The 115343-nt window shown below is 65.2% G+C and carries 111 protein-coding genes and 1 tRNA gene (1 of these 112 running past the window's edge); 51 read left to right on the forward strand and 61 right to left on the reverse strand.

Going from position 1 to position 115343, the window contains the following annotated elements:
- Nucleotides 1–1240: glycoside hydrolase family 1 protein (locus ABUA28_RS07385; protein ID WP_349903393.1), on the reverse strand; the 1240-nt coding region annotated here is incomplete at its 3' end.
- A gap of 35 nt (nt 1241–1275) precedes the next feature.
- Nucleotides 1276–2451 carry an ROK family transcriptional regulator gene (locus ABUA28_RS07390; RefSeq protein ID WP_349903394.1) on the reverse strand — a complete coding sequence of 392 codons (1176 nt, stop codon included), beginning with the start codon at nt 2449–2451 and terminating at the stop codon, nt 1276–1278.
- 128 nt (nt 2452–2579) lie between these two features.
- Here ABUA28_RS07390 and xylA point away from each other — a divergent pair, with 128 nt between their 5' ends.
- Together xylA and xylB are read left to right on the forward strand one after the other, a co-directional pair.
- Complete coding sequence (gene xylA, locus ABUA28_RS07395; protein WP_349903395.1) at nt 2580–3770, forward strand: xylose isomerase; 1191 nt, start codon at nt 2580–2582, stop codon at nt 3768–3770.
- Between the two features lie 133 nt (nt 3771–3903).
- Entirely contained in the window at nt 3904–5322 is a 1419-nt protein-coding gene (gene xylB, locus ABUA28_RS07400) for a xylulokinase (RefSeq protein ID WP_349903396.1), read from the forward strand.
- A 62-nt stretch (nt 5323–5384) separates the two neighbouring features.
- Here xylB and ABUA28_RS07405 read toward each other — a convergent pair whose 3' ends face one another.
- The 4 genes from ABUA28_RS07405 to ABUA28_RS07420 form a co-directional block, all read right to left on the reverse strand.
- Entirely contained in the window at nt 5385–6482 is a 1098-nt protein-coding gene (locus ABUA28_RS07405; protein WP_349903397.1) for a Gfo/Idh/MocA family protein, read from the reverse strand.
- Nucleotides 6467–7177, reverse strand: a complete 711-nt coding sequence (locus ABUA28_RS07410) for a ThuA domain-containing protein (protein WP_349903398.1) — start codon at nt 7175–7177, stop codon at nt 6467–6469. The genes ABUA28_RS07405 and ABUA28_RS07410 overlap by 16 nt, the downstream gene beginning before the upstream one ends.
- Nucleotides 7178–7179: 2 nt before the next feature.
- On the reverse strand, nt 7180–8394 hold the full coding sequence (locus ABUA28_RS07415; protein ID WP_349903399.1) for a Gfo/Idh/MocA family protein: 1215 nt from the start codon (nt 8392–8394) through the stop codon (nt 7180–7182).
- Between the two features lie 153 nt (nt 8395–8547).
- On the reverse strand, nt 8548–9570 hold the full coding sequence (locus ABUA28_RS07420; protein ID WP_349903400.1) for a LacI family DNA-binding transcriptional regulator: 1023 nt from the start codon (nt 9568–9570) through the stop codon (nt 8548–8550).
- A 269-nt stretch (nt 9571–9839) separates the two neighbouring features.
- Here ABUA28_RS07420 and ABUA28_RS07425 point away from each other — a divergent pair, with 269 nt between their 5' ends.
- From ABUA28_RS07425 to ABUA28_RS07435, 3 genes are all read left to right on the forward strand, one after another.
- Nucleotides 9840–11099, forward strand: a complete 1260-nt coding sequence (locus ABUA28_RS07425; protein ID WP_349903401.1) for an ABC transporter substrate-binding protein — start codon at nt 9840–9842, stop codon at nt 11097–11099.
- A 79-nt stretch (nt 11100–11178) separates the two neighbouring features.
- A complete protein-coding gene (locus ABUA28_RS07430; RefSeq protein WP_349903402.1) occupies nt 11179–12141 on the forward strand; it encodes a carbohydrate ABC transporter permease in 963 nt (320 codons plus the stop codon).
- Entirely contained in the window at nt 12138–13028 is an 891-nt protein-coding gene (locus ABUA28_RS07435; RefSeq protein ID WP_349903403.1) for a carbohydrate ABC transporter permease, read from the forward strand. The genes ABUA28_RS07430 and ABUA28_RS07435 overlap by 4 nt, the downstream gene beginning before the upstream one ends.
- 72 nt (nt 13029–13100) lie before the next feature.
- Here ABUA28_RS07435 and ABUA28_RS07440 read toward each other — a convergent pair whose 3' ends face one another.
- The 17 genes from ABUA28_RS07440 to rplJ all read right to left on the reverse strand — a co-directional run bounded on the left by ABUA28_RS07440 (nt 13101) and on the right by rplJ (nt 35733).
- The gene (locus ABUA28_RS07440) at nt 13101–14153 is read right to left on the reverse strand and encodes a LacI family DNA-binding transcriptional regulator (RefSeq protein WP_349903404.1); all 1053 of its coding nucleotides are present in this window, start codon (nt 14151–14153) and stop codon (nt 13101–13103) included.
- Nucleotides 14154–14268: 115 nt separating this feature from the next.
- The gene (gene araA / locus ABUA28_RS07445) at nt 14269–15789 is read right to left on the reverse strand and encodes an L-arabinose isomerase (RefSeq protein ID WP_349903405.1); all 1521 of its coding nucleotides are present in this window, start codon (nt 15787–15789) and stop codon (nt 14269–14271) included.
- A complete protein-coding gene (locus tag ABUA28_RS07450) occupies nt 15789–16487 on the reverse strand; it encodes an L-ribulose-5-phosphate 4-epimerase (protein WP_349903406.1) in 699 nt (232 codons plus the stop codon). Before ABUA28_RS07450 ends, araA begins: the two co-directional genes overlap by 1 nt.
- Nucleotides 16484–18181: a ribulokinase gene (gene araB, locus ABUA28_RS07455; RefSeq protein ID WP_349903407.1), complete on the reverse strand. Its 1698-nt coding sequence runs from the start codon at nt 18179–18181 to the stop codon at nt 16484–16486. Before araB ends, ABUA28_RS07450 begins: the two co-directional genes overlap by 4 nt.
- 168 nt (nt 18182–18349) lie before the next feature.
- A complete protein-coding gene (locus ABUA28_RS07460) occupies nt 18350–19411 on the reverse strand; it encodes a substrate-binding domain-containing protein (protein WP_349903408.1) in 1062 nt (353 codons plus the stop codon).
- Between the two features lie 131 nt (nt 19412–19542).
- Complete coding sequence (locus ABUA28_RS07465) at nt 19543–20598, reverse strand: ABC transporter permease (protein WP_349903409.1); 1056 nt, start codon at nt 20596–20598, stop codon at nt 19543–19545.
- Nucleotides 20595–21647: an ABC transporter permease gene (locus tag ABUA28_RS07470; RefSeq protein ID WP_349903410.1), complete on the reverse strand. Its 1053-nt coding sequence runs from the start codon at nt 21645–21647 to the stop codon at nt 20595–20597. The genes ABUA28_RS07465 and ABUA28_RS07470 overlap by 4 nt, the downstream gene beginning before the upstream one ends.
- Nucleotides 21644–23191: a sugar ABC transporter ATP-binding protein gene (locus ABUA28_RS07475; protein WP_349903411.1), complete on the reverse strand. Its 1548-nt coding sequence runs from the start codon at nt 23189–23191 to the stop codon at nt 21644–21646. Before ABUA28_RS07475 ends, ABUA28_RS07470 begins: the two co-directional genes overlap by 4 nt.
- 806 nt (nt 23192–23997) lie before the next feature.
- The gene (locus ABUA28_RS07480; RefSeq protein ID WP_349903412.1) at nt 23998–25302 is read right to left on the reverse strand and encodes an APC family permease; all 1305 of its coding nucleotides are present in this window, start codon (nt 25300–25302) and stop codon (nt 23998–24000) included.
- A 278-nt stretch (nt 25303–25580) separates the two neighbouring features.
- The gene (locus tag ABUA28_RS07485) at nt 25581–26741 is read right to left on the reverse strand and encodes a cystathionine gamma-synthase (protein WP_349903413.1); all 1161 of its coding nucleotides are present in this window, start codon (nt 26739–26741) and stop codon (nt 25581–25583) included.
- Between the two features lie 108 nt (nt 26742–26849).
- A complete protein-coding gene (locus tag ABUA28_RS07490) occupies nt 26850–28214 on the reverse strand; it encodes a cystathionine beta-synthase (protein WP_349903414.1) in 1365 nt (454 codons plus the stop codon).
- A gap of 236 nt (nt 28215–28450) precedes the next feature.
- Nucleotides 28451–30301, reverse strand: coding sequence for an ABC transporter ATP-binding protein (locus ABUA28_RS07495; RefSeq protein ID WP_349903571.1), 1851 nt, complete (start codon nt 30299–30301; stop codon nt 28451–28453).
- Between the two features lie 258 nt (nt 30302–30559).
- Nucleotides 30560–31441, reverse strand: a complete 882-nt coding sequence (locus tag ABUA28_RS07500) for a carbohydrate ABC transporter permease (RefSeq protein ID WP_349903415.1) — start codon at nt 31439–31441, stop codon at nt 30560–30562.
- A complete protein-coding gene (locus ABUA28_RS07505) occupies nt 31438–32820 on the reverse strand; it encodes an ABC transporter permease subunit (RefSeq protein ID WP_349903416.1) in 1383 nt (460 codons plus the stop codon). Before ABUA28_RS07505 ends, ABUA28_RS07500 begins: the two co-directional genes overlap by 4 nt.
- Before the next feature lie 13 nt (nt 32821–32833).
- Nucleotides 32834–34147 (reverse strand): ABC transporter substrate-binding protein, encoded by a 1314-nt coding sequence (locus ABUA28_RS07510; protein WP_349903417.1) that lies wholly within the window; start codon nt 34145–34147, stop codon nt 32834–32836.
- Nucleotides 34148–34751: 604 nt separating this feature from the next.
- Nucleotides 34752–35147 carry a 50S ribosomal protein L7/L12 gene (gene rplL, locus ABUA28_RS07515; RefSeq protein WP_349903418.1) on the reverse strand — a complete coding sequence of 132 codons (396 nt, stop codon included), beginning with the start codon at nt 35145–35147 and terminating at the stop codon, nt 34752–34754.
- A gap of 73 nt (nt 35148–35220) precedes the next feature.
- Nucleotides 35221–35733 carry a 50S ribosomal protein L10 gene (rplJ, locus tag ABUA28_RS07520; protein ID WP_349903419.1) on the reverse strand — a complete coding sequence of 171 codons (513 nt, stop codon included), beginning with the start codon at nt 35731–35733 and terminating at the stop codon, nt 35221–35223.
- A 412-nt stretch (nt 35734–36145) separates the two neighbouring features.
- Between rplJ and ABUA28_RS07525 the strand changes: the two genes are divergently transcribed.
- Nucleotides 36146–37351, forward strand: coding sequence for a Fic family protein (locus ABUA28_RS07525; RefSeq protein WP_349903420.1), 1206 nt, complete (start codon nt 36146–36148; stop codon nt 37349–37351).
- A 323-nt stretch (nt 37352–37674) separates the two neighbouring features.
- Here ABUA28_RS07525 and ABUA28_RS07530 read toward each other — a convergent pair whose 3' ends face one another.
- The 4 genes from ABUA28_RS07530 to ABUA28_RS07545 form a co-directional block, all read right to left on the reverse strand.
- Nucleotides 37675–38766 carry a hypothetical protein gene (locus ABUA28_RS07530; protein WP_349903421.1) on the reverse strand — a complete coding sequence of 364 codons (1092 nt, stop codon included), beginning with the start codon at nt 38764–38766 and terminating at the stop codon, nt 37675–37677.
- 112 nt (nt 38767–38878) lie between these two features.
- Nucleotides 38879–39727, reverse strand: coding sequence for an NAD-dependent epimerase/dehydratase family protein (locus ABUA28_RS07535; RefSeq protein ID WP_349903422.1), 849 nt, complete (start codon nt 39725–39727; stop codon nt 38879–38881).
- Between the two features lie 105 nt (nt 39728–39832).
- Nucleotides 39833–41296, reverse strand: coding sequence for a sensor histidine kinase (locus tag ABUA28_RS07540; protein ID WP_349903423.1), 1464 nt, complete (start codon nt 41294–41296; stop codon nt 39833–39835).
- Nucleotides 41293–42051: a response regulator transcription factor gene (locus ABUA28_RS07545; RefSeq protein ID WP_349903424.1), complete on the reverse strand. Its 759-nt coding sequence runs from the start codon at nt 42049–42051 to the stop codon at nt 41293–41295. Before ABUA28_RS07545 ends, ABUA28_RS07540 begins: the two co-directional genes overlap by 4 nt.
- Before the next feature lie 146 nt (nt 42052–42197).
- On the opposite strand from ABUA28_RS07545, the gene ABUA28_RS07550 reads away from it, so the two are divergent.
- From ABUA28_RS07550 to ABUA28_RS07570, 5 genes are all read left to right on the forward strand, one after another.
- Nucleotides 42198–43496, forward strand: coding sequence for an efflux RND transporter periplasmic adaptor subunit (locus tag ABUA28_RS07550; RefSeq protein WP_349903425.1), 1299 nt, complete (start codon nt 42198–42200; stop codon nt 43494–43496).
- Nucleotides 43493–44248, forward strand: coding sequence for an ABC transporter ATP-binding protein (locus ABUA28_RS07555; RefSeq protein ID WP_349903426.1), 756 nt, complete (start codon nt 43493–43495; stop codon nt 44246–44248). The genes ABUA28_RS07550 and ABUA28_RS07555 overlap by 4 nt, the downstream gene beginning before the upstream one ends.
- Entirely contained in the window at nt 44245–45456 is a 1212-nt protein-coding gene (locus tag ABUA28_RS07560; RefSeq protein WP_349903427.1) for an ABC transporter permease, read from the forward strand. The genes ABUA28_RS07555 and ABUA28_RS07560 overlap by 4 nt, the downstream gene beginning before the upstream one ends.
- 49 nt (nt 45457–45505) lie before the next feature.
- On the forward strand, nt 45506–46096 hold the full coding sequence (locus ABUA28_RS07565; protein WP_349903428.1) for a DUF5666 domain-containing protein: 591 nt from the start codon (nt 45506–45508) through the stop codon (nt 46094–46096).
- A gap of 189 nt (nt 46097–46285) precedes the next feature.
- A complete protein-coding gene (locus ABUA28_RS07570; protein WP_349903429.1) occupies nt 46286–46906 on the forward strand; it encodes a YqaJ viral recombinase family protein in 621 nt (206 codons plus the stop codon).
- A gap of 42 nt (nt 46907–46948) precedes the next feature.
- Here the strand turns inward: ABUA28_RS07570 and ABUA28_RS07575 are convergent, their stop codons facing one another.
- From ABUA28_RS07575 to ABUA28_RS07625, 11 genes are all read right to left on the reverse strand, one after another.
- The gene (locus ABUA28_RS07575; RefSeq protein WP_349903430.1) at nt 46949–48184 is read right to left on the reverse strand and encodes a CaiB/BaiF CoA transferase family protein; all 1236 of its coding nucleotides are present in this window, start codon (nt 48182–48184) and stop codon (nt 46949–46951) included.
- An 80-nt stretch (nt 48185–48264) separates the two neighbouring features.
- Nucleotides 48265–49410, reverse strand: a complete 1146-nt coding sequence (locus ABUA28_RS07580; protein ID WP_349903431.1) for a thiolase family protein — start codon at nt 49408–49410, stop codon at nt 48265–48267.
- A complete protein-coding gene (locus ABUA28_RS07585) occupies nt 49407–49793 on the reverse strand; it encodes a Zn-ribbon domain-containing OB-fold protein (protein WP_349903432.1) in 387 nt (128 codons plus the stop codon). The genes ABUA28_RS07580 and ABUA28_RS07585 overlap by 4 nt, the downstream gene beginning before the upstream one ends.
- Before the next feature lie 158 nt (nt 49794–49951).
- A complete protein-coding gene (locus ABUA28_RS07590; RefSeq protein ID WP_349903433.1) occupies nt 49952–50809 on the reverse strand; it encodes an ATP-binding cassette domain-containing protein in 858 nt (285 codons plus the stop codon).
- Nucleotides 50806–51798, reverse strand: a complete 993-nt coding sequence (locus ABUA28_RS07595) for an ABC transporter ATP-binding protein (protein ID WP_349903434.1) — start codon at nt 51796–51798, stop codon at nt 50806–50808. The genes ABUA28_RS07590 and ABUA28_RS07595 overlap by 4 nt, the downstream gene beginning before the upstream one ends.
- Nucleotides 51795–53219: an amidase gene (locus ABUA28_RS07600; RefSeq protein ID WP_349903435.1), complete on the reverse strand. Its 1425-nt coding sequence runs from the start codon at nt 53217–53219 to the stop codon at nt 51795–51797. Before ABUA28_RS07600 ends, ABUA28_RS07595 begins: the two co-directional genes overlap by 4 nt.
- On the reverse strand, nt 53219–54232 hold the full coding sequence (locus tag ABUA28_RS07605) for a quinone oxidoreductase family protein (protein ID WP_349903436.1): 1014 nt from the start codon (nt 54230–54232) through the stop codon (nt 53219–53221). The genes ABUA28_RS07600 and ABUA28_RS07605 overlap by 1 nt, the downstream gene beginning before the upstream one ends.
- 15 nt (nt 54233–54247) lie before the next feature.
- Nucleotides 54248–55171: an ABC transporter permease gene (locus ABUA28_RS07610; protein WP_349903437.1), complete on the reverse strand. Its 924-nt coding sequence runs from the start codon at nt 55169–55171 to the stop codon at nt 54248–54250.
- A 5-nt stretch (nt 55172–55176) separates the two neighbouring features.
- Complete coding sequence (locus ABUA28_RS07615; RefSeq protein ID WP_349903438.1) at nt 55177–56169, reverse strand: ABC transporter permease; 993 nt, start codon at nt 56167–56169, stop codon at nt 55177–55179.
- A 69-nt stretch (nt 56170–56238) separates the two neighbouring features.
- The gene (locus ABUA28_RS07620; RefSeq protein WP_349903439.1) at nt 56239–56646 is read right to left on the reverse strand and encodes a RidA family protein; all 408 of its coding nucleotides are present in this window, start codon (nt 56644–56646) and stop codon (nt 56239–56241) included.
- A gap of 31 nt (nt 56647–56677) precedes the next feature.
- Nucleotides 56678–58306, reverse strand: coding sequence for an ABC transporter substrate-binding protein (locus ABUA28_RS07625; RefSeq protein ID WP_349903440.1), 1629 nt, complete (start codon nt 58304–58306; stop codon nt 56678–56680).
- Nucleotides 58307–58728: 422 nt separating this feature from the next.
- Between ABUA28_RS07625 and ABUA28_RS07630 the strand changes: the two genes are divergently transcribed.
- Nucleotides 58729–59199, forward strand: a complete 471-nt coding sequence (locus ABUA28_RS07630; protein WP_349903441.1) for a carboxymuconolactone decarboxylase family protein — start codon at nt 58729–58731, stop codon at nt 59197–59199.
- Between the two features lie 10 nt (nt 59200–59209).
- Here ABUA28_RS07630 and ABUA28_RS07635 read toward each other — a convergent pair whose 3' ends face one another.
- On the reverse strand, nt 59210–60016 hold the full coding sequence (locus ABUA28_RS07635; protein ID WP_349903442.1) for an IclR family transcriptional regulator: 807 nt from the start codon (nt 60014–60016) through the stop codon (nt 59210–59212).
- Nucleotides 60017–60417: 401 nt separating this feature from the next.
- On the opposite strand from ABUA28_RS07635, the gene ABUA28_RS07640 reads away from it, so the two are divergent.
- Both ABUA28_RS07640 and ABUA28_RS07645 read left to right on the forward strand, forming a co-directional pair.
- A complete protein-coding gene (locus ABUA28_RS07640; RefSeq protein ID WP_349903443.1) occupies nt 60418–61284 on the forward strand; it encodes an NADP-dependent oxidoreductase in 867 nt (288 codons plus the stop codon).
- An 84-nt stretch (nt 61285–61368) separates the two neighbouring features.
- On the forward strand, nt 61369–61977 hold the full coding sequence (locus ABUA28_RS07645; RefSeq protein WP_349903444.1) for a Pr6Pr family membrane protein: 609 nt from the start codon (nt 61369–61371) through the stop codon (nt 61975–61977).
- Here ABUA28_RS07645 and ABUA28_RS07650 read toward each other — a convergent pair.
- From ABUA28_RS07650 to ABUA28_RS07675, 6 genes are all read right to left on the reverse strand, one after another.
- Nucleotides 61974–62504: a GNAT family N-acetyltransferase gene (locus ABUA28_RS07650; RefSeq protein ID WP_349903445.1), complete on the reverse strand. Its 531-nt coding sequence runs from the start codon at nt 62502–62504 to the stop codon at nt 61974–61976. The two genes, ABUA28_RS07645 and ABUA28_RS07650, sit on opposite strands and share 4 nt — an antisense overlap.
- Nucleotides 62505–62592: 88 nt before the next feature.
- A complete protein-coding gene (gene rplA / locus ABUA28_RS07655; protein ID WP_349903446.1) occupies nt 62593–63282 on the reverse strand; it encodes a 50S ribosomal protein L1 in 690 nt (229 codons plus the stop codon).
- Nucleotides 63282–63713 carry a 50S ribosomal protein L11 gene (rplK, locus tag ABUA28_RS07660; protein ID WP_349903447.1) on the reverse strand — a complete coding sequence of 144 codons (432 nt, stop codon included), beginning with the start codon at nt 63711–63713 and terminating at the stop codon, nt 63282–63284. The genes rplA and rplK overlap by 1 nt, the downstream gene beginning before the upstream one ends.
- A gap of 120 nt (nt 63714–63833) precedes the next feature.
- Nucleotides 63834–64892, reverse strand: a complete 1059-nt coding sequence (gene nusG, locus ABUA28_RS07665; RefSeq protein WP_349903448.1) for a transcription termination/antitermination protein NusG — start codon at nt 64890–64892, stop codon at nt 63834–63836.
- An 82-nt stretch (nt 64893–64974) separates the two neighbouring features.
- Nucleotides 64975–65241, reverse strand: coding sequence for a preprotein translocase subunit SecE (gene secE, locus ABUA28_RS07670; RefSeq protein WP_349903449.1), 267 nt, complete (start codon nt 65239–65241; stop codon nt 64975–64977).
- 85 nt (nt 65242–65326) lie between these two features.
- Nucleotides 65327–65399 (reverse strand) — tRNA-Trp (locus ABUA28_RS07675).
- A gap of 278 nt (nt 65400–65677) precedes the next feature.
- Here ABUA28_RS07675 and ABUA28_RS07680 point away from each other — a divergent pair.
- Nucleotides 65678–66589, forward strand: coding sequence for a DUF559 domain-containing protein (locus ABUA28_RS07680; protein ID WP_349903450.1), 912 nt, complete (start codon nt 65678–65680; stop codon nt 66587–66589).
- A gap of 161 nt (nt 66590–66750) precedes the next feature.
- On the opposite strand, the gene ABUA28_RS07685 is transcribed toward ABUA28_RS07680, so the two are convergent.
- On the reverse strand, nt 66751–67398 hold the full coding sequence (locus tag ABUA28_RS07685) for a response regulator transcription factor (protein WP_349903451.1): 648 nt from the start codon (nt 67396–67398) through the stop codon (nt 66751–66753).
- On the reverse strand, nt 67395–68594 hold the full coding sequence (locus ABUA28_RS07690; protein WP_349903452.1) for a PspC domain-containing protein: 1200 nt from the start codon (nt 68592–68594) through the stop codon (nt 67395–67397). Before ABUA28_RS07690 ends, ABUA28_RS07685 begins: the two co-directional genes overlap by 4 nt.
- Before the next feature lie 113 nt (nt 68595–68707).
- Here ABUA28_RS07690 and ABUA28_RS07695 point away from each other — a divergent pair, with 113 nt between their 5' ends.
- Nucleotides 68708–70300, forward strand: coding sequence for a PspC domain-containing protein (locus tag ABUA28_RS07695; RefSeq protein WP_349903453.1), 1593 nt, complete (start codon nt 68708–68710; stop codon nt 70298–70300).
- Nucleotides 70297–70641 carry a hypothetical protein gene (locus ABUA28_RS07700; RefSeq protein WP_349903454.1) on the forward strand — a complete coding sequence of 115 codons (345 nt, stop codon included), beginning with the start codon at nt 70297–70299 and terminating at the stop codon, nt 70639–70641. The genes ABUA28_RS07695 and ABUA28_RS07700 overlap by 4 nt, the downstream gene beginning before the upstream one ends.
- 50 nt (nt 70642–70691) lie before the next feature.
- Here the strand turns inward: ABUA28_RS07700 and ABUA28_RS07705 are convergent, their stop codons facing one another.
- Nucleotides 70692–71705 carry a sugar phosphate isomerase/epimerase family protein gene (locus ABUA28_RS07705; RefSeq protein WP_349903455.1) on the reverse strand — a complete coding sequence of 338 codons (1014 nt, stop codon included), beginning with the start codon at nt 71703–71705 and terminating at the stop codon, nt 70692–70694.
- Between the two features lie 271 nt (nt 71706–71976).
- Here ABUA28_RS07705 and ABUA28_RS07710 point away from each other — a divergent pair, with 271 nt between their 5' ends.
- Both ABUA28_RS07710 and ABUA28_RS07715 read left to right on the forward strand, forming a co-directional pair.
- Nucleotides 71977–72867: an ABC transporter ATP-binding protein gene (locus ABUA28_RS07710; protein WP_349903456.1), complete on the forward strand. Its 891-nt coding sequence runs from the start codon at nt 71977–71979 to the stop codon at nt 72865–72867.
- Entirely contained in the window at nt 72864–73700 is an 837-nt protein-coding gene (locus ABUA28_RS07715; protein ID WP_349903457.1) for an ABC transporter permease, read from the forward strand. Before ABUA28_RS07710 ends, ABUA28_RS07715 begins: the two co-directional genes overlap by 4 nt.
- An 81-nt stretch (nt 73701–73781) precedes the next feature.
- Here ABUA28_RS07715 and ABUA28_RS07720 read toward each other — a convergent pair whose 3' ends face one another.
- A complete protein-coding gene (locus ABUA28_RS07720; RefSeq protein WP_349903458.1) occupies nt 73782–74957 on the reverse strand; it encodes an Ig domain-containing protein in 1176 nt (391 codons plus the stop codon).
- Nucleotides 74958–75108: 151 nt separating this feature from the next.
- Between ABUA28_RS07720 and ABUA28_RS07725 the strand changes: the two genes are divergently transcribed.
- A complete protein-coding gene (locus ABUA28_RS07725) occupies nt 75109–75816 on the forward strand; it encodes a TetR/AcrR family transcriptional regulator (protein ID WP_349903459.1) in 708 nt (235 codons plus the stop codon).
- A gap of 77 nt (nt 75817–75893) precedes the next feature.
- Here the strand turns inward: ABUA28_RS07725 and ABUA28_RS07730 are convergent, their stop codons facing one another.
- From ABUA28_RS07730 to ABUA28_RS07740, 3 genes are read right to left on the reverse strand one after another with little or no spacing between them, the layout of a single operon-like run.
- Complete coding sequence (locus tag ABUA28_RS07730) at nt 75894–77051, reverse strand: UDP-N-acetylmuramate dehydrogenase (protein WP_349903460.1); 1158 nt, start codon at nt 77049–77051, stop codon at nt 75894–75896.
- Between the two features lie 10 nt (nt 77052–77061).
- Nucleotides 77062–77493: a MaoC family dehydratase gene (locus ABUA28_RS07735; RefSeq protein ID WP_349903461.1), complete on the reverse strand. Its 432-nt coding sequence runs from the start codon at nt 77491–77493 to the stop codon at nt 77062–77064.
- Nucleotides 77490–77936, reverse strand: a complete 447-nt coding sequence (locus tag ABUA28_RS07740) for an FAS1-like dehydratase domain-containing protein (RefSeq protein ID WP_349903462.1) — start codon at nt 77934–77936, stop codon at nt 77490–77492. Before ABUA28_RS07740 ends, ABUA28_RS07735 begins: the two co-directional genes overlap by 4 nt.
- Nucleotides 77937–78707: 771 nt before the next feature.
- On the opposite strand from ABUA28_RS07740, the gene ABUA28_RS07745 reads away from it, so the two are divergent.
- Nucleotides 78708–79310 (forward strand): C40 family peptidase, encoded by a 603-nt coding sequence (locus tag ABUA28_RS07745; protein ID WP_349903463.1) that lies wholly within the window; start codon nt 78708–78710, stop codon nt 79308–79310.
- A gap of 122 nt (nt 79311–79432) precedes the next feature.
- Here ABUA28_RS07745 and ABUA28_RS07750 read toward each other — a convergent pair whose 3' ends face one another.
- The 4 genes from ABUA28_RS07750 to flgN are packed head-to-tail and all read right to left on the reverse strand — an operon-like array spanning nt 79433 to nt 82654.
- Complete coding sequence (locus tag ABUA28_RS07750; protein WP_349903464.1) at nt 79433–79816, reverse strand: flagellar assembly protein FliW; 384 nt, start codon at nt 79814–79816, stop codon at nt 79433–79435.
- Complete coding sequence (gene flgL, locus ABUA28_RS07755; RefSeq protein WP_349903465.1) at nt 79813–80733, reverse strand: flagellar hook-associated protein FlgL; 921 nt, start codon at nt 80731–80733, stop codon at nt 79813–79815. Before flgL ends, ABUA28_RS07750 begins: the two co-directional genes overlap by 4 nt.
- Nucleotides 80734–80736: 3 nt before the next feature.
- Nucleotides 80737–82161, reverse strand: coding sequence for a flagellar hook-associated protein FlgK (gene flgK, locus ABUA28_RS07760; RefSeq protein WP_349903466.1), 1425 nt, complete (start codon nt 82159–82161; stop codon nt 80737–80739).
- A gap of 7 nt (nt 82162–82168) precedes the next feature.
- The gene (gene flgN, locus ABUA28_RS07765) at nt 82169–82654 is read right to left on the reverse strand and encodes a flagellar export chaperone FlgN (RefSeq protein WP_349903467.1); all 486 of its coding nucleotides are present in this window, start codon (nt 82652–82654) and stop codon (nt 82169–82171) included.
- A 380-nt stretch (nt 82655–83034) separates the two neighbouring features.
- Here flgN and ABUA28_RS07770 point away from each other — a divergent pair, with 380 nt between their 5' ends.
- The 29 genes from ABUA28_RS07770 to ABUA28_RS07910 all read left to right on the forward strand — a co-directional run bounded on the left by ABUA28_RS07770 (nt 83035) and on the right by ABUA28_RS07910 (nt 108050).
- A complete protein-coding gene (locus ABUA28_RS07770; RefSeq protein ID WP_349903468.1) occupies nt 83035–83853 on the forward strand; it encodes a sigma-70 family RNA polymerase sigma factor in 819 nt (272 codons plus the stop codon).
- 195 nt (nt 83854–84048) lie between these two features.
- The gene (locus ABUA28_RS07775; RefSeq protein ID WP_349903469.1) at nt 84049–85215 is read left to right on the forward strand and encodes a flagellin N-terminal helical domain-containing protein; all 1167 of its coding nucleotides are present in this window, start codon (nt 84049–84051) and stop codon (nt 85213–85215) included.
- A 142-nt stretch (nt 85216–85357) separates the two neighbouring features.
- Nucleotides 85358–86752, forward strand: a complete 1395-nt coding sequence (fliD, locus tag ABUA28_RS07780; RefSeq protein WP_349903470.1) for a flagellar filament capping protein FliD — start codon at nt 85358–85360, stop codon at nt 86750–86752.
- Nucleotides 86749–87189 carry a flagellar export chaperone FliS gene (gene fliS / locus ABUA28_RS07785; protein ID WP_349903471.1) on the forward strand — a complete coding sequence of 147 codons (441 nt, stop codon included), beginning with the start codon at nt 86749–86751 and terminating at the stop codon, nt 87187–87189. The genes fliD and fliS overlap by 4 nt, the downstream gene beginning before the upstream one ends.
- Nucleotides 87179–87520, forward strand: coding sequence for a hypothetical protein (locus ABUA28_RS07790; protein ID WP_349903472.1), 342 nt, complete (start codon nt 87179–87181; stop codon nt 87518–87520). The genes fliS and ABUA28_RS07790 overlap by 11 nt, the downstream gene beginning before the upstream one ends.
- A 302-nt stretch (nt 87521–87822) precedes the next feature.
- On the forward strand, nt 87823–88164 hold the full coding sequence (locus ABUA28_RS07795; RefSeq protein WP_349903473.1) for a flagellar basal body rod protein FlgB: 342 nt from the start codon (nt 87823–87825) through the stop codon (nt 88162–88164).
- Entirely contained in the window at nt 88164–88553 is a 390-nt protein-coding gene (locus ABUA28_RS07800) for a flagellar basal body rod protein FlgC (RefSeq protein WP_349903474.1), read from the forward strand. Before ABUA28_RS07795 ends, ABUA28_RS07800 begins: the two co-directional genes overlap by 1 nt.
- Nucleotides 88553–88858 carry a flagellar hook-basal body complex protein FliE gene (fliE, locus tag ABUA28_RS07805; RefSeq protein ID WP_349903475.1) on the forward strand — a complete coding sequence of 102 codons (306 nt, stop codon included), beginning with the start codon at nt 88553–88555 and terminating at the stop codon, nt 88856–88858. Before ABUA28_RS07800 ends, fliE begins: the two co-directional genes overlap by 1 nt.
- A complete protein-coding gene (gene fliF, locus ABUA28_RS07810; RefSeq protein ID WP_349903476.1) occupies nt 88858–90474 on the forward strand; it encodes a flagellar basal-body MS-ring/collar protein FliF in 1617 nt (538 codons plus the stop codon). The genes fliE and fliF overlap by 1 nt, the downstream gene beginning before the upstream one ends.
- The gene (gene fliG, locus ABUA28_RS07815; RefSeq protein ID WP_349903477.1) at nt 90471–91493 is read left to right on the forward strand and encodes a flagellar motor switch protein FliG; all 1023 of its coding nucleotides are present in this window, start codon (nt 90471–90473) and stop codon (nt 91491–91493) included. Before fliF ends, fliG begins: the two co-directional genes overlap by 4 nt.
- Nucleotides 91483–92088, forward strand: a complete 606-nt coding sequence (locus ABUA28_RS07820) for a FliH/SctL family protein (protein WP_349903478.1) — start codon at nt 91483–91485, stop codon at nt 92086–92088. Before fliG ends, ABUA28_RS07820 begins: the two co-directional genes overlap by 11 nt.
- Nucleotides 92085–93413, forward strand: a complete 1329-nt coding sequence (locus ABUA28_RS07825) for a FliI/YscN family ATPase (RefSeq protein ID WP_349903479.1) — start codon at nt 92085–92087, stop codon at nt 93411–93413. The genes ABUA28_RS07820 and ABUA28_RS07825 overlap by 4 nt, the downstream gene beginning before the upstream one ends.
- Nucleotides 93410–93844 carry a flagellar export protein FliJ gene (locus ABUA28_RS07830; RefSeq protein ID WP_349903480.1) on the forward strand — a complete coding sequence of 145 codons (435 nt, stop codon included), beginning with the start codon at nt 93410–93412 and terminating at the stop codon, nt 93842–93844. Before ABUA28_RS07825 ends, ABUA28_RS07830 begins: the two co-directional genes overlap by 4 nt.
- Complete coding sequence (locus tag ABUA28_RS07835; protein ID WP_349903481.1) at nt 93841–95514, forward strand: flagellar hook-length control protein FliK; 1674 nt, start codon at nt 93841–93843, stop codon at nt 95512–95514. The genes ABUA28_RS07830 and ABUA28_RS07835 overlap by 4 nt, the downstream gene beginning before the upstream one ends.
- A gap of 18 nt (nt 95515–95532) precedes the next feature.
- Nucleotides 95533–95946, forward strand: coding sequence for a flagellar hook assembly protein FlgD (locus ABUA28_RS07840; protein WP_349903482.1), 414 nt, complete (start codon nt 95533–95535; stop codon nt 95944–95946).
- Nucleotides 95947–95990: 44 nt separating this feature from the next.
- Nucleotides 95991–97169 (forward strand): flagellar hook protein FlgE, encoded by a 1179-nt coding sequence (locus tag ABUA28_RS07845; protein WP_349903483.1) that lies wholly within the window; start codon nt 95991–95993, stop codon nt 97167–97169.
- A gap of 179 nt (nt 97170–97348) precedes the next feature.
- The gene (locus ABUA28_RS07850; RefSeq protein WP_349903484.1) at nt 97349–97663 is read left to right on the forward strand and encodes a flagellar FlbD family protein; all 315 of its coding nucleotides are present in this window, start codon (nt 97349–97351) and stop codon (nt 97661–97663) included.
- Nucleotides 97663–98493, forward strand: coding sequence for a motility protein A (locus tag ABUA28_RS07855; RefSeq protein ID WP_349903485.1), 831 nt, complete (start codon nt 97663–97665; stop codon nt 98491–98493). Before ABUA28_RS07850 ends, ABUA28_RS07855 begins: the two co-directional genes overlap by 1 nt.
- Nucleotides 98490–99302, forward strand: a complete 813-nt coding sequence (locus tag ABUA28_RS07860) for an OmpA/MotB family protein (protein ID WP_349903486.1) — start codon at nt 98490–98492, stop codon at nt 99300–99302. The genes ABUA28_RS07855 and ABUA28_RS07860 overlap by 4 nt, the downstream gene beginning before the upstream one ends.
- Nucleotides 99303–99393: 91 nt before the next feature.
- Complete coding sequence (locus tag ABUA28_RS07865) at nt 99394–100287, forward strand: flagellar motor switch protein FliM (protein ID WP_349903487.1); 894 nt, start codon at nt 99394–99396, stop codon at nt 100285–100287.
- Between the two features lie 50 nt (nt 100288–100337).
- On the forward strand, nt 100338–101048 hold the full coding sequence (gene fliN, locus ABUA28_RS07870; protein WP_349903488.1) for a flagellar motor switch protein FliN: 711 nt from the start codon (nt 100338–100340) through the stop codon (nt 101046–101048).
- Between the two features lie 4 nt (nt 101049–101052).
- The gene (locus ABUA28_RS07875) at nt 101053–101646 is read left to right on the forward strand and encodes a flagellar biosynthetic protein FliO (RefSeq protein WP_349903489.1); all 594 of its coding nucleotides are present in this window, start codon (nt 101053–101055) and stop codon (nt 101644–101646) included.
- An 80-nt stretch (nt 101647–101726) separates the two neighbouring features.
- Nucleotides 101727–102515, forward strand: a complete 789-nt coding sequence (gene fliP / locus ABUA28_RS07880) for a flagellar type III secretion system pore protein FliP (RefSeq protein WP_349903572.1) — start codon at nt 101727–101729, stop codon at nt 102513–102515.
- Nucleotides 102512–102784, forward strand: a complete 273-nt coding sequence (locus ABUA28_RS07885; RefSeq protein WP_349903490.1) for a flagellar biosynthetic protein FliQ — start codon at nt 102512–102514, stop codon at nt 102782–102784. Before fliP ends, ABUA28_RS07885 begins: the two co-directional genes overlap by 4 nt.
- Nucleotide 102785: 1 nt before the next feature.
- On the forward strand, nt 102786–103544 hold the full coding sequence (locus ABUA28_RS07890; RefSeq protein WP_349903491.1) for a flagellar biosynthetic protein FliR: 759 nt from the start codon (nt 102786–102788) through the stop codon (nt 103542–103544).
- Complete coding sequence (locus ABUA28_RS07895; RefSeq protein ID WP_349903492.1) at nt 103545–104681, forward strand: EscU/YscU/HrcU family type III secretion system export apparatus switch protein; 1137 nt, start codon at nt 103545–103547, stop codon at nt 104679–104681.
- Nucleotides 104682–104697: 16 nt separating this feature from the next.
- Entirely contained in the window at nt 104698–106746 is a 2049-nt protein-coding gene (locus tag ABUA28_RS07900) for a flagellar biosynthesis protein FlhA (RefSeq protein ID WP_349903493.1), read from the forward strand.
- Nucleotides 106721–107683: a hypothetical protein gene (locus ABUA28_RS07905; protein WP_349903494.1), complete on the forward strand. Its 963-nt coding sequence runs from the start codon at nt 106721–106723 to the stop codon at nt 107681–107683. Before ABUA28_RS07900 ends, ABUA28_RS07905 begins: the two co-directional genes overlap by 26 nt.
- 13 nt (nt 107684–107696) lie before the next feature.
- Entirely contained in the window at nt 107697–108050 is a 354-nt protein-coding gene (locus ABUA28_RS07910) for a carbon storage regulator (protein ID WP_349903495.1), read from the forward strand.
- A gap of 102 nt (nt 108051–108152) precedes the next feature.
- On the opposite strand, the gene ABUA28_RS07915 is transcribed toward ABUA28_RS07910, so the two are convergent.
- From ABUA28_RS07915 to ABUA28_RS07930, 4 genes are all read right to left on the reverse strand, one after another.
- On the reverse strand, nt 108153–110417 hold the full coding sequence (locus ABUA28_RS07915; RefSeq protein WP_349903496.1) for a family 78 glycoside hydrolase catalytic domain: 2265 nt from the start codon (nt 110415–110417) through the stop codon (nt 108153–108155).
- Between the two features lie 34 nt (nt 110418–110451).
- Entirely contained in the window at nt 110452–111288 is an 837-nt protein-coding gene (locus ABUA28_RS07920; protein ID WP_349903497.1) for a carbohydrate ABC transporter permease, read from the reverse strand.
- On the reverse strand, nt 111285–112208 hold the full coding sequence (locus ABUA28_RS07925; protein WP_349903498.1) for a carbohydrate ABC transporter permease: 924 nt from the start codon (nt 112206–112208) through the stop codon (nt 111285–111287). The genes ABUA28_RS07920 and ABUA28_RS07925 overlap by 4 nt, the downstream gene beginning before the upstream one ends.
- A gap of 82 nt (nt 112209–112290) precedes the next feature.
- Complete coding sequence (locus tag ABUA28_RS07930; protein ID WP_349903499.1) at nt 112291–113619, reverse strand: ABC transporter substrate-binding protein; 1329 nt, start codon at nt 113617–113619, stop codon at nt 112291–112293.
- Nucleotides 113620–113963: 344 nt separating this feature from the next.
- On the opposite strand from ABUA28_RS07930, the gene ABUA28_RS07935 reads away from it, so the two are divergent.
- On the forward strand, nt 113964–114995 hold the full coding sequence (locus ABUA28_RS07935; protein ID WP_349903500.1) for a LacI family DNA-binding transcriptional regulator: 1032 nt from the start codon (nt 113964–113966) through the stop codon (nt 114993–114995).
- Here ABUA28_RS07935 and ABUA28_RS07940 read toward each other — a convergent pair.
- Nucleotides 114992–115343, reverse strand: partial view of an aminoglycoside phosphotransferase family protein gene (locus ABUA28_RS07940; RefSeq protein WP_349903501.1) — the 3' end only. The gene runs 554 nt beyond the window's last position; the window shows 352 of its 906 coding nt (coding positions 555–906); the start codon falls outside the window, past its right edge — the gene reads right to left on this strand; the stop codon is at nt 114992–114994. The genes ABUA28_RS07935 and ABUA28_RS07940 overlap by 4 nt on opposite strands.

Here is a 115343-nt window from a genome sequence, read left to right on the forward strand (position 1 = left end):
GCTGCGCGGGTGGTCCCGGGGTGGTGGGGCGTGGGTGTTGGGCGGGGCGGTCGCCGGGGTGGCCGGCGCCGCCCACGACGACGTCATCGAAGGCCGCACCGTTCTCGGTGACCATGAGCGGGAGGTCGGGGAACTGATCGTGCAGCTCGGTCAGCAGCGTCTCGAATCCACTGGGGGCGATGTTCCATCCCATGGCCGTGTACGGACCGGCCTGCTGCACGAACTCGACTCTGTCTGCGCCCGGCCACGAGGAGCCGGCGGCCGGCTTGTGTCCGTCCCCGGCCGAACGGTCGCTCACGCCATCCCAGATGCGCACCGTGGTCGTGGAGTAGTAGTTGACCCCGAGGAAGTCGATGGGCTGGTGGATGATCTCGAGGTCGCCCTCGCGTATGAACGACCAGTCCGTGATGCCCGCGGTGTCGTCGAACAGGTCCTGCGGGTATGCGCCGCGCAGCAGCGGCCCGGTGAACGCGCGGTTGGCGATCGCGTCGATCCGGCGCACCGCCTCGGGACCGGTGTCGCCGTCGCCCCGCAGCACGTGCAGGTTGAGCGTGATCGAGAACTCCGGGTCGTTGGTGACGACCTTGCGCAGCTCGGTGACCGCGAGCCCGTGGGCGAGGTTGAGGTGATGCACCGCGGTCAGCGCATCCGCTGCGTTCGTGCGACCGGGCGCGTGCGAGCCGGAGCCGTAGCCGAGATAGGCGGAGCACCACGGCTCGTTGAGCGTGGTCCAGGTGTGCACGCGATCGCCGAGGGCCTTGCCGATCACCGCCGCGTACTCGGCGAAGCGATACGCGGTCTCGCGGTTCGGCCAGCCGCCGGCGTCTTCGAGCGGCTGCGGCAGGTCCCAGTGGTACAGGGTCGCGATGGGCCGGATGCCGCGGGCGATCAGTCCGTCGACGAGCCGCGAGTAGAAGTCGATACCGGCCTGGTTCACCGCGCCAGAGCCGGTGGGGATGATGCGCGACCACGAGATGGAGAAGCGGTAGGCCTCGAGGCCCAGGCTCTTCATAAGGTCGAGGTCTTCCTCGAGACGGTGGTAGTGATCGTCGGCAACGTCACCGGAGGTACCGTCGGTTATGCGCCCGGGCGTATGTGCGAAGGTGTCCCAGATCGACGGACCGCGGCCATCCTCGTCCCACGCGCCCTCGACCTGATAGGCGGCCGTCGCCGAGCCGAAGATGAAGTCGCTCGGAAACACCAGCCCCGAGTCGCGATAGTCCTCGTTGCCTGCTGTCACGTGGTTCTCCTGCACTTTCGACTTGTTCAACAATATTAAGCGGCCGGGTTGGTTAATATTCCCGCAAAGGCAAGTTCGGCGGCACCGATCATGAGGATGCTGCTGCCGAGCTCCGCCCTCCTGATCTGGATCGACTCGCTGACGGCCGCCATCGCGCTTGCCCGCATCGCCGCGTCGAGTACCTCCGGCGCCACGGAATACAGCGAGCCGAGGAATCCGCCGAGCACGATGAGCTGCGGGTTGAAGATGTTCGCCGTGTTGCCGAGAGCTCGACCGAGGAAGCCGAGCTGCCTGTGCACGAGCTCGACGAGCGTGGGCGACGGGGATGCGCCCGACGCGAAGGCGGCGACCAGCGCCTCGTCGAGACGCTCTGCCTCGCTCGCGGCAAGGCCGAGCGCGTCGAGGAGTGGAGCGCGCGAGACCTCTGTCTCGAGGCATCCGCTCGATCCACAGTGGCACCGCACGCCCGCGCTGTTGACCATGGTGTGGCCGATCTCACCGGCGAAACCCGATGCTCCGCGCAGCATCTCCCCCGAGGAGATCACGCCACCGCCGATGCCGCTCGCGCCGCCGTTGAGGTAGATCAACTCCTCGACTCCGCGGCCCGCGCCGAAGACGCGCTCCGCGATTGCGCCTGCGTTGGCGTCGTTCGCCGAGTCCACCGAGAACCCCGTCGCCTCGGCGAGGAGACCGGCGAGCGGCTCGTTGGTCCAGCCGAGATGAGGGGCGACGCTCACGACGCCGTCGCTCTTGCGCACGAGGCCGGGAACCGCGAGTCCGATGCCCACGATGCGGTGGGCCTTCCCGAGTTCGGCACTGATGTCTTTGACCGCGGCGGCGACGAGATCGACAACCTCCGACACGCTCGGGATGTGCGTGGTCTCGAGCCTGCGTCGCTGCAGCACCGTGCCGCCGAGCGCGACGACCCCGACCTCGACGGCATCCAGCTCAGGGTGCACGGCGATGGCCACGCTGCGTTCGCTCGGGCGGATGATGAGGCTCGGGCGGCCGACCCGCCTGGTCTGGTCCGGCTCGCTTTCGATCACGAGATCGCGCTCGACGAGCTCGGCGACGAGTGCAGCGACGGTGGACCGATTGAGCCCCGTGTTGCGGGTGAGCCATGCGCGCGACGGTGATCCGTTCTCGTGCACGAGTCGGAGCACGGTGGAGAGATTGCGCTGCCGTACCCGGTCGAGGTTGTCGCCGTTCACCTGTCTCCTCATCGTGCCGACATCACCTTATCCGAGCCGAAAATTACCATTGCGTTCACACCGCAAAGCGATAATATGTTTTGCAAGCCAACAAACTATCACTGGCAGCGAAAAGAATGAGGAACACCATGGCACTGCAGCCGACTCGCGACGACAAATTCTCCTTTGGTCTGTGGACCATCGGATACAACGGCACCGACCCATTCGGTGGCCCGACCCGCCCGCACCTCGACGTTGTCGAGGCTGTGGAGAGACTCGCCGAGATCGGCGCATACGGCCTCACCTTCCACGACGACGACCTCTTCCCCTTCGGCTCGACGGATGCCGAGCGCCAGAAGCAGATCGACCGCCTCAAGCAGGCCCTGGCCGACACCGGCCTCATCATCCCGATGGTCACCACCAACCTGTTCAGCGCGCCCGTCTTCAAGGACGGCGGCTTCACCTCCAACGACCGCGCGGTTCGCCGCTTCGCGATGCGCAAGGCACTCCGCCAGCTCGACCTCGGCGCAGAGCTCGGCGCCAAGACCTTCGTCATGTGGGGAGGCCGCGAGGGCGCCGAGTACGACTCGGCCAAGGACCTGCAGGGTGCCCTCGAGCGCTACCGCGAGGGCGTTAACCTGTTCGCCCAGTACGTCACCGACAAGGGCTACGACATCCGCTTCGCCATCGAGCCGAAGCCGAACGAGCCGCGCGGCGACATCATGCTGCCCACCGTCGGTCACGCTCTCGCCTTCATCGAGACCCTCGAGCGCCCAGAGCTGTTCGGCGTCAACCCCGAGGTCGGCCACGAGCAGATGGCCGGACTCAACTTCGCGGCCGGAATCGCCCAGGCGCTCTACCAGGGCAAGCTGTTCCACATCGACCTCAACGGCCAGCGCGGCATCAAGTACGACCAGGACCTCGTGTTCGCCCACGGTGACCTGGCCAACGCCTTCGCCCTCGTCGACCTGCTCGAGAACGGCGGACCGGACGGCGGCCAGGCCTACACAGGTCCCCGCCACTTCGACTACAAGCCCAGCCGCACCGAAGACATCACCGGCGTCTGGGACTCGGCTCGCGCCAACATCCAGAACTACCTGCTGCTCAAGGAGCGCGCCAAGGCGTTCCGCGCGGACCCCGAGGTGCAGGAGGCTCTCGCCGCCTCGCGCGTGCCCGAGATCCAGGTGCCGACGCTCGGCACTGGTGAGGGCTACAAGGAGCTCCTGGCCGACCGCAGCGCGTTCGAGGACTTCGACGCCGACTCGTACTTCGGTGCGAAGGGCTTCGGCTTCGTGCGTCTCAACCAGCTCGCTCTCGAGCACCTGATGGGCGCCCGCTAACCACGCACACTCTGGTGAGGTCTGGCGACCGGCTCTTCGTTCCACGAACAAGCAGCCGATCGCCAGACCTCACTGGCGCATACACACCTGAATAATGAGAGTGCACGGGTGTGCACTGACTAAGAGGAGCAGCATGACGCTGGTTGCAGGAATCGACTCGTCCACCCAGAGCTGCAAGGTCGTCATCCGCGACCTCGCGAGCGGAGAGATCGTTCGCACCGGGCGGGCATCCCACCCCGCCGGCACCGAGGTCGATCCGAACGCCTGGTGGGATGCGCTGCTCGCGGCCATCGACGACGCCGGCGGTTTCAAGGGGGTCTCGGCATTCTCGGTCGCGGCCCAGCAGCACGGCATGGTCGTGCTGGATGCCGATGGCCGCGTCATCCGCCCGGCCCTGCTCTGGAACGACACCCGCTCGGCGCGGGCCGCCACAGACCTGATCGCCGAGGTCGGTGCCGAGGACTATGCCAGGCGCACGGGCCTCGTGCCCGTCGCGAGCTTCACCGCAACCAAGGTGCGCTGGCTCCGCGACAACGAGCCGGAGAATGCAGCGAGGGTCGAGGCGGTCGCCCTCCCCCACGACTGGCTGACCTGGCGCCTGCGCGGCTTCGGACCGGAGGGCGAGAGCCCCAGCGGTCCGCGCCTGGAGGAGCTCGTGACCGACCGCTCCGACGCGAGCGGCACCGGCTACTGGAGCCCGACGACGGGGCGCTACGACCGTGAGCTGTTCGAGCTCGCTCTCGGACATCCGGCCATGCTCCCTCGCGTCATGAAGCCGGGGGCCTGGGGCGGCGAGAGCGCCAAGTTCCCTGAGCAGAGCATCCAGACCGCGCGCGTCATCGGCGTCGGCGCCGGAGACAACGCCGCGGCGGCACTCGGCCTCGGTGCGGGCCCGGGAGACGTCGTGGTGTCGATCGGCACGAGCGGCACGGTCTTCGCCGTCACAGACACACCGACCGCAGATGCCACGGGCACGGTTGCCGGGTTCGCCGACGCCACCGGCGCCTTCCTCCCGCTCGTCGCCACGATGAATGCCGCACGCGTGCTCGACTCCGTCGCGGGTCTTCTCGGGGTGGACCACACCGAACTCGGACGCCTCGCCCTCGAGGCGAAGCCCGGCGCGGGCGGCCTCGTGCTGCAGCCCTACTTCGAGGGAGAGCGAACCCCGAACCTGCCCGACGCCACCGCGAGCCTGTTCGGCATGACACTCGCCTCCACGAGCAGGCAGAACCTCGCGCGCGCCGCGATCGAGGGGATGCTGTGCGGCCTCGCCGACGGCCTGGACGCCATCCGGGCCCAGGGCGTCGACGCACGCCGCATCCTGCTCATCGGAGGCGCGGCCCAGAACGAGGCGGTCGCCACGATCGCCGGCCAGGTGTTCGACATCCCGGTGGAGGTCCCCTCCCCCGCCGAGTACGTCGCGCTCGGCGCGACCGTGCAGGCGGCATGGGCGCTCAAGAACGCTCGCCCGGACTGGACCGTCGAGATGACGGCTCGCCCGCTGCACGACACGCGACCGATCATCCGCGAGCAGTATGCCGCGCGGCGCTGAGCCGACAGACCTAAGCGGCCCCGCTCGACCTGGTCGAGCGGGGCCGCTGCCGTCAAGCGCGTCTACCAGCTGTCGGGAGTCGACCCTGCGGCCACCGGCTCCGGCCGGTCGACCGTGCTGGTCAGCTCGATGACCGTGTGGTCGTGCGCTGCACGCACCACGGCATCCATGATCTCGAGCACGTGGAAGGCGAGGTCTCCGGATGCCCGGTGCGGGCGATCCGTCTCGATCGCGTGCGCCATGTCGGCCAGTCCGAAGCCGCGGCCGGCATCCACGTATCCGGCGGAGACGGGCGCCTCGGCCCACTCCTTCGTCTCGGCCGTCCAGACCTCTGTCGGATCGGAGAACCGGTTCGGGTCAGCAACGGAGATCGTGCCCGCGGTGCCGTAGACCTCGAACAGCGGCGTGCGCGATGCCCACACCTCGAAGCTCACGGTGACCGTAGAGGTCACACCGTTGGCGTGCTCCAGGATCGCGCTCACGTGCGTGTCGATGTTCACCGGGATGGCCGCGCCGGCCTGGTCGCCCGTCGCGACAGTGCGCTGCCTCGCCGACCGCGTCGCGACGCCGGAGACCCGCAGCACGGGTCCGAACAGGGTCACGAGCGAGGTGAGGTAGTACGGCCCCATGTCGAACAACGGGCCACCGCCCGGCTGGTAGTAGAACTGCGGTGCGGGATGCCAGGCCTCGTGACCGGGGGCGCTCCAGTGCACCGCCGCGGCAACCGCGTCACCGATCGCGCCGGTGTCGAGCAGGTGCCGTGCGGTCTGCACGCCGGTGCCGAGCACCGTGTCAGGAGCACTCCCGACGCGCAGCCCGCGCTCGCGCGCGAGCTCGAGCATCGGCGCGGCCTCCACCGGGTCGAGCGCGAGCGGCTTCTCGCCGTAGACGTGCTTGCCCGCCCTGAGGGCACGGGTTGCGATGTCGACGTGGGCCGCGGGGATCGTGAGGTTGAGCACGGCGTCGATGCGGTCATCCGCGAGCAAGGCGTCGACGCTCAGCGACTCCACCCCGTGCTCCGCCGCTACCTCGGCCGCGCGCGCCTCGTTCATGTCCGCAACAGCGATGAGCTTCAGGCCGGGCAGCTTGGGGAACTCCGCGAAGTACTGCGTGCTGATGTTGCCGACGCCGATGATTCCGATGTTCAGCGGGCTGCCCACAGGAGTCCCCTCTCCACGATCGTGCGCACGTTCGGGTTGTCGAGGACCTCGAGCCGGTGGCCGGGCGCAGACACGAAGATGCGGCCCTTGCCCCACTGACGGGTCCAGATCGCCGGAGCCGTGACGGGCCGGTTCCACGCGTCCCACGGGCGAACGGACTGCGTCGTGGTCGCGAGTACGTCGTTGTATTCGTCGCTCAGCACCCAGTACTGCTCCGTGACGAGATCGAAGTCCGCGATGCCCTGGGTGATCGGATGCGTCTTGCCCAGCTCGGTCATGTGCACCGTATACGGGATGTAGTTGTCCGACTGCTCGCCGGTGCGCTCGGCAGGGTCCTTGCCCGCGTGGTGGGCGAACTGTCCGCCGATCATGTGCAGGTAGTCGGCGTTGTTGCGGTACGAGTCCGCGATGCCGCCATGCCAGCCGCCCATGCCCGTGCCGCTCAGCACCGCGCCCTGGAGGCCCGCAAACTCTTCCTTCGTGATGGTCGCCATGGTGTTGATCTGCAGCACCAGGTCGACGGTCTTCATGAAGTCGGCATCCGTGTAGATTGCCGGCCCCTCCTCGACGCGCACGGTGAATCCGTTGCGCTCGAGGAACGGGATCATCGAGTTGGTGGTCTCGACGGGCTGGTGACCGTCCCATCCCCCTCGCACGATGAGCGCCTGGCGCTCGCGTGTCGGCTGTTCGGTCATCGTTATTGTCCTTTCGCGGCGTCCGCCTGCGCGGCGCCCGTGTTGTCTGCTCCCACCGCAACCCAGCTGCTGCTGGATGCCGAACTGGTCTCGATCGCGTCGAGCACCCGCTGCACCTGCAGCCCTTCGGCGAAGGACGGGCGCGGCTGCGTGCCCGCGACGATGTCGACCACGAAGTCGCGCACCTGGTGGGAGAACGGATGCTCGTAGCCGATGCCGTGCCCCGTCGGCCACCACGACGCCATATACGGATGCTCGGGCTCGGTCACCAGGATGCGACGGAAGCCCTGCTCGCCGGCCGGGTTCGTGCGGTCGTAGAACTCGAGCTCGTTCATCCGCTCGAAGTCGAAGGCGATCGCGCCGTCGGAGCCGCTGAACTCGAGGCGGAACGCGTTCTTGCGCCCGGTGGCGAACCTCGTGGCCTCGAAGGAGGCGAGCACGCCGTTGTCGAGTCGCCCGCTGAACAGGGCCACGTCGTCGACGGTCACCTGGCCGCGTTCGCTCGATGCGGTTCCGCTGAGTCCCACGGATTCGCCGAGGAGCGGCCGCTCGTGCACGAGCGTCTCGAGGGTGCCACTCACCCTGGTGACGGTGCGGCCGGTCACGAACTGCACGGCGTCGATCGCGTGGGCGCCGATGTCGCCGAGGGCGCCGGAGCCCGCCAGGTCCTTGTCGAGGCGCCAGGTCATCGGCCCTTCCGCGTCGACGAGCCAGTCCTGCAGGTACAGCGCGCGCACCTGCCGCAGTTCGCCAATGCGACCGTCGGCAACCAGCTGGCGGGCGAGGAGGATCGCGGGAACACGGCGGTAGCTGAACCCGACCATGGCGAAGACACCGCGCGAGGCGGCCTGCTCGGCGGCCTCGGCCATCCGCTCAGCCTCGGCAACCGTGTTCGCGAGGGGCTTTTCGCACAGAACGTGCTTGCCTGCCTCGAGGGCGGCGATCGCGATGTCGACGTGACTGGATCCCGGGGTACAGATATCGACCAGCCCGATGTCGTCGCGCTCGATCACACGCCGCCAGTCCGTCGCGGCTTCGGCCCAGCCGAACTTCTGCGCCGCCTCCTCTGTGCGCGCAAGATCACGGCCGACGATCACCGACATCCGAGGTTCGAGTGGCAGGTCGAAGAAGCGCGGTGCGACCCGCCAGGCCTGTGAGTGGGCCGCTCCCATGAAGCCGTGTCCGAACAGTGCGATTCCGAGAGGTGTTTTGCTCATCGGTGCAGACTCCTTCATCCTCGATCGGGGCAGGTCACCGACCGGTTGTGCGCTCGTCACGCTATACGCAGGGGAATGTTTACGCAAGTTTTCTCTCAGATTGGAGAAACATGTCGTGAAGAAGTATCGCAATCCGGCCCGGAGGCCCCCGAATCACCCCCGCGGCGGCGCCGTGCTCGATCGCACCACGAGGCTCGTCGCGAGGTCGACCCTCACCACCGATCGGAGCGGATCTTCCTTGAGCGCGAGCACGAGCCGAGTCGCCTGCTCGGCCATCTCGATGAGCGGCTGGCGCACGGTCGTGAGCTTCGGCCCCATCCAGCTCGCGCTCGGAACGTCGTCGTACCCGACGACGGAGACATCGTCGGGAACAGAGAGCCCGAGCAGCCGAGCGGCCTCGTACACGCCGAAGGCCTGGAGGTCGTTGCCCGCAAAGATCGCGGTCGGCGGGTTGTCCATGCTCAGGAGTTTCTTGCCGGTGTTCACGCCGTCTTCGTAGTGGAACATCCCGGCCCCGACGAGAGTGGGGTCGAACGAGATGCCGGCCTCATCGAGCGCAGAGCGATACCCCGACAGCCGCGCTCTGGAGCACAGCATCGCCTCCGGCCCGTTGATCATTGCGATCCTGCGGTGTCCGAGCTCGATCAGGTGGCGCGTTGCAGCGAGCCCGCCCGACCAGTTCCCGGAGCCGACCGACGCGACGTCCGGGTCCGGATCCCCTGCAGGATCGAGCACGACGAACGGGATGTTCCTCGTGCGCAACTGCCGCTTGTGATCGACCGAGAGCTTCGAGAACAACAGGATCACGCCGATCGGGCGGCGACGCAGGATGCCGTCGATCCAGTCCGGAGCAGGTGCGTAGTGATCGCCGCTTTCGGTGAGGATCACGCTGAGGCCGTTCTCTCTCGCGACGCGCTCGACCCCGCGGATGATTTCGAGCGACCATTCGCTGTCGACGTTCTCGAAGACGAGCTCGAGCATCCTGCCCTGGGAGTGGGCGGTACCACGCCTGCTGTAACCCGCGGAGTGCAGCAGGCTCTCGATGCGTTCACGCACCGGATCTGAGACTCCAGCCCTGCCATTGAGCACTTTTGACACGGTCGACATCGACACCGAGGCGTCGCGCGCGATCTCGGCAAGAGTGGGCCTCAGCGACGAAACCTTTTGCTTGCTCATCCGCTCATGTTAGCGGGCAAGTGCGTTTGCGTGGGAGCGGTCTCTTTCAGATAACTAAACGGATTTTCGTGTTGACAACATTCCAGAAGCCATGAATACTAATGCCGTCGCAGCACGAAACCTTTTCACCAATAGAGCGACACATGCATCCAACGACGAATCATGGCCGCCGCACCCAACGAAGCGACGGCTGGAAAGGAACTGTCATGGCATCACAATCCACAGGATCTTCCTTCTCTAGGCGCGGATTCTTAGGAATCGCGGGAAGCGTGGCTGCGACTGCAGCTCTCGCAGCATGCTCGACAGGAGGCAGCGGCGGAGGCGGTTCCAGCAAGCCGATCAAGTTCTGGAACATGCCTTGGGGTGGCACAGAGTTCAACCCCACTGACAAGAAGATCACCCTCGCATACAAGCCGAAGAACGGGTTGCCGAAGGCCACCTACCAGGAGATCCAGTGGGCGAACTTCACCCAGACCTTCTCCTCGGCCGTCGCGTCCAACACGGGCCCCGCGGTCAGTTCGGGCGGTGGAACACAGGCGTTCCAGTTCGCACACCAGGGCAAGATCGCATACGCGGACAACCTGCTCGACAGCTGGAAGAGCAATGGCATCTACGATGACTTCCTTCCGGGCCTCATCGACACCATGAAGACCGACGACGGTTACGCGGCAGTTCCGTACAACCTCGACGTTCGCTGCTCGTGGTACAACAAGTCCCTCATGGCTGAGGCCGGTGTCGAGTCGCCCAAGACCTGGGACGAGTACCTCGCCGTGTGTGCCGCGCTCAAGAAGATCGGTGTCTACGGCTTCGGTCTCGGTTCCGGTGCGGGTAGCTTCACCGGTAGCCACATCCTCACCGCCTTCATGATCAACAACGGTGGCGGCCTGTTCAACGCCGACAAGAAGCCGGAGTGCGTCACCCCCGAGAACATCGAGGCGATGGACTTCATCCTCGAGCTCGTCAAGAACGGCTACAGCGACCCGGCTGCTGCGACCTACACGAGCGCAAACGTGCAGTCGCAGTGGAAGGCGAAGAAGTTCGGCTTCGGCTGGGATGGTGCCGGCCTCGCGGCGGGTGCCGTTGGAGACGTTGCAGGCGACCTGGTTGTCGGCGACCCGCTGACCAGCCCGAGCGGCAAGAAGGGTGGCCTGTACTTCCCGAACAACATCATGATGTACAAGAACACCCCGAGCCAGAAGGGTTCTGAGGCGTTCCTCACGTACTACTACCAGAACATGAAGGAGCTGTGGACGAAGAAGACGGGTATCGGCCTCCCGCCGCTCAAGTCCATCGCGGACACCGCCGAGTTCAAGTCGGACCCGAACAACGTCAAGATCCTCGACGAGTGGCAGCCCATCTACAAGACCTGGGCTGCTCCGGGCAGTGCCGGACTGTTCTACAACATCGCCAACACTGTTGACGGAACTGCTCCGATGCTCACCTTCACGCAGGCGATCCTCGGCGGCAACGTCAAGTCGAAGGATGCTCTCACCACCCTGCAGACTTCTATCGAAGGTCTCATGAAGTAACAAGCGAACTAGGATGGGCCCAGCGTGAGCTGGGCCCATCCGTTTGACCAATGAGAAGACCTTCAAAGGAGAAACGTACATGACGACCGAGTCCGTGATCGGAGCGCTCAAAAGAGCCCAGACTGGCGTGGGAGTTGGTGGCTCCGGCCGTTCACCCAGCAACCGCGAGCGAAAGCGCGCATTCTCGCACTCGCGCACCTTCACCCTGTTCGTGCTGCCATCACTCATCCTCCTGGTACTTCTCAACGTCTACCCCGTGATCTACGCGGGTGCGCAGTCCCTGCGCAATGGCGACCTGCTCAGCGCCGGCGACTTCGTCGGCTTCACCAACTACATCTCGATCGTCCAGACGCCGCAGTTCATCCACGCGACGATCTTCACCATCGTCTTCACCGTAGTCGGCGTCTTCGGCAGCTGGGCCATCGGCCTCGCGCTCGCCCTGTTCCTCAGGACGCGCATCCCCGGCAACGGCATCTTCAAGGTGCTCCTTCTTCTTCCCTGGGTCGTTCCCGTGGTCGTCTCCGCCACGTCGTGGAACTGGCTCGTTGCGACTCCACAGTCACCGCTGCCGATCCTCGCTCAGGCGCTCGGACTCGGGAACGTCCTGTTCCTCGCGAATCCGTTCCTCGCGCAGGTGACGGTGTGCGTGTTCAAGGTGTGGATCAGCTTCCCGTTCATGATGATGATGATGTCGTCGGCGCTCGCGTCGGTCGACATCAACGTCTACGAGGCCTCCAAGGTCGACGGCGCCACCGCATGGCAGACCTTCCGCCGCATCACGCTGCCGATGATCTCGCGCTCGACATTCATCAGCTGGATCCTCATGACGATCTTCTGTGTCAACGACTTCCCCAGCATCTTCCTGCTGACCGGCGGTGGCCCGGTCAACTCCACCCAGACGCTCGTCGTGCTCGCATACTCGACCGTCTTCCAGAACTTCCAGACCGGTCCCGGTGTGGCTATCGCGTTCATCATGACGATCGTGCTGGTCATCATCTCGACCCTGCTGTACCGCCAGATCCGAAAGGTGAACATCGAATGAGTACAGAAACCGCAGCGATCGTACTCGGCCGTAGCTCACAGAACACTGCCAAGCCGGGCAGGCGACGCACGCTTACCCAGATGCAGGAACGTGGCAAGTGGTGGCGCTTCGTCGGCATCCTCATCATCTCGGCCGTCGTCCTGGTTCCGATCGTCTCCGTTGTGTTCCTCTCACTGCAACCGTCGCTCGGCAGCACGGCGACGGGGATCACCTTCGAGAACTTCGGCACGGTGTTCCAGAAGACCTCGGTCGGCACCTGGCTGGCGAACAGCCTCATCGTCACGATCGTGACCGTGGTCATCGCCGTGATCGTGGCTGCGCCCGCTGGCTATGTGCTCTCCCGCGGACGCAGCAAGCTCGTCTCCAGCTACTCGCTCGTGTTGTTCATCGTGCAGTCGCTGCCGGTTGTGACCGCGGTCATCCCGCTGTTCATCCTGTTCGCGCAGCTCGGTCTCGTCGACAACCTCGCGGGCATCACGATCATCTACGTCGGCTCGACCATGTCGGTGGCGATCTGGATGATGGCGGCCTACTTCGACTCGATTCCGATCACCCTCGAAGAGGCGGCCTGGATGGACGGATGCTCCGTATTCGGAAGCTTCACTCGGGTCGTGCTGCGCAACTCGCTGCCGGGCATCCTGTCGACTGCCATCTTCGCGTTCCTGCTCGCCTGGAACGACTACCTGGTGGCCGTCGTGTTCCTCCGCTCGGACCAGAACTACACGCTCCAGATCGGACTGCAGACGTTCTTCCAGCAGAACCAGACCAACTGGGGTCTCGTCATGGCTGTCGCCGTGATCATGATGCTCCCGCCGGTGCTGCTGTTCGCACTGCTCAACAAGTACTTCAGCGTTGGAGGTATCGGCGGCTCCCTCGCGGGTCGCTGATCCCCACCGAAGTCCAGCGTGCCCGCCGCGCCGCCCGTTCACTCGGGCACGTGCCGGCGGGCACGTACTGCGTTAAGCCTGGACGCGCGGCGGCGCGGTGGATTCGCGCACGATCAGCTCGGGGATCGAGGTGTGCTCCCGCACGTCTTCGCCCTTGAGCACTCTGAGCAGCCCGGCCATGATCTCGCGGCCGAGTTCACCGAAGTCTTGCCGCATGGTCGTGAGCGCCGGGGAGAAGAACTCCGCCTCGGGGATGTCGTCGAAGCCGACGATGCTCACGTCCTCCGGAACCCGGACACCCCGGCTCGCGAGCGCGTGGACGATACCCAGCGCCATCTGGTCGTTGCTGACGAAGATGGAGGTGAAGTCGAACGGTGGCGTGAGGGTGAGGGCGTAGCGGTAGCCACTCGCGGGCGACCAGTCCCCCACCATGGGCTCGCGCGCCACGAGGCCGTGCCGGGACAGCGTGTCTCGCCAGCCGCGCACGCGCTCCACGGAGTCCATCGAATCCTGAGGGCCGGAGAAGTGAAGAATGGCGCGGTGGCCGAGCGAGATCAGGTGCTCGACGGCGTTGCAGGCACCCTGGTACTGGTCGATGGCCACACTGTGGAAGCCGACCTGGTCGCCGGCCTCGACCGCGAGCAACGGAACGCCGAGCTCGATGCCCCGAATCGCCTCGATGGCGGTATGTCGCGCGGCGATGACGACGATCGCCTCGACGTTCTGGCGAAGCAGCAGGTCGACGGCTGCTCGCACCGATTCGCGATCCGCGTCGAGCATGCTCGCCATGCTCACGGCGTAGCGCGCCTGCCGTGCCGCCTCGTTGAATCCGATGACGGTGCTGGTCGGGCCGAAATCCGGTGCTCCGGATGTCACGAGCCCAATCGTGCGCGAACGTCGCGTCACGAGGGTGCGCGCGGCGGTTGACGGCCGGTAGCGGAGCTGCTCGATCGCGTTCTCGACGCGGAGCTTCGTCGACAGGCGCACATTGGGTCGGTCATTGAGCACGCGTGAGACCGTCTGGTGGGAGACACCGGCGTATCTGGCGACGTCGAAGATCGTCACGGCCCGAGCCCGTTGCTCGCCTGTCACCTGGTTCTCCGACTTCTCATTGTCTGGTCTCACGGACGCATGACCTGTGCTCTCAATTATGCCGCCCCGGGTATATCCTTCCGCGAGCCCGGTGTGGGGGCCATTTCCGTCGGGTGTCAGGCGACCGGAATCTCGGTGGCGACGCCGTCTAGATTCCTTGCGCCAAACGGTAGTACGCCGCGTTCCAGCGCACCTCGCGCTGGAAGCCGCGGACGGTTGTGTTCTCGTCGATGACGAGGAGCTCTGTGCGAGCGATGTCGGCAAAGTCCTCGAACGCCTCGATGCCGATTGCGGTCGACATTACCGTGTGGTGGGCGGCGCCGGCCGCGAGCCAGGCGGTCGCGCTCGTGGCGAAGTCGGGCGCGGGCTTCCACAGCGCACGGGCAACCGGGAGCTTGGGCAGCGGCTGCGGCAGGTCGACCACCTCGACCACGTTGGCCGTGAGGCGAAAGCGATCGCGCATGTCGCTCAAGGCGGCGACGACGGCGGGGCCGGCATCCGTGTCGAAGACAAGACGCACGGGGTCTTCTCTGCCGCCGATGCCGAGCGGGTGCACCTCGAGGCGCGGCCTCGAGGTCGTGAGCGATGGGCACACCTCGAGCATGTGGGCGCCGAGGATCTTCTCGTCGCCCGGAACGAGATCGTAGGTGTAGTCCTCCATGAGGGACGCGCCTCCGGGGAGTCCCGCGCCCATCACCTTGGCGGCGCGCACGAGAACGGCCGTCTTCCAGTCGCCCTCTGCGCCGAAACCGTAGCCGTCGGCCATGAGCCGCTGCACCGCGAGCCCGGGGAGCTGGCGCAGGGCACCGAGGTCCTCGAAGGTCGTGGTGAACGCGCCGAAGTCGCCCGCCTCGAGGAAGGAGCGCAGGCCGAGCTCGATGCGGGCGCCGTAGCGGAGGGAGTCCGCGCGCGCAGCTCCGGGGTGAAGCTCTGGCGCGACATCGTAGAGATCGAGGTATTCGGCGACCAGGGCATCCGTGTCTGCGTCGCTCGCTGCGTCGACCGCCTCGGCCAGCTCGTTGACGGCCCAGGTGTTGACGCTCACGCCGAAGCGCAGCTCTGCCTCGGTCTTGTCGCCCTCTGTGACGGCGACGTAGCGCATGTTGTCGCCGAAGCGGGCGAGCCTCAGCGAACGGACCGCGTGCCAGCCGGATGCCGCCCGAGACCAGGTGCCGATCTGCGCGGTGACCGCGGGGTTGGAGACGTGGCCGACGACGGTCTTGCGCGCGATGTTCAGCCGGGTCTGGATGTAGCCGAACTCGCGGTCGCCGTGCGCGGCCTGGTTGAGGTTCATGAAGTCGAAGTCGATCTCGCTCCACGGTAGCTCGACGTTGGCCTGGGTGTGCAGGTGCAACAGCGGCTTCTGCAGCGCGTCCAGCCCCGCGATCCACATCTTCGCCGGGCTGAAGGTGTGCATCCAGGCGATCACGCCGACGACATTGTCTGCGCTGTTGGCCTCGAGCATCACCCGTCGGATGGCATTGCTGTCGGTGAGCACCGGCTTCCACACGACCGTGACCGGCACCTGGGATGAGGCCTGGATCCCCCGCGCGACCTCGCGCGACTGGTCCGCGACCTGGCGCAGCGTCTCCTCCCCGTAGAGGCCCTGGCTGCCGGTGAGAAACCAGACCTCGTAGGTCGAAAGATCGGGGACGATGCTTGCGCTCATTACTTCTTTCCTTCTGCCGCGGGCTGCCCGTAGACGTTCTGATAGCGATCGAACAGTGAGTCGATCTTGTCCGGTGGAATGGGGATGACCTCGCCGAGCTGGCGAGCGATGTGCACAGTGCGTGCAACGTCTTCGGCCATGACCGCGGCCTTGACGGCGTCGCGTGGACTCTTGCCGATCGTGAAGACACCGTGGTTCTGCATGAGCACGGCGCGTGAGCGATGCCCAGACAGCGTCTGCACGATTCCGCGACCGATGGAGTCGTCGCCGATGATGGCGAATGGACCGACCGGGATGTCTCCGCCGAATTCGTCCGCCATCGCCGTGATGACGCACGGGATCGCCTCGCCGCGCGCCGCCCACGCGGTGGCGTAGGTGGAGTGGGTGTGCACGACGCCGTTCACCTGCGGCATCTCGCGATACACGTAGGCGTGGGCCGCGGTGTCGCTCGACGGGGCGTGATCTCCCTCAATGACCGTGCCGTCGAGGTCGCAGAGGATCATGTTGTCCGCCGTGAGGTCGTCGTACTCGACGCCGCTCGGCTTGATCACGAAGAGGTCGGCGCCGGGCACACGGCCGGAGATGTTGCCCCCGGTCCAGACCACGAGCTCGTAGCGCACGAGCTGGGCGTGCAGCGCGGCCACGTCGTTTCTCACCTGGCGGATGGCCGCATCCACCTCTGCATTCCGCGTGCTCATGACAGACCTCCCTCGGTCAGTGCGCTCCGCTTCAGTGCCCTCAGGCGGTGCATCACATCGTTGTCGCCGCGCCCGAAGTAGTCGTGCAGGGTCGAGTACTCCGCGTACAGGAGGTCGTAGGCATCGGCCCTGGCGGCATCCGGCGTGTAGACGTTCTGGTCGAGCTTGCCCATCGCGTCTCCCGCGGCGAGCACGTTCGGGTAGGCACCCGCGGCCACGGCGGCGTGAATCGCGGAGCCGAGCGCGGGGCCCTGGTCGCTCGCGATCGTCGAGATGGGCATCCGAAGCACGTCGCTGTAGACCTGCATCAGGAAGGGGTTCTTGAGGAGTCCGCCCGCCACGATGAACTCGGTGACCGGCACGCCGCTCGCGTTGAAGGTCTCGACGATCTTCCTGGTGCCGAAGGCCGTGGCCTCGAACAGCGCCCGATAGATCTCCTCGGGGCGAGTTGTGAGGGTCGTGCCGAGCACGACGCCGCTCAACTCGTGATCCACCAGCACGGAGCGGTTGCCGCTCTGCCAGTCGAGGGCGACGAGGCCGTGGCCGCCGACCGGCTGGTCCTGCGCGAGTTCGGTGAGGTACTCGTGGATGCTCAGCCCCGCAGCCTTCGCCGCCTCACGATAATCACCGGGCACCTGGTTGTTCACGTACCAGGCGAAGATGTCGCCGACGCCGGACTGTCCGGCCTCGTAGCCGTAGAGACCAGCGACGATGCCGCCGTCGACGACGCCGCACATCCCGGGAACCTCGGCCAGGCGGTCGCCGTTCATGACGTGGCAGGTCGATGTGCCCATGATCGCAACCATCTGGCCGGGCTGCACCGCTCGGGCCGCCGGGGCCGTGACGTGCGCGTCGACGTTGCCCACGGACACCGCGATGCCCTCCGTCAGGCCGGTCCAGGCGGCGGCCTCTGCGGTGAGACCACCGGCGGATGCCCCGAGCTGCCCGATCTCGTGCGCCACCTTGTCGAGAGCGAAGCGTGCAAACCCGGGGTTGAGCGCCCCGAGGAAGTCTTCGGACGGATATTCGCCGTCCTGCAGGATGCCCTTGTATCCCGCGGTGCAGGCGTTGCGGACGTAGCGGCCGGTGAGCTGCCAGACGATCCAGTCCGCGGCCTCGACCCAATGGTCCATGCGCTCGTAGATCTCGGCGTCTTCTTCGAGCAGCTGCAGTCCCTTGGCGAATTCCCACTCGCTCGAGATCAGCCCGCCGTAGCGCGGGAGCCAGGACTCGCCACGCTCCGCGGCCAGCTCGTTGATGCGGTCGGCCTGCGGCTGCGCCGCGTGGTGCTTCCACAGCTTCACGTAGGCGTGCGGACGATCCGCGTACTCGGGAAGTTCGTTGAGCGGCGTGCCATCGGCCAGCACGGGCAGCACGGTGCACGCCGTGAAGTCCGTTCCGATGCCGATCACCTGGGCCGGGTCGATGCCGGCCAGCCTGATTGCCTCGGGTACCGCGATCTTCACCACGTCGACGTAGTCGGACGGCACCTGTAGCGCCCAGTCTGGCGGAAGGGTCTTTCCGGTGGAGGCGAGCTCGGCGTCCATGACCGCGTGGCGGTAGTCGTGGGCGGCGGAGGCCAGCTCGGCGCCGTCGGAGACTCGCACGATGAGGGCTCTGCCTGAGAGCGTCCCGAAATCGAGGCCGATCACGTACTGCTCATCGGCGTGCGCGGACAGAACGGGCTTGGGCACGAGACTCCTTCATCTTTACGGTTTGTTGCGGGTGTTAGCGCTCACAACACTTGGATCGATAGTATCCAACCCGCGCCGGAAAGGGCGAACCGCTTCCGGCGACTCGGGGAAGTAGCCGCCGAGGGGAGGGGCCGGGCAGATCACTCCGGCCCCTCCGAGCGTCGACTCCTAGAAGTCGTACTGCTTGTAGTTGTCCTTTGTGAACTGGAGCGGCTTCGAGAAGATGATCGTGCCGGGCGTCGGGTCACTCGTCACAGTGAAGGATCCGAGCGAACCAGCGGTGAACGTCGGGCTGCTTCCCGTGATCGTGCCGTCTGCGACCCCGCGCGCCAGGTAGGCGATCAGCTGGCCCTGCTTGACCTCATCCCAGAGGAAGAGGCCGGTCAGCGAGCCGTCCTCGAAGTACTGCGCGTTCGGATTCGGGTCACCGATACCGAAGACGCCGACCTTGCCGACCACTCCCTGTGACTTCACCGCGGCGAGCGCGCCAGGCACGGCGGCGCCGTCAATCGGAATGAGCGCCTTGAGGTCAGGGTTGGAGTTGATCAGGTTGACGGCCTGGGTCTGGCTGGTCGCCTGGTTGGACTGGCCGTAGCCGATGTCCACGAGCTTGAGGCCCGGGTCATTCTTGCTGGCGTATGACTTCATCGCGTCGATCCAGGCGTTCTGCACCGTGGCATCCTTGGTCGACGAGAGAATCGCGTACGACCCCGTCGCGCCACCGTGAGCAACCACTGCGTCGATCAGGGCCTTACCCATGGCCGGGTAGGCGGTGTCCTGGATGAAGTACTGGCGCGCAGACGGCGTCACGTCGGAATCGAAGCCGATGACCTTGATTCCCGCCTTCTTGGCGGCGGTGAGGGCCGGAACGATCGACGTCGGGTCGTTGGCGGAGTATGCGATGACGTTCGGCGGGTTGTTGCTGTTGACGAGGCCCATGATGACCTGGGCTTGGTCAGCACCGCTCGCCTTGACCGAAGCGGTGTACTTGATCTTCTCCTTGAGCTGCGACGCGACCTGCTTCGCACCCTTGACATTCGCCTCGAACACGGGAAGGCCGAGCAGCTTGGGGACGATCGCGACGGTGATCTCCTTGCCCTTGGTGGAACCGGAGTTGTTCGAAGAGCTGGAGCTACCAGTTCCCGAAGAGCACGCGGCAAGCACGAGTGCGGCTGCTGTGACAGCGACCGTCGCTATGCCAGCGCGACGAAATTTACGTGAGCGCAACATTGGGACTCCTCATCTTTCTGATGATTGTGGTGACAAATTTCTGGAAAAGAGTGGTTGCCAACCGAAAATGGCATCGCTGAAGGAACGCGCGAGCGCGGTTGACAAGCGTGCTAAGTTCTGAATTCGTTAGTTCAGTTGATGTGTGTGGCTTCGGTCCTCCTTATCGTTTTCGCACGAGTGTTCCGACTCGTGTCGTGACCCGGTGACGGAGTGCACCGAGAAATGTTGCCCCCGCGGGGCGCTCGACCGCGATCTTGATGACGAGGGCGACGATGAGCAGCAGGCCGGTTACCATGCTCGCGATGAGCGAGCTGAAGCCCGCGTTGAGCATGCCTTGGGTGAGATACCCGAGCAGCAGCACAGCGACGAACACCTCGCCTACCCGACCGCGACCGCCGAAGATGTCCACCCCCCCCGAGCACGACGCAGGTGATCGCCGGCAACAGGAGCGACAGTCCCGAGTCCGACCGCCCGGCATTGAAGTAGGCGGCGAGCACGACACCTGCGACCCCCGCGATTACGCCGCTCAGCGTGAACACTCCGATGACGGTGCGCGTCACCGGGATGCCGGTGTACTTCGCGGCGGATGGGTTGTAGCCGACGAGTGCGACGCGGCGACCGAACCGCGTGCGTCCGAACAGGAGTGCAACACCGAGGGAGACGACCACGAAGATCGCGAGGATGACCGGAATCGGGCCGAGCGTTCCCTCACCCAGGGTGATGAAGGCATCCGGGAACCCCGACGGCGGACTGTCTCCGGCCAGCGAGACGGCAAGACTGCTCGCGATGAATTGCGTCGCAAGCGTGACTAGCAAGGAGTCGATCCCGAGCAGCGTCACGATCAACCCGTTGATCAGGCCGATGACGGTCGTGATCGCGATGGCGAGCAGGATCGCCAGGTAGATGTTCACGTGCGCGACGAGCGCCGCCCCCACGACGACCGAGGCGAGACTGGCCATGGCGCCCACTGACAGGTCGATATTGCCGGTCAGGATCACCAGCGCGCTTCCCATCGCGAGGATGCCGGTGGGGATGAACGATTCGATCTGCGAAAGCATCCCCGCGCCGCCACCGAAGAAGTTGCGATTGATGGCGGAGAACCACACCAGCTCCGCGATCAGTGCGGCGGTGAGGATTCCACCCCAGACGGGCGTGCGCCAGGGGCGAGCCGGACTTATGCTGCTCATCGGGTTCCGTCCTTCTTCTTGCGCAGGCGAGATCTCACCCGGGTGCCCTGCCGCGCACGCGGGTCCGCGACGACGGCTAGCAGGATAAGAACGCCGATGCCAGCGGGCTGCCATTCGTCGGGAATGTGTGCCGCGATACCCATCGCGGACAGCGTCAGCGAGAGGAAGATGCTGCCGAGCAGCGCTCCGAGCGCGTTGCCCCGTCCACCGGTGAGCGCCGCGCCGCCGATCAGCGCGGCGGCAATGGAGTTCAGGTTCTCGTTCGTCTGGGTGCCCGTCAACGCATCCGCCGACCCCGTGCGCATGAGGTAGATCACGCCGGCGAGCCCAGCGAAGAAACCGCACACGACGTAGGCGATGAACGTCACGCGAGCGGTCGGGATGCCACCGCGGAACGCGGCCTCCACGTCGTCACCGACCGCGTAGAGGCTCCGACCGAACACGGTGTAACGCAGCACGTAGCCGGCGACGATCGTCGCGATCACACCGGCGATGAGCAACCAGGGCACGCCGGGGACCACCGTGAATGACGCGACACCGAACCTCGTGTACTCGCTCGGGACTGTGTTGACCTGGCTTCCGTTCGTGACGAGGAACTGCAGGCCGCCGTAGACAGTGAAGGTTCCAAGGGTCGCGATGATCGGCGGAACGCGCAGGATGCTGACCAGCAGCGCATTACCCGCGCCGAGCACGACGCCGATCCCGGCCCCCAGCAGCAATCCCAGGCCGAGCGGCAGGCCGTGGTCCTGCGCCTGGAAGCCCACGATGACGGCCGAGAGCCCAAGGATCGGTGCGACCGACAGATCGATGCCCTTGGTGAGCATCACGAAGGTCTGGCCGAGCGCCATAAGGGTCGTGACCATCGCGGTGATCAGGAGGCTTGAGATCACGCGCGACGACAGGAAGGCCGGGTTCGCGATCCCGCTCACCACCGCAATGACGACCATGATCGGAATCAGCTGCACATCACGCCGTGCCAATAGCGCTCGGACCGTGCCGTCTCCGGAGCGGCTGAGCCGCGGAGACAGTGTTGGCGCGACGGACATCATGCGGCTCCCAGCGCGAAGGCACCGAGTGCGTCGACGGTGATCTCATCGCCAGCGAGTTCTCCCGCAACCTCGCCCTCGTAGATCACGTACACCCGATCGCACAGGCGCACGAGTTCCTCGAGTTCGGAGGAGATGACAACGGATGCCAGGCCATCGGCCGCGAGCTTCTCGATGATTTCGTAGATGCCCTCCTTGGCCCCCACGTCGACGCCACGCGTGGGTTCATCGAAAATCGCGGCGCGGGGGGCGGCGAGCACCCAGCGCGCGAGGAGGACCTTCTGCTGGTTTCCGCCGGACAGCGACTTGATGCTCAGGTCCATGTTCGCCGCGCGCACGCCGAGCTCCTCTGCTGCCGCCAGCGCGTCAGACTGCTCAGAGCGACGCTTCAAGAGACCTAACCTGCGTGACAGGCGCGAAACGATGGCCGAGGTCGCGTTGCGCGTCAGGTCGACCTCGGAGAAGATGCCGTTTCGGCCGCGATCCTCCGCGAGATAAACGAGCCCCGCGTCGATGCATTCGCTCGGCGTTGCTCCGGAGATGTCCCTGCCGTCGATCGTGACGCGCCCGGCGGTCGCGCCACGAAGTCCGAAGACGCTTTCGGCCAGTTCGGTGCGGCCGCTCCCCACGAGACCGGCCAGACCGACGATCTCGCCGGAGCTCACACGCAGGGAGATGCGCTTGACCTCCGGCAGGCTCTCCACACCGTCGACCACCAGGACGGTTGCGGCCTCGGTGACCCGGTTGCGAGTGGGACGCTGCGTGAGGCTGATTTCGCGGCCCACCATCGCGCGGATGAGTTCGCCGCGACTCATCCCGCCACGGTCTGCGCGAGCCACGACCTCACCGTCGCGCAGCACGGTGATCCGATCGGAGATCGCCTCCACCTCGTCGAGGCGATGGCTGATGAATCCGAGGGTCAGGCCGCGCTCGCGCAGCTCGTTCATGAGCGAGAAGAGCTTCTCGGCTTCGTGCCCGGACAGCGGCGACGTCGGTTCGTCGAAGTAGATCACGCCACAACCGTGGGCGAGGGCGCGCGCACACTCGAGCAGCTGCTGATGCGCGAGCGAGAGTCGCCCGGCCAGCGTACGCGGATTGCTGTTGAGCCCGACCGCGGCGAGCAACTCGCCCGCAGAATCGTTGATGGTCTTCCAGTCGACGGTGAACCCGAGCCTGCCCACGGGCAGCGCGCCCAGGAAGAGGTTCTCGGCGACGGAGAGGTCAGGCATGAGTCGCGGTTCCTGAGGCACGAGGTAGATGCCCTTGCGTTGCGCCTCTGCCGGGCTGGGGGAACCGAGGTCGACACCGTCGAGGATGAACTCCCCACGGTCGGCCGTGTACACGCCGGACATGAGCTTCAACAGCGTTGACTTGCCTGCGCCGTTCTCGCCGACCAGGGTGTGGACCTCGCCCGGGTGGAAGTCGATGCTCACGTCTTTCAGAACCGGAACCCCCGAGAAGGCCTTGAAGGCTCCGCGGATCTCATAGTCCAGCCCCGCAGCCGCCACCCGGCCCAGGGTGGTTCCCCCCGACGCCGGTGCGCTCATGCCCGCGCCTCGCATCCGGTTGCGAGCACTCGTCCGCGACGAGCGGGAATGCGGCGAATAACCAACATCATTGACGGTTCCGTTTCACTTCTGGCTGTGGGTGCGGAGAAATGTGATCGCTCACATTCAGGGTGTCAGTAGAACAGACGACTCCTCGCTTGTCAATCGCAACTCGGCTGATTCAGTCACCCCGCGCGAGCAGGCCGCCCACCGACGAGCACCTCGAGACGAGACACAAGAGCGACCCTGGGGCGAGCGGCTCCCGCCGCCTGTATACCCAGAGTGAACGGCTCACGCGCGGCCGGCGACGATACTTCAACTCGGGAGAAACCCTTGATTTTCAGGGCTGATACCCGTGGACAGCTCCGGTTTAACGAAACGTTTCGCAACGCGGCCATGCGACTCGCGACATCCGTGCTCGGCTTTATTTTCGCCGCGCACAGGGCCGCGGACGCGCTGTGTCGCACGCACGGCTCGCCATGACCGAGGCCGTGTGTTCCGAAAGTTACACTGGCTCGCTCACTCGGATGCCACGGCACTGTGCGAATGTTAGCGTGCGACATTGCGTAGGTTTCTCCGCGCCAGATGGAACTCCGTCAAGGAGCGTGAAACGCCCACGAGGGTGCGCCCGATCCCCGTCGACGACGCGAATGACGCCCATAAATTGGTGGAGAATTTTTTTGCGCACGCCTCGCCCCTTCCGTCGAGCGTGCCCGTCCGCGCCGAGCGTGCCTCTTTGAACGCGTGTAAACGGGCACGCTCGGCGCAGGCGGGCACGCTCGACGAATATTGTGCGGATGCGGAGGTCAGCGCAGCCGCTTCGTGATCGTGACGACGAGAGCGGCGACGGCGAGGATGGCGGGGATGAGCAGGTTGGCTCCGGCGAGCAGGAGCAGGCCCGAGACGAGCACACAGGAGGTCAGCGCGAGCCACCAGCCCAGCGACCACCGCTTCAGAAGCTTCACCGCGGCTGCCATGCCGAGCGCGTAGACGGCGACCATGCAGCCGGTGTGGATGAGGATGAACGGGGCGAGATCGAGCCCGGTCATGACCAACGCGACCAGGTAGATCGCGGCCAGCACGCCGACGACCGCGAGACTGCGTCTCGGAATGCCGCCGCTCTCGGCGCCCTTCGCCATCCACTTCGGCAGGTCTCCGTCCCGCCCGAGCGACGCTCCGAGCTTGGCGAAGGCGCCGAGGTAGGCGTTCAGCACGCCGAGGGCAACGATAGCGGCGATCGCGGCGACGAATGCCGGGCCGATCCCCGGGGCCGTTCGCGCGACCAGGTCCAGGAGCGGAACGGCACTGTCGCCCGCGGAGCCGCCGAGCACGGCCACCGTGACGAGCTGCAGCGCGAGGTAGGCGAGCCCCACCGCGGCGATCGCGATCGCCGTGGCGAGCGGGATGGTGCGACGCGGATTGCGGAACTCCCCCGCGATGTGCGTCACGGCCTCCCATCCGGCGAATGCCCAGACGAACAGGCTGATTCCCGCGCCGACACCTGGCCAGCCATGCGGCATGAACGGAGCGAAGTTGGCCGGGTCGGATGCGGGGGCCGAGACCGCGACGACACCGACAACGATCACGACCAGGCCGCCCGTGAGCAGCAACTGCACCCAACCGGACACTCGCAACCCGTAGGCGTTCGACACCAGGGGCGGAATGAGAATCAGCGCCGAAACGAGCACGACGACCCAGCGCGGGCCACCGAAGATCGCCACGACATAGGAGCCACCGAGCACGGCGACGACCGGTGCACCGACGCAGACGCCGAAGAAGAACCAGTATCCGGCCATCCGCGCCGCCGTCTTGCCGAGCGCAAGCCGTACGAACGTCGCGACGCCTCCCGAGTCGGGATAGCGTGCCGCAAGTGCGGCGAAGGTTCCTGCCAACGGGATCGACAACAGCAGCACGGCGAGCACGGAAAGTATGGAGGCCGGTCCGGCCCTCGTTGCTGCGAGCGCCGGCAGCACGAGGATCCCGGTGCCGAGGACCGCCGCGATGTACAGTGCGGAGCCCTGCAGCAGGCCGACACTTCCCGCGGCGTGCGCGGGCACGGCACCCGTGTCGACGGTCACACCCGCGAGCGGTTCGGGCGCGCCTTCGGTCATCTCTCTATCGTGCCAGCAACCGCCGTCACCCCGCGTGGGGTCACTTCGACAGGCTCGGTACGGCGCTCGAGACCGGCCCGTCGCTAACGTCGGAGATTCGGGGACACGCCGCGCTATCCGGCCGATTTTCGCGGCGTGTCGCATTTCATCCGTCGTTACCGACGTACCACAGCGCGTCGAGTAGGCCGCGAGGAAGATGCAGCCGTATCGAGACCACGGTGCGAGTTACGCCGTCCCGGTCTCGATACGCTCGTGCCTCGCTACTCGACCCGCAGATACTACTTCAGGGCCTGGATGACATCCGCGATCAGGTCGTCGACACCCTCGATGCCGACGGACAGGCGAACGATGTTGTCCGGCACCTCGAGTTCGGTTCCCCGCACGGAGGCGTGGGTCATCTCCGACGGGTAGCCGATGAGCGACTCGACGCCGCCGAGCGACTCCGCCAGCTGAAAGATCTCTGTCGACTCAGCGAAGGAGCGCGCGGCCGCGGCCCCACCGCTCACGGCGACGGAGAGCATCCCGCCGAAGCCGCGCATCTGGCGGGCGGCAAGCTCGTGGCCCGGGTGGCTGGGCAGCCCCGGGTAGTACACGCGCTCGATCTTCGGATTGCCGACGAGCGCCTCGGCGATGGCCTGCGCGTTCGAGGAGTGCCGCTCCACCCGCACCGCGAGCGTCTTGAGCGAGCGGCTCGTCAGCCACGCATCCATCGGTGCAGAGATCGGGCCCGCCGCGAACTGCAGGAAGCCGATCGCGCTCGCGAGCTCGTCATCGTTGAGGATGACCGCGCCACCGATCACGTCGGAGTGCCCACCGATGTACTTGGTGGTGGAGTGCACGACGACATCCGCGCCAAGCAGGAGCGGGTTCTGCAGGTACGGAGAGGCGAAGGTGTTGTCGACGACGACGAGCACTCCGGCCGCGTGGCCGATCTCGGCGAGCGCGGCGATGTCCGTGATCTTCATGAGCGGGTTGCTCGGGGTCTCCACCCACAGAACGCGCGTCTCGGGGCGCAGGGCCGCGCGCACCGCATCCAGGTCGGACATCTCGACCGTGCTGAGCTTCACACCCCACGGCACGTGCACCCTGTTGACGAGTCGGTGGGTTCCGCCGTAGACGTCGTTGCCCATGAGCACGTGTGCGCCGGGGGTCAGTGCCGCGCGCAGCAGGGAGTCCTCCGCTGCGAGGCCGGACGAGAAGCTGTAGCCGTGCTTGCCGCCCTCGAGGCTCGCCAGCTGCTGCTGCAGCGAATCGCGGGTGGGGTTGGCGCTGCGCGAGTACTCGTAGCCGTCTCGCAGGCCGCCGACGCCATCCTGCACGAAGGTCGAGGTCTGGAAGATCGGCGGCACGACCGCCCCGGTGCGCGGGTCAAACGCCTGGCCCGCGTGGATGGCGCGCGTACTGAAATCCTGCTGCCCTGAATTGACTTGCTCTGACACGGGGTTCTTTTCTGTCGTTGTGGCCGAGTTGCCCACTTCCGCCCTCTTTTCGCAAGAAATGGAGCGAAATCGCGGCGTAAGTGGGCAACTCGGCGATGGATTGGTGGGTTAGTCGGAGACGAAGGTGAGCAGGTCGTGCCGAGTGACCACGGAGACGGGCTTGCCGTCTTCGACGACGAGCAGGGCGTCCGCGTCGGAGAGTGCTTCGCGCACCACCCCTATCGACTCGTAGATGCCGATCAGCCCGAGGGGTTTGCCGACGAACTTCTCGACCGGGTCGGTCATCTGGGCGTCGCCGCTGAAGACGTGTTCGAGCAGCGAGCGCTCCTCGAGCGCGCCGATCACCTCGCCGATGACAACGGGCGGCTCCGCCGTGAGCACCGGCAGCTGGGAGACGCCGTACTTGGTCATGATCTGGATGGCGTCCCGCACCGTGTCGGATGGGTGCGCGTGCACGAGATCGGGCAGCGCGCCCGTCTTGCTGCTGATGACGTCGGCGACCGTGCGCTCGTCCGACAGCTGAGTGAAGCCGTAGGACTGCATCCAGCTGTCACTGAACACCTTGCCCAGATACCCGCGACCGCCGTCCGGCAGGAGCACGACGACCACGGCATCCGCTGGCAGGTTTTTGGCGGCCTTGAGGGCGGATGCCACGGCCAGGCCGCTCGACCCGCCGACGAGTAGTCCCTCCTCACGCGCGAGCCTGCGGGTGAAGTCGAAGGACTCCGCGTCGGATGAGGCGATGATCTCGTCCACGACGGACGGGTCATAGGCCTCGGGCCAGAAGTCTTCGCCGACTCCCTCCACGAGGTAGGGCCGCCCGGTGCCGCCCGAGTAGACCGAGCCCTCCGGGTCTGCGCCGATCACCTTCACCGCACCGTTCGAGACCTCTTTGAGATATCTGCCGGTACCGCTGATGGTGCCGCCGGTGCCGACGCCCGCGACGAAGTGGGTGACCTTGCCCTCGGTGTCGCGCCAGATCTCTGGCCCGGTGGTCTCGTAGTGGCTGAGCGGGCCGTTGAGGTTCGAGTACTGATTGGGCTTGAACGCCCCGGGGATGTCTCGGGCGAGCCGGTCGCTCACCGAGTAGTACGACTCGGGGCTCGCAGGCTCGACGGCGGTGGGGGTGACGACGACCTCCGCGCCGTACGCGAGCAGCACGTTGCGCTTCTCCTCGCCCACCTTGTCCGGCAGCACGAACACGCAGCGGTACCCGCGCTGCTGGGCGACGAGGGCCAGTCCGATGCCGGTGTTTCCGCTCGTCGGTTCGACGATCGTGCCGCCGGGCTTCAGCTTGCCTTCGCGCTCTGCCGCGTCGATGATCCGCGTGGCGATGCGGTCTTTAGACGAACCGCCGGGGTTGAGGTACTCCACCTTGACGAGCACGGTCGCGGCGATACCGTCGGTCACATGCTGCAGCTTGACCAGCGGGGTGTTGCCGATCAGGTCGAGAACGGTCTCTGCGTATTTCACCGACCCAATCTACCAAGTACCGCTGCGAACCCACCCCGTGTGACGGGTGGGAGGCACACTCGCAATTGGAACGCCGAACACGGCCGGCCATCCCACCCGCGTCCTTTGTCCCAAATGAAGGCATCGAGCATCCGCCCTTCCGGAATCTAGGGTCTGCTCAGGGTCAAGAGCGCGATATGCCTTCATTTGGGACACCGCGGGATCGGTGGTGGAAAGGGATGCCACAGGACGAAAGGTCAGCGGCGGGAGGTCTGCTCCGTGTAGAGGGTCGCGTAGACACCACCGGCCGCGAGCAGCTCCGCGTGGGTGCCGCGCTCGACGATGTGCCCGCCCGAGACCACGAAGATCACGTCCGCCGCGACGATGGTGGAGAGTCGGTGCGCGATCGCGATGGTCGTTCGGCCGTGCGAGGCCGCATCCAGGGCATCCTGCACGACCCGCTCGGAGACGGAGTCGAGCGCGCTCGTCGCCTCGTCGAGGATGAGCACCCGCGGGTCCTTCAGGATGACTCGCGCGATCGCGATGCGCTGCTTCTCGCCTCCGCTCAGCCGGTAGCCGCGCTCACCGACGAGCGTGTCATACCCGTCGGGGAATGAGGTGATGGTCGCGTGGATGTTTGCTGCCTTCGCCGCCTCGACGAGTTCCGCATCGTTCGCGTCCGGCCTCGCGTAGCGCAGGTTCTCCGCGATCGTCGCGTGGAACAGGTAGGTCTCCTGGCTGACGATGCCAATGTTGGCGACGAGCGACTCCTGGCTGAGAGCGCGCACGTCCTCTCCGGCGAACAGGATGCGCCCGCTCGTGGCCTCGTGGAACCTCGGGATCAGGTACGACACCGTGGTCTTGCCCGCACCGGACGGACCGACGAAGGCGGCGAACTGGCCCGGCTCGATGGAGAAGGAGACGTCATCTAGGGTGGGGTGGGCATCCGGTCCGGCGTCCGGGTAGGCGAACTTCACGCGATCAAACTCCACTCGGCCGAGCTCGCTCTCGCGCACCGGGCGGGCATCCGGAGCCTCGACGATCGCGGGGACCAGATCGAGGTATTCGAAGATGCGGGCGAACAGCGCCTGCGAGGTCTGCAGGTCGAGGGCGACCCGCATGAGTCCGAGCAGCGGGAACATGAGCCGAGCCTGCACGGTCGTGAACGCGACGATCGTTCCGGCCGTGACGGGTACATTCCCCAGGATGAGCCAGGCCGCGACTAGATATACCACCGCGGGAATGATGGCGAGAAAGATCTGCACGAGCGCGAAGAACCACTGGCCGCTCATCTGCTGGCGCACCTGCAGCCGCACCTGGTTGTCGTTCTCGTCCGAGTAGCGGCCCACCTCCGCCCGCTGCTGGTTGAAGCTCTTGGCGAGCAGGATGCCGGAGACCGAGAGCGTCTCCTGCGTGATCGCCGTCATGTCGCTCAGCGATTCCTGGGTCAGGGTGGCAATGCGGGCTCGCACCTGGCCGACCCGACGCTGCGCGATCACGAGCAGCGGCATGAGCACGACGGCGACGACGGTGAGCTGCCACGACAGCAGCAGCATCGCGACGAACGCGGCGATCACCGTGACCGTGTTGCCGAGCACACTCGCGACGGTGTTGGTGAGCACGCTCGCAACGCCGCCGACATCGTTCTGCAGCCTGGACTGGATGATGCCCGTCTTGGTTCGCGTGAAGAAGGCCAACTCCATCCGCTGCAGATGACTGAACAGCCGGATGCGCAGGGCCCCCATGACCTTGTTGCCCACGGTCGCGGTGAGCCAGGTCTGCCACACGCCGAGCGCGGCGGACGAGACGTAGATCAGGATCATGAGCGAGACGATGCCGACAAGCACCGGCAGGTTCGGCCCGCCCTTCGGGAACAGGCCGAGGTCGAAGGCCTCCTTGGTCAACAGCGGAGGCAGCACGGAGAGTCCCGCGCTGAAGACGACGAGCACGACAGTGACCGTGAGCGCGACGCGGTGCGGCACGAAGAGCGCACCGATGCGGCGAAGCAGGCCAGGGATTTTCGGGGCCGCAGCGTTCGCGGCTCGCTGCGCACGCACATCCCCGCCACTCACGCGGCCGCCCCTGCCTCCGCCGCGCATCCCGCGCATTCCGCTCATTCGTAAACCCTACGACTCGGCATGCCCCCAACAGGCCCCCGTTCGCCGCAGGCGTGAGCGGCCGCAACGCACGTGTCTCGCGCCTTTCGTGGCGAGAAAGGTGTCTTCACGGCGGGAGAAACCACCACGGATGGCGGGAGAAGCCCCCTCGCGGAGGGAGTCCTAACTCCCGCCGCGAGCACGTTTCTCCCGCCGCGAGAAAACAAGCAGGAAGCACAGCACGAGAGCGCAGTTACGGAAAGGGACGAGCTACTTGGTGGAGCCCGCGAGCAGGGCGGAGACGAAGAAACGCTGGAAGGCGAAGAACACGATGAGCGGCACGATCATCGAGAGGAACGCGCCGGAGGACAGGATGTCGATGTTCGCCCCGAACTGGCGCAACTGGCTCTGGATGGCGACGGTCACCGGCTGCGATGTGGCGTTCGTGAAGATGAGCGCGACCAGCATGTCGTTCCAGGTCCACAGGAACTGGAAGATGCTGAGGCTCGCGATCGCCGGCAGTCCGAGCGGGAGGATGATGCGGCTGAAGATGCGCCACTCGCTCGCGCCGTCGATGCGGGCGGCCTCGAGCATCTCCCCCGGGATCTGCGTGAAGAAGTTGCGCAGCAGGAAGATGGCGAACGGCAGACCGTATGCGGTGTGGAACAGGATCACGCCGGCGATCGAGCCGAACAGCCCGATGCTGCCGTAGAGCTTCGCGATCGGAATGAGCGAGACCTGCAGCGGAACGGCGAGCAGCACGATGACGACGATGAGCAGCCAGTCCCGACCCGGAAACCGGATCCAGGCGAAAGCGTACCCCGCGAGGGATCCGATGACGACGACGAGCACCGTCGCCGGCACGGTGATCGCGATCGTGTTGACGAACGAGCCCATGAACTGCGAGTTGCCAAGCAGGTTCGCGTAGTTCTCGATGGTCAGCTGCGCCGGCCTCGTGAAGATCGTCCACCATCCGCTCTGGCTGTTGTCCGTGCTGGAGCGCAGCGAGGACAGGAACAGTCCGACCGTCGGCACGAGCCAGAACACGGCGACGATCACGAGGACGACGTTGACGACGCCCTTGCCGAAGAAGTCGAGGATACGCCCCGCGACGGTGCGCTTCGCCTTGACGATTCCCACCGGCGCCGTCATCGTTCCCGATCCATTCTGAAGCGACGCACGTTGATGATCATGAACGGCAGCACGAGCACGAGCAGCAGGATGGCGAGCGCACTGCCGAGGCCCTGGTCGTTTCCGCCGCCAAAGGAGACGGTCCACAGTTGCACCGCGATGACGCTCGCGTCGGGCAGGGAGGAGCCCGGAGGGATCACGTAGACGAGGTCGAAGATCTTGAGCACGTTGATGACGAGCGTGATGAACACGACGATGAGCACGGGCGAGAGCAGCGGCGCCGTGATCCGCCTGAACACCTGCCACTCGCTCGCGCCGTCCACCCTCGCCGCCTCCTGCAGCGAGATGTCCATCGCCGAGAGCCCGGATGCGATCATCACCATCGCGAACCCGGCCCAGATCCAGACATAGGCGAGGATGATCACCGCCGTGACCAGAGTCGGCCCGAGCCACGAGACCCCGGCATAGCCCTGCGAGAAGTTGGACGCAGGAAGGCCCACGGAGTAGCTGCCCGACTTCAGCCCGGTGATGGCATAGCGGCCGTCATCCGCGGTCGTTGCGGAGGCGACGACCGCACCGGAGGAATCGACGGCTTCCACCGTGATCCCGGGCAGCCCTTTCTTGTGGTCGCCGAGCTGACCCGGTGTCCCGCCACCGCCGGTCACGAAGTCGAGCCACACCGTTCCGGTGATCTCTGACCCTGCGGCATTGCTCGCCGCAACCGCCGTCTTCGCGCTGCCAGGCAGGGACGTGCCGAGGATGCCCACCAGCGGAAAGTCCTGCGCAGATCCGGTGCGAACAGCGGAATCCGTGAGGATCGAACCGTCCTTCTGCGCGCTGATTCCGGTGTTGTCCCTGGGCCTCGCGCCCGGATACGCCGCCCCGTGGGAGAACCAGTCGTGCACCGCGACGATGCCAGCGTTCACGGCACCCAGGTTGGGGTTCTCCTGGAACAGCGTGCGGAAGATCACGCCGGAGGCGACCATGGAGATCGCCATCGGCATGAACACGATGAGTTTGAACGCGGTCGCCCACCGAATGCGGTTCATCAGCACGGCGAAGATCAGCCCGAGGATCGTGCAGGTGATGGGCGCGACGATGACCCAGATGACGTTGTTCCTGATCGAGAGAAAGGTGGCCGGGTCTGTGAACATTGTCACGTAGTTGCCCGCGCCGACGAAGGCGTCGCCGCTCGCGTCGAACAGCGAGCGCCAGAGTGAATACACGACGGGGTAGCCGACCAGGACTCCGAGCAGGAACAGCGCGGGGGCGAGGAAGATCAGCGCCGTGACGAGGGCGCGCCGACCACCGCCACGGGGAGGACGGGAGTTCTTGTTGCGAAGAACTCCAACGCCCTTCCCCGTGACTGTCGTGGTCTCCGCGAGCTGGCCGGCGGACATCCGCTCGTTCTCTCTACTTGTAGTCGGCCGCTGCTGCCGCCTCGAGCGCCTGTGCCGTGCCCTGCACATCGCTCGGGTTCTTGTAGAAGTCGAGCAGGATCTTCCACTCGCCGGCACCCGGCGTGCCACCGAACGCGCTCGGCGCCTGGTCCGACATGTCGAAGCGGAAGGTCTTCGCACCGATCAGTGCCTCGGCGATCTGCTTCGACGTCGCATCCGGGTATGCCGACAGGGACACGTTCTTGTTCGGCGAGGTGAAACCGCCCAGCTTGACCCAGATGGTGGCCGCCTCGGGCGATGCCAGGTAGGTCATGAGGGCGCTCGCACCCTTGTTCTTCTTGAGCTGGATGGCGGCGTTGCCACCACCCACGACCGCGGGCCCAGACCCGTTGATCGACGGGAAATCGTAGAACTTCGCGTCGGTTCCGATCTTCGCCTTGGTCTGCGAGGTGATGTTGCCGGCCACGAAGTCGCCCTCGTAGACCGTTCCGGCCTTGGGCGGGTCGCCGAACACCTCGGTCACAGAATCGCCGAAGGTGCGCTGTGCACCGCCCGGTTCGATCAGGGTCGAGTCGCTCCACAGTTTCGACAGGATCGTGAGCGCGTCGATCACCGACGGGTCGGTCCAGGGGATCTTGTGCTGCGTGAGCTCGTCGTACTTCTCCGCTCCGGCAGAGCGGATGTAGACGTTCTCGAACCAGTCGGTGAGCGGCCAGCCGACATCGGCGCCGATGGACAGACCAGGGACGCCGGAGTCTGACACCTTCTTCAGCTGAGCGACGAAGTCATCCCAGGTCTTCGGCACGGTCGCGCCCGCGTTCGTGTAGACCGCCGTGTTGTACCAGACCGTGGACTTGTTCGATCCCTTGAACCAAATGCCGTAGAGCTTGTTGTCGACGGAGCCGAGCGTGATCCAGTCCTGCGAGAAGTTCTTCTTGACCGCGGCCTCGGTGGAGGCGGAGACCGGGACGAGACTGCCGGCCTTGGCGAGCGACTGCAGCAGGCCGGGCTGCGGGATGACCGCGACATCCGGCGGGTCCCCTCCCGCGATCTTGGTGTTCAGTGTGGTCGCAACGTTGCTTCCGTAGCTCGTGTAGTTGACCTTGGCCCCGGTCTCGGAGGAGAACTGGGCGAGTACTTTCTCGAAGTTCGCCTGCTCAGCGCCTGACCAGTCTGCTGCGACATTGAGTGTTGTGCCCTTGAGGCTCTGGTCTCCCGAGCCTCCGGATGAGGACGTGCTGCCCCCGCTGCAACTGGCCAGGGCCATGGCGATGGCTCCGGCTGCTGCGATCGGGACGAGCACTCGATGGTGCCTGTGAAAACGCATGTGTCTCCTCCTTCATTGGAGTCGAATCACACGAGCGGGATTTTCCCGTCCATCGCCAATCGCGGCCGTCCGAAGTCGGCCGACAATCGGTTGGTGAAATCGCGCAGCGCCATTCCTAGCAATGACGCCGACCCTTAAACGCTAGGCTGGCGTGCCTCCGAATACAAGAGGAATTCTGAACACTCCTCGCGGGTGCGCGGCTGAGACCCTGTACCCCACAAAGAAACAGTGGGCGCCTCCGTCGGGGGCGCCCACTTGTGCTGTTCCACCACACCGTCACGGTGTAATGCCATCTTGGGTTCTGTGGAGCTTCGTCGGGAATCATCACCCCGACGCGGGGAAAACCACACCCCGTTCGGCGCGTCGAGCCGGGGGCTAGCCAGAGGGTAAGACTGTCTAGTCTCGCGCTTCGATGGGGATCAAGCTCACACGTGACTGCAGGTACGACAAGCTTTCCGTGCGTCGATTACGTCCCCATTATGGCGGACATGGCGAGAGCAACGCAAGTACTTTTCGTTTTCTTTGGGGGCGGATTCTGCCGCAAACGACACGGAGGCGCCGCCCCATGACGGGACGGCGCCTCCGAGGCGTGTTACAGCGTATTTTACTTGAGGGTGACGGTTGCGCCGGCAGCCTCGAGCTGAGCCTTCGCCTTCTCGGCGGTCTCCTTGTTGACGCCCTCGAGCACGTTGCCCGGTGCGCCATCGACGACGGCCTTGGCCTCGCCCAGGCCGAGGTTCGTCAGTGCACGGACCTCCTTGATGACCTGGATCTTCTTGTCGCCTGCAGCGTCGAGGACGACGTCGAAGGAATCCTTCTCCTCAGCCTCGTCGGCGGCGGCAGCGCCACCGGCAGCAGCGCCACCGGCCGCGGCAACCGCGACGGGGGCAGCAGCGGTGACCTCGAAGACCTCCTCGAACTTCTTGACGAAGTCGCTGAGCTCGACGAGCGTGAGCTCCTTGAACGCCTCGATGAGCTCGTCGCTTGACAGCTTTGCCATGGTATTTCTCCTTCTATCTGGTATTTATCGCCGCGTCGCCGTACCCGGAAATCAGGCAGTGGCGCGCGAAGTCTTACTGCTGGGTCTGCTTCGCGCGCAGCGCGTCGACGGTACGAACCGCCTTCGACAACGGAGCGTTGAACAGGTAAGCGGCGCCGAACAGCGAGGCCTTGGCTGCGCCGGCGAACTTCGCCAGCAGCACTTCCCGGGACTCGAGATCAGCGAGCTTGATGACCTCTGCAGACGTGAGGGGGTTACCGTCGAAGTAACCGCCCTTGACCACGAGCAGAGGATTTGCCTTGGCGAAGTCGCGCAGGCCCTTCGCGACGGAGACGGGGTCTCCGTGCACGAATGCGATGGCGGATGGGCCGACCAGCTCGTCGTCAAACGAGCTGATACCGGCCGCGTTTGCCGCGATCTTGGTCAGCGTGTTCTTCACCACGGCGTATGTTGCGTTCTCACTGATGCTCTTTCGCAGCGTCTTCAGCTGCGCAACGGTGAGGCCGCGGTACTCGGTGAGCAAAACAGCGGTCGAGTTACGGAACAGTTCCGTAAGCTCGGCAACCGAAGCTTCCTTGTTCGCCATGTGGCTCCTCAATTTCGTTATTGCAATGCACCTAAACGGTGCTGTGCCCGAACGGGCACCAGCCTCGGCCGATTGGGCGGGCCGCTCACGAAAAAAGCTCCGGCGCAAGCGCACGGAGCTGGAGTCTTGTTGAAGACATCTACTTCACACACCTGCGCGGGTTCCCACTCGTTGAGCGAGCCTTAGGTCGGTGCATTTTTACGCGCACCGACAACCTGCGGTCTTTGGCCTCACTCAGGCTACGGGATGCGCGGGGCCAGTGCAAACCCACGCGGATGTTGAGCGCGTCAGGACAAGGCGAAGGCATCTCGACCCGGGGCCCATCCAGGTGAGTCGAATAATCACTGCCATTCGTACATATATTTGTGGTTAATGGGCATAAACACCATTTTGCAGTGGTAGAATCGTGCTTATGCAGACCGACGCCGCCGATCCGACCTGGCCTCCGCATGGGGTTGAGTCGCTGCCCTGGCGTCAGCAGGTGCGAGGTGGCACGCGCGAAGACCGGATGTTAACATCGGTCGAGGCGACGATCCCCCCACTGATCGAGGCGCTCGACTATGTGCCGCCACTGACTGTGCTGCTGAAAACTGAGAAAGCTCTCCTCACTGTCGCGCAGGCCGATACCGATGCCGAAGGGCACTCCGCGGCGCTGAGCCGTTTCATGATGCGTTCGGAATCCGTGGCCTCATCGAAGATCGAGCGCATCACCGCAACCGCGGTTGACTACGCCAAGGCGATCGCAGGCAGGCGAGGCAACGCCGCTGCGGTGAGCATGGTCGCCGCGTCATCTGCGCTGCATGAACTCATCACGACAGTGAGTGAGCACGGGCACTTTGAGCTAGAGCACATCACGAGCGCGCACCGCGCTCTGATGGCGAACGACCCAGACGAGGCCGATTATGCTGGCCGCCTGCGAGACGTGCAGAACTGGATAGGCGGAAGCGACTACTCACCCCGCGATGCTCTCCATGTGCCGCCAGCGCCCGAAAGGGTTCCTGAACTGATGGCGGATCTCGTGGCGTACCTCAATCGCGACGACGTGCCGGTGATGGTGCAGGCGGCGATCGGTCACGCACAGTTCGAATCAATCCACGCCTTCACTGATGGCAACGGTCGCATCGGCCGCGCGCTGGTATCCGCTGTGTTACGCCGTCGCGGAGTCACCCGTAACGCCGTTGTGCCGCTCGCCAGTGGCCTCCTCGCGCGACGCGATGGCTACTTCGCATCGCTCGGCACGTACCGCCGGGGTGACCCCGCGCCGCTCATTGACCTTTTCGCACGGTCGGCGCGTGCTGCCGCCGAGTGCTCGCGCGAGAGCATCGCTCGTCTGAAGGCAATGCCCGGCGAGTGGGCCGCGGAGCTGCGCCCACGTGCTGGCTCTGCTGCCGCAGCACTTATCCACGCCTTCTACGACCACCCGGTGATGAGCGCGGACGAGATCGAGATCCGGTCTGGCTCAGTTGCCTCTCAGGCATACCGCGCACTCGATCGACTCACGCGGGCCGGGTTCATCGAGGAAATCACGGGGCGCAAGAAGAACCGCGTTTGGGCTGCGTCAGAGGCACTGGCCGAGCTCGACGAACTCGATCGACGCATCCAAGCCGCGATGGATTGAATCCCCGGCTTCAGCCGTGGACTGTTCGACATCGACGACGCGTTCGCACTTCCTTGCGGAGCTCTTCGCATCCAATTCGTATTAGACCCCTCGGCAGTCCCGTCGACACGTTTTGAAGCGGGACGGCAACCGCCGCCCCCGAAAAATACCAGGAACGAAACCAAGGGCGAATCATGGCACTGTTCTGCGCATCCGTGGCCAACCACTTCACCACACTGCCCGACACCCCCACCGTCGTGGAACGCTCCACGACCGGACCGATTTGTCCCGGCCGTCGGCATCCTGGCCGCGCAGGTCGACCTTCTCTGCAGCGTTCGGGTTGATCAGGTGACGGAAGGCTTTTCAGGCTTTGGCTTCTCGGCGGGAGGCTTCTCGGCCTTTGGCTTCTCGGCGGAAGGTGTCGCGGCCGCGCGCTTTGTCGTTGCAGGATTCTGCGCCGTCGCGGGCCTCTCCGTCGAAGGTTTCGTCGCCCCAGCGAACTTGGCGGGGGCAAGCTTTGTCGTTGTTTGCTTCGGGGCGGTCCGCTTAGTTGCGGAGGCGGACTTCTTCTTTGCTGCGGGCCTAGGGGCCGCGGGCGCAGCCTCAGGCTGCGGTACGGGCTCAGGTTCGGGTACGGGCACGAGAGTCGGGGCGGGATGCACGCTGGCACCGGCCATGGCGCTCACGAGGCCCGCCTCCGCGCTCACGGCCGCGCGGGCCAGCGAGATGGCTCGCGCCTCCGTGGTGGATGCCTGGCGATCGAAGGCCCGCTCGGACTCTCCGCGCGGATTTCTGCGTGGCCGATTGGGGACATCCGCGGCGGTGTCTTTCTTGCGCTTGCGCGCTGGAAGAAGGATGAAGATCGCGAGCAGCACCACGACGCCACCCAGTGTGATGCTTGAGATGAGAAGCCCTGGGTTCGCCGGTGCAGCCGGGGGCTGTGTCGCTGCGGCCTTCTCACGCAGGATCTTCTGGTACTCCGCGATCGTCAGGGGGCCGCTCGTGCCCGAGCTGCCCGTGACGAGAGGCGTGAGAGTCTTGCCGTCGGTGGCAAACCACGCCTGCTGCACGGTGTCGTCGATGAGCTGGGTGTCTTTCGGCGCGCGCCCCAGTGCGTCGACGAGCGCGCGGCCGCGCGCGAAGTCCGCCAACTCTGCCTTGTCGCTCCCCGGGTTGATCCACACGGCGGCGAGACCGAGAATCGCGCCGCTCTTGGCCGTGACCGGGGCGATCCAGGTGTTGGTCAGCTCGGTGGGGGTGTCTGTCTTGTCACCCGCGAGAAAGCCCGGTGTCCAAGCGAGCAACCGGCGGATGGTGCCCACCGTGGTCGTGTCGCCGAAGGTCGTATCCGGGTCGGTGCTGTTCGCGGTGCCGTAGAGGTCCGCGAGTCGGGGAATGAGCCCGGTTGCGAAGTATGCCGCGACGTCCTCCGGCACCGGCGGCTCCTCGGCCGTCGCCACCTGTGAGGCGACCAACGGGGCCAGGAACCCGACCATCAGCGCGAGAGCGAGGCGATGCGATCCTCGTCGACCCGCGCGGAGGCGGTTTTCAGACGCCATCGCGCCACGAGTGCCTGGGTTCATAGCCGAGGATGCGACGGGCCCTGTCGATCGAGAGCAGTGTCTCGTGCTCGCCCAGCTCGCGCTTCACCTCGACGTCGGGGAACACCTCGGCGACGAGGCTCGCGCTGGACCGGCTCATGACGGTGTCTGCCGCCGCGATGACGAAGCGATCGAATCCGGGGCGGTTGGCCTTCAGCGCCAGTTCGATGGCCTGCGCGCCGTCCCTCGCGTCGATGTAGCCCCAGGCATTCCAGCTGCGGAGCCTCGGATCCGCGTCGAAGGAGGGGAACTCGGCATAGTCCTCCGGTGTCATCACGTTCGAGAACCGCAGCGCGGTGATGCTGAGCTCCGCATCCCAGGTCACGAGCTTGGTGGCGAGTTCCTCCTCGAGGTGCTTGGTGAGCGAGTACACGCTCTGCGGCCTGGTCGGGTATTCCTCGTCGACGGGGAAGTAGGGCGGCGGAGTCGTATCGAACGGCAGGCCGAGCACTGTCTCACTCGACGCATAGACGATGGTCTTGATTCCCGCCCGGCGAGCGCCCTGGAACACGTTGAAGGTCGCGGTCATGTTGTTGTGGAAGGTCTGCGAGTCTGCCATCAGCCCCGGAGCCGGCACGGCGGCGAGGTGCACGACGGCGTCGAGGCCGTCATGAACGTCATTGATCCCGAACAGGGCGTCGACGGTCTGTCCGTAGTCGGTGAAGTCGACACGGACGAAGCCTGGCTCTCTCGGGCCGGCGACGTCGAGAGCCGTGACCGTGTGGCCGGCATCCCGGAGATACCGAACGACGGCGCCGCCCAGTTTTCCGTTGCCGCCCGTTACCGCAATGTCCATTCGGGTCCTCTTTTGCAGTGTGTGACTGCTGCCATTTTCGCACGGGCGAGGCCGCGATGCAGACCCCGCGCAGAGCCACGCCGAGGAAGGCTCCCCGAAGGCATCTCAGCCGAGCGGAAGCTCGACGCGAAAGCTCGTCTTGCCCGGCACGCTGTCGACCGAGACCGTGCCGCCGTGGCCGGTGACGACGGCACGCACGATCGCGAGTCCGAGGCCCGTGCTGCCCGCGGCCCGGGAGCGAGAGCCGTCGCCGCGTGCGAAGCGCTCGAACAGCACGGGCCGCAGGTCATCGGGGATGCCGGGCCCGTCATCCGAGATCGTCACGACCGCATGGCCCGCGGCATCCTTCGCGAGCGCCGCCGTCACTCGCGTGGATGCCGGCGTGTGCACCCGGGCGTTCGCGAGCAGGTTCGCCACCACCTGGTGCAGCCGCGCGGCGTCGCCGATCACCTCGACCGGCTCCTCCGGGAGATCGAGCGACCACTCGTGATCAGGCCCGGCGGCGTGCGCATCACTCACAGCATCGATGAGCAGCCTGGACAGGTCCACGGGCGCACGGTCGAGGTCACGGCCCTCGTCGAGCCTCGCGAGCAGGAGCAGGTCTTCGACGAGCGAGGTCATGCGGGTCGCCTCCGACTCGACCCTGCCCATCGCGTGCACGACATCCTCCGGCAGGTCGTGGTCGCCACGCCTGGTGAGCTCCGAGTAGCCGCGGATCGACGCAAGCGGTGTGCGCAACTCGTGGCTCGCATCCGCGACGAACTGCCGCACCTTGCGCTCGCTCGCCTGCCTCGCCGTGAGGGCGGATGCGACGTGGCCGAGCATCCGGTTGATGGCGGCACCCACCTGCCCCACCTCCGTTCTCGGGTCTGCATCACTCGGAGGAACCCGCACCGCGAGCGCCACCTCGCCGCGGTCGAGCGACAGTTCGGACACCCGCGTCGCCGTGGCGATCACCCGCTGCAGAGGTCTGAGCGCGAGGCGCACGATGATGGTCGCGAGCACTGCCGCGAGCGCGATGCCGACGACAGTCACGATCGCGATGACGACGACGAGCTGCAGCAGGATCTCCTGCACATCGCTCAGCGGAAGCCCGGTCACGACGCGGTCACCGTTGGAGAACGTCGCCGTGGCGACACGATAGTTGCCGAGGTCCCCGCCGAGATCGACGGTCATCGGGTCGCTGCGGGTGGATGCGGCCTCCAGCACGCGCGCGTCGGAGGCGGGCAACTGCTGTTGCCGACCCGTCTTCTGGTCTTTTTCGACCGCCAGGGTCACGCCGTTCGAGACGAAGGCTATGACCGTGCCCGGAGCCTGTCGGTTGAGCGTGAGGATGAAGCGCTCGGCTGAGGAACCCGGTGCCTCGCCGGACCCCGGCGGGCCGAATCCACCCTGCGAGCGGCCGGTTGCGGCCGTGAGCTGGTCGTCGAGACGGCTCATCAGAAACCCCTGCAGGGCGAGCACGCTCACGGCACCGATGACGATGGCGACCGCGGCGAGCAGGCCGACGACGGCGAGGGCCAGGCGCCTGCGCAACGACCAATGCCTGCGCGGCGCGACCCGGGTCATCCGGCGGCCTTGATCAGATACCCGACGCCCCGCACGGTGTGGATCATTGGGGCGACACCCGCGTCGATCTTCTTGCGCAGGTAGGAGATGTAGATCTCGACGATGCTCGATCGGCCCCCGAAGTCATAACTCCAGACCCGGTCGAGAATCTGCGCCTTGCTCATCACCCTGCGCGGGTTGCGCATGAGAAAGCGCAGCAGCTCGAACTCGGTCGCGGTCAGCTCGATGAGCCGGCCGCCGCGGCGCACCTCGTAGCTCTCCTCGTCGAGGGTCAGCTCGCCGACGCGCAACACAGGATCGACCGTGTCAGTGATGACGACGGTGGAGCGACGGATGAGCCCGCGAAGTCGCGCCACGAGCTCCTCGAGGCTGAACGGCTTGGTCACGTAGTCGTCGCCGCCCGCGGTGAGCCCGGCGATGCGGTCGTCGAGGGCATCCTTCGCGGTGAGAAAGAGCACGGGGACGTCTCGGCCGTCGGCCCGCATGCGCTTGAGAACCTGCAGCCCGTCGATGTCTGGCAGCATGACGTCGAGAACCACGACATCCGGTCGGAACTCGCGGATGATCGACAGCGCGCTGTGCCCGTCGGCGGCGGTGCGCACGTCCCAACCCTCGTATCTCAGCGCCATGCCGAGGAGGTCGCTGAGGGATGCCTCGTCGTCGACCACGACGACGCGCACGGGCGAGCGGTCTGCACGCAGCAGTTTCGCGCTCGACTCACGGCTGGACGAAAGGTTGGCAGCGTCTGTGTTCACAGTGCTATTTAGTCGCGCTGGGCTTGGAGACTCCTATGAGGAATACCGATCGATCCTGAGAAACCGCTTAGCCGGCCGACCGGATGTAAGCGCCATTTGCAGTTCATTCTTACGACTTTCATAGCTTGTGTCGCCAGCTTTTTCCTATGCAGCTGAGAAGGCGCGTCATCATCAATTCCTCCCTGGGCGTCATCGTCGTCGCGGCGATCGTCGGGGCATACTTCGTCATCAACCCGCCGACCGCCTCGTCGGCCTCCGGTTCCACCCAACTCACCTCGACCGTGCAGCAGGGCACGGTCAGCAACACCATCACGGCGACCGGCTCCGTCGCACCGCTCAGCGAGGTGAACGCTTCGTTCAAGGCCTCGGGGACGATCGCCACGGTCGATGTCTCGCTCGGACAGACCGTCACGGCGGGGCAGACGCTGGGAACCCTCGATCCGACCTCGTTGCAACAGACGGAGAACGAGGCGCAGACCAGCTACAACAACGCGGCGACGAACCTCGCGTATGCGAAGACGAACCTCGCGGCGGCGGAGACCGCCAGCACGCAAGACTCCAACCCGTCCGGCAACAGCACCCAGTCGATCAACAGCGCCAAATCGGCCATTCTGTCCGCACAGGCCCAGCTGAACACTGCGCTCGATGCGCTCACCACCGCCAAGTCGAATCTGAGCGCAACCACTCTGACGGCACCCATCGCGGGTCTCGTCATCGCGGTCAACGGCAGCGTGGGCGGTTCGTCCGTGTCATCGGGCTCATCCGGATCGTCTGCCGGGTCGGGGACATCGGGCGGATCGGGGTCGTCCGGTTCCACGGGTAATTCTGGGTCCTCCTCCAGCTCCTCTTCGTCCGGCTTCGCGACCATCGCCGACGTGTCGTCGATGACCGTCACCGCGAACATCGCCGAGGCCGACATCGCCTCCGTCACCGTCGGCCAGGCGGCAAAGGTCACGTTCCCCGCGATAGCCGGTGTGAGCGCCGACGCCAAGGTCACCGCGATCGCCCCCACCGCGACGAGCAGCAATTCCATCGTCACCTACGCGACCACCCTCACCCTCGACTCGATCCCCAAGGGGCTCAGGCTCGGCCAGACCGCATCCGTCGCCATCACGACGAAGACCTCCGCAGCCGACGCGCTCTATGTTCCCAGCGCCGCGATCACGACGGCGAACGGCGTCTCCACGGTCAAGGTCGTCGACTCGAGCGATCCTTCGAAGACCACGACGGTGACCGTGACGCTCGGCGTCGTCGGCACCGAGGGAACGGAGATCACATCCGGATTGAAGGCGGGCCAGACCGTCGTGCTCGGCACCGTGTCGGATAGCGCGGGCACGAGCGGCGCGGGCACGAGCGGCACGGGCCGCACGGGAGGCTTCGGCGGCGGGTTCCGTGGAGGCTTCGGCGGTGCAGGCGGCGGCACCGTCCGCGGGGGCAACGGATGACCGAGGTTGCCGCACGGGCCACGCGCCCACCCGTTCTTGAGCTGCGCGCGGTGCACCAGGTCTACGGCAGCGGGGATGCCGCGGTTCATGCCCTTCGCGGCATAGACCTCGCCATCGCCGAGGGAGACTACGTGGCAATCATGGGGCCGTCCGGCTCGGGTAAGTCCACGCTGATGAACCTCCTCGGCTGCCTCGACATCGCGTCGCACGGAAGCTATAGGCTCGCGGGCAACGACGTGAGCACGCTCGATGAGAACTCGCTCGCCCACATCCGGAATCGTCAGATCGGCTTCATTTTCCAGTCGTTCAACCTCGTGCCGCGGATGTCCGCGCTCGGCAACGTCGAGTTGCCTCTCGTGTATGGAAAGGTCGGCAGGGCAGAGCGCAGACGGCGAGCACTCGAGGCACTCGACACCGTCGGACTGGCGGATCGCGCCGATCACCAGCCTCAGGAGCTCTCCGGCGGCCAGCAGCAGAGGGTCGCGATCGCGAGGGCGCTCGTCACCTCCCCCACCCTCGTGCTCGCCGACGAGCCCACCGGAAACCTCGACAGCGCCTCCACCGACGAGATCCTCGGGATGTTCGACCTGCTCGCGAGGGACGGCCGCACCATCGTGGTCATCACCCACGAAGCGCACGTTGCGGAGCAGGCACACAGGGTGCTCACCATCAGCGATGGACTGATCGTCTCCGATCGCGTCTCTGCCTCGCTGCTGGGGGCGCCGCGGACGAATGGCAGGCGGGCGCTGTGAGATTCTCCGAGATGCTGCTCTCCGCCCTCCGGGGGATCACCGCGAACAAGCTGCGGTCGGTCCTCACGCTGCTCGGCGTAATGATCGGGGTCGCGTCCGTCATCCTGCTGCTGGCCGTCGGGAACGGCTCCGCGCAGCAGGTCAACAATGCCATCTCGAACCTCGGGACGACGACGCTCACCGTGCGGGCATCCGGAGGCGGGTTCGGCGGCGGTGCAACAGCGAGCTCGGGCACGAGCATCACCCGCACGGTGGCCGACCAGCTGGCCGCGGCGGGGCTCGGGCACGTGCGCACCGTCATCCCCGAGGTGAACACGAGTCTCACCGTCTCGAGCACGACCGTGTCCGAGAGCTCGACCACGGTGCTCGGAACGACGCCGGAGTACTTCTCCGTCGGCACGAACACGGTGGCGTCGGGAGCCGCGTTCACGGATGCCGACGTCACGAACGCGGCGAAGGTCGCCGTGATCGGACAGACGCTGGCCACCGAACTGTACCCGACGGGATCGGCGCTCGGGAAGACCGTGACGGTGGACGGCACCTCGTTCAGCGTGGTCGGCATCCTGTCGCAGCAATCCGCCGTCGGGTTCAACGACCCCAACTCCGTCGTCATCGCGCCGATCAGTCGGGTGCAGGACTCCTTCACCGGCTACGGGGCTGTCTCCTCACTCACCGTGGAGGCGACGGATGCCGACGCGGTGACCGCCGCGCAGGGCGAGCTGACCATCATGCTCAACCAGCTGCTCGGCGTGACGGACACGACGAACGAGCCGTTCACGGTGGTCAACCAGAGCTCACTGCTCGCGACCGCAGCCACGAGCGCGGCGAGCTTCACGGTGCTGCTCGGAGCCGTCGCGGCGATCAGCCTGCTCGTGGGCGGGATCGGGGTGACCAACGTCATGCTCGTGACCGTCACGGAGCGCACGCGGGAGATCGGCATCCGCAAGGCGCTCGGCGCGACGAGGGGCGCCATCCTGGGCCAGTTCCTCGCGGAGGCGGCGACGCTCACCTTGCTCGGCGGCGTGCTCGGGGTGATCGCCGCGCTCATCGGGGCGCAGTTCCCTCTCAATGGAACGCAGCCGGTCATCCTCGCCTTCTCGATTCCTCTCGCCCTCGGCGTCTCCGTCGCGATCGGCGTGTTCTTCGGCGTCTACCCCGCGGCCAGGGCCGCGGCCCTGCGTCCCATCCAGGCGCTCAGGGCGGTATGAACGCGTTCACCAACTCGACAACAGAACCCTCAGGAGAGAAGAGACGATCATGACTGATCCAACGAACCCGGTGTCGCCGTCGGGCGACCGCGTGCCGGAGTCGCCAGCGGTCACCCCCGCTGCCGCGCCTGCCGCCGCCCCGCTCGCCGCTCGCAAGCGTTCGACGCGGTGGCTCACGCCGACACTCGCGATCGTCGCGGCACTCGCCGTCGGCATGGTCGGCGGCGTGTTCATCGGACGTAGCGGTGCGGCGCACGCCGGACCGGGCGCCTTCGCTCGTGGCCAGTTCGCGGGCGGCGACAGTTCCCAGATACAGGGCGGCAGCGGACAGGGTGGTGGAACCGGCCGCGCATTCGCCGGCGGCGGGTTCACCACGGGTAAGATCACCGCGATCGACGGGACCACGATCACCGTGAAGGCACCGGATGGCACGCTGAAGAAGGTGTCCACAACCGCCAAGACCAGGGTCAGCAAGACCACGACCAGCAGCGTCGGCGCGTTGAAGAAGGGCGAGACCGTCACGGTGATCGGCGCGACCGGCTCCGATGGCACCGTCGCGGCCACGACCATCTCGCAGGGCGCGGGGCTGCGCGGAGGGTTCGGTGCGCGGCCGGGAGGTGCCCCGACGCCGAACAATTAGGGTCCCGCCGGTCGAGCGGCCTCACCGGGCGGATTGAAGGAGCTTTTTGCGTTTTGGCCAAGATCGAAGGACTTTTCTTGTCCACATCCGCACTTTCTCCTTACTTTTCGAGCGTCGCACCATCAGCTTTGCCGGGGGCGCACCGAACGGGAGTGCCGAGCGCGCGAGCGGAGCGCGCACAATAGGGGGGTGACGTTGCAGCCGACCCTCTCGCTCTGGGCAGAGTCGACCCCGGATCACCGCAGACGCATCCTCGCCCACTCGGAGGATCGCGCAGCCTGGCTCCTAGCCCGCAGCCGTGGCATCACCGCGACGGATGTGGCCAGGCTCTCCAGCCAGCGATCGGTGCAGGCCGTGGCGCTCGACAAACTCCACGGCAACGGTTTCTCCGGCAATGCCTACACCGAACACGGTCGCGCGCGTGAACCCGAGATAGCGCGCTGGGTGAAGGATCGCTTTGGCATAGATCCCAGCACGGCGCTGTTCCATGCCGCAGGACATCCCGAGCACCTGGCGACTCCGGATGGCGTGGCCCTGACCGCGAATGGAGCGCTTGAGCTCGCAGAGATCAAGACGACCAAGTCGGCCTGGCGCAGCATCCCGCGCTCGTATCTGCGCCAGGTGTGGTGGCAGCAGTACGTGCTCGGGGCGGAGCGAACGCTGCTCGTGTGGGAGCAGCACGACAACTTCGTGCCGGTGAAGCCCGAGCCGGAGTGCCGCTGGATCGCGCGCGACGAGAACGAGATCCACGTGCTCGTCGACCTGGCCGATCGCGTGCTCGCCCTTGTCACTCAATCGCAGCGCTCCTAACTCCGCCACTCCCACGACCATGGAAGCGACGGGCCGAGCTTCCTACCCTCCAGATCGGATAACACCAGAGAGCTGCATCGCTTCGATTTGCGACGCGCCATATCCCAACTGAACGAGCACGTCGGCAGTGTCTTCGCCCAGCGCAGGAGGATACCGTGCCTCGATACCGACTTCGCCGTCGATCTTTATCGGATTGCCGAGCACGCTGACAGCGCGGCCGTCGGGGTGCTTGAGCTCGACAACCATTCCCCGGCCCGAATTACCCGCGTCGATGAGCGCCTCGTTGACGGAGTTTATGAGCGCTGCCGGCACGCCGCGCGCATTGAGCCGATCAACCCAATCGCCTGCTGGTGCAACTCTAAAGGCACTCTCCAGCAGTCCCCACAGCTCCACCTTGTTGTCCAGCCTCGATGCGGACGTATTGAATCGCGCGTCTACGGGGAGCTCGGGCAAACCGAGCTCATCGCATAATTCGGTCCACATTCGTTCAGTGTTCGCGGTAACGACGAGTTCTCGGGAATCCGCTCCGGTAAATGAGCGATAGGTGGGGATTGAGTCGTGGTGGCGGCCCTGGGGCTTGGGATCGACCCCGCTGAACAGGGCATACACCCCCTGATAGGAGAGCATTGCAAGCTGACAATCGAGCATCGATACATCGATAGCGGCCCCTTTACCGGTCCGCTCGTGCTGTACCAGCGCGGCCAGTACGCCTATAGCCGCATACATGCCTGCGACCAGGTCCCCCGCCGGGATTCCGAGGCGCAAGCTGGGGCCGCTCTCTTCCCCGGTCAGGCTCATCACTCCGGACAGCGCTTGCACGATCATGTCGTAAGCAGGTCGGTCATGCCAGGGACCGTGTTGCCCGAAGCCGCTTATGGACGCCCACACGAGCCCGGGATATTGCTCTCGTAGGCGATCCGCATCTAAGCCAAGGCGTTTACACACCCCTGGCCGAAAATTCTCCACGACGACATCACATTCCCCAATCAGCCGGAGCGCGACTTCGAGCCCTTGCGGTGTTTTCAAATTCAGAGCGATGCTGCGCTTGCTCCTGTTGTTTCCCAGGAAGTAGGCGCTGTCGTCGCCAACGAAATATGGTGGGATCCCGCGACTCGAATCGCCATCGAGCGATTCGACTTTCAACACCTCCGCACCAAGATCCGCCAATATCTGCGTGCAGAACGGCCCCGAAAGAAACGTCGTCAGATCGAGGACAGTCACTCCCGCCAGGGGAAGCTTCCCCTTGCTCGTGGTGCCTTTTCTTTGATCCTCAACCATTCGTCTTCCTTATTTTTATTCTTTGCTCGCGCCGCTTACGATCGCAGCACCCCGTCGCGTTATGCAGGTGAAACCGATCCTTAGGCGGCTCCCTCGAAGATATGGACGGCGCAGGCACCGTGATCGAATCCCGATATTCCCCCGCCAGTGACATGAGTCAACCCAAGCCGGGCCTTCTCCACTTGACGGGCATCCGCCTGGCCCGTCAACTGCCAGAACATCTCGACAACTTGGGCGACTCCCGTGGCTCCCACCGGATGTCCCTTCGCGAGCAGCCCACCGCTGGGATTTACGACGACCTTTCCCCCGAATGTGCTGCTTCCATCCTTCAGAAACCCCACAGCTTCACCTTCTGCACACAGGCCAAGCGCTTCGCAGTACACCAATTCGGCAATTGAATAGGCGTCATGCAGTTCAACCAGATCGAGATCAGATGGACCAACCCCTGCGGCTTCGTATGCGTCGCGAGCCGAGTCATAAGAGATGTCTGGGCGGATCATGTCTCTAAACCCGCCAGTAACTTGCCCAGAGTGGAGTATCGATGCCAAAACCTTGATCGAAGGGACGCCAAGCCGGGCCCGAAAGTCATCGGACACCACGACCACCGCAGCCGCTCCATCACCCGTCGGGCAACATTGGAATAACGTCAGTGGGTCCGCAATAGGCCGAGAACCAAGCACCTCCTCGACCGTCGTCTCCTTCCGCAGCTGCGCATATGGATTCAGAGCGCCATGCTTTCTCGCTTTCACACTCACACGTGCGAGATCAGATGAGGCCACGCCATGCTCGTACATGTACCTCCGTGCTCGCATGGCATACAACGCAGGCAAGACCATCCCCTGCTGCACTTCCCAGTCCTCCGTGATCAAAGGGAGTGGCCCGCCACCGAACTGCGTCAGCTTGTCCACTCCTATCACCAACACCGCATCGCTTCGTCCCTCTGCGACGTACTGCACCGCCAGGTGCAGTGCGGAAGCACCGCTCGAACAAGCATTGTCAACATTGACGACCGGGATACCCCCAATACCGACATCCTTCGCAATGCGCTGCCCGGTCAGCATTCCTCCGTACGTATGCCCACAGAACACTGCCCCGATCGACTCGCGACTTACGCCCGAAGACTCCAGCGCTCCTAAGATGGCCGGGACGGCCAGCCCCGCGTAACTGGAATCGCGATGTTTGCCAAACGGGATCATGGATGCCCCAACCACACTGACGCCGGTCATTTTCTTACCTCTTCCTCATCGGCGGGGCAAAACGCCCAGCTCTCACGAACCTTGGTCAAGCGCACCCGCATATCGACTGCCCACGGCGTGCCGTCGCTGGCAAGGACGGAGAACACACGCACGCCGTCGTCCAGATCGATGTAGCCGACGTCGTATGGCGTCTCTCGCTGGAGCGAGACATGCACCCTGCTGTACGAATAGAGAGTTCCATGAGAGGGAAGCAGGTACGGGCGCATCTGCGTCCCGGAACAGCTGAAGCACACCTGACGCGGTGGAAAGTACTTTTCGCCGCACGACAGGCACTCGGATCCCTCGAACTGATATCCCTCTGGTCCCTCGACCGCACGAGCATCAGCGGCCATACGTAGATCTTCAATCGGCATGGCCGTCGCCACGGGTGCTCCGGGAGCATCCTTATTTATTGTCATCTTGCTTCCTCCATATTCGGCTTCTATCCATGCCCTCTGGCAGCGGGCAATTCCGTCTCGACCAGCGCGACGTGATTCTCACGTAACAGGCAACCTCGCCGGCTTTCGGCCACTCATATCGCATCGCTCCCCATGAACCCATCCGACGCCGAGGTGGCCATAACGTCCGAAGACGAAGCGAGGAGTGTTCGCGTATACGGATGCTGCGGGTCAGAAAAGATGCGATCTGCTGATCCGATCTCAACCAGCTCGCCCTTGTGCAGCACCGCGACACGGTCACTGATGACCCGTACGGTTGCGAGGTCATGGCTGATAAAGACCATCGTCAAATTGAGACGCTCTTTGAGGTCCATCAACAGGTTCAAAATCTGGGCCTGCACGGACACATCCAATGCCGAGGTGGGCTCGTCGCACACGATGAATTCGGGGCTGACAGCGAGCGCTTGCGCGATTCCGATACGTTGTCGTTGCCCACCGGAAAACTGGTGTGGATACCGATACTTGTCGCGCGGATCGACGGCAACCAGGCGGAGCAAATCGTCCACCGCCAACTCGCGCGATCTCCGGCGCATGAGACCGTGTATCGCGAAGGGCTCACTCACCAGTTCCCCAACCCTCATCCGCGGATCGAGAGAGCTGAACGGGTCCTGGAAGATCATCTGTGCCCGACGGCGAAAACGCTGAATCTCTGAGTCGCTCATGGAAGCCAACTTGCGGCCGTCAAACTCCACGTATCCGGTGCTCGCGGCCTGCATACCCAGCATCGCCTTGCCCAGCGTGCTCTTGCCGCTACCGGACTCGCCGACCACACCCAGCGTCTCGCCACGGAAGACATCGAGGGTAATGCCTCCGAGGGCAGCCACCGGCGTCTTGCCTTTGCGCAAGCGCCCCGACCGGGCGACGGGGAACGATACAGATAACTCTTCAAGATGCGCCAGAACGGGATCGTCGACCAGCTCGCTGGCAGTCACTCGAGCCACCCCCCTGGTTCGGTCGCCCAGCATCTGGCATCCTGACCGTTCTCCCGTCTGGTCAGCGACGGCTCGTGAGCCAGACACTCATCCTTGGCATAAGCGCATCGGGACGCGAAACGGCATCCGTCACGGAGTTCCGCCAAATCCGGTGGGAGTCCGGGAATCACCTGCAAGCGCTCGCGCGGTGTATGTGCTTCCACGGTCGGCATCGCTTGGAGAAGCGCCCGCGTGTACGGCATTTGCGGCGCGCCGAACACGAACTTCGAGGGACCGGCCTCGACGATCCGACCCGCATACATCACCGCGATGGAGTCGCACATTTTTGCCGCGACACGGAAGTCGTGGGTGATAAGTACCATGGACATCCCGAGCTCAGCGCTGAGGCGCTTCATGATGCCCAGAACCTGCGCCTGGGTCGTGACATCGAGCGCGCTCGTAGGCTCATCGGCGATCAGCAGCTTGGGTTCGCAGGCGATCGCGATCGCGATCGCGACACGCTGTCTCATCCCTCCGCTCAACTGGTGAGGGTAGTCGCGCATCCGTTGGCCGGGGTCGACGATATCCACCCGCTCGAGCAGGTCGATCACGCGCTCCTCTGCGGCTTTCCTGGACAGTCCGCGATGGATCCGTAAACCTTCCGCCACCTGCTCTCCGATGCGGATGAGCGGGTTGAGACTGCTCAAAGGGTCTTGCGGCACAAAACCGATCTGGTTCCCCCGCAGCCGCCGTATCTCACTCTGCTTCATCGATAGGACATTCTTGCCTTCGAACACAACGTCCCCAGAAGTAATCCGCCCGGGCGGTGGAACAAGCCCGATGAGAGATCGCGCCATCGTGCTCTTCCCACTTCCAGACTCACCGACGATCCCAAGCGTCTCCCCGCGGGCAATGGTGAAACTCACGCCGTCCAGCGCACGGACCGAACGCTTGCCGACGTCGTATCGGGTAGTGAGGTCGCGAATCTCCAGCAAGGTATCTCCTGTCATGACGCCATCTCCCCTGACCGGCGAAGCGGTGGAATCCGTTTCTCCACTCCAGATGCTGTTTCGTAGGCGCGGCCGACATCGAAAAGAAAGTCCTCGGCACGCGGGCGGCCAATCAGCTGAAGGCCGACGGGCATGCCCGCGGAGGTGTACCCGGCCGGAATCGACAAGGCGGGCAAGCCCGTCATTGTGATGGCGTAGCACAGCAGGCATGCATCGATGACATCACCCATCGGAGCGCCGTTGATGGATGTGGGATACATCATCTCGATCGGGAAAGCAGCCGTCTGGGTGGTCGGAGTGACCAAAAGATCGAACCGATCAAAGAACTCGCTCATGCGAAACCACAGTGCATTCCGCAGTGCTTCGGCGCGGCCGACATCCGCAGCCGTGATCTGGGAGGCACGAGACACGTACTCCTCGACAAACGCGTTGTCCGATCTTGCTCCTGCGGGTCCTCGCTCGGCAGCGACAGCGAACTGACGGACCGCGCGGATCGGATCGATGATGTCCCGTATCCCGTCGAACGATGGCGCCGTTTCCTCAACCTCCCAGCCGAGCCGTTCGAAGGTCATCACCGCCTCGCGGCAAATCTGCGCGACCTCGGGTTCGACGGCGGCGATCCCCAAGTCCGAACTCCAGGCCACCCGGAGCTTTGAATTTCGAGGTGGGCCGGCTACTGTCGCCGAATCATCGAATGACACCGGCACTCTGCTGTCAGCGCCACGCATCACCTTGTAGAGCAATGCGCAATCGTCCACCGTGCGCGCCAGCGGACCAGTCACCGCAAAGGTGTCGAAGACCCACGACGTCGGCAACTGCGGCACACGGCCCGGACTCGGCCTTAAGCCAACCAGACCGTTGAAGCTGGCGGGCAGACGCACCGAGCACCCATGGTCCGTCGCGTGCGCGAGCGGCCCAAGGCCCGCAGCAACACCGGCGGCCGCGCCACCGCTCGAGCCGCCCGCCGTCGCATCGAGATCCCACGGGTTCTTCGTCGATCCGAACAGCTGATTCGTCGTGTTGATCCCGGCAGCGAACTCCGGAGTATTGCTCTTTGCGAACGGGATGCCGCCGGCCGCACGAATCCTTGCTACGACGAGGGAGTCCTGCCGGGCAAGGTTTTCCGCGAACTTGGTCGCCCCGAAGGTGGTGCGCATTCCCTCGACATCTTCGGTGTCTTTGATCGAGACAGGAATCCCGTGCAGCAGGCCACCGTCCTCTGCCGCCCCGCGAGATCCCGCCCGTTTCGCGGCTCTCAACGCTCGATCGTGATCGACGGCGCACAACGCGTTAATCACGGGGTTGACCTCGTCGACTCGAGCCAATACCTCTTCCATGAGCTCACGCGGCGAAGCGAGGCCCTCTCGAAAGAGACCGCCGAGCTCCACAGCAGAAAGACTCACAAGATCTGTGGCAGACATCAGACCTCCAACACGATCTTGCCGACGACGGAACGATCCGCCACCATCTGGTGTGCCGACGCTGCCTCGGAAAGCGGAAGCACGACCGGGTCGGCGACGGTTATCTGATCGCGCCCCCACATCTCGACCACAGACGAGAAAGCGTGGCGCAATAGAGCACGATCCGAAGGATGCCTACTGCCAGCGAGACTTCCGCGGGCAAGGAACTTCACGGTCAAGTGATAAGGGATGAGCGACCGATACAGGTCCAGAGTCGCGGGCTGATCGCTGGCCTGACCGATACCAACCAGACGTCCACCCCGACCCAAGAGGTCGAGGCTTTTCACGAAGACATCGCCACCAACCGAGTCGATGACGAGATCGATCGGCCGTTCGGATTTAAAGGCGCCCCTGACCTGTTCCCGAAAATCTCCGTCGGTGTAGTTGATAGCGACACTCGCTCCGGCTTCCAGAGCGCGCTCGAGCTTCCGCGGTGTACTCGCGGTCGCGACTACGCGCGCTCCTGCGAGCGCACAGAGCTGCACCACAGCACTGCCAACAGCACCCGCCGCCGCATGGACGAGAACAGTTTGACCGGCACGCACCCGCCCTTTGTAAATCGCGGCCAACCACGCCACGGTGAAACTCACGGAGAAACTCGCACCGCTCAACACCGACTTCCCCTCAGGGCAGGCGAGGACCAGGTCGGCGGGCACAATGCAGAATTCCGCATACGCGTTCCGCGCATCACCGGCCAGAATCTCCGCGCCGACCTCCAGCGGGCCTTGACCGGGAAGCTGTGTGCCGCACCCTGGACCCACGGCAGCCACGGTCCCGGACGCCTCAAAACCCGGCACAAGAGGCAGCGGTTCCTGCAAGACATACGTTCCCCGGCGCTGTCGAGTGTCCGCATAATTCACTCCAGCCCGCGAGACGCGCATCAGCACTTCACCGGGTCCCGGCACCGGCACCGGCACATCCGCCTGCTGCAGAACCTCGGGGCCGCCGAATTGCCGAACAAGTATTGCCTTCACGATCTCGACCTCTCTCTAGCTGTCTCGTGGATCCAAGACATCTCGAAGACCGTCTCCAAGAAGGTTGATCGCCAGTATGAACAGCGTGATCGCAGCACCGGGGATGAGTACCAGCGCAGGATTCGTCTGCATGAACACCTGCCCTTGGCTCAACATCGCGCCCCATTCGGGAATAGGCGGTTGCACCCCGAGCCCCAAGAAACTGAGACCTGAAACCAGGAATGCCACGATCCCGAGCCGAAGGGTCCAGATGATCACCATCTCTGGGAGGATGTTGGGGATCACATGACGGAAGATAAGCCGCATATCCGAGGCCCCGCGGGACTTCGTGGCCTCGATGTACTCACGACTCATTACTGCGATCGTGCTCCCGAAGGCGAACCGGGCGAAAATAGGGATCGAGTACACGATCATCGCGTAGGTGACGCTTGATGTGCCTGCACCCAGGATTGCGACAACAACGAACGCGATCAGGACGTCGGGGAAGACAAGCATCGTGTCGACGGCGCGCATGATGATAACCTCTGTCACTCCGCGACGATACCCGGCGAGTACTCCAAGGATCCCGCCAAACACCATTCCCAGCGTCGTCGCCGCTACAGCGATCCCCACCGTGTACCGACCACCTGTAAGAAGTCGGCTCAGCAGGTCGCGGCCAAGGTCATCCGTGCCGAGCCAGTGCCCGGCGCTCGGCGGGTTGAGTGCATCCGACAACACCTGATCGAATGGGCCTTGCGCCAGAAGGAAAGGCCCGACGATGCAGCCAAGAGTCATGACGGCCAGAAGAAGCCCTCCGACCCATGCACGGAAAGGTATCCGACGCCTGACGCGGCGCGCAGCCCGTGCTGGTTCGGAATCGTCTCCGATACCGAGCAGCGCGCTCCGCACCGACTCCTGTGGCCCCTGCGTCTTCTTCACTTTTTCTGCGGATTCGGACATCGGTGTCACCTTCTTATCCGTGGGTCGGCGACGGCGTAGAGCAGATCCATCGCGAGGTTGACGAACAAGATGGCGAGAGCGAAGACGAGCAGCACTCCTTGCACCACGGGAAGGTCTCGTGTCTGCAGGGAATCGACGGCAAGCCGGCCCAATCCGGGCCACGCAAACACCACCTCCACGACGACCGCCCCTGCCAGCAGATGTCCAAGCTGGATACCTGCGAAGGTGAGAATGGTGACGGCCCCGTTCGGCAGCGCGTGACGATAGAGAAGGCGTGCCTCCGTGACCCCCTTCTGACGAGCCGTGACAATGTAGTCCTGCCCCAGGATCTCTATGAATGCTCCCCTGGTGAGGCGAGCCAACATACCGATCTGGGGCAACGCCAATGTCACCGCCGGAAGGATGATGCTCTCCGGGCCTGCATTGCCTCCGCTGGGCAACCAGCCAAATGAGACGGCGAAGATGAGGACCAGGATCAGCCCGACCCAGTACGACGGGAGGCTGACGCCCAAGGTGCTGAGCGCGGTGACGAGGCTGTCTGCCCAACGACCTCTGTAGTACGCGGCCACGATGCCCAGCACGATGCCCAATATGAGCGCTATCGCCATTCCTGTCAGCGCAAGGGTCGCCGTTGCCGCTGCCCGCGGAAGGATCTCTTCCGTTACCGGCAACTTAGTGATCAGGGAAGTGCCGAAATCACCGGTCCCCAGACCTTTGAGCCAGGTCAGGTATTGAACGTAGATCGGCCTGTCAAGACCCAACGACGCGCGAATCTGGGCTATCAGCTCCGGCGTCGCATCAGGCCCAGCAAGGTTGGCCGCCGGGTCGCCGGGGATCAACCGGATGGTGAGGAAGACGATGATGGAGACCAAGAATAGAACGACGACTGACTGGCCGAGACGCCGCAAAATGACCGTTCTCAACTCCACTCCCTCCTTTCTGACTTCGTCATCGAACAAGCGGGACAGGCCGGCCGCCTTCCCAGCGAAAACGGGCACGAGCTATACCAGCGCCGAAGCCCATCACTGCTCGCACTCCACATTCGGGCACGTCCGGCCTGTGCGCCGCTACGGAATCACCACGGCGATAGCCGCTATCTCGACCTTCGCTCCGTACGCCAGCTGATTGACGCCTGCGGCAGCATTCGCCGGAGGGGTTGACGGGAAAAGATCTCGCTTGACATCGTCTATCTCCCAGACATCCGCCATGTCCAACATGTACGTCGTCGTCTGCACGACGTGCTGGATATCGGAGCCGGCAGATTTCAATATCTCATCGATGGTCTTCCAGATCTGACGAGTCTGGTCACTGACAGACTCCGGCATCACTCCATCGGGACCGACACCTACCTGACCGGATACGAAGACGAAGTTCCCGCTTCGTATCGCCTGGCTTTTGTGCCCGACCCGAGTGGTACTCGGTGGAGGAGCAGCGTCGGTCTCGATGGCCTCGCGGAGTGGTTCATTTCCTAGCATGTCCTGACAGCTTCCTCACGTGTCGAGCCACTCATTTTTGGCTCGCGGTTTGTGAGAGATCGAGGAACTCATTGACGCCCATCTTGACGTTCGTGAGCTTCTGCGAAGAACCCGTGAGGTTGTTGATCTCATGCAGGAAGATCCACGGAGCGTCTGCCCAGGCGACCTCCTGGGCCTTCCGCGCAGCCTCGTCCCGCTCTTGCTCGTTATCGACCGTGGCGAGCATCTTGTTGTAATGAACGTCAAACTCGTCGTTACGATAACGGGACACCGCGCTGACGATGTTCCGCCACGATCCCTCGAATCCTCCGAGGGCGTGGCTCGCGTCGACGATGCTGGTTCCGAAAGCGAACGAGTTCAGCGTTGCAGTCTTGATCGATTCGGTGTCTTGAAGGCCGGAGAAGTAGCTGTTGTAGTCAACGACTTTCAAACCAACGTCTACTCCAACTTTCTTCAGATACTCCTGCACCGCCTCGCAAGTGGAACGATCACCGACGAACATTCCATCCGTGGCGCTGATCTCCAGCTTCAGGGTTTTACCGTCTTTCTTGAGCAAGCCGTCGGTATCCTGTACCCACCCAGCCTCGCCGAACAGCTTCTTCGCATGTTCGGGGTCGTAGCTGTATGGCGTTTGTTCGGCAAATCCGGGGATCTGCTTGGGCATGACCGACGTCGAGATCGTCGCCAGCCCCTGCAGCGCGGTGTCGACGATCGCTTGCTTGTCGACCGCATAATTGAGAGCCTGCCGAACGCGAACATCCTGGAGTTCGGGGAGCTGGCAGTTGATGCCAATGAAGTACATTCGTACGCTCGGGCTGCTGTCCATCCGGAGTGACGACTGCTTTTCGATCGTCTTCACCAGGTTTGCGGGGACGTTGAGGATGACCTGTGAGCCACCACTTTGAAGCGAAGACACACGCCCCTGGTCGGAAGGCATGGACACGGCCTTCAACTTTTTCAATTGCCATGCCGGCCCCCAGTAGTCTTTGAACCTTTCCAACTCCAGGCTCTGGCTCGGGACGAACTTCGTCATCTTGAATGGCCCAGTCCCGACGGCGTGCTGACCGACGCCGTCACCAAACTCCCTAATCGCCTCGCCACTGTGCATCCATGTCGCGTAGTAGCTCATCCACCGAATGAACCCCGAGTGTGGATACTTCGTTCGAATCTCGAGCGTCAGTGGATCGACGCTCGTGATCTGCTCGATGAAACCGAAACCCTGTGCCCGCGGAAAGTAGTCCGGACGGCTGAGGTACCGATCCAAGTTCACCTTCGCCACACCTGCGTTCCACGGCGAGTCGTCATGGAACTTGACTCCGTCACGAAGTTTCATGGTCCAAGTCAGCCCGTCCGATGCGACATCCCACTTCTCCGCAAGGGCAGGCAACACACTGCCGTCGGTGTCGAGCCGAACAAATGACTCGAGCAAGGGGACGACTGCCGCAGCGGCGGACGTCGAGTTGATGAGGGGTGGATCAAGGGTAGTAATCGGCGTGGGGATGGCCAAAGTCAAACTGTCAACCTTCGCGCCGCCCTGAGTGGGAGCACAGCCCGCAAGCAGCGGGCCTCCCAGGACTACACCCCCAACCAGCACCGCGCCGGTGGTCACAAACCGCCGACGGTCGAACGATAGATCTAAAACACTCTCGACTGGGGACATCGATTATCTCTTCTCTGAGTTAACTGCTGCCAATACCGATGGGACTCGATTGCTTTCTCTTCCCGCGACGATCTGAGGTGCCTCTAAGTAGCTGTACGAGCCACAATCAGCCGCTGTTGCGCTGGAGGGAATGCTTGTTCCGTTTATGCGATGCTAGCGCACCCGTCTTTTAACTGTCAATAGAAATATGAGAGCTGTATCGAAACTCCGGAACACCCCACGGCGGACGCGGGTGCCCTGGGTCGTTCGCGTGCGACCTCAATGTCTGGTATGCCTGAAAAGGTGTGACCGCAACCCGTCCAGAGACAACACCACACTGCCGGGCGCTGCCTACACTGCTTCGTCGTACCGGTCGAGAACGCTCGACGTCGACAAAAGACAGGCAGTCTGGGAAATTCATTTCAGCGCTCAGCGCAAGCCACATGGGCATCCCGCGCGCGCCTCAACCAGCGAAAGAGAACGATATTTTGACGAATCCAGGCAACAGGTCAACGCGATACGCAGAAGGACTGAGAGTCTTTAAAGAGGTTGTCGGGGACAGCGCTGACCGCACTATTTCACGCATCGAAGAGACATCTCCGGATGTCGCGCATCACCTCATAGCCTTCGGCTTCGGCGACATCTACGCTCGACCCGGTCTTGCTCCCAAGCAGCGCCAATTGGTGACTTTAGGGATGCTCACCGCTCTGGGTGGCTGTGAAGCAGAACTTCATTTCCACATCAAAGCATCGCTCAGAGTGGGGGTGACGCCCGAAGAGATATTAGAAGTGTTCTTGCAATCCGCTGTCTACTGCGGATTCCCGAAAGTTTTGAACGCGCTGGCCGAGGCGACAAAAATCTTCGCCTCGCAGGGCATTCAGCCCTCCAACCGAGAAGAAGAGGCAGAGCCCTGAAAGTTCTACGCTAACTGTCTTGTGGTCTTCCACCCAGCTCGTTCGTAAGGTTCGCCGCCGCTGTCACCACCAACTGCGCAAGCTCATCCCCTTGATTTTCGTTAAAACGGAACACTGGGATGGTCATAAACAAGTCACCGATCACCTGTCGCCCATTGAACACGGGGGCAGCGATTCCTACAGCACCAGGAGTGTTCCAGCCCTGAGTACAGGAATACCCTTTTTGACGAACCTCCTCCAGCGTCTCCTCCAGCCGCTCCCGGCGCAGCCATGGAGTCCGCTCGGTCGCAACGCTGTCTGCCTTCGCGAGAATTCCGTCTCGTTCTTCAGTGGGAAGAAAAGCCAAGATGGCAAGGCCGCTCGCGGCACGAAAAACGTCTAACCACCGATCCCGTTCAATGTGATAACGAAGTGGGTGGGTCGACGGAATCGCCTTGGCCACGAACATCTGTTGCCGTTCCCGCTCGTAAAGGCCGAGAAAGACTGCCTCATTGGAATTCGCGGTAATGGATCGCATGTGAGCATCGGCGACATCGGCAACATTGAACTTCGCGCTGGCCAACTGTCCCAATCGCAAAAGTTCCAACCCGAGAGTGTAATGGCTGGTTTCGGGCTCTTTACGAACCAAACTCTCCGCGGTCAGCTGAGAGAGGGTGCGGAAAACCGTGCTCGGCTGCATGCCCAGTGAAGAAGCAATCTCCCTTACACCCAACGGGCCGCCGTCGTGCTCGCCGATAAAGCGCAGGATCCGCAGCGCTCTCGCTATCGGATCACGACCCATGGGCTCCTGGGGATCACGCTTGGCTTGTTCCGTCACCGCATAAGAATGCTGTAATTCACTGAGGTTATCAACTTCGTCTCATGAAGCGGCCGTGGTTTCGGCGGTTTCCCCTCCCCAAGCACGCGCTAAATCACGCTTCGGGTTTTCTCATACTCTGTTCGCCCGGCCTTGCCCACGCCCTCTTCGACCGCAGGCAACTCCGGTCAGCGTACGGAGCGAGCACCCCATTCTTTGGCAAGGGGACTGTACCTGGGATATAAGTAAGCAGTGTGACCCTGACCGTGACAACTGCCGCACCGCGGGCATGCTGTGGTTAATTGTGATCTCGAAGAGAAAGCAGGGCGACTATGCGCGCAATGGTAATAAATGAAACCGGTGCTCCGGAGGTGTTCCACTCAGCCGAGCTTCCAAAACCACCCAAAGTCGCAGCAGAATTAATGGTGAAAGTCGTCGCGGCGAGCATCAACCCGGTCGATGCGAAAATGCGCGCGGGCAAGTCCGCATCGGCTGCCCAACCCGCCTATCCCGCTGTTCTCGGACATGACTTCAGCGGGGTCGTGGTCGAGTCGCCCTACGAGTTCTGCCCGCTGCAGCCGGGCGATGAGGTCTTCGGAATGGTACAGGTGCCCCGCTACCAGGGCAGCTTTGCCGAGTTCCTGGTTGTCTCCACACTAAACGTCGCCAGGAAGCCCACTGAGCTCAGCCACGTCGAGGCGGCTGCTGTACCGCTCGCCGCACTTACCGCCTGGGGTGTCGTGGTCGACGCCGCACAAGCGCACAAGGGCCAGCGCGTTCTAATCCACGCCGGCGCGGGCGGTGTCGGGCACTTCGCAGTGCAGTTCGCCGCGCACTTCGGTGCGGAGGTCATCGCGACCGGCTCCGCGCATAACGCCGAATGGCTGCGCGAGCTCGGCGCCTCCGCGGTCATCGACTACACCACGACCCGTTTCGAGGATGTCGTGCACGACGTCGACGTAGTCATCGACCTGATCGGGAACGTCCACGACAACACGGGAACCCGCTCGCTCCGGACCCTGCGACCCGGCGGCCTCATCGTGAATATCCCCACCGGTAGCTGGCCCGGCTTCATAGCGGATGCCGCTGCCGCAGGTATGCAGGCCACCCACTTCAAGCTGGCCCCCGACGGTCGTGTGCTCGAAGGCATCGCGCAACTGCTCGACTCCGGCGACATCCGGGTGCACATCGACCGGGTGTTCGAACTGGACCGGATCGCGGAGGCCAACCACCTGCTCGAGGAAGGTCACACGCGCGGCAAGATCGTGCTGAGGGTCGCCGAGGGTTGAGAGAGTGTCACCCTGCCGAACGGCGGGGCGACATCGCAACTCAGCATCCCCGTGACCGGACAGCCCGCCCACTAGCATTCGGGCATGCGAATCCTCTTTGCCCTGCTGCGTCTCGCGGTCGCTGGCCTTTCCGGAGCGGCGATCACCGCGACATTCCTCGACACCGCGGCCAGGGTGACAATCAACCCTTTCAACTTCTTCGGCTTCTTCACGGTGCAGAGCAATATCTTCACGGCGGTCGTACTCTTCATCGTCGCACTCGTGGGGCTCTCCGGACGACGCAGGTCGGCCGGGCTGAATCTCGCCTTCGCCGCAGCCACCACATACATCGTGATCGTGGGAATCGTCTACAACACCCTGCTCACCGGTCAGGCCGGGGGAATCGACACCCCCTGGGCCAACACCGTGCTGCACGTGATCGCGCCTCTCTACGTCGCGATCGACTGGCTGCTGTTCGGCGATCGCCTGCGGTTGGCGGTCAAACGCCTCTGGACGATCCTGGTGTACCCGATCGTCTGGCTCGTGGTCGTCATCATTCGGGGAGCGACCGACGGATGGGTGCCTTACCCGTTCCTGGATCCCGCGAACGGCTACGGCAGTGTCGCGGTCTACTGCGTGATCATCGCGATCGCGTTCGCCGTGGTCGGTTGGCTGGTGCTCTGGTACAGCCGGGTGCGCGTTCTCAAGCCTTAGAAGACGAGCTCGCGCACGTAGTCGTCTTCGCGTCTGCCGCCGAGCTCGAAGCCCTTCGTGCCGACGATCACAAAGCCGTGCTTCTCATAGAACCGGTTCGCCCTGCCATTGAGCTGGTTCACCCCGAGCCACACGCCCGCTGACCCGCGCTCGCGCGCGACCGCGAGGGTGGCAGTCATCAGCGTCCCGCTGACTCCTGCGCCGTGCTGGTCCTGCAGCACGTAGAACTTGCTCAGCTCGGCGATCGGATGCGCGGTCACGGCGGCCACGACGTCCGCATCCGCTGGCCCGGTGAAGACCAGCATCGTGTAGCCGACCGGACTGCCGTCGACCTCGGCCACGAGCAGCGTTCTGGTCGGATCCGCGAGGTAACCGTCGAAGCTGGTTTCGGAGAGGGTGGTCGCGAGGAAGTCCGCGATCGCCTCTTCGGTGGTGCCGGGAGGGCAGGCCAGGCGGAAGGTGGCCGCCGCCAGCTCGTGCAGGCGACCCGCCTCATCCGGAGTCGCTTCGCGCACAGTCGTGGTCATGATGCACTTCCGTTTCGGGGTCGATTGGTTGGGGCGGATGCAGAAAGGGCCCGCAGATGCGGGCCCTTTCTGATGAGTGCAGTGCTGCTTAGAGCGCGTTCACGTCCAGGGGGATGCCGGGACCGAAGGTGGTCGCTACGGTGCCCTTCAGCACGTAGCGGCCCTTCGAGGAGCTCGGCTTGGAACGCTGGATCTCGTCGAGCGCGGCCGTGATGTTCTCCTCGAGCTGCGTGGCCTCGAAACCGGCCTTGCCCACGATGATGTGCACGTTGGAGTGCTTGTCGACGCGGAACTCGATCTTTCCGCCCTTGATCTCGGAGACGGCCTTCGCGGTGTCCGTGGTCACGGTTCCGGTCTTCGGGTTCGGCATGAGGCCACGCGGACCGAGCACCTTACCGAGACGACCGACCTTGCCCATGAGCTCGGGGGTCGACACAGCGGAGTCGAACGCGGTGTAGCCCGCGGCGACCTTCTCGATCAGCTCGTCGCCGCCGACCTCGTCAGCGCCCGCCGCGATTGCGGCCTCCGCTGCCGGACCGGTTGCGAACACGATGACGCGAGCGGTCTTGCCCGTGCCGTGCGGCAGGATGACGGTGCCGCGCACCATCTGGTCGGCCTTGCGCGGGTCGACACCGAGCTTCAGCGCGACCTCGACGGTCGAGTTGAACTTCTTGGAGCCGGTCTCGCGCGCGAGCCCAACGGCCTCGGCCGGGGTGTAGAACTTGCCCTCTTCGAGCTTGTCTGCGGCGGCCCTGTAAGCCTTCGACTTCTTAGCCATTATGCGTCCACCGTGATTCCCATAGAGCGGGCGGTGCCCGCGATGATCTTCTCTGCGGCGTCGACGTCGTTCGCGTTGAGGTCGACCATCTTCTGCTCGGCGATGGAGCGCAGCTGCTCCCGGGAGATCTTGCCCACCTTGGTGGTGTGCGGAACGCCGGAGCCCTTGGCCACGCCAGCGGCCTTCTTAATGAGCTCCGCAGCCGGCGGGGTCTTCAGGATGAAGGTGAACGAGCGGTCTTCGTAGACGGTGATCTCCACCGGGATGACGTTGCCGCGCTGCGACTCCGTGGCCGCGTTGTACGCCTTGCAGAACTCCATGATGTTCACGCCGTGCTGACCCAGCGCAGGCCCGATGGGCGGTGCGGGGTTGGCGGCGCCGGCCTGGATCTGAAGCTTAATCAGACCCGTGACCTTCTTCTTCGGTGCCATTCTTTTCCTTACTTTCGTGCCATCCGGATGGATGACGCTCCCGACATCCGGGTTGGATGCGGTGATTTCTAATTGCGGCCGGGTCTCGATAAGGTCGCTGCGCGACCTACTCGACCAGCCTTATAGCTTCGTGACCTGCTCGAAGCTCAGCTCGACCGGAGTCTCGCGCTCGAACAGCGAGACGAGCACCGTGAGCTTACCGCTCTCCGGCTTGATCTCGCTGATCGTACCTGGCAGGCCCGCGAACGAGCCCTCCTTGATCGTGATGGTCTCGCCGATCTCGAAGTCGACTTCCTGCGGGATCGCGCGGCTGACGGCCTTGCCGCCCTTGGCGCCGGCCTTGACCGGGGCCTCCACGATCTGCACGAGGCTCTTCAGCATGTTGAAGGCCTCTTCGAAACGCAGCGGGGTGGGGTTGTGCGAGTTGCCGACGAAGCCGGTCACACCCGGGGTGTGACGGATGACCGACCAGCTGTCCTCGTTGAGATCCATGCGCACGAGCACGTAGCCGGGAATGCGCACCCGGTTGACGAGCTTGCGCTGGCCGTTCTTGATCTCGACGACGTCTTCCATCGGCACCTCGACCTGGAAGATGTAGTCCTCCATGGCCATGCTGACCTTGCGGTTCTCGATGTTCTGCTTGACGCGCTTCTCGAAGCCCGCGTAGGAGTGGATGACGTACCACTTGCCGAATGCAGCCTTGAGCTCAGCGCGGAACTCCGCGTAGGGGTCGACCGCCTCTTCGTCTTCTGCGGCAGCGTCATCCGCGGCGTTCTGCTCCGCGATCTCGCCGTTCAGCTCGGCCTCGAAGGCCTCCTCGTACGGAGCGACCTCGGGCTCGTCGCCGGCCTCTTCGGCCTCGACGGCGTCTTCCTCGTCGTCGGTCGCCTCGACGGAGGCTTCCGCCTCGTCTGCGGAGTCGACGTCGAGTGCGTCGTCGACCACGGCATCCGCCTCTGGATCGTTCGCCGCCTGGGCTGCGTCGAGTGCGGCGAGGAGATCCGCCTCCACGTCGTCGTCTTCGTCGCCCTCGTTCACGGTGTGAAGTGCGCGCTGCTCGGCGGGCTCGTCGGAGCGCTCGTCGGCGGCGAGGGAGTTACCCTCCTGCGCCTCGTCCTCCTCTGAGGACTGTTCCGCGGCAGTCGCGAGGTCGATGTCGTCGCGCTCTGAGTCAGACACTAAATTCTCTTCCATTTCCCGATGTTCCGAGCCGTGGGCCCGGCCAAGCTGTGCGTCGCGTTTGCGACCCTGGTTGTTACGACTAGTTGCCGAAGACGACGCCGACGCCGTATCCGAACAGGAGATCGAGTCCGGAGACGATGCCCATCATGATGATCACGAAGACCAGGACGACGGCGGTGTAGTTGAAGAGTTCGCGGCGGGTCGGAGTGACGACCTTCTTGAGCTCGACGATCACCTGGCGCAGAAACAGCATGACGCGAGCGATCGGGCCGCGACTGCGCGCGCGATCGGTCTTGGCGTTGGCGACGATGTCCTCACCGGGCTCGTCGATAACGTTTTTCGCCACTGTCACTACCTTCCGGACACAGGCCCGATGATCCGAGAATCACCTGGCCATTCACTCTTACGGGCACTCTGCCCGGATCGAGTTGCAGGGCGGACAGGACTCGAACCTGCAACCTGCGGTTTTGGAGACCGCTGCTCTACCAATTGAGCCACCGCCCTTCGGAGCTAAAACGCATAGCTTCGCACACTGCATTCTGAGGGTATTTGCCAGAAAAAGGCATGCAAAAGTATGGCAGTTTTCAACTACCTCGACCCAGTCTAGGTCAGCGGATGCGGGCTGTAAAGCTGGGTGGCGTTTTCCGCGAGTTGCCCACTTGCGCCCCTTTTTTGGGCAAATTCGGCGCATCTTGGGGCGCAAGTGGGCAACTCGCGGGAGGACGAGGGCGGGATGTGGATGGTTTGCACGGGGAGGAGGCCGCGCACGGCAGTCTGTGGCCATGCCTCGAACCGCGCTGCCGCATCCGCTCGCCTCTGGGCCGTTCAGAAATCGAGACGCCACTGCCCACGGAATCAGCCCGAAACGGCTGCGTGGCGCCGACCTCGACCGGTCGATCTGGGGTGTGCGCCGTCTACCTGCGCCCGGCGAGGTCGAGCTCCTGGAGAAGTGCAGGTCGTTCGCCGCGCGGATGCCCGAGGGCGCGTTCTTCAGCCACGTCACGGCCGCACTGCTCCTGGGCGTGCCGCTGCCGTACCGCCTGGAGCGCGAAACTCGGGTTCACATCGGGGTAGCGGCACCCGACCGAGCTCCGCACGCCAGCGGCATCCTCGGGCACCGGCTCGATCTACTGCCCGACCACCTCGCCTCGACGTGGGGTCTCATCCACACCTCGCCAGCCCGCACCTGGTGTGATTTGGCGAGCCTGCTCACCCTGCACGAACTCGTGGCGGCGGGCGATTTTCTCATCCACTGGAGGCTGCCGCACACGACGATCTCGGAGCTGCAGCGCGTGAGCAATACCTTTGTCGGGCGGCGCGGCATGAAGGTCATCCGGATCGCGCTGCCGCTGCTGGGCGACAGGTCGGAATCACCGCCGGAGTCCACGCTGCGCGTCATCGTCGTGCAGGCCGGCCTGCCGCATCCACGGATCAATCACGTGATCGTGATGACCGAGGATGGTTCGGTCGTGCGCACGGACCTCGCGTTCGACGCGCAGAAGGTGCTGATCGAGTATCAGGGCGACTATCACCGCACAAAGACCGATCAGTGGCGCAAGGACATGACCCGCCGATCCCGGCTGGAGGCGCAGGGCTGGCTCGTGATCGAACTGAACGCGAACGATCTCAGGGACCCGGATGAGCTGGTCGCCCGCATCCGCCTGTTCTTGGCCCGTCGCGGTTGGCGCGGGTAGGGGCGCGCCCGCGCCCCAGATACATCCGCGAGTTGCCCAGTTATGCCCTTAAATCGGCCCAAAATGCCCGAATTTGGGGCATAAGTGGGCAACTCGCGGAAATGGGAGAGGAGAATGCGCGGGGCGGGACGGCGAGAGCTACCGGGTGCAGAGGCAGAGAGTTACAACAGCTTGCGCTCCAGGGCCCACGCGGTGAGCTCGTGGCGGGAGGAGAGCTGCAGCTTGCGCAGCACCGCCGAGACGTGGGATTCCACGGTCTTGATCGAGATGAACAGCTCGCTCGCCACCTCTTTATAGGCGTAGCCGCGGGCGATCAGGCGCATGACCTCGCGCTCCCTGGCGGAGAGGCGATCGAGCTCTTCGCTCGACTCGGCCTGCTCTCCGGCGGCGGCACCGAAGGCATCCAACACGAATCCGGCGAGACGGGGCGAGAACACGGCGTCCCCGGCGGAGACAGCCGCGACGGCGCGCGACACCTCGGCCCCGGAGCTGCCCTTGGTGAGGTAGCCGCGAGCGCCCGCACGGATGACGCCGACGACATCCTCCGCGGAGTCCGAGACGCTGAGGGCGAGAAAGCGGGTCACGTCGAGGAGTGCCGCGCTGCGGCGGACCACCTCGGTCCCGCCGCCACCCGCGCCGCCGGGGAGGTGCACGTCGAGCAAGACGACCTCGGGGCGCAACTCGGCGATGCGCGCGACGGCCGAGTCGACATCCGCCGCCTCGCCCAGCACCTCGACACTCTCGTCGAGGTCGGCGCGCAGCCCGGAGCGAAAGATCGAATGGTCGTCGACGATGAGCACGCTCGTCATGCCGCTTCTCCCGTCTGGTTGTCCAGGTGCAGGTGCACCTCGGTGCCGACGCCGCCGATGCCGGGGCCGACGGTCGCGGTGCCGCCCGCCCGCGTCATCCGCCCGACGATCGACTCTCGGATGCCGAGCCGGTCATCCGGAAGCGTCGCCAGGTCGACACCGGGGCCACGATCCCGAATGTACACGTCGGCCGCGGACGCAGACAGCTCGACGTAGACGGACACCTCGCCGCCGGCGTGACGCGCGGCGTTCACCATGGCCTCGCGGGCCGCGGCTACCAGGGCGGCACTCGGCGCTCCGGACGACTCCCCCGCGGTGACGATGTCGATGCGCGCGGGGTAGTCGAGCTCGATCGCGGCCGCGGCATCGCGCAGTTCCGTCGCCAGGTCATCCCCCACGGTCGCCGTTCCAGCGAACAGCCAGTCGCGCAGTTCGCGCTCCTGGGCCCTGGCGATGCGGGCCACCTCGCTCGAGGCGCCCGCCCGGTTCTGGATGAGCGCGAGAGTCTGCAGCACGGAGTCGTGCAGGTGCGCGGCGATCTCCGCGCGCTGTTCCTCCCGCACCCGCGCGGCCCTCTCACCGAGCAGCTTCGTCCACAGCTGCACGACGTACGGCGCGACCAGGATGCCCACCCCCAGCACGAGCATGACGACGGCGATGATGACCACGGCTGGCGGCACCGCCGTGGAACTCACCCCGTTCACGTTCGAGCCGGGCGGCTGCGAACCACGGAACACCACGAGCCCGCCGACGAGGATCAACAGCCCGGCCGCGGCGGAGCGGATCGTCACGCCATAGGCCCGCGAGCGCGCGGGATCCGCGCGATCGAAGCCGAGGCTCCAGGCGACCGCGGCAGCGAGCAGCAGGGTCATCACCGCGCTGACCGGCAGAATCGAGGGGTCGTTCCAGGAGTTCGCGACGACCGCAGCGGCGATGGCGCCGACGCCAAGCAGGATCGCGGCGACCGGGACGCGCCTGTGAACCGCGACAGGTTCATCCGCCCGCGCCTCGTCCATGGGAGTGAGAGCCCAGAGCCAGAGATAGAGGAGCGCGCCTGCGCCACCGCACAGCGCGAGAATTACCATGACGACGCGCACCCTGCGCTCGGTCCAGCCGAGGTGCGTCGCGAGCCCCGCGCAGACGCCACCGACGGCCGCGCGACGCGGGCGCGTGAGACGAGTGGTGAGAGCGGTCACCGTTGAATCCAAGCAGACCCGGATGTGTGACGCAGGGTTCCGGGGAACTATTCAGGGTGCGCTCAGGGTAGACCCTCATAGCGAGCGGTGCGCCCATCCGCCAGCATCGAAGCATGGCAACTCCGACACCACCGACTCCCCCGGCCTCCGCGCCGGACTCGAACCGATTCTTCGACTGGATGCGCGCACTGCGCGTCCCGCGCCAGCACGGCTGGGTCGGCGGCGTCTGCGCCGGCGTGGCCCAGCGGCTCGATATCGACCCGATCATCGTCCGAGGCATCGCGGTGGTCGTCGCCGTCCTCGGCGGGCCCGCGTTCCTCCTCTACGCCGCGGCCTGGCTGCTGCTGCCCGACGCCGACGACCGCATCCACCTCGAGCGACTGACCAAGGGTGACTTCGATCCGGCGAACGTCGGCATCGGCGCGCTCGTCGTGCTGTCGCTGCTGCCGGTCACTCAGGGGTTCTGGTTCCTCGGCGCGAGCTACTGGAGCGAGCCGTACTGGACCGGCTCGATCGGCCGAGCACTGTGGACGATCCTGCTGCTTGCCGCCGCGGTCGTCGCGATCATCTGGGCGGCACGGCGGTCCCGGCGGTCGTCGAGTGAGCCCACGGTGACACCGGCGACGACGGATGACCGGCCCGAGACGGTGCCGCAGCCGCAGGCCGCAGCCTCAGCGGCCTCGGCATCCGCAGCGTTCGTCGCCTCGGCGGACGGCGGGACGGTCGCGGCAGACGGGTCATCCGCGGGCTCGGCGACGAATGCGAGCGGCACGGCAGACCCCGCCACGCCACCACGGGCTCCCGTCCAGCCCGGCGCGGACGCGACTCCGGAGGATCTCGCCGCCTGGCGCGAGCAACAGGAGCACTGGAGAACCGAACATGCCGCCTGGAAGCAACAGCAGGCGGCATCCGCTCGTGAACTGCGCGACCAGCGCGCCGCGGAGAGCCACGCGCGCGCGATGGCGAACGCAGCCGCCGCGGACGAGCGCAGGCGGCTACGTCGGCTGACGAACCCCCGGGTCACCGGCAGCCACGTGGTGATCACGCTCGGCGCCGCGCTGCTCGTAGGCGGGATCGCGGCCATTCTGAGCCAGTCCGGCGGCGACTGGAACGGGTACGGTGTCACGGTCGGCCTCGCCGCGGCGACCATCGTGGTCGCCCTGAGCGCGATCATCGCCGGGCTGTTCCGGCGCCGCAGCGGATTCCTCGGCTTCGTTGCGCTCCTGCTGGTGGCGAGCACGGTGACCGCGTCGTTCATTCCGCCCGATCGCACTCTTGCTTATGCGAACGGAAGCGCCGTGATTGAGAACGGCGGTCGTTACGCTCAGCTTGCGGGCAACTTCAACATCTACTCGCCCAATGACTCGGCTCTCGCACGCACCGGCACCCTCGATCTGTGGCAAGGCGTGGGCGACGTGTACATTACGGTGCCGACAGGGATGACCGTGCGAGTCGTCGCAAATCTCGGTTCGGCAACTCTCGAGCAGTCCCGCTACGAGAAAGCCAAGAAGACCAACGCGAGCGACGACGACAGCTGGAACTACGTGGCCGTACCGACCTCGCACACGCGAACGGCGGATGGCCGGTACGACTACGACGTCACCGTGGGTTCGGGCACTCCCAGCTATACCGTGCACATCTGGCAGGGACAAGGTCGGGTGCAGGTCGAACAACAACAGCCTGAAGAGACGGGAGTGACCCAGTGAGTACAGATAACACGACGCCGTCGAAGCCCGAGGGCACAGCGGAAACCGCCGAGGCGCCGACCTTGCCGCTGACAGAACAGGTGGCACAGACCGCGACCGAACCGCGCGTGCCGCGCCCGCGCATCCGCTGGGGTGCGATCGCGTGGGGGCTGCTCGTCGGCACGATCGCGGTGGCGACCCTCGCCATCACGCGCACGGCCGCCGTTCGCGAGGACTTCGCGCTCTGGCTGACGCAGCTCACCCCGGGTGGAATCTGGTTGATCGTCGTGCTAGCCGCGGGCGGTATCCTGCTGCTGCTCGGCCTGCTGGCGGCCGTCCGCCGAGCCCAGCGCGCAGCCTGAACATGTGCCCGGCGCGCGGCCTGCAGCGGCCAGCGCGCCGGGCTGCGCCGCTAGTTGTTGCTGAAGGCGGCGTCGAAGGAGTTCTCGGGCAGCTTCCACAGCAGCGAGCGCACGAAGGCGAGGGCCTCGGGCGCGCCGTGCAGGCGATCCATGCCGGCGTCCTCCCACTCGACCGAGATCGGGCCGGTGTAGCCGATTGACTCGAGCGCACGGAAGGCGTCTTCCCACGGCACGTCACCGTGGCCGGTCGAGACGAAGTCCCAGCCGCGGCGCGGGTCGCCCCAGGGCAGGTGCGAGCCGAGCACGCCGGCGCGACCCTGCTTCGGCCGCAGCCGGGTGTCCTTGCAGTCGACGTGGTAGATGCGGTCGGCGAAGTCGACGATGAATCCGACGGGGTCGATGTTCTGCCACATCATGTGGCTCGGGTCCCAGTTGAAGCCGAACGCCTCGCGGTGGTCGATCGCCTCGAGCGTGCGCACGCTCGTCCAGTAGTCGTAGGCGATCTCGCTCGGGTGCACCTCATGAGCGAACCGCACGCCCTCGCCGTCGAATACGTCGAGGATGGGGTTCCAGCGGGTGGCGAAGTCCTCGTAGCCCGCGTCGAAAACGGACTGCGGCACGGGCGGGAACTGCGCAACGAACGGCCAGATCTTCGACCCCGTGAAGCCGATCACGACATCCACGCCCAGCTTGCGGGCGACGCGCGCCGCTCGCTTCATGTCTTCCGCGGCGCGCTGGCGCACGCCCTCCGGGTCGCCATCGCCCCAGGTCGACGGGCGCACGATCGCCTTGTGCCGGAAGTCGATCGGGTCGTCGCAGACGGCCTGCCCGGTGAGGTGGTTCGAGATCGCGAAGACCGTGAGGTTGTTGCGCTCGAGAATCTCGAGCCGGGTCTTCAGGTAGGCGTCGTCCTGGTCGGCGCGCTCGAGGTCGAGATGGTCGCCGCCCGCGCCGATCTCCAGTCCGTCGTAGCCCCAGTCTCCGGCGAGCTTGGCGACCTCCTCGAAGGGCAGGTCGGCCCACTGGCCTGTGAAAAGTGTCACGGGGTGCGTTGCTTCGGTCATTGTTGTACCTTCCTGCTGCGGTTCTCGTCGTCGAGCGCCGTGCTGCGAGACGCGCAACCAGCCTAACGATCCTCGCCGTTCGGCGGCATCCTCCCGTCTTCCGCCCCGAATTGCCCACTTTGGCCCCAATTGTCCCCGTTTTGGGCGCATTTTGGGGCGGAAGTGGGCAACTCGCGTAAGCCACCGGGCGTTCGGGTCAAGCGGTCGGTGGATGTTGGATTCAGCCGGCGCACCGCTGGCGGCGGCGAGCGCGGGCCGCCAGCATTGCATCATGACCACAACAGACCCCGCCGTGAGCGTGCGTGACCTGCGCAAGAGCTACGGACACGTCACCGCCCTCGACGGCGTGAGCTTCGACATCCAGCGCGGGGAGACCTTCGCGCTGCTCGGGCCCAACGGCGCAGGAAAGTCCACCACGATCGAGATTCTCGAGGGCTACCGCGACCGCTCCTCCGGCGAGGCGCGCGTGCTCGGCAGCGACCCGCAGCGCGGCACCCTCGCTTGGAAGGCCAGGCTCGGCATCGTGCTGCAGAACACCGGCGAGAGCGGCAACGTCACCGTGCGCGAGCAGCTCAGCCACTTCGCCGGCTTCTATCCGAACCCCAGGCCGGTCGACGAGGTCATCGCGGCCGTCGGGCTCGAAGCCAAGGACAGGACGCTCATCCGCAAGCTCTCCGGCGGCCAGCGCCGAAGAGTGGATGTCGCCCTCGGCATCATCGGACGGCCGGAGCTCCTGTTCCTGGACGAGCCCACCACGGGCTTCGACCCCGAGGCGCGTCGCAGCTTCTGGGACCTCATCCGCCAGCTCAAAAGCGAGGGCACCACGATCCTGCTCACCACCCACTACCTCGACGAGGCCGCCCAGCTCGGCGACCGCGCCGGGGTGATCGCCGGCGGCAAGCTCATCGACATCGGGCGCATCGACGAGATCGGCGGTATGGATGCCCGCGTGCCGATCGTGCGCTGGAAAGAAGGGGGCGTCATCCGCGAGGAGCGCACCACAGAGCCGGCCACTCTGGTCGCCCGCTTGGTCGCCGCGAACGGCGGCGAACCGGATGCCGTGGAGATCGTGCGCCCGAGCCTCGAGGACGTGTACCTGCGGCTGGTCGAGAACTCAGCCGAAACACGTTCCGCACAGACCGACAAGGAGAACGCACGATGACCACCGTCACCCCGCCGCTGCCGGCCGGGCGCACCATCCGGCTCGGCGCGAGCCGCATCGCCTACGAGGTGAAGGCCTACTTCCGCCAGGGCGACTCGGTCTTCTTCACCTTCCTCTTCCCGCTGGTCTTCCTCACCATCTTCTCGGTCGCGTTCAGCGCCATGAATTTCGGCAAGGACGCATCCGGCAACACCATCACCGCCGCCGACTACTACCTGCCCGGGATGCTCGCGGCAGGCCTGCTACTCAGCGGCCTGCAGAACATGTCGATCGACATCGCGGGCGAGAAGAGCGACGGAACCCTGAAACGGCTCGGCGGCTCCCCGTTGCCGGTGTTCAGCTACTTCATCGGCAAGATCGGGCAGGTGCTGGTGACGGGCGTGCTGCAGGCCGCGCTCCTGCTGCTGGTCGCGGGAATCGCATTCGGGGTTCCCCTGCCGAGCGATCCGGAGAAGTGGCTCACCTTCGCCTGGGTCTTCGTGCTCGGCGTGACCACCTGCGCCGTGCTCGGCATCGCGCTGAGCGCCCTGCCTCGCAGCGGCAAGAGCGCGACGGCCGTCATCATCCCGATCACGCTCATCCTGCAGTTCATCTCCGGCGTCTACCTGCCGTTCTCCCAGCTGCCCGTGTGGCTGCAGAACTTCGCCGGCTTCTTTCCGCTCAAGTGGCTGGCGCAGGGGATGCGCTCGGTGTTCCTGCCGGACAGCTTCAAGGCGGTCGAGCAAGGCGGCTCCTGGGATCTGCCCGGCATCCTTCTCGTCACCGCCATCTGGCTCGTGGTGGGACTGGTGCTCTGCCGCCTCACCTTCCGCTGGATCCGCAAGGACTTCTGACCGCTACCGCAGCTCGGTGAGGTCTGGCAATCGGCTCCTCCGAAGGCGGGTGAAGAGCCGATCGACAGACCTCCCCGAAGATCAGTCGACCGACGCCGCGGCGGGACGGCGACGGCGGGCGATGGTCAGCGCCAGCGCGCCCGAGAGCAGCAGCGACAGGGCGATGCCGAGTGGCAGTGACGGGTCGGCGACCCCGGTGTCGGCGAGCCTGGTCGGGCCGGTCAGCGAGACCGCCGTGATGGTGCCTCCCGCGCCGAGAGTGAACCAGGCGTTCCTGGTGAGAGTCGTGCCATCGGGCGCAACGCCGGTGAGGATCAGCTGGTGCGTTCCGGGAGGCGTGTTGGCGGGCAACGCCACCTTCCAGGTGAACCCGCCACTGCCGTCGATGGTCCCCGTGTACAGGATGACCGGAGCGGAGTGCATGGTGAGCGTGTAGGGGGAACCCACCTTGAGGCCGTCCGCCGAGATCGTCGACGACGCATCCCCGATCGCCGTGCCGGTCTGGAAGTTCAGGCTGAGATCGATGGTCGGCGCCGCCGGGGAGGCAGCGGCCGGCGCGACCGTGCCGGTGAAGCTCTGGTCGATGTGGCTGGACCCGTTGCTGGCGGTGATCGTGAAGTCGTACGCGCCCGCGGATGCCGGGGTGCCGGTCACGACGCCGGTCACCGCGTCGAGTGCGAGCCCGGCCGGCAGCGTGCCGTTCGTCACCGAGTAACCGACCGTCCCTCCCGAAGCCGCGACACCGTCGCTGTACGCAACGCCCTGCTGGAACGCGCCGAGCGTGTCGTCGATCCAGACGGGTGCGACGGAGGCAGGGGCGATAGTGAAGAGAATCGTGATGTCCGTGCTGCCCTCGCCGAGGTCGGCATGCACCCTCACGGTCACAGGCCCACTCACGGTCGGCGTCCCGGAGAATGTGAGCACCTCCGAGGACTCGGACATGTACGAGCCGTTGTAATCGGGGGGTGAGACCGTGATGCCTGCCGGAAGGTTCTCGACATGCCACCAGGTGTTGTACTTATTGGTGATGGAGCCCGTATACGCGGCGCCCTCGGTCATGAGCGGGAGATCGAAGCTTGCCCAGGTCGTGTCCCCGTCATCGACCGTCACCGTGACCGAGTCGTCGCTGACGGCCTGCGCAGGCACCGCGACCAGCACGGGTGCGACGACGAGCGCGGCGCTCGCTGCGACGGCGGTGAGGATACGCGAAAGGCGCGGCCGAAGGCCAGGCGCTCGGTGCTGTCGTGCTGTGGTCATGAGGTCCCCCCGGATCGAACAACTGATGTCCGACCACGATAGTGCAAAGATGTAAACGATGTTGACATCTTGGGAGAACTCGTGCGCCCCAGTACAGGGGGTATCGGGCAATGGCGGTCCACGGCGCGATTTCTCCGCCAGAATGTGAGGTATGGGCACGGTGGCGGGAACTCAACCGAGCGGGGTGGGTGGCTATGGCCGCCTCGACCGCGGGGTGATCCTGGATGCCGCCCTGCGGATCGCCGCGCGACCGGGCGCCACCGAGATCCGGTTCCGCGAGCTCGGAGAAGAGCTGAGCGCCGATCCGACCGCCGTCTACCGGCACTTCCGCAGCAAGCGCGAGCTGATGGAGGCGTTGATCGAACGCCTGATGGAGGGCGTCGCCGACATGGCGCTCTCCACGGATGGATGGCGCGGGGTGCTGAACGCGATGGCCGTCGGCATCCTCGAGGAGTTCACCAGGCATCCGGCCATCGGGCTTCACCTCGCAGACGCGCGCCCCGTCGGCGCATCCGAACTGGTGCTCGTCGAGCGCGTGCTCGCGGCACTCGAAGACGCCGGGCTCAGCGGAGATGCGCTCATCACCCACTACGGCGCGCTGAGCGGCTTCGCCGTCTCCTACGTCGCCGCGAGCTGCCGCGAGCTGCTCACGGCGGGCGCGGCATCCGTCGCCGTCGTCGAGGGCATGGCCTGGCTGCCCAGCGACCTCGCCGTCACCGCACAGACCCATCCGGCTGTACTGCGCTACGCAGAACAGCTTGCGGCGACGAACTTCCGCTCGACCTACTCGGCCACGATAGGCGTGCTCATCGACGCCGCTGCACAGGCGGGGCGACCCCGGGGCGGGGAGCCAGGGTAGCGCTTGCGCGGGGTCTCGATACGCTCGTTCCTCGCTACTCGACCGGCGTTGCGGCTCACCTCTCGATCGGGAGTCGGCTACAGTTGAACGCCCACCAGGATCGGCTCGGGCTGCAGGATGACACCGAACTGGTTGAGCACCCTGCTCTGCACGTAACGCGCGAGTTCCGCGATATCGGATGCCGTGCCCCAGCCCCGATTGACGAGTGCGAGCGTGTGCTTGGTCGAGATCGCCGCGCCGGAACCGGGCAGCGAGAATCCGCGCGTGACGCCGGAGTGCTCGATCAACCAGGCCGCGCTCAGCTTCACCGAGCCTTCCTCTGCGGTGTAGTGCCGAGCATCCATCTGGCGGGTGAGGAGCTGGCCCGGCACCAAATTCTCCAGCGGCACGACGATCGGCTCGTCAAGATCCGGCTCGAGCGGCCACCGCGGGGCGTCCGCAGGCAGGGTCGCAGCGAAGCGATCGCTCACGATCGGATTGGTGAAGAAGGAACCGGCGCTGACCGAGTCCGGATCGTCGGGCGAGAGCAGCATGCCCTTCGCCGCGCGCAGGCGCAGCACGGCCCGGCGCACCTCCGCCAGCGGGATACGAGCGCCGAGTTCCACGCCGAGGGCCGAGGCGAGCTGCGCATAGGCGACGGGCGCACCGAGCGCGGCGGCAGCATCCGCGTCAGTACCGTTCACGAGTTCGAGGTCGATCGAGAGAACGACACCCCGTCGCCCGCGCTTGAGTGCGGAGCTGCGGTAGCCGAGTTCGAGCTCGGCAGCCGGCAGGTGCAGCACCTCTTCCGTGTCGTAGTCGAGAAACTCGATGCCGACGAGGCTATCGGAGAGCTCCTGTCCGTACGCCCCGATGTTCTGCACCGGCGCCGCACCGACGGAGCCGGGGATGCCCGACAGCGCCTCGATGCCGCTCCACCCGTGCTCGACGGTGTGCGCCACGAGCTCGTCCCAGGGTTCCCCAGCCTGTATCCGCAGGCGCACGGCGCCCGCGACATCCATCCGCTCGATACCGCGGGTCATGACCCGTATGACCGTGCCGTCGAAGCCCTCGTCAGCGACGACCGTGTTGCTGCCGCCGCCGAGTAGCAGCCACTCCTCGTCGCTCGCCCACACTTCGCGGGCCGTCTCGACGAGCTCATCGTGCGAGGCGGGTGCCACCATGCGCGCCGCAGGTCCGCCCACCGCGAGGGTGGTGAGCCGCGACAGGGTAGGAGCGCCATCGACAGGAGTCACTGGGCGCGCCTCACTCCGCCAGGCTGACGCGCGCCTGCGCCTTGCCGAGCACGGTGTCGCCTCCGAAGGTCACCACGAGATCGATCCGGGCCACGAGTGCCTCCGCGTCGAGCTGCCCGATCTTCGCCGTCACAGAGACGACCGCGCCGGCCTCCGCGTCCACGAGCACCGGGCGGGTGAACCGCACCTGGTAGTCGACGACACGGCCGGGGTCTCCGGCCCAGTCGACGACCGGCTGCACGGCGAGGCCCATCGTGAGCATCCCGTGCGCGAGCACACCGGGCAATCCGACTGACACGGCGACGTCGTCGCGATAGTGGATCGGGTTGAAGTCTCCGGATGCCCCGGCGTACCGCACGAGGGAGTCGCGCGTGAGCCCGAAGTCGGCCTCGGCCACCACGTCGCCGACGCTGAGCGAGGCAAAGGAGGGTACGGCGTTCATTCGTCTCCCCTGACGACGAGGGTGGATGTCGCGGTCACGACGGGCGCACCGGTCGCATCGACCACGGCCGACTCCGCCGTCACCATGGAATGCCCGCCGAGGAACTTCACGCTGGCCACGGTGAGGGTCGCGGTGAGTTCGTCTCCTGCGACGATGGGGCGCGTGTAGCTGAAACGCTGGTCGCCGTGCACGACGCGCGAGAAGTCGATGCCGGAGTCCGGCTCGGCGAGGAGCTGGGCCAGCGTCGCCTCCTGGATGACGACGGCGAAGGTGGGCGGGCCCACCACATCCGCGTACCCTGCGGCGCGCGCGGCCTCAGGGTCGTGATTGATCGGATTGGTCGCGAAGACGGCCCGCGAGAACTCGCGGATCTTCTCGCGCCCCACGAGGTAGGAGGGAACGGGTGGGAACACCCGGCCCTGCAGTTCAGGATTCACCGGCATCGCCCCAGCTTAAAGGAGGAAGGCGTTAGCGCGGTGCCCGCCCGTCCCAACTGGTGAGTTGCCCACTTTTGCCCCTGAAAATGCCAAATTGGGCGAATTTTGGGGCACAAGCGGGCAACTCGCGCTCACACAGGGGTGGAGGCGCGGTGCGAGGGAAGGGTCACCAAGAGACAGTGCGGTTAAACGACGAAGCCCCGGTTCCGCCAGGGGGACGGTTCCGGGGCTTCAACTGAGCCGGATGCGAATCTGTTCGATTCAGATCTTCACTGACCTGTGCGTCCGACCGGTGGTCGTTTTCAAGCCTGTGGCTGCATCGAACTGTAGCGTGCGGCTCTTACTGGCAGCTGTCGCACTGCAGTTCATCCATCGGGTCGACGGGAACCGAGTAGCCACCTACGTAGTTGTCGTTGTCCATTGCCTTCTCCTTCGTTCCAATGATTCCCCCCAGTCACTGCTCGCGATCCGGCGTCCAGTCCGGATGGTGCGTGTGCAGCGCCTGCGTGGTCTCCCACTATATAACCGGAATCACACGATTGTCATTCCACTACATGTAGTGTTTCGCGTCTTTTTCTTATCTCACGCTAAACCCCACCACCGACATCGCGATCCGGGCCGAAAAGATGCTGAAAATCGGCGCAATACCCCCGAAACAAGATCAAATACCCCCAATTGGGGAGACAGAGGGTGACCGCACCGTGATCATTCCGTTAGACTCGCTAGGCCGATAGAGCAACCTCGGGGGTGTCCCGAGCCAGGGAGGTACTACGGCGGATGACCAAATCCAGTGGAAAGCTTGCGGCCATGGCCGCGGCCGCGTGTCTCATCGCGACGGTCGCAATCCCCGCTTACGCAGCCGCAGAAACCCCTGCCGTCGCAGTGAAGAAGCACCAGAGCACCCAGAGTCTCGTCAACTATTCGACCGCAACCGGCCCCGCTGAAGTTGCGCACGACGCCTACACCGTGACGATCGCGCCCAAGCGCCCTTCCGTTGCCGTGAACCGGTACGTGACCGTCAACCCCCCGACGCAGGCCTACAGCGGCGCGGCCGTTCTCGCCTATGCCGCACAGTTCGTCGGCAAGGTCCCCTACGGCATGGGCAACAGCCCCACCACGAGCTTCTCCTGCGACGGATACGTGCAGTACATCTTCGCCGGCTTCGGAATCCACCTTCCGCGCGGCGCCGACCACCAGGCGGCCCTCGGAGTGCGGATCTCCAAGGCGGATGCCGTGGGCGGTGACCTCGTGTGGTGGCCGGGCCAGCACATCGGCATCTACGACGGCGCGGGCGGGATGTACAACTCACCCGTGTGGGGTCGTTACGTCGAGCACGCCTCGAGCCTGTGGGGCAGCCCGGTCTTCATCCGCCTGAAGTAGGTTGTGACGGCGTCGCGTCGTCGGGTATCGCACCGAAGGCTCCGCCCATAGAGGCCCACCACGCCCCCGCCTTCGGCGCGATACCCGACGACTGAGTACTTCGCTGAGGCAGGTTCGACAGGCTACGCGCTACGGGCGGTGAGTTCTGCCCGCAGCGGCCACTTCTCGTCCTCGAGAATGACCTGCGCGCTGCGCCCATTGACCGAGTTGACGACGATCGGCGCCATGAGATTCATGGTGGTGCCGCTCTCACCGGGGTTCGCGACGACGAGCACGAGCGCGTCGTCCCCGCTGACGAGGTCGAGTGAGGCCGCCTGCTCGTCGGAGATCTCCGGCGTGTAGTCCGGGAGGAAGATCCCGGCGTCCAGCACGAACAGTCGCATGCCCTGGTCTTTGACCGGACGCAGGGCGTACAGCCCGTTCGCCCCCTCGATGTCGTCGAGGACGAAGTCCACGAGCGGCTCGAATCCGGGCGGAGGTGTGACGAAGCTCAGTGAGGCGCTCACCGGAGGAAGTCCATCAGGGTCGGCTGGAGCACCTTCGCGGTGACTCCGAGCGAGGTCTGGTACGTGGTCTGCTGGGTCTGCAGGTCGAGAATGACCTTGGCGACATCCAGATCCTCCACTGAGGAGCGCTGGCCTTCGAGGGACACTGTCTGACTCGCATTCGTTTGTTTGGCTCGATCCATCTGGGCCTCTGTCGTTCCGATAATCGATTGCTGTGCGCTGATCGCCTGCTTGCGCGCGTCGATCTCCGTCAGTCGTGGGCCGATATTGACCCCGCTGTGCAGGTCATTGACGATGTTGTCGATGAGCGTGAAAACCGATCCCGGGGTCGTGCCGGGGTCGGTCGACGGCGGTACACCGGGATTGGTGCCGAAGATATCCGCACCGCTGGCATCCACACGCACGGTCGTGTTCGCGTCGATGCGACGCTGCACGGTGTCACCCGGCAGTCCATTGAAGGTGTAATCGGCGTTGAAAGCGGCACCGGCATTCGTGTTGCCCGCGAAGACGCTGCGACCCAGGTAGCTCGCGTTCGCCTGCTTGAGCAGCTCGCCCTTGAGGTTGGTGAGCTCCGTAGCGATCGCGTCCTTCGATGTCGGCGACATGGACCCGTCGTTTGCACCCTGCACGGTGAGGTCGCGGATGCGGCCCATGATGCTCGAGACCGTGCTGAGGGTCGAGTCGATGGTGTTGAGCCACGCAGTGCCGTCGGAGATGTTGCGACCGTACTGATTGGTCGCGGCCTGTTCCCCGCGGATCTGGATCGACTTGGAGGTCCCCGCCGGGTCATCCGATGGCACCGAGATCGCCTTCTGGCTCGACGCCTGGTTCTGCAGCTTTACGAGCGCGGTGAGGCCGGTCTGCAGGTTGTACTGCGCATTACGCGTGATCGTCTGGTTGGTCACTCTGGTCAGCATGATTTACAGCCCCACCACTCCCGTGTGATTGATCAAGGTGTCGAGCATCTGGTCCACGGCCGTCAGGACTCGCGCGGAGCCCTGATACGCGCGCTGGAAGCTCAGCAGGTTCACGTTCTCCTCGTCGAGGTCGACCCCGGCGTTGGAGAGCTGGTTGTTCACGGCCGCGTTCGTTGAAAGATCAGCGAGTGTCGACTGCTGCTGCGCCGTCTGGGAGGTCGTGCCGATGCCGGCGACGATGCTCGCCCAGACGGAGTCCGGTGAGGTCTTGCTCGCGCCGAGCTGCGAGATGGCCCCAGCGACATCCCCGTTGTATGCGCCCGTGCCGACCGTCGCGGTCGCGAGGTCGGCCGAGGTCGTCGGAATGACCGAGAGTCCGAGCGCTGCGGGCAGGGCACCGTTGAAGCTGAAGAAGTTGACCCCGGTGGTGCCTGCGGCATTTGCACCGGTCGAGTAGACGCTGTTCACCTGCTGGGCGAGGTTGGTGGCGAAGGCGTTATATGAGGCTGCTGCCTCCGCGATCGGACCGCCCGTTCCCGAACCATTCGCGGCAGCGAGCATGGAGATCGTTCCGCCGATCTCACCACCGTCGAGGGCAACGGCGCTTCCGGGCCGGCTCGTCCATTCCAGTTGCACCGGGTCACTGCCCGCTGCATCCATGTGATAGGTGCCGACAAGCGTGACCGAGTTGAAGTTGCCGCCCGAGACGAGGGGGTTGCCGCCGATGAGGATTTCGTTCGTGCCGTCCGGGAGTTCGCGAACCGTGCCGCCGGCGAGCTTCGAGATCGAGGTGGTGATGGTGTTGCGCTGGTCGATGAGCTCGTTCGCCGAGCCGCCCGCGGCGAGCGTCGTGCGAATCTTCTCGTTGAGATTTGCCACCCGTGCGCCCGCGTCGTTGAGTTGGGCGACCTTGGTGTCCAGGTCGGTGCGCAGGGTCGACCACTGGTCGTCCACCTGGTGGTAGCCGTTCGCGATCTGGGACACGAGTCCGCTCGCCTGGGCGAGCAGTGCCGAGCCTGTGGCGGGAACGGCCGCGTTGTTACCGAGATCCTGCCAGGCAGACCAGAACTTCTGAAGCGACGAGGAGAGGCCGTTGGGGCCGGGCTCCTGCAGGGTGCCCTCAAGCGAACTCATTGACGAGGCACGCACATCCCAGTACCCGGATGCGCCGGTCGCCGAGCGCACACGCGCGTCGAGAAGCGAGCTACCGAGCCTGGCGACCCCGTCCACGGACACGCCCTGGCCGACGGTGAAGGTCTGGGACATCGACAGCGACGACGGTGCCGTCACAGACGCCGAGGTCGTGACGCGCTGTCGGGTATACCCGTCCGTGTTCGCGTTCGCGATGTTCTGACCTACCACATCGAGACCGCGTCGCGCTGCGACAAGGCCGGTGTATGCGGTGTTGAGGGTGCCGAAAGAACTCATGCGTGCCTCACAACCTCTGGTCGAAGAGTCTGGCGTCCGCCCTGCTGTTGCCGGCGAATCCTTCGGCGTCGTAGGTGCCCGCATCCGGAACCAGTGTCGCGAGAGTCTCCTGCGTTGACCGCACCGCGGCCCGGAGGAAGCGCTCGTTGATATCGCGCACCTCCTTGATCTGGCCGGTGAGCTCGGTCATTGCGCGAAGGTGCCCGGTGAAGATGTCGCGCCACGGGCCATCGGGCGCGATCGCAGCCAGTTCGCGCAGGGTCGAGTTCTCGCCCCCACCCCACTCCTCTGCGAGGGTGGCGACTTCGAGCGTACGGGTGAGGCCCGCCGCGCGCAGGCGATCCATGACCTGCTCCACCTCGCGGGTGGCGTGGGAGAGCCAGCGAGACTGGCCCGCGGTCAGCAGCAGCTGCTCTTCTTCCAGTTTGAACAGCAATAGCTCGAGCAGTTCACGCTCGCGCCAGAGCAGTGCGGATACGTCGTTGGCACTCAACCTGTCCTCCAAGTCCTGTCGTAAGCGGTGGCGATTCCCAGCGAGGAGTCGCCTGCCGCTGTTCGCGACATCTGCCTTATCCACGCTGAGAAGCACTATCGGCAGGTTTACCCCCCGAGTAAGGGAGATCGCCCAGAACTTTTTCCATGTGACCGGCAACACCACGCCCCCAGTTCAGGGGAGACGTTCCCCCGAAGGGGTGACAGCGGGGCAAAAAATTCTCTTGCGCGACCTTTTTCGGCGGTGTCCGGCGCGGATAGAGTCTGGATGACCGGAGGGGAAACCGGTCGACTCGGGGGACAGAGCGATCAGCGTCCAGGCTGATCAGCGCAACGGACTGCGCCATAACTCGCCCCCAACTCAGTCCAGGGGGTAAGACAGTGAATCGTTCTGAACGGAACGCGCTCGTCGTTGAAAATCTGCCGCTCGTCGGCTACTTGGTGTCAGAGCTGTGCGCTCGCGCCACTCATCTTTCCCGTGACGACCTCGCATCGTCTGGGGCGGTCGGCCTCATCACCGCAGCAGACGCCTTCAAACCGGAACTCGGCATCCCATTCGGTGCCTTCGCCCGCAAGCGGATCCTCGGCGCCTTCGCCGACGACATGCGCGCGAGCGACTGGGCAACCCGCTCCGCACGCAAGCGCATCAAGGAGACTCTCTCCGTGAGCGAGTCGCTCACCGCCGCGCTCGGTCGCACGCCCAGCGTCGACGAGATCGCCTCCGCGCTCGGCGTGGACCGCGAGGCGGCAGCCGAAGCGCTCGCGGATGCCTCCCGCAGCATTTCTACGCTGGACGACACGACCGCGGAGTTTCTCGTCGCGGAGGGCGCGCTTCCCGAGGAGTCGCTCCTCGAGTCCGAGCAGCTCGGTATGCTGCGCGCAGCTGTCGACGCGCTCCCGGAGAAGATGCGCTACGTCGTCACTCGGATCTACTTTGAGGACCAGTCGGTGAAGGAGCTCGCTGAAGAGCTCGGCACCACGCACTCCGCTGTCTCACAGACCAGGGCCGAGGCCATCCGTCTTCTGAAGGACGGCATGCAGACCCACTACGCGGACGACCCCGAGGTTGCACACGCACCGGAGTCCCGCATCGCCGCCGCGAGCCGCAACGCGTATCTCTCGCGTCTGGCCGACTCCACCGCCGTGGGCATCAGCCGATTCGGCTACGGCCACCCGGCCGTAGAGCGTTCGATCGCGTAGCCACTCTCGCTGGCCGAGTGCTCGCGCAACGACTGCATCGAGACCTGGTGTCGACACGGCCGCGAGCGGCCACCTCAACCCGCAGACGAAAAAGACCACAAAAACATCTAACGCCCCGACACCACCTGCCGATAGCTAGTTGTGTCAGTCCAGGGAAGGACTGAAGCACCACACCCAATCACGGAGGAAATCATCATGGGTATGACAATCAACACCAACCTGTCTGCGCTCACCGCATACAGGAACCTGTCCACCACGCAGAACGAGATGTCAAGCTCGCTCGCGAAGCTTTCGAGTGGTCTTCGGATCAACAGTGCGAAAGACGACGCGGCCGGCCTCGCCATCTCTGAGGGCCTGAAGTCACAGGTCGGAGGCCTCACGGTCGCCGCCCGCAACGCTCAGGACGGCATCAACGTCGCGCAGACCGCAGAAGGCTCGCTCGGCCAGGTGCAGGCCATTCTGCAGCGCATGCGCGACCTCGCTGTTCAAGCCGGTAACGACTCGAACAACGTCGATTCGCGCAAGGCAATTACCGCTGAAGCCGATCAGCTCACTTCCGAGCTTGGGCGCATTGCAACGTCCACGAACTTCAACGGCATCTCGCTGCTCAGCGGTGACGTTGATTCAGGGCAGACGGGCGCGCAGACCGTACTGTCGTTCCAGGTCGGCGCGAATGGCACTTCAGACAACCAGATCCAGGTCGACCTGAAGTCGGCAAACGTGACGGCCATCGCGAGTACCTTGGGATCCGCCAACAAGGGATCCAACTTCACGGTGACTGCTGCAAGCGTGACTGGCGTCCAGTCTTTCTCTGTCACCAACAGCGATGGATCTGTCACGGCCGTGAAGACCGCTGCGCTGCCAGCAGCCGGCGCCTACACCACCACGCAGGACGTGGCAGACGCGCTGAACAAGGACTCGCAGTTCGCAGCGAACCTTGTAGCAACTGTCAACGCGGCTGGCGACCTGAATGTCAAGTCACTGACGGGTGGCGCTGTCGGTACGACAACGGCTCCGGGCACCGGTGTCGCAACTGGCGCGACCGCGCCAACTGCTGGCGGGCTGGACTTCAGCTCTGCTGCGGGAGCTCAGGCATCCATCAAGATTCTCGACACCGCAATCACGGGCGTCTCGAGCGCTCGCGCAAGCCTCGGAGCTGTGCAGAACCGCCTCGAGTACACCATCACCAACCTGAACATCTCCAAGGAGAACCTGACGGCTTCGCAGTCGCAGATCACCGACACCGACATGGCGTCAGAGATGGTCAACTTCACCCGCTCGAGCATTCTGGCGCAGGCCGGTACTGCAATGCTCGCGCAGGCGAACCAGGCGAACTCCGGAGTGCTCAAGCTCCTGCAGTAAGCCCGGGTAACAGAACGACGCCTGGTGGCGATCGGAGAGGGATCTGGACCTCTCTCGCCGGTCGCCACCGAGCGTTTTCTGACTAATTCAATACGACACAGCAGACGAATCACCAGCAGAACACAGAAGGGGGACGAGGACCATGACAACAGGCATTGATGGCCTCTCGAGCACGCTCGACACGACCTCCCTGATCAACTCGCTCATCGCGGTGGATGCCCAACCGCAGAACCAGCTCAAGGCGCAGGTCAGCGACGCGAGCAAACTCGTCTCCTCACTGCAGGGACTCAACACCCAGATCTCCGGCCTCGCCACACTCGCCAACTCCACGGCCGCCGCGGGCGCACTCGATCTCTACACGGCGACCAGCAGTTCGAGCGGCGTCACCGCGACCGCAAGCAGCGGCGCGACCATCGGAAGCATCGATCTCACGGTCACCCAGCTCGCCCAGGGCCAGAGCGGTGTCACCGCGGCCATGGCCGACTGGGGCACCAAGCCCACCGCGCTCACCATCGTCGGCAGCGACGGCACGGCAACCGACATCACCCCGGCATCCAACTCACTTGACGACATCGTCGCCGCCGTCAACGCGGCGGGCAAGGGCGTCACCGCTATGAAAGTCGCCTCGGGCACCGTCGGGGGCGTACAGCAGTATCGACTGCAGTTCAGCTCCACCGACACCGGCGCTGCCAGCGCCTTCACGATCTATGCCGGCACGAGCGCTGACGTCACCGGTGGAACGGCAACCAACCTGCTCGATCCGGCATCCGGCGCCGCGGTACTCCACACAGCACAGGATGCCCAGGTGTCACTCTGGGCTGGCACGTCGGCCGCACAGACGATCAGCTCATCCACCAACACCTTCAACAATCTGCTGCCGGGCGTCTCCGTGACGGTTTCGGCCGCATCCACGACACCCGTCACGCTCTCCGTCGCTCGCGACGCCGCAAAGACAGCGGATACTGCATCCACCTTTGTGTCGTCGCTCACCGCGATTTTTGCGACCATCAAGACCCAGTCAGCCGTCGTGCAGAGCACGGATGCCAATGGAGTGCCGGTCACCTCGGGGAGCGTGTTCACCGGTGACGGGACAATCAGAAACGTCAACCAGTCACTATTGGACGCAGCGACCCTTCCGGTGAACGGCCACTCCCCCTCGGAGATCGGCATCAGCATCACCAAGGACGGCACGATCACCTTCGACCAGGACAAGTTCACTGCGGCGCTCGCGGCAGATCCCGCCAACGTGCAGTCGGTGATGCAGGCCATCGCAACACGCGTCGCCGCGGCAGCCACCGCTGCATCCGATCCCGTCGACGGCTCGATCACGGCGAAGATCACCGGGCAGAACTCCTCGATCAAGACCATGAGCGACCAGATCGACAACTGGGACATCCGTCTCGCCGCCCGCCGGGCCGCACTCGAACAGACATACGCACAAATGGAGGTCACCTTGGGCAACCTGAAATCCCAGTCCAGCTACCTCGCATCGCAGCTCTCCGGGCTGCCCTCGATGCAGTACACGAGTTCGAAATGAGCATCCTCAGCGGCGTGAACCTCCGCCGGGCCCAGTACAACCGGGATGCGATTCTCACCGCGAACCCCGCCAACCTGCTCACCATGCTCTACGACCGCCTGCTGCTCGACCTGGGCAGGGCGGAGAGCGCGCAGGAGCTCGAGGACTGGGACACCAGCTCGGAGAACCTGCTTCACGCGCAGGACATCGTCGCGGAGCTCACCTCGTCGCTCGACGTGACCAAGTGGGATGGAGCGGATGGCCTGCTCGGCGTCTACAACTTCGTCACCCGGGCACTCATCTACGCGAATACGCACCGCGACATCGGGTCGACTCGAGTGTGCATCACGCTGCTCGAGCCACTGCGACAGAGCTGGCACGAGGCGGCCGCCGCGCTGCCCGCCGTGGACGCCGCGGCGACCGAACGCCTGCCGATGGGAGTGCTCGGTGTTGCCTGAGCAGCGGAGAGACTCGTCGACCTGGGCCAAGATTCTCGACGCCATGGAAGACCAACTCGAGCGCAGCAGTGCGCGGTCGCTGAAGGAGAGCATGAGCGGAGCGCATGTGGCGCCTGCTCGAGAGACCTCGGGCAGCTTCGTGCTGCCGGCGAACCCCGGGCCGATCCCTGCGGAGCTCGTGGAGCGCGCGCAGGTCATCCTCGAAGCACAGGAACAGGCGATCGAGCGGGTTGAGGCTGCCAGGCGCACCACTGCGCGTCACCTCGCGACCACGCGTTCCATGTCGCCACGGCGCGGTGATCGCGCGGTCTACCTCGACATCTCGGGCTGAGGTATCTTGCCGGCCCGGTCTCGATACGGCCGCTCCAGCGCGCCACTCCACCGGCGGGAGGACGGTAAAAACGGATGAATTGCGACACGCCGCGAAAATCGCCCGAATAACGCGGCGTGTCCCCAAATCTCCGACGTTAGCGACTGTCCGCCGGAAGTAGCGTGGCACCCTCTCGGGGGGTGCCGGTAGACCAGAAAAGAACTAACGCACACCCTCCTGCTGCCGATAGAGAGCAGTGGAGAGCATGGATCGCTCGCCTCTAGGCCACGGATCGGCCGTTGTTTTAGGGGGAACGGATATCCGTGCTTAATTCAGTCACGACCGTTGCGCTCACGAGCGCACTGGACGCTCTCGCGCTGAGACAGCGCACCATCGCGAACAACATCGCCAACATCAACACGCCGAACTACCACGCCAAGCGCGTCTCATTCGAAGACGCCCTCGCCGCATCGGTGGAGGCCGGCGACGGACACGTCGATGCCACGATCGCGCGCTCACTCGAGCCCACCAACGTCAACGGCAACAACGTCAACCTCGACACCGAGACGGTCGCCGGCACCGACACCGTGCTGCGCTTCCAGTTCGCGGCACAGGCCGTCGGCAACGAGTTCGCCCGGATGCGCACGGCGATCGGAACGAACTGATGACCTTCGACGCACTCGGCATCGCCGGCACGGGGCTCACGCTTCACCGCCACTGGCTCGATGCGATCTCAGACAACATCGCGAACATCAACACGATCAAGCCGACGAGCGGCCCCGCGTTCCAGGCACGCTACGTCGTGGCACAGGAGGGCCAGGGCAATTCCGGTGTCTACGTGGCCGGCACCGCCCTCGGCAGCGCTGACGGCATCCTCGCCTATGACCCGACCAACCCTCTCGCAGACGCAAACGGAATGGTCAAGCGCCCCGATATCGACCTCGGCACCCAGATGTCCGAGCTGATCATGGCGCAGCGTGGCTACCAGGCCAATGCCAACGTGATCGACCGTGCCAAGACGACATACCAGGCCGCACTCCAGATTGGTAAGTAATGTCCATTCCATTGATCGGTGCCGTGCAGGGCATCACAGGCACGGGAATCACTCCCGATGTGCAGCAGACGAACGCCTCGGATGGCTCGACCTTCGCGGCATCCCTCGGCGGCGCGATCGACACCCTGCAGCAGCTGCAGAGCACCTCGGACACCCTCGCCGTCAAGGCCGTGACGGGCAACCTCGACGACATCCACGACGCGACCATCGCCGCAACCCGCGCGCAGGTGACGCTCGAACTCGTCGCTGCCGTGCGTAACAAGGGCGTCGAAGCGTTCAACAACATCATGAATATGCAAGCCTGATGCCCGCCCAGGTCACGTCCGCATTCCGGCGCATCTTCGGTGCGATCCGAGAGTTCACCATTGCCCAGCGCACCCTCGCGCTCATCGGTGTCGCCGTGCTCGTGCTCGGTATCGCCGGCCTCACCGTCTGGGTGAGCCAGCCGTCGTACAGCCCGCTGTTCTCCGGGCTCGCCGCCTCCGACGCAAGTTCCATCGTCGACCAGCTCAAGACCGACGGCGTCCCATACCAGCTCACCGACGGCGGCGGAACGATCCTCGTGCCGGAAGCCAGCGTCTACAACGAACGTCTCAAGGCCGCATCCGCCGGCCTGCCCACGAGCAGCAACGGCGGATACGCGCTGCTCGACAAGATGGGTGTCACCGCTTCGGAGTTCCAACAGAATGTGACCTACAAACGCGCCATTGAGGGCGAGCTCGCCTCTACGATCCAGGCACTCAAGGGCGTGAAGATGGCATCGGTCCAGCTGGCCATCCCCAAGGACACCGTCTTCACGTCGCAGAAGAACGACCCGACGGCGTCCGTGTTCATCCAGACCGACGCAGGCGTGAGCCTCACGTCAGACCAGGTGCAGGCAATCGTGCACCTCACCTCCGCATCGATCGACGGCATGAAGGCCACCGACGTCTCGGTTGTCGACTCCGACGGCCAGGTGCTCTCGGCCGTCGGCACGGGTGCTACCGGCAGTGTGGACAAGCAGTCAGCGGACTACGAGAACCGCGTGCGCGACACCGTGCAGACCATGCTCGATCGCGTGGTCGGTCCGGGCAATGCGACCGTCGCGGTTGCCGCAGACATGAGCCAAGAGTCCGCCAAGCGCACCGAGGAGACGTACACGACGCCGGAGGGATCGCCGACTCTGAGCGAATCGACCGACAAGCAGACCGGCGCGAGCGGCACCGACAACGGAACGAGCGCGACCGGAGTACTCGGCCCTGACAACATCGCCGTCCCGGGCGCGACGGGCACCACCACCGGCGCCACGAGCGAGACCCAGGTCAAGAACAACGCGCTCAACAAGGTCACCGAGGACCGCACGATCCCGGCAGGCGCCATCACGCGCCAGACCGTCTCCGTCGCGCTCAACTCCAAGGCGGCGACCGGGCTCAAGGTCTCGGAGATCTCCGCCCTCGTCTCTGCGGCAGCCGGCATCAACACCACGCGAGGCGACAAGGTCAGTGTCGAGGTCGTGCCGTTCAGCACCACCGCAGCGGCCGATGCGAGCGCCGCCCTCGGGGCAGCGGCCAAAGCTGCCGAGGCCAACCGGATGACCACGATCATCACCGCCGCGATCATCACGGCGGGCGTCGTCACCCTCCTGCTCGTTCTGTTCATCCTTCTCCGCCGCCGCAGCCGCCACCGCCGCGAGGAGGAAGAGGGCCTGCTGTCGGAGATGCTCGACGCAGCGACCGTACCCATGCAGCTTCCGGCGATGCGGAGCGCATCCCAGCTCGGCGCTCCCGCCTCCACCACGCAGACGCTCGAGGGCGGACCGATTGCGCCAGCCGACAGCGACGCCGTCAACCGCCGTGCCGAGATCGAGGCGTTCGCCCAGCGCGATCCGCAGAAGACGGCCGAGTACCTCCGCAGCATGATGGACGACAGGCAGCCGGTATGAGCGAGACGACCGAGAAGGGACTGACCGGCACCCAGAAGGTTGCCGTCGTCCTCATGAACATGGACAGCCAGCGCGCCGCGGGCGTGCTGAAGGAGTTCAGCGAGCATGAGGCCGAGGAGATCGTCGCCGAGATCGTGCGACTGCGTCGTGTCGACTCCGTCGTCGCGGAGCAGACCATCAGCGAATTCCACGACATGACCGTGCGCAATGCCGCTCTCGCGCGCGGTGGACGCGACGTCGCGGTCGGGCTGCTCGAGGCATCCTTCGGTGCTGAGCGCGCCGCGGGCGTGATGAACCGCGTCGCCTCGACCATGGCAGGCAAGGCGTTCGAGTTCCTGGAGCAGACGGAGCCACGCCACGTCGTCGCCCTGCTCGAAGGCGAACTCCCCCAGACGATCGCGCTCGTGCTCGCGCACCTGCGCCCCGAGCACGCCTCCCCCATCATGTCCGGCCTCGACGAGGACCTGCGCACGGAGGTCGCACGTTGCATCGCCACGATGGGCACCGCGACTCCGGAAGCCGTGCGCATCGTCACCGATACCCTGCGCACGAGAGCCGGTGCCGTCGTCTCGCTGACCGACACCGTGGAGGTCGTCGGCGGCATCCAGCCCCTCGTCGACATCATCAACCGCTCGGATGTCGCCACCGAGCGGGCACTGCTCGAGTCCCTCGACGAGAACGACCCGGACCTCGCGGAAGAGGTGCGCTCGCGCATGCTGACCTTCGCCGACATCGTGAAGTTCGAGGCGCGGGACGTGCAGCAGGTGCTGCGCGGAATCGACGCCAGTGTACTCGCCATGGCCATGAAGGGTTCGCCCGAAACGGTCGTCGAGGTCATCCGCACCAACCTCTCTGAGCGCAACCGCGAGATCCTCGACGATGAGATCAAGCTTCTCGGACCGGTGCGCGTGTCCCAGGTCGAGGAGGCGCGCGCGGACATCGTGCGTGCGATCCGCGACCTCGAATCGCAGGGCACCATCACCCTGCAGCGCGGCGAGGAGGACGAATATGTCATTTGACCCGAACTTCGCCGCCCTCACCTTTCCCGCGCTGAGGCACCCGGGCCAGGATGCGATCGATGCCCAGTCACGCATCCAGGGCCACGCCGCGGGGTACGCATCGGGGCTTCGTGCCGCGGCGAAAGAGGCCGAGATGCGCGTCATCGAGCTCAACGCCGAGACGACCGCCATGCTGAACGAGCGGAACGCGCAGATCGATGCGGCGCTCACCGCGCTCGAGTCGGCTGCACGAGCGCTTCACGCCCGCGCTGTTCCGACGATCGACACGGTGCAGGACGCACTCATCTCGAGTGCGCTCGAGCTCGCCGAGGCGATCCTCGGCTACGAGCTGTCTGACGGCCCCACCTCCGCGAAGGCCGCGCTCTCCCGCGTGCTCGAACACGCCGACCCGCGCACGCTGCTGAGCGTGCGAATGAACCCTGCCGACATCGCGGAGCTCGGAGAGGCCGGCCGTACCCCGAGCGTCGAGATCATTGCCGATGACACCGTCGCGCGCGGAGACGCACTCGGCGACTTCGCAGACGGCTACCTGGATGCCCGCATCCAGACCGCCCTGGCTCGCGCCAGGGCCACGCTACTTGGGGAGACGATATGACGACGACCTGGCGTCCCCACGCCGAGCAGTTCAGGGCCGCAGTCGCCACAGCGCTTCCCCAACGCGTCGGCGTCGTCTCGTCCATTATTGGGCTCGGGGTGGAGTTGAGCGGTCTCGACTGCGCCATTGGAGAGCTCGTCACGATCGGGGAGAACCCCGGTGTCGAGGCCGAAGTGGTCGCGACCACGAGAACCGGCGTGCGTTGCATGCCGCTGGGAAAGATGGTGGGCATCAACGCGGGAGCGTCGGCGCGGTCCAGCCGCCGCCCCATCCTCGTGCCCACCGGCTCCGGCCTTCTCGGCCGCGTCGTCGACGGCCTCGGCCGCCCCATCGACGGCAAGGGCCCGCTTCTCAGCGACGGTTTCGTCTCGCTCGACAACGCCACGCCATCCGCCATGCAGCGCGCTCGAATCACGGAGCCGCTGCCGCTCGGCGTTCGCGTGCTCGACACCCTGACGACGGTGGGCAAGGGCCAGCGCCTCGGCCTGTTCGCCGGATCCGGCGTCGGAAAGTCCTCATTGCTCTCGATGATCGCGCGCGGCACGTCCGCCGAGGTCTCGGTGATCGCCCTCGTCGGCGAGCGCGGCCGTGAGGTGCGCGAGTTCCTCGAGGACGACCTGGGTCCCGAGGGTCTCGCCCGCTCGATCGTGGTCGTCTCGACCTCGGATGAGCCCGCGCTCATGCGCCTGCGCGCCGCCTTCGTCGCCACCCGCATCGCCGAGTCCTTCCGCGATCGCGGTGCAGACGTCATGCTCATGATGGACTCGCTCACCCGCGTCGCCATGGCACAGCGCGAGATCGGACTCTCCGTGGGAGAGCCACCGGCAACGCGGGGCTACCCGCCGTCGACCTTCTCCCTGCTCGCGCAGCTGCTCGAGCGGGCTGGCACCGCTGAAACCGGCTCCGTGACGGGCATCTACACGGTGCTCGTCGATGGCGACGACCACAACGAACCCATCGCGGACGCAGCCCGCTCGATTCTCGACGGACACGTCGTGCTCGATCGCAAACTCGCGGTGCTCGGGCACTTCCCGTCGGTGGATGCGCTCGCCTCCATCTCGCGTGTGGCCAGCAGAGTCAACACCCGGGAGCATACGGCCGCCGCGATCGCCCTGCGCAAGGTGCTCGCCGCACGCAGGTCCGCGCAGGATCTGCTGGATGTCGGCGCGTACCACGAGGGCAGCAACCCGCTCGTCGACGCGGCCGTGAAACACGAGGACGCGATCAACTCCTTCCTGCAGCAGGGCATGGACGAGCGCATCACGGCAGCAGAAGCGTGGGCCTGGCTCGATCGGCTCAACACCTCTATGGCGGTGCCGGCATGAGCCGACCATTCTCACTCGCGGGGCTGCTGCGCCTGCGCCACCTCGAGCAGGATGAGGCGGCAGGCCAGCTCGCCTCGGCGAACGCCCGTCTCGACGCGACCTCCGTGCAGCGCAACCGCGCCCGCGCAGCACTCGGCGCGACGCGGGCGGAGGCCAGCAGCACGGAGATGCTCTACGCCATGGCGGCCGGGCGGGCATCCATGCGCAGCATGCTCTCGGACCTCGACTCGATGCTCAACCAACAGCACGCGGAGGCAGCGCAGGCGAACGAGGCCTTCAGCGCCGCGCGCGCCAAGGCCGTCGCCCTCGAGAAGCTCGAGGCGAAGCACGTCCAGGCCGTGATGCTCGACGAGCTGCGCGCGGAACAGAACGTGATCGACGAAATCGCCTCGACATCGTGGCATGTCGACCGGGAGGGAAAGACACCATGAGCATCAGCAACTTCCTGCTCGCAACGGTCAGCGCACCTGAACGGCCCGCAGCGCCATCGAGCAAGAGCTCGTCCGCGGGAAGCTCCTTCGGCCTTGCGATGCAGCACGCGATGGGGACACAGCCAGCTCATACCTCGTCCAAGGGCAGCAAACCCTCCACGACGTCGGCACCGCACGGTCCTGCCGCTCACGCCGCGCCGCAGCACGCATCGGAGAGGGCCGATACGCCGAGCTCTCCGAAGACCGCATCCAAGACACCCACTTCCGACAGCGCCGAGACGACGGGCGTCACGACCTCGAAGGCGGGCGCGAAGGACCAGACGCCAGCGACGGATGCCGCGGATGCCTCACAGACGTCGGCACTGGGCCAGCCCACCGACTCCAGCACCGCCAGCACCGCCGCGCAGCCGACCCCGGACGCCTCGGCACAGGCCGCAACAGCACAGGCCGCAGTACAGACTGCCCTCGCCCAGCCACAGGCGACTGCACTTCCGACGACCGCTGCCAGCGTCGCTGGTGCGGATGCTGCGGTAGAAGCTACCGTGGCAACCGCTGCAGCCGGACAGGCCGCGGCCCCGGCGCCGACCGTTCCTGTCGTTCCCGTCGTTCCCGTCGTCTCTGCCGTCGCTGCCGTCCCGACCGCGCCGGCGCGGGTCACACCCGCCGCTACGCCTGCCACGCCTGCCGCCACGGCCGCCGCGAGCTCCGCGGTCGCGGCAGGCGTTGCGGTGGTCGCCGAGGGTGCGGGCACTGCGGGCACACCCAAGACGACGGGCAAGGCCACACCGGCCGCCCCCACAACGACCACACCCACGGACACACCGGCGACGCCTCCCGCGGCGGCCACGGTTGCCGCATCCGCCGTGGCAACGGCGGCAGCCCCGGCAGCAACACCGACGAACGGGGGGCCCGCCACCGCGCAGGCTCCGCTCCCCCACGCCCCGGCGGCCCCCGCGGTCGATGCCACGGCATCCGCGGTCACCGACGCCCTCGCGGCGAAGGAGTCCGCAGCACCGGCGACACCGACCACGGACTTCTCGGCAGTGCTCGACAGTGCCAAGAGCGCGGCGAGCGCCAGCGCGAACAACGCCCCGCAGACCCAGGCGGCCGCGGCATCCGTTCCGGTGACCACGACATCCGTCGCGCCCACCGCCGCGCCGGCACCTGCTGCACCGCCACCGCCACCGGCACCGCCGCTCATGACGCAGGTTGCCCAGCCGATCCTCGCGCTCACGCGGGCGGCATCCGGCGATCACGTCCTCACGCTCAGTGTGACGCCAGACAACCTCGGACCGGTGACCGTGCGGGCGCACATGAGCAGCGCGGGCCTTCGGGTCGAGCTGTTCGCACCCAACGACCTCGGTCGCGACGCCCTGCGCGCGATCATGCCTGACCTGCGCCGCGACCTGGCCGGCACCGGAATGAACACGAACCTGCAGCTCTCGCCGAACAACCAGCCGAGCACAAGCCAGTCTGCAGGCGGCCAGCAGAACCCGGGCCAGCAGAACGCCGGGGCCGGACTCGGCTACAACCAGGGCGAGGGCCGAGCGGATGTCCGCGACAGCGCCGCGCCGAGAGCGGCACGAACAGAGACCCCAACCACAGAGGCGCCCCGAACAGGGCCACTGCGCTCCGGAGCACACGCGTCGTCCATCGACGTGATGGCCTAGAGGAAGAAGAGGAAGACCATGACAGACGTATCGGCAGTGGGATCGACGGCGTTCTATGCCACCGCACCGACGCGAGCGCCGAAGCAGACGCTCGACAGCGAGGCGTTCATGAACCTGCTCGTGACCCAGTTGAAGAACCAGGATCCGAGCTCGCCCATGGACACCAACCAGATGATCAGCCAGACCACGCAACTCGCCATGATGGAGCAGCTCACGAGCATGAACTCGACGGGTACCGAAAGCTTCGCACTGCAGATGCGCATCGCGGCATCCGCTCTCGTCGGTCAGCAGGTCGGCTACAACGATTCCGATGGCAATCCGGTCACCGGTACCGCGAGTTCCGTGTCGTTCACGGGCAAGACGCCGACCGTGACCATCGACGGTGTCAGCGTCGCACTCGACTCCATCACCGGTGTCACCCAAGCCGCCTAATCAACCACAACAACGTCACGCACCACCCATCGAAAGGTAGAAAAATGCTTCGCTCGCTCTACTCCGGAATCTCCGGCCTTCGGTCACACCAGACCATGCTCGACGTCACGGCGAACAACATCGCCAACGTCAACACGGTCGCCTTCAAGGCGTCGTCGACCCAGTTCGAAGACACCCTCTCACAGCTCATCAAGGGCGCGAGCAGCCCGCAGGGCAACGTGGGTGGCACCAATCCGGCCCAGATCGGACTCGGCGTGAAGGTGGCGGGCATCTCAACCAACTTCGGCCAGGGCTCGACCCAGGCCACGGGCCGCGCACTCGACGTGATGATCTCCGGTGACGGATTCTTCATCACCTCCAGCGGCGGCCAGACCGCGTACACCCGCGCGGGCTCGCTCGGCTTCGACCCCAACGGGCGCCTCGTCACGCCGGACGGTGCCATCATCCAGGGGTGGTCAGCGAACAACGGCGTGATCGACACCGGCGGCCCCGTCGGTGACGTGATGCTCCCGAAGAACGCGGTCTCTCCGGCCGTCGCCACGACCACGGCGAAGGTCGGCGGCAACCTCCCGGGCGACGCAGCAACCGGCACGGTGCTCAGCCGCGACACCACCGTGTACGACGCCTCGGGCAATGCGACCCAGCTCACCGTCAACTTCACCAAGACGACGGCCGGGTGGGACGCCAGCTACAGCGACGGAGCCACTCCGCCCACCGTCACGACCACCGCCATGGTGTTCACGAACGGCAAGCTCACGAGCGGCACCTCGCTGACCGCGGGAGCCGTCGCTCTCGACCTCACCGACACGACAGGATACGCGGGCCTGACCACGGCATCCATCACCGACCAGAACGGTCGGGACGCCGGAACGCTGCAGTCGTACACGCTATCGCCGAACGGAACCCTCGTCGGGTCGTTCAGCAACGGCGCATCGCAGTCGATCGGCCAGATCGCACTGGCGACCTTCGTGAACCCCGGCGGTCTCGAGAAGGCCGGGTCGTCGTCGTACACCTCGACCTTCAACTCGGGCGCCGCACAGATCGGTGTCGCAGGCCAGAGCGGAATGGGGTCTCTCGACAGCGGCGCGCTCGAGATGTCGAACGTCGACCTCTCGCAGGAGTTCACCAACCTGATCGTCGCCCAGCGCGGCTTCCAGGCCAACGCCCGCATCATCACCACCTCCGACCAGGTGCTGCAGGAGCTGACCAACCTCAAGCAGTAGCCCGTATGGCGGGAGAAAGCGGCTGGCGGCGGGAGTTGTAACTCCCGCCGCCAGCCGCTTTCTCCCGCCACTCCTACAGGCAATCCGGCTAATGCGCCTAACGGCACGCCGGATGCGGCCGATAGTTGTCCCTGATGGCTCAGGATGAGCCTGTTTTTACAGTATCCAGGGATGGGATCATGATCGTTGTCACGCGGCTGAACGAGACTCAGTTCGCCGTCAACCCTGATCTCATAGAGCGAATCAACGCCAACCCCGATACCACTCTGATCATGGTCGACGGTGCGAAGTACATCGTCACTGAATCCATGAGAGAGATCATCGACCGCATCGCCGAGTATCGCGCACGCGTCGTCTCGCTCGCCCAGAATCTCGTGGCCACTGAGCCGCAACAGTCCAGCGTGCAGTTGGGCGTCATCCCCTTTCCCGAGCAGGCAGCCGACCCGACGGACGCAGCTTCATCACCAGAGCCATCGCGTCCTAGGAAGCTGTAATGGATCCAGCAACACTCATCGGAATCGTCGTCGCGTTCGGCGCGCTCCTCGCCATGCTCACCATGGAGGGAAGCAGCGTCACCGCGATCCTGATCCCGGCACCAATGGTGCTCGTCTTCGGTGCGACCATCGCCGTCGGCATTGCCGGAGGGACGATGAGGGACTTTCTCATCGCCCTCAGAGCGCTTCCCAGCACCTTCCGCGGCAAGACCCACGACCCGGAAGAGGTGATCGACCGGGTCGTCTCGCTGGCCGAGAAGGCGCGCAGCGAGGGACTGCTCTCGCTCGAACAGGAGGCGGACGACTCCGACGACACCTTCCTGCGCAGTGCCCTGCAGAACATCGCGGACGGTACGGACGGCGAGGATCTGCGAATCCTGCTCGAGGACGAGATCGAGACCGAGGCCAAGCTCGGGCGCACCGCGGCGAAGTTCTTCAACAGCATGGGCGGTTACGCGCCGACCATCGGGATCATCGGCACAGTCGTCTCGCTCACTCACGTACTCGAGAATCTCTCCTCGCCCGCGACCCTCGGGCCGATGATCGCCAGCGCGTTTGTCGCAACTCTGTGGGGGCTCCTCTCGGCGAACTTCCTTTGGCTGCCCATCGGCGCCCGAATGAAGCGCCTCTCCGAGCTCGAGATCGAACGCAAGACCCTGCTCATGGAGGGAGTGCTCGCCGTGCAGGCCGGAAGCCAGCCACGACTTCTCGGCGAGCGCCTGCGCGCCATGATCCCGGCAGGAAAATCCGCGTCCCCTGACAAGCCGGGCAAGACAGCCAAGTCTGCCAAGGGCGACAAAGCTGACAAAGACGACTCGGCAGCGGCATGAGTCTGCGGCCACAGCGCCGGAAACGGAGCGAAGAACCAGAGCACGACAACAGCGAACGCTGGATGGCGTCGTACATGGACATGGTCACCGTGCTCATGTGCATGTTCATCGTGCTGTTCGCGATGTCTGTCGTCGACCAGAAGAAATACGACGAGTTGCGTAACTCGCTGGCCACCGGGTTCGGAACGACCGTCTCCAAGCACATCGACATCAACGAGGGCGTCATCGTGCCCCCGGACAAGGTGGACGTCAAGGCCAAGAGCCTCGAGAACAAGAACCGCCAGCTCGCCACGATCGAGGTCACCAACCTCATCGCCCTGCGCGAGGAGATGAAGGCGAACCTCCAGGCGGCCGGTCTGAGCTCGGCTGTGCAGTTCAACATCGACGGCCGAGGGCTCACCGTGCGGCTGATCGGCTCGGAGACCTACTTCAACACGAACCGCACCGACCTGAGCTCGGTCGCCATCCGGGTGCTGGATGCCGTCGGGCCGCCTCTGAGCGCAAGCCCGTACGAGGTGTCGGTCGAGGGGCACGCGGACGAACGGCACGCCGCCTATCCGTATCCCACCAACTGGGAGCTGTCATCCGGGCGCGCGACCGGCGTGCTTCGGCACCTGGTCGAGGTCGACGGAGTCAACCCGCAGAGGATCGGCGCAGTCGGTTACGGATCGGCCAGGCCGCTCGCCACGGGGACGACTCCGGACGATCTCGCCCTCAACCGGCGAGTCGATATCGTCGTGCTCTCCGACCAGTCGGACGGCGTGCGATCACTGCTGGCGGAGGTGGACAAGGCCCTCGAAGGGACGTAGACCACAGTCCGATAGGCAATTCCTCCTTACGCCGGGGTACATCCGGCCGATAGTGCAGCTTGTGACGGTCCAGGAACAAGCGGTTAGCAGCATGCCCGCCAAGGCGAGCAAGGCAAAAACCGCGAAAGCAAGCAGGACGGTGGAGGTCTACGACTTCCGACGTCCGACGACGCTCGCACGCGAGCACTCTCGTGTGCTCGAGCTCGCGTTCGAGACGTTTGCGCGCCAATGGGGCACCCAGCTCACCGCAAAGGTGCGCGTTCTCTCCCAGGTCAGCTGCGAGCAGGTCATCATGCTCAGCTACGACGCCTACGCCGCGTCGCTCCCGCCCACGACGGCGATGGTGCTGTGCGTGCTCGAGGACATCATCCCCAAGGCGATCATCCAGTTCCCCACCTCGTCCGCGCTGGGCTGGATCGGATACATGCTCGGCGGGCACGGAGCCACGGTCGACGAGGAGCGCAAGTTCACCCAGGTCGAGCAGGCGCTCATCCGCCGGCTCATGGATGACGCCCTCGAAGACATGCGGTACTCGCTCGGCAGCCTGCTGCAGAACTCCATCCGCATGGACAGCTTCCAGTACAACTCGCAGTTCGCCCAGGCCGCCGCAACCAACGACCTGATGATCGTCGCGAGGTTCGACATCCGCGTCGGAGACGGCGTCGCCCCCGCGACCGTTGCGATCCCCGCCGAGGCGCTACTGCCCCAGCTCGGCGACACGAACCCCACCAAAACCCTCGAAGAGGCGAAGGAGCTCATGGAGGTGCAGATGGCGTGGGCACCGGTCGAGCTCGCCCTGCGCCTGGCCGTGGCAACAGTGAAGCCCAACGACATCCTGGGGCTCGCGGTCGGCGATGTCCTGCCGATCCCGCACCCACAGCACCGTCCACTCGAACTCGCCGTCGATGGCCACCTCATGGGCCACGCGGCGGTGGGAGCAAACGGCTCCCGCCTCGCCTGTGTCGTCGTCGGCACGGAGTCGTAGCCGGCACCGCATCCTCAGGCCCACTTTTCCAGCTTTACCAAGGAGACACCGTGAAGAAGTCCACCACTCTCACCCGGCAGGACGCCGCAGTAGAGTCCCTCGCAGCACTGCTGCCCAGCGCGGCCGCGGTCACCTGGGCCCTGCTCGACGACGACGCATCCGTCGCAGGCAAGGTCGGTGAGGCCGTCGTCGCCTCGTTCGTCGGCAGCACGGCCGCAGACATGGCCATCGTTCTCGCCGACTCCGACGCGCTCACCGAGGCGGCAGGCTCCGAGAGCATCGTCTCGCCCGCAGACGTGCTGCGCCCCGCCCTCGAGGCCGCGGCCCAGCACCTCGGAACCGGCGTTCTCGGGGAGGCGAGCGTCGAAGACGCCTCGTCGCTGTTCTCCGACAAGGAGACCGTCGTCTACGCGCTCAAGGCGGGCAAGGCAGCCGCGGGATGGTTCGCCATCCGTGTGCGCGAGGGTGGCGCCATCTGGGGCTCGGCCACCGACCCGCAGCGCAACGTCGCGGGCAAGCTCGGCCGCATCAGCAACGTGGAGATGGCCCTCACCGTGGAGATCGGCCGCACCAAGATGGCCGTGCGCGACGTGCTCAACCTCGAGCCCGGCGCCGTTATCGAGCTGGATCGCTCCGCCGGCTCTCCCGCAGACATCCTGTTGAACGGCCGACTCATCGCCCACGGCGAGATCGTGGTGATCGACCAGGACTACGCGGTGCGCATCACCCAGATCCTCGATGTAGCAGAGGGCATGGCCTGAACCGATGGAAACCTTCCTCGCCGGCGCTCGCGTCGTCGTCTCCCTTGTCGTCGTGCTGGGGCTGCTGTGGATGTTGCAGCGGCGCCTCACGCGCGGCTCGCGGAAGAACGCCGCGGGGCACCCCGTCACGATCGTGACGAAGCAGGCGATCTCGCCCAAGGCATCCGTCGTCATCATCGACGTCGATGGCAGCCGTCTGCTTCTGGGTGTCACGGAGCACGCTGTGAGCGTGCTGCAGACCGGGGATGTCCCCGAGCCGGCCATCGAGGCAGCACCGATCGTCGCTGCGAAGGCCTCCACCGCGAAGTCCACCGCCACCAAGGCGGTCACCGCACAGTCCGGCGCCGCGGCATTCGCCGAGTCGCTGAGCAAGGTGACGGCGGCCAAGATCACTGCGGCGAAGCCCGCAGCCAGGACCGCCACTGCAAAGACCACCGCAAAGGCTCCCGCGAAGGCCACCGCGGCAAAGACCACCACGAAGAAGAACCCCGACCTCGCCCCCGTCGCCGCGTTCACCGGCCAGGGTCCGCTCGCCGGATCGATCCTCTCCCCCACCACCTGGAAGCAGCTGGGCGCAACCATTCGGCGGGGCCGGTGACCTTCTTCGACGTGCACGATGCGCGGTCACACCGCCGTTGGACGACCGCGCGCTGGACCGTGGCAATCGCCCTCGTGCTCATGTCGGTCGTCGTCATCGTGCTGGTCACCGCAACGGCGGGTCATGCCGCGCCGCTCGCGCCCACTGACCCGACGCCGCCGGTTGACCCATCGACACCGTCACCAACGGACGGCCTCGGCGGAGTCTCGCTTCAGATCAACGGCCCGAACGGTGGACCGTCGAGCTCGATCATCACGCTCATCGGCATCACCTTCCTTTCAGTCGCGCCCGCTCTCCTGCTCATGATGACCTCGTTCACGAAGATCTTCGTGGTGCTCGCGATCACGCGTAACGCGCTCGCGCTTCCGTCGATCCCGCCGAACCAGGTACTCGCCGGACTCGCGCTCTTCCTGACGCTGTTCATCATGGGACCGGTGATCGCCGACATCAACAACCTCGGCATCCAGCCCTACCTGCACGGCACGCTCTCGTTCAACGATGCGCTCGCCGCCGGCTCCGAGCCACTGCGCCACTTCATGCTCGCCCATACGAAACAGGAAGACATCGCGCTCATGACGCGCTCGGCCGGGCTTGCCAACCCCGCGACGCCCGCATCCGTTCCGATGCTCACGCTCATTCCGGCGTTCATGATCTCCGAACTGCGCTCGGCCTTCATCATCGGCTTCGTGATCTTCGTGCCGTTCCTGGTGATCGACATCGTCGTGGCCGCCGCACTCATGTCCATGGGCATGATGATGCTCCCGCCGGTCATGATCTCGCTGCCGTTCAAGATCCTTCTCTTCGTGCTGGTCGACGGATGGGGCCTCATCATCACCTCGCTCATCAGCAGTTATCGAGGTGGAGGATGAACACCAACGCCGTTCTGGACATTGCCATGCAGGGTGTTCTCATCTCGGCGAAGCTCGCAGCGCCCATCCTCATCACGGCGCTCGTCGTCGGGTTCGCGATCTCGCTCATGCAGTCGATCACCCAGATCCAGGAAGTCACGCTCTCGTTCGTGCCGAAGGCAGTCGCCGTCGGTATCGCCCTGGTCATCTGCGGCAACTGGATGATCTCGGAAATGGTCACATTCACTCAAGGATTGTTCGCGTCGATTCCCAATCTGCTCGGGGGTTGACGTGAACATTCCGCTGAACCTCGACTGGCTGGAGGCGACCTCACTCGCCGCGGTGAGGATCACCGCCTTCCTGTTCATCGCGCCACCATTCTCGTACCGGGCCATCCCGGCGAGGATCAAGGCGATGATCGCGATCGGGCTCTCGCTTGCCGTGTCGCCCGCCGTCACGCCGCACTACAAGATGCTCGAGACCGCGGACTATCTCATGGCGCTCGTGCTCGAGATCGTCGTGGGGGCCGTACTCGGCCTGCTCGTCATGCTCGTGTTCGCCGCCATCCAGTCCGCTGGCGGCCTCGTCGACATGTTCGGTGGCTTCCAGATGGCCCAGGGCTTCGACCCGCTCTCGATGATCAACGGTGCCCAGTTCACCAGACTCTTCCAGATGACCGCGCTCGCCCTCATGTTCTCCTCCGGCGCGTACCAGATCATCATCGGGGGGCTCAACCGCAGTTTCAGCGCCTTCCCGCTCGGCGGCGGAATCGACCTCACCAACCCCGTCTCCGCAATGACCGCCGGGATCACCCAGATGTTCCTCGCGGCGGTGCAGATCGCGGGCCCGCTGCTCGTCGTCCTCTTCCTCGCGGATGCCGGCCTCGGCCTGCTCACGAGGGTCGCCCCCGCGCTCAACGCCTTCACCATGAGCTTCCCGATCAAGATCCTGCTGACTCTCACCCTGGTCGGCGTCATCTTCGTCGCACTCCCCGGCATCGTTGCCACCCTGACCGGGCAGGCGATCAAGGTCATCGGGGGGGTGGGCTAGATGTCAGATTCGGGTTCGCAGGAGCGCACAGAAAACGCGACCCAGAAGCGGATGAAGGAGGTCCGCTCCAAGGGCCAGCTCTCCAAGTCGCAGGATCTCACCGCCTGGCTCGGCGTCGCAGCCGCTGGGGTCATGCTGCCGCTCACCCTCTCCAACGGAACCAAGGCAGGCACGGAACAAATGCTCAACATCGGGAAGATCGCGGCAGAGCCCTCCCCCGACCTCGCCCAGCGCATCCTGGGCGAGGGGATGCAGTCGGTGCTGGCGACCCTCGGGCCGCTGCTCGCCGCGGTCGCCATCATCATCCTGCTGGGCTCTGCAGTGCAGGGCGGAATCCACTTCAAGAAGTTCGAGGGCAAGTTCGAACAGTTCAACCTCGTCAACGGCGTCAAGCGCGTCTTCGGAACCCAGGCCCTGTGGGAGGGCCTGAAGTCGGTGATCAAGACCGCGGTGGTCGGCATCGTGCTCCTCGTCGTCGTGCAGGGCCTCATGCCTGTGCTCATGGGTGCGGGAGGGCTGCCGGTCTCCGCACTGTTGGATGCCGCGAGCTCCGGCACGGGGGCGCTCATCCAGTTCGCGGTCGTCGCCGGTCTCGGCCTCGCTGCAGCCGACCTCTTCGTGGTGATGAAGCGCAACCAGAAGAAGACCAAGATGAGCAAGAAAGAGGTCAAGGACGAGGCGAAGAACACGGATGGCGACCCGCTCATCAAATCGCAGCGCCGCTCCCGGCAACTCACGATGAGCCGTAACCGCATGATGGCCGGAATCGCCACCGCGGACGTCGTGGTCGTCAACCCGACCCACATCGCCGTCGCCCTGAAGTACGAGCCGGGCAAGTCCGCACCGCGCGTGGTCGCGAAGGGACAGGGCGAGGTCGCCGCACGCATCCGCGCGAAGGCCGAGGAGGAGGGCGTGCCGATGGTGCGCGACATCCCGCTCGCCCGTGCCATCCACGCCGCCTGCGAGATCGGCCAGGAGATCCCGGAGGAGCTCTACGACGCCGTCGCTCGCGTGCTCGCCTTCGTCATGGCCCTGCACAAGCGCGGCACAGCATCCGGCGTGCACACGATGAGCCCCCAGAAACCGCCACCGCCGCGCGCAGTGGCCCCCAGACAACTCACGAGCACCACCCACTGACCGCGGGAGAGAAGAAATGAAACGCAATCTGACATTGATGGCCGTGCCGGTCGGCGTGGTCGGCATCATCCTGCTGCTCGTGGTGCCGATCCCCGCGTGGATCCTCGACTTCCTCATCATCATCAACATCCTGTTCGCGCTCATCATCCTGCTCACGAGCATGTTCGTGAAGAAGCCGCTGGACTTCTCGGTGTTCCCGTCGCTGCTGCTCGTGGCCACGCTGTTCCGGCTCGGCCTCAATGTCGCATCCACCCGCCTCGTGCTCGGCCAGGGCTACGCGGGCCAGGTGATCGCGTCCTTCGGCCACGTCGCGGTCGGCGGGTCGCTCATCATCGGCGCGGTCATCTTCCTGATCCTCGTGGTCATCCAGTTCGTCGTCGTCACCAAGGGTGCCGAGCGCGTCGCGGAGGTCGGCGCAAGGTTCACCCTCGACGCCATGCCCGGTAAGCAGATGGCGATCGACGCCGACCTCAACGCCGGCCTCATCACCGACGACCAGGCCAGGCACCGCCGGGCCGAGGTGTCCGCAGAAGCAGACTTCTACGGAGCAATGGACGGTGCATCCAAGTTCGTCAAGGGTGACGCGATCGCCGGCCTCGTCATCATCATCATCAACGTCGTCGGCGGTATCGCCATCGGTATGGTGCAGCGCGGCATGGACATCGGCGACGCCGTCAGCACCTACACGCTGCTGACCATCGGCGACGGTCTCGTCACGCAGATCCCCGCGCTGCTCATGGCAGTCTCCACCGGCATGATCGTCACGCGCTCGAGCGCGGAGAACGACCTCGGCTCCGCGGCGGGCAAGCAGCTCACCCAGTCGCGTACCGCTCTGATGATCGCCGGATGCGCGGCCATCGTCATGGGCTTCATCCCGGGCATGCCGCTGCTCGCGTTCGTCACCGTCGGCGTGTTCCTCATCTTCGCATCGCAGCGCATCAAGGCCTCCGAGAAGGCAAAGCAGGCGGCGAAGGAGATCGCGGAGACAACGGCGCGCGCCCCCGAGACCGAGACGACGGATGCGCTCATCGAGGAGATGCGCGTGCACGCCCTCGAGATCCTGCTGGCCCCCGATCTCGTGGACATCGTGTCCGGCACCTCGGACGACCTGCTCGCGAGGGTGCGCGCGCTCAGGCGCAAGATCGCGCTCGAGCTCGGCATCGTCGTGCCGCCGGTGCGCACGCGGGACAGCGTCGACCTTCCGTCGGGCAGCTACATGATCCGCATCGCCGGAGTCGAGGCGGGCCAGGGGCTCGCCCCGGGCGGCAAGGTGCTGGCGCTCGGCGATGCCCTGGACACCCTCCCCGGTGCCGCGACGGTCGAGCCCGTCTTCGGCCTCGCCGGAAAGTGGATTCCGAGTGAGATGCGGCACAGCGCCGAGCTCACCGGCGCCACCGTGATCGACCGGGTGTCCGTGCTCGTCACGCACCTCTCCTCGCTCATCACGAACAATGCGGCGCGACTGCTGACCCGTGAGGACGTTCGCGTGCTCACGGAGGGGGTCAAGCACGTCAGCCCGTCCGCCGTCGACGAACTCGTGCCGAACGTGCTCTCCCTCGCGGAGATCCAGCGAGTACTGCAGGGACTCCTCGCCGAGCAGGTCTCGATCAACGACCTGCCCCGCATCTACGAGGCGCTCTCGCTGCGCGCGAAGGTGTCCACCGATCCGGAAGGTCTCATCGAGACCGCCAGGCAGGCACTCGGACCGGCCATCACGGCGAAGTACATGGATGGCCCGCTCCTGCGGGTGATCATGATCGACCCCGGTGTGGAGCAGTCCATGCTCGAGGGAATGCGCCAGACCGACGCCGGAACCCAGATCATGATGGACCAGAACACCATCGAGTCCGTGCTGAACTCTGTCAAGGATTCGCTCTCCACTGCGGAGGCGACTGGGCAGGATGTCGTGCTCGTCTGCGCCCCGGCCCTGCGCGCGGCGGTGCGCAGGCTCGTCTCCGCCCAGTCGGGGGGACTACCGGTGCTGTCGTATCAAGAAGTAACCTCGTCTAACGCACAGATTGAGACCGTGGGGGTGGTTCGTGTCGCCGCGATTGCTGCAGCTTGATGGCACATCGCTCGAAGAGCTGAAGGCGAAGGTACTCGCCGAACACGGTACCCGTGCGCGCGTCGTCTCGGTCGAGACGATCACCACGGGAGGCATCGGCGGATTCTTCGGTCACCGTCACTATGAGATGACCGTCGAGGTGCAGGACGAGCCAGAGACTCCCCTGCACTACGGGCAGGTGCACGAGCCGCGGGAGGAGCCTGCGCCGTCGTCGGCCGCCGCATCCGCCACAATCCCGCGCTCCACGACACCGCCCGCGGGCACCGCACGAGCGACACCGATGCACCCGATGAAGACCGGCCTCGACGCCCTGCTCGATGACGCAGACGGCGAAGACACCGTGAGCTACCAGCAGCCGAACGACGGCTTTCCCGTGTCGACGTCCTCCCGGGAATTCGCGAACATCCTCGACGAGCTCGAGTCCGTCACGGCCGTTCCCACACCGAACGAACCCCCGAAGCCCCTGCCGGTGCCCGGGCTCCTCTCATCGCAGGGCGACATGGTCATCGTGATCGGGCTCGGCCAGGACGCTCTCCCCGTGGCGAAGAAGATGGCGCAGGCCGTCGGGCGGGCCGAGATCACGACCTCGGGAACCCTCGACGCGACCGGCCTCGCGCGGGTCGCCGATCGTCGCGATGCCCTGCTCGCGCGCGCCCGAGGCGTCGAACGCCGCGAGACCCTGTTCGTCGCCGTCGGCATCACGAGCGGCGGAGCCCATGCGTCCTCTCAGGCCACGGCGATCGCGCAGCTGCGCGGCGACCAGATCTGGGCCGTCGTCGACGCCTCCCGCAAACAGGAGGACACGGCGCGCTGGATCCGCAAGGTCTCCAGTGTCGTGCAGCTGGATGCCGTGGTCGGCATCCAGCACGACGCAACGATGACTCCGGAAACAGTCAATACGCTTGGCCTGCCTGTGACGTGGGAATACGGCAGTTAGGTAGGCTTACCGGGTGCTGGTGTTGACACGCAAGGCCGGGGAGCGGGTGCTCATCGGCGACGATATCGTCATCACCATCCTCGACACCCGAGGTGACGGCATCCGTATAGGCATCGATGCACCCCGAGGGGTGAACATCCAGCGCGACGAGATCGTGCGCGCGGTGAGCGAGGCCAACGTCGAGGCGACCCATGCGGCCAGTGACGCTGAGGCACGCCTCAAGGCCGCGCTCGGCCTCGGCCCGGATGTCGCCCCGGCGCCGCCCGCAGCCGCACCCCCCGCGGTCGCACCGAAGGCGACGGGACCGAAGGCTGCCAGCCCGAAGCCCACCCCGAACGCCGTGCCGCGCCCGCCTGCACAGCACTAATCCGCGCATCCGCCGCGCCCACGGCAAAACTCAGCCGCGCGACGCGGCTCGGGATCCGCGCCGCACGTAATTCTCCTATTCCCCGGCTTTTCTTGCTCTCGGCTACGAACCGACCCGGTCGAATGGAACGATCTGCGAATGTCGACCACCCCGAAGTTCCACGTCGTCGACCCCGGGCAGGCGCAATATCGCGGTGGTAGCCATCGGCACTTCGACATCGACATGGAGCCCGTCTTCTGACAGACGCCAGTCCACCGCGACACGTCCGTGCGGAGTGACGAGCGACGCAGACGCCCAGCTCAGATCGCCTCCAGGCTGGGGCGCCAGGAGGATCCTGGAGTATCCGGGCTCAAGAGGCGAGATACCGCCGATGGTGCGGTGCATCCAATCGGCGACTCCACCCAACGCGTAGTGGTTGAAGCTGGTCATCTCGCCCGGGTTGATGCTGCCGTCCGGCAACATCGAGTCCCACCGCTCCCAGACCGTCGTCGCGCCCATCGTCACCGAATAGAGCCAGGACGGATTCTCGCGCTCCAGGAGCAGCCGATAGGCGACATCCACATGCCCCGTCATCGAGAGGGCATCGGTGATAAACGGCGTGCCCGCGAAACCGGTCGAGATACGGTACTTCGCCTGCGCGGTGAGTTCGGCGAGCCGTTCGCCCGCCGACACGAGATCCTCGCCTTCGACGAGACCGAACACGATCGCCAACGCATAGACCGTCGTACTGTCGCTGAGGATGCGGCCCTCACGCACGTAGTGCTCCTGGAACGCCGTCTTCATCCGAGAAGCCAGCGCCTCGAACTCCCTGCGCTCCGACTCGTGACCAAGCACGGCGGCGGCGCGCGCCGTGAGGAGAACCGAGCGGTATCCACAGGCGGTGGCGACGACGTATGGGTCGGCCTTGACCTGATCCGGCGCCTCGGGCGGCGCATCGGGATCCAACCAGTCTCCGAACTGGTAGCCGGTATCCCACAGGCCGGGAGTGGACATGGCACCCTCGATCGCGCGAACATGCGCGGTCATCGAGCCGAACTGCGCCTCGAGCACACGCTCATCTCCGTACGCCTGATACAGATCCCACGGCACCCAGACGCCGGCGTCGCCCCACAGCGCGGTTGGCGCGGTGCCGTCACCGTGCCGCGACACGCCACCGAAGTACTTGATCGCATCGGGGACGACGAACGGGATGATTCCGTTCGCGTGGCGCTGCTCCTCAGTCAGGTCGGCCAGCCAGTCGCTGAGGAAGGCTTCGACGTCGTACAGGTAGGCCGCCGTCGGAGCGAACGCCGCGATGTCGCCGGTCCATCCTAGGCGCTCATCGCGCTGCGGGCAGTCGGTCGGCACGTCGACGAAGTTGCCACGCATCCCCCAGACTACATTCTGATGGAAGCGATTGAGGAGTGGATCCGAGCACTCGAAAGTCCCGATCCGTTCGAGATCCGACCCGATGACGACTGCTGTGAGCTGATCGGCGCGCAGTTCACCGGGCCATCCCGTGATCTCGGCGTAGCGGAATCCGTGAAAGGTCAGTGTGGGCTCGAAGACATCCTCCCGTCCGCTCAGGATGTATCGATCGGTGGCGGCGGCGCTGCGAAGGGGACGCGTCCCGAGTTCATCGTTCTCAAGCACCTCTGCGTGACGAACGACGATCTCCGCTCCCTCGGGACCCTGCACCGTCAGACGCACCCAGCCGACGAGGTTCTGGCCGAAGTCGATCAACGTGTGCCCGGACGGCGAGGTCCAGATCCGCTCGACCGCCACCTCCTGTTGCCGTACGACCTTCGGACCGATGTAATCGGTGAGCGCGTCGAGCGAGTGGTCTAGCACCTCGACGGCTGTCCAGCCTGCCCCCTCGAAACCCGGACGCTGCCAGTCGTCGCTGCGACGACGCGCATCGATCGTCTCGCCTCCGTATAGATCGTTCTCCACTACGGACGACGGACCAGACTGCCAGGATCCGTCGGAAGCGATCCGCTGGACGGCACCGTCGTCGAAGACGATGGTCAGCTCGGCGAAACCGGCCAGCCGGTCCCCATAGAGGGCACGTCGGCCGGTCCATCCGAGGCGGCCGCGGAACCACCCATTGCCGAGCGCAAGTCCGAGCACGTTCCTCTCGGCGATCCGATCGGTCACGTCGTACCGGGCAACACGAATACGCCATTCGTAACTGGACCAACCCGGCGTCAACAGATCGCCGGACACCGCACGGCCGTTCAGGGAGGCCTCGACGACGCCCAAGGCCGTCACCGCCAGCTCGGCGGATCGAATGGCACCGTGGCCTCGATCCAGCGAGAACTCGCGGCGGAGCAATGGTGCTCCGTCGAACTCCTCGGTCGAAGAGATAAAGCGTGCATGCCAGGTCATGGCGTCCTTTCGTGGGTGGTTCGGAGAAGCTTGATCAGCCCTTGATGGCACCGCTGGTGAGGCCAGCGACGATCTGGCGGTTGAAGGCGATGTAGAGCACAAGCGGCGGGATCGTGATCAGCAGCACGTCCATGAAGAGCAGGTTGTACTCGCTGAGGCTCTGGCTCTGGAAGTTGTAGAGAGTGAGCTGCACTGTGGCCAGGTCGTTGCCTGGCAGGAAGTACAACGGGTTCTGAAAATCGTTGAAGACAGTGACCGATTGCACGACGATGACCGTCACGATCACCGGGCGCAGGAGCGGCAGCACCACTCGGAAGAAGAGCCGAATCGGCCCTGCCCCGTCGATCGTCGCTGCTTCATCGAGCTCACGTGGGATCGTGGCCACGAAGGCTTGGAACAACAAGATGGAGAAAGACAGCCCGAACGTCGCCTCGACGAGCACTCCGCTGGAAAGGGTTTTGAAAATCCCAAGACCCTGCAACACCCAGATCGTCGGCACGACGGCCGGCGGCACAATGAGCCCGGCGAGCACGAAGAAGTTGATCACAGGATTCAATCGCGTCCGCTTGCGCTGCAGCACATAACCGACCATGGCGGCAAACACGACCATGATCACGACGCTGCCAACGGTCAGAATGATCGAGTTGATGAAGGCCGTGATGATGATGCCGTCGTTGGACTGAAGCACCGCGACCAGGTTGTCCCAGAACATCCAGTGCACCGGCAGCTCGAAGTTCATGCTGGACGCTTCGGCAGGGCTCTTCGCGGCTTGGATCACGATGAAGGCGAACGGGATGAGGAAGACGACCACCGAGACGAGGATGGCGATGATGCCGACCGTCCAGCGTCGCACGCTCAGACGGCGGCTCACAGGTCGACCTCCCGTCGGTTGATGTACCGCGAGATCGGCACCATGATCGCGGTCACCACGATGAACAGCACGACATTGCCCGCGGTCGACAGGCCGAAGAAGCCGGCTTGGTATTGCTTGTAGATAACGGAGGCGATCACGTCGCTGGCAAATCCGGGACCACCGTTCGTAGTGGCCCAGATGATGTCGAAGGAACGCAGGCCTCCGATCAGCGAGAGGATGATGACGGTCCCCATCGCCGGACGCGAGAGCGGCAGCGTGATCGACCTGAAAAGCTCCCAGGATGATGCACCGTCCATTTTGGCTGCCTCGTAGTACTCCTGTGGGATCGCGACGATCCCCGCCATGAAGATCAGCGTGGCGATGCCGACGCCTTTCCAGACGTCGACTCCGGCGATGGTCCACAGGGCCATATTCGGATCGGTGAACCAGCCGGGCTGCGGCAAGTGGAGCATCCCAAGGAACGCGTTGACCACGCCGTGGAAAGGGTCGAGCAGAGACTTGAACACGAAGCCGATCCCAATGGTCGACACGATCGCCGGGAAGAAAACGACGGCGCGGAGGTAGCCGCGTCCGAGGATCGGGGAGGTCAGCAACAGTGCAAGGGCAAGACCAAGGACCACCTTGGCGGCCGAGGTGGCGAACCCGTATTCGAAGGTGTGGATGAATCCGTTGATCAGCTGCGGGTTCTGGAAGAACTGCAGGAAGTTGTCGAAACCGATGAACGTCGCGTCGAACAGCGACCAGCGCGTCAGAGAGAAATAGAAGGACGCGAAGGTGGGCAGTGCGAAGAACACCACGTAGAGGGCGATCGCGGGGATGAAGAACCACGAGGGATAGAGGCTGCGCCGTCCGCGCGGGCGCCCGTCCCTCCTGGGTGGCGCAGCGACGGCCTGCGCGGGGGTGGCTGTAGTAGTCATGACGAAGAGTGCTCCTCACCGAGCGGGGACCGCAGGGACCGGCCGGTGAGAGCCGGCCCCTGCGGATTCGAGATGTGAACTGTTACCAGCCCTTGATGCCCAGCTGCTGGGCTTGCGCCTTCACATCCTGGTCGTAGAGGGCAGCGCCTTGCTCGGCTGTCGCCTGACCGGTACCGACCTCGATGAGGATCTTCTCCAGGTTCGGGCCCTTGATGGGCGAGAGGAACTCAAGCGCCAGACCGGTGTTTCCGTCGTCCTGATACTTCTGCTCCTGCTTCACCAGGGTTGGGACATCAGACGGCAGGGTGCAGGCCGTGGTGGCGAACGGTCCCGTCGGTAGCTGTGCACCGGCCTGGATCTCGCAACCGGCCTTGCTGTTCGCGAAGGCGACGAACTTCTTCGCGGCCGCCAGCTTCGCATCCTTGGTCGTCTTCGGGATGTAGAGTGCATTCGGCTCCCACACCGTCATGTGAGGCGTCGAACCGTCGTTCGTCGGAATCGCGAAGTAGCCGATGTCGTTGACCTGGTCTGGATTGCTCTGCTGCACATTGCCCAGCACGGTGGTGATCATCGGGTACTGAGCTGCGGTGCCCTCCGCCAGTTCCTTGAGACCGTTGGCGTTGGTCAGCGACGCGTAGTCCTCGTTCACTAGGCCGGCCTTGAAGACATCCTCGGTGTACTGGAAGCCCCGGAGGCCGGGCTGCTTAGCGTACTTGGCATCTGCCTTGTTCGCGGTGTAGTCGGCAGCCCAGGTCTTGTCCTTGGCACTGACGTTGGCAAAGTCGGCGAGCACGAAGAGCTGACTGGTCCAGGTGTCACCGAAGGTCTGCAGGATCGGAACGATGCCCGCTGCTTTGATCTTCTGGCTGTTCGAGATGAAGTCGTCCCACGTCGTAGGCACCTTCAGCCCGAGCTTGTCGTAGACCTTGGTGTTGTACATGATGCCGCCCGAGAAGCTGGTGCCCCACGGTGCCCCGTAGAAGGCACCCTTGGTCGTTCCCGACACACTGGCCTTGAAGTCATCGGTGACATCCTTCGCCCAGGATTCGCCCGACAGGTCAACCAGGGTCTGGTCCGGGTGATCTCCCTGGATCTGCGATCCGCTGTTGTACTGGAACACATCTTCCATGTCGCCGGTCGCCAGCTTGGTCTTCACGATATTGTCGCCGTCCGCGCCCTGGGCTCGAGACTCGACCTTGACGGTGATGTTCGGGTTGGCCTTCTCGAAAGCTGCGACGAGCTTGGCCGCGGTTGCGGTGGTGTTTGGTGCATTGTCGACCAGGTAGGTGATCGTGATCTTGCCGTTGCTGCTTGCACCGCTTCCGGCGGAGCAGCCGACGAGTGCCAACGCAGTGGCGGCCACGACCGCCCCGACGATGAGTCCCCGCCTCTTGAGTCCTCGCTGAATCAAGTTCCTTAACCTCTCTGTAAGTCCTCGGCACCATCGCCAAGGTGATTTTGTAGATTGATCTACAAAATGTGTAGAACAGTCTACGAAGTCAGGACTATACACGCGTCGCCACCGCACCACAACCATCCGGCGAGACTGACGCAGGAAATTGCCGTGCAACGTCCTCACGAAACTCCTCGGAAAACATGCCATCACCCCGAGCCAGCCACCGGGACGTCCCCCTATCCGCGCGGCAGGCTCGGCCCGTTTCGCGGGCATTCTCCTGTGAGGCATGGAGAATGGATCGCGGGCATAGTGACGTGAGACATCCTGCCTCCCGCTACGATCCAGACAGGAGGACTCTGGTGGCAGGCGAAGAAGCACGGCGGCAAAAGCGCACGACAATCGAGGATGTCGCACAGCACGCTCGGGTCTCTCGTGCTGCTGTCTCGAAGGTGCTCCGCAACGCCTATGGCGTGAGCGAGGAGATGCGCGAGCGGGTGACAAGTTCCATCGAGGCACTCCAGTACCGTCCGCGCATTTCGGCCCGCGGGATGCGCGGACGCACCTTCACGATCGGCGTCGTGGTCAACGACATCACCAACAACTTCATCGCCGAAGTGCTCAATGGGACGTCATCGGCGATCGCCGGCACGCCATTCCAGAGGATCATCGCGATCGCAGACGCACGCGCCGCCAGCTATCCGGCGATCGAGAGCCTCTACGACCGCCAGGTCGACGGCATCATCGCGATCTCACCCCTGGCAGAAGCGGAGTGGCTAGACGACATGGGTCGGAAGGTGCCTCTGGTGCAGATCGGCGTCCATCAGACTTCTGACTCGTACGACACGATCGTCGGCAACGACGTACAGGGTGTCGCACTCATGATGAACCACCTGATGGGATTGGGACACCGCCGCATCGCGCATGTCACCCACTCCGACCCTCTGTGGATCAGCCTCTCGAACCGCCCCCACATCATCCGACAAAACGAATACACGCGCATCATGCGCGAAGCTGGCCTTGCCTCGGAAATCTCAGTGATCACAGCACGGTTTGAAGAAGGAGTCTCGTACACGGAGAGCCGTCGCGCCTTCGAAGACGGCCTCCGCCCGACCGCGGTCTTCGCCGGGAACGACGACGCTGCCTTCGGCACAATGCGCGCGGCAGCCGAGTTCCCCGAGCTCGAGCAGATGTCGATCTCCGGCTACGACGACTCCCACATCTCGGCGAACCCACGGCTCGGCCTGACCACGATCAACCAAAACGGCCCAGAGATGGGGCGCCGTGCCATCGAGCTTCTCCTCGAGCGGGTAGAAGGTCGTCAAGAGTCTCGCTATATTCAGGTCGAGACGCGTCTCGTAGTGCGTACGTCGACCTTCCCGCCGCCGCGCTAGCAGCGATCGGCCTCGATGGCAGCTAGGCCTGCTCGTCCGAGTTCGACCATCCGCGCTGAACCGTCGGAGTCGTGGATCAGTCCAAGCGAGAAAGCGACCGCCCATCCACGAGCGCGCCTCCAGAGATGTGCGTCCGAGAGTTCTCGGCCAGCGAGCGCTGATCGGAACCTCGCCCTCCCCTCCGCGCTGAAGAACAACCAGGCAGCGGCGACATCCACCGCGGGGTCGCCCGTGGCGAGATCGCCAAAGTCGATCACTGCGGCGATCTGCCCCGTCTCTCCCACGACCACGTTGGCTGGGTGCAGATCCCCGTGCAGCCATATGCGCGCTGGAGCCGCACCGGCATCC

Source organism: Parafrigoribacterium humi (assembly GCF_040227205.1).
Taxonomy (GTDB): domain Bacteria; phylum Actinomycetota; class Actinomycetes; order Actinomycetales; family Microbacteriaceae; genus Parafrigoribacterium_A; species Parafrigoribacterium_A humi.

What these genes read in the sequence shown, in the direction of transcription:
- xylA (WP_349903395.1), top strand. Translation starts at nt 2,580, where the DNA reads ATGGCACTGCAGCCGACTCGCGACGACAAATTCTCCTTTGGTCTGTGG.
- xylB (WP_349903396.1), top strand. Translation starts at nt 3,904, where the DNA reads ATGACGCTGGTTGCAGGAATCGACTCGTCCACCCAGAGCTGCAAGGTC.
- ABUA28_RS07410 (WP_349903398.1), bottom strand. Translation starts at nt 7,177, where the DNA reads ATGACCGAACAGCCGACACGCGAGCGCCAGGCGCTCATCGTGCGAGGG.
- ABUA28_RS07415 (WP_349903399.1), bottom strand. Translation starts at nt 8,394, where the DNA reads ATGAGCAAAACACCTCTCGGAATCGCACTGTTCGGACACGGCTTCATG.
- ABUA28_RS07420 (WP_349903400.1), bottom strand. Translation starts at nt 9,570, where the DNA reads ATGAGCAAGCAAAAGGTTTCGTCGCTGAGGCCCACTCTTGCCGAGATC.
- ABUA28_RS07430 (WP_349903402.1), top strand. Translation starts at nt 11,179, where the DNA reads ATGACGACCGAGTCCGTGATCGGAGCGCTCAAAAGAGCCCAGACTGGC.
- ABUA28_RS07435 (WP_349903403.1), top strand. Translation starts at nt 12,138, where the DNA reads ATGAGTACAGAAACCGCAGCGATCGTACTCGGCCGTAGCTCACAGAAC.
- araA (WP_349903405.1), bottom strand. Translation starts at nt 15,789, where the DNA reads ATGAGCGCAAGCATCGTCCCCGATCTTTCGACCTACGAGGTCTGGTTT.
- ABUA28_RS07450 (WP_349903406.1), bottom strand. Translation starts at nt 16,487, where the DNA reads ATGAGCACGCGGAATGCAGAGGTGGATGCGGCCATCCGCCAGGTGAGA.
- ABUA28_RS07460 (WP_349903408.1), bottom strand. Translation starts at nt 19,411, where the DNA reads ATGTTGCGCTCACGTAAATTTCGTCGCGCTGGCATAGCGACGGTCGCT.
- ABUA28_RS07465 (WP_349903409.1), bottom strand. Translation starts at nt 20,598, where the DNA reads ATGAGCAGCATAAGTCCGGCTCGCCCCTGGCGCACGCCCGTCTGGGGT.
- ABUA28_RS07470 (WP_349903410.1), bottom strand. Translation starts at nt 21,647, where the DNA reads ATGATGTCCGTCGCGCCAACACTGTCTCCGCGGCTCAGCCGCTCCGGA.
- ABUA28_RS07475 (WP_349903411.1), bottom strand. Translation starts at nt 23,191, where the DNA reads ATGAGCGCACCGGCGTCGGGGGGAACCACCCTGGGCCGGGTGGCGGCT.
- ABUA28_RS07480 (WP_349903412.1), bottom strand. Translation starts at nt 25,302, where the DNA reads ATGACCGAAGGCGCGCCCGAACCGCTCGCGGGTGTGACCGTCGACACG.
- ABUA28_RS07495 (WP_349903571.1), bottom strand. Translation starts at nt 30,301, where the DNA reads ATGCGCGGGATGCGCGGCGGAGGCAGGGGCGGCCGCGTGAGTGGCGGG.
- ABUA28_RS07500 (WP_349903415.1), bottom strand. Translation starts at nt 31,441, where the DNA reads ATGACGGCGCCGGTGGGAATCGTCAAGGCGAAGCGCACCGTCGCGGGG.
- ABUA28_RS07505 (WP_349903416.1), bottom strand. Translation starts at nt 32,820, where the DNA reads ATGTCCGCCGGCCAGCTCGCGGAGACCACGACAGTCACGGGGAAGGGC.
- ABUA28_RS07510 (WP_349903417.1), bottom strand. Translation starts at nt 34,147, where the DNA reads ATGCGTTTTCACAGGCACCATCGAGTGCTCGTCCCGATCGCAGCAGCC.
- rplL (WP_349903418.1), bottom strand. Translation starts at nt 35,147, where the DNA reads ATGGCAAAGCTGTCAAGCGACGAGCTCATCGAGGCGTTCAAGGAGCTC.
- rplJ (WP_349903419.1), bottom strand. Translation starts at nt 35,733, where the DNA reads ATGGCGAACAAGGAAGCTTCGGTTGCCGAGCTTACGGAACTGTTCCGT.
- ABUA28_RS07525 (WP_349903420.1), top strand. Translation starts at nt 36,146, where the DNA reads ATGCAGACCGACGCCGCCGATCCGACCTGGCCTCCGCATGGGGTTGAG.
- ABUA28_RS07535 (WP_349903422.1), bottom strand. Translation starts at nt 39,727, where the DNA reads ATGGACATTGCGGTAACGGGCGGCAACGGAAAACTGGGCGGCGCCGTC.
- ABUA28_RS07540 (WP_349903423.1), bottom strand. Translation starts at nt 41,296, where the DNA reads ATGACCCGGGTCGCGCCGCGCAGGCATTGGTCGTTGCGCAGGCGCCTG.
- ABUA28_RS07550 (WP_349903425.1), top strand. Translation starts at nt 42,198, where the DNA reads ATGCAGCTGAGAAGGCGCGTCATCATCAATTCCTCCCTGGGCGTCATC.
- ABUA28_RS07555 (WP_349903426.1), top strand. Translation starts at nt 43,493, where the DNA reads ATGACCGAGGTTGCCGCACGGGCCACGCGCCCACCCGTTCTTGAGCTG.
- ABUA28_RS07565 (WP_349903428.1), top strand. Translation starts at nt 45,506, where the DNA reads ATGACTGATCCAACGAACCCGGTGTCGCCGTCGGGCGACCGCGTGCCG.
- ABUA28_RS07575 (WP_349903430.1), bottom strand. Translation starts at nt 48,184, where the DNA reads ATGGTTGAGGATCAAAGAAAAGGCACCACGAGCAAGGGGAAGCTTCCC.
- ABUA28_RS07580 (WP_349903431.1), bottom strand. Translation starts at nt 49,410, where the DNA reads ATGACCGGCGTCAGTGTGGTTGGGGCATCCATGATCCCGTTTGGCAAA.
- ABUA28_RS07585 (WP_349903432.1), bottom strand. Translation starts at nt 49,793, where the DNA reads ATGCCGATTGAAGATCTACGTATGGCCGCTGATGCTCGTGCGGTCGAG.
- ABUA28_RS07595 (WP_349903434.1), bottom strand. Translation starts at nt 51,798, where the DNA reads ATGACAGGAGATACCTTGCTGGAGATTCGCGACCTCACTACCCGATAC.
- ABUA28_RS07600 (WP_349903435.1), bottom strand. Translation starts at nt 53,219, where the DNA reads ATGTCTGCCACAGATCTTGTGAGTCTTTCTGCTGTGGAGCTCGGCGGT.
- ABUA28_RS07610 (WP_349903437.1), bottom strand. Translation starts at nt 55,171, where the DNA reads ATGTCCGAATCCGCAGAAAAAGTGAAGAAGACGCAGGGGCCACAGGAG.
- ABUA28_RS07620 (WP_349903439.1), bottom strand. Translation starts at nt 56,646, where the DNA reads ATGCTAGGAAATGAACCACTCCGCGAGGCCATCGAGACCGACGCTGCT.
- ABUA28_RS07625 (WP_349903440.1), bottom strand. Translation starts at nt 58,306, where the DNA reads ATGTCCCCAGTCGAGAGTGTTTTAGATCTATCGTTCGACCGTCGGCGG.
- ABUA28_RS07630 (WP_349903441.1), top strand. Translation starts at nt 58,729, where the DNA reads ATGGGCATCCCGCGCGCGCCTCAACCAGCGAAAGAGAACGATATTTTG.
- ABUA28_RS07640 (WP_349903443.1), top strand. Translation starts at nt 60,418, where the DNA reads ATGGTGAAAGTCGTCGCGGCGAGCATCAACCCGGTCGATGCGAAAATG.
- ABUA28_RS07645 (WP_349903444.1), top strand. Translation starts at nt 61,369, where the DNA reads ATGCGAATCCTCTTTGCCCTGCTGCGTCTCGCGGTCGCTGGCCTTTCC.
- ABUA28_RS07650 (WP_349903445.1), bottom strand. Translation starts at nt 62,504, where the DNA reads ATGACCACGACTGTGCGCGAAGCGACTCCGGATGAGGCGGGTCGCCTG.
- rplA (WP_349903446.1), bottom strand. Translation starts at nt 63,282, where the DNA reads ATGGCTAAGAAGTCGAAGGCTTACAGGGCCGCCGCAGACAAGCTCGAA.
- rplK (WP_349903447.1), bottom strand. Translation starts at nt 63,713, where the DNA reads ATGGCACCGAAGAAGAAGGTCACGGGTCTGATTAAGCTTCAGATCCAG.
- ABUA28_RS07680 (WP_349903450.1), top strand. Translation starts at nt 65,678, where the DNA reads ATGCCTCGAACCGCGCTGCCGCATCCGCTCGCCTCTGGGCCGTTCAGA.
- ABUA28_RS07685 (WP_349903451.1), bottom strand. Translation starts at nt 67,398, where the DNA reads ATGACGAGCGTGCTCATCGTCGACGACCATTCGATCTTTCGCTCCGGG.
- ABUA28_RS07695 (WP_349903453.1), top strand. Translation starts at nt 68,708, where the DNA reads ATGGCAACTCCGACACCACCGACTCCCCCGGCCTCCGCGCCGGACTCG.
- ABUA28_RS07705 (WP_349903455.1), bottom strand. Translation starts at nt 71,705, where the DNA reads ATGACCGAAGCAACGCACCCCGTGACACTTTTCACAGGCCAGTGGGCC.
- ABUA28_RS07710 (WP_349903456.1), top strand. Translation starts at nt 71,977, where the DNA reads ATGACCACAACAGACCCCGCCGTGAGCGTGCGTGACCTGCGCAAGAGC.
- ABUA28_RS07715 (WP_349903457.1), top strand. Translation starts at nt 72,864, where the DNA reads ATGACCACCGTCACCCCGCCGCTGCCGGCCGGGCGCACCATCCGGCTC.
- ABUA28_RS07720 (WP_349903458.1), bottom strand. Translation starts at nt 74,957, where the DNA reads ATGACCACAGCACGACAGCACCGAGCGCCTGGCCTTCGGCCGCGCCTT.
- ABUA28_RS07725 (WP_349903459.1), top strand. Translation starts at nt 75,109, where the DNA reads ATGGGCACGGTGGCGGGAACTCAACCGAGCGGGGTGGGTGGCTATGGC.
- ABUA28_RS07735 (WP_349903461.1), bottom strand. Translation starts at nt 77,493, where the DNA reads ATGAACGCCGTACCCTCCTTTGCCTCGCTCAGCGTCGGCGACGTGGTG.
- ABUA28_RS07740 (WP_349903462.1), bottom strand. Translation starts at nt 77,936, where the DNA reads ATGCCGGTGAATCCTGAACTGCAGGGCCGGGTGTTCCCACCCGTTCCC.
- ABUA28_RS07745 (WP_349903463.1), top strand. Translation starts at nt 78,708, where the DNA reads ATGACCAAATCCAGTGGAAAGCTTGCGGCCATGGCCGCGGCCGCGTGT.
- flgL (WP_349903465.1), bottom strand. Translation starts at nt 80,733, where the DNA reads ATGCTGACCAGAGTGACCAACCAGACGATCACGCGTAATGCGCAGTAC.
- flgK (WP_349903466.1), bottom strand. Translation starts at nt 82,161, where the DNA reads ATGAGTTCTTTCGGCACCCTCAACACCGCATACACCGGCCTTGTCGCA.
- ABUA28_RS07775 (WP_349903469.1), top strand. Translation starts at nt 84,049, where the DNA reads ATGGGTATGACAATCAACACCAACCTGTCTGCGCTCACCGCATACAGG.
- fliD (WP_349903470.1), top strand. Translation starts at nt 85,358, where the DNA reads ATGACAACAGGCATTGATGGCCTCTCGAGCACGCTCGACACGACCTCC.
- fliS (WP_349903471.1), top strand. Translation starts at nt 86,749, where the DNA reads ATGAGCATCCTCAGCGGCGTGAACCTCCGCCGGGCCCAGTACAACCGG.
- ABUA28_RS07800 (WP_349903474.1), top strand. Translation starts at nt 88,164, where the DNA reads ATGACCTTCGACGCACTCGGCATCGCCGGCACGGGGCTCACGCTTCAC.
- fliE (WP_349903475.1), top strand. Translation starts at nt 88,553, where the DNA reads ATGTCCATTCCATTGATCGGTGCCGTGCAGGGCATCACAGGCACGGGA.
- fliF (WP_349903476.1), top strand. Translation starts at nt 88,858, where the DNA reads ATGCCCGCCCAGGTCACGTCCGCATTCCGGCGCATCTTCGGTGCGATC.
- fliG (WP_349903477.1), top strand. Translation starts at nt 90,471, where the DNA reads ATGAGCGAGACGACCGAGAAGGGACTGACCGGCACCCAGAAGGTTGCC.
- ABUA28_RS07820 (WP_349903478.1), top strand. Translation starts at nt 91,483, where the DNA reads ATGTCATTTGACCCGAACTTCGCCGCCCTCACCTTTCCCGCGCTGAGG.
- ABUA28_RS07825 (WP_349903479.1), top strand. Translation starts at nt 92,085, where the DNA reads ATGACGACGACCTGGCGTCCCCACGCCGAGCAGTTCAGGGCCGCAGTC.
- ABUA28_RS07830 (WP_349903480.1), top strand. Translation starts at nt 93,410, where the DNA reads ATGAGCCGACCATTCTCACTCGCGGGGCTGCTGCGCCTGCGCCACCTC.
- ABUA28_RS07835 (WP_349903481.1), top strand. Translation starts at nt 93,841, where the DNA reads ATGAGCATCAGCAACTTCCTGCTCGCAACGGTCAGCGCACCTGAACGG.
- ABUA28_RS07840 (WP_349903482.1), top strand. Translation starts at nt 95,533, where the DNA reads ATGACAGACGTATCGGCAGTGGGATCGACGGCGTTCTATGCCACCGCA.
- ABUA28_RS07845 (WP_349903483.1), top strand. Translation starts at nt 95,991, where the DNA reads ATGCTTCGCTCGCTCTACTCCGGAATCTCCGGCCTTCGGTCACACCAG.
- ABUA28_RS07850 (WP_349903484.1), top strand. Translation starts at nt 97,349, where the DNA reads ATGATCGTTGTCACGCGGCTGAACGAGACTCAGTTCGCCGTCAACCCT.
- ABUA28_RS07855 (WP_349903485.1), top strand. Translation starts at nt 97,663, where the DNA reads ATGGATCCAGCAACACTCATCGGAATCGTCGTCGCGTTCGGCGCGCTC.
- ABUA28_RS07860 (WP_349903486.1), top strand. Translation starts at nt 98,490, where the DNA reads ATGAGTCTGCGGCCACAGCGCCGGAAACGGAGCGAAGAACCAGAGCAC.
- ABUA28_RS07865 (WP_349903487.1), top strand. Translation starts at nt 99,394, where the DNA reads ATGCCCGCCAAGGCGAGCAAGGCAAAAACCGCGAAAGCAAGCAGGACG.
- ABUA28_RS07875 (WP_349903489.1), top strand. Translation starts at nt 101,053, where the DNA reads ATGGAAACCTTCCTCGCCGGCGCTCGCGTCGTCGTCTCCCTTGTCGTC.
- fliP (WP_349903572.1), top strand. Translation starts at nt 101,727, where the DNA reads ATGTCGGTCGTCGTCATCGTGCTGGTCACCGCAACGGCGGGTCATGCC.
- ABUA28_RS07885 (WP_349903490.1), top strand. Translation starts at nt 102,512, where the DNA reads ATGAACACCAACGCCGTTCTGGACATTGCCATGCAGGGTGTTCTCATC.
- ABUA28_RS07895 (WP_349903492.1), top strand. Translation starts at nt 103,545, where the DNA reads ATGTCAGATTCGGGTTCGCAGGAGCGCACAGAAAACGCGACCCAGAAG.
- ABUA28_RS07900 (WP_349903493.1), top strand. Translation starts at nt 104,698, where the DNA reads ATGAAACGCAATCTGACATTGATGGCCGTGCCGGTCGGCGTGGTCGGC.
- ABUA28_RS07915 (WP_349903496.1), bottom strand. Translation starts at nt 110,417, where the DNA reads ATGACCTGGCATGCACGCTTTATCTCTTCGACCGAGGAGTTCGACGGA.
- ABUA28_RS07925 (WP_349903498.1), bottom strand. Translation starts at nt 112,208, where the DNA reads ATGACTACTACAGCCACCCCCGCGCAGGCCGTCGCTGCGCCACCCAGG.